Source organism: Calidifontibacillus erzurumensis (assembly GCF_013303125.1).
Lineage (GTDB): Bacteria > Bacillota > Bacilli > Bacillales > Bacillaceae_J > Calidifontibacillus > Calidifontibacillus erzurumensis.
Genome location: NZ_JABTTE010000002.1, coordinates 115,343 through 230,685 on the forward strand (window position 1 = coordinate 115,343; position 115,343 = coordinate 230,685).

The 115,343-nt window shown below is 35.8% G+C and carries 121 protein-coding genes, 4 riboswitches and 1 other annotated feature (2 of these 126 running past the window's edge); of the genes, 88 read left to right on the forward strand and 33 right to left on the reverse strand.

Features of this window, described 5'->3' with window-relative positions; translation table 11 throughout:
* The 4 genes from HR057_RS02375 to HR057_RS02390 all read left to right on the forward strand — a co-directional run.
* Positions 1-609 carry the 3' portion of a DNA polymerase beta superfamily protein gene (locus tag HR057_RS02375; RefSeq protein ID WP_173729805.1) on the forward strand. 102 nt of this gene lie to the left of the window's left edge, so the window shows 609 of its 711 coding nt (coding positions 103-711); the start codon falls outside the window, past its left edge; it ends in the stop codon at positions 607-609.
* 234 nt (positions 610-843) lie between these two features.
* Positions 844-1,407: a hypothetical protein gene (locus HR057_RS02380; RefSeq protein ID WP_173729806.1), complete on the forward strand. Its 564-nt coding sequence runs from the start codon at positions 844-846 to the stop codon at positions 1,405-1,407.
* A 430-nt stretch (positions 1,408-1,837) separates the two neighbouring features.
* Positions 1,838-3,883, forward strand: a complete 2,046-nt coding sequence (locus tag HR057_RS02385) for a methyl-accepting chemotaxis protein (RefSeq protein ID WP_173729807.1) — start codon at positions 1,838-1,840, stop codon at positions 3,881-3,883.
* Positions 3,884-4,194: 311 nt separating this feature from the next.
* Positions 4,195-5,016 (forward strand): M15 family metallopeptidase, encoded by an 822-nt coding sequence (locus HR057_RS02390; protein ID WP_173729808.1) that lies wholly within the window; start codon positions 4,195-4,197, stop codon positions 5,014-5,016.
* 50 nt (positions 5,017-5,066) lie between these two features.
* Here HR057_RS02390 and HR057_RS02395 read toward each other — a convergent pair whose 3' ends face one another.
* Positions 5,067-5,507 carry a universal stress protein gene (locus HR057_RS02395; RefSeq protein ID WP_173729809.1) on the reverse strand — a complete coding sequence of 147 codons (441 nt, stop codon included), beginning with the start codon at positions 5,505-5,507 and terminating at the stop codon, positions 5,067-5,069.
* Between the two features lie 149 nt (positions 5,508-5,656).
* Here HR057_RS02395 and HR057_RS02400 point away from each other — a divergent pair, with 149 nt between their 5' ends.
* Entirely contained in the window at positions 5,657-6,937 is a 1,281-nt protein-coding gene (locus tag HR057_RS02400; protein ID WP_173729810.1) for a metallophosphoesterase family protein, read from the forward strand.
* Complete coding sequence (locus tag HR057_RS02405; RefSeq protein WP_173729811.1) at positions 6,927-10,454, forward strand: YhaN family protein; 3,528 nt, start codon at positions 6,927-6,929, stop codon at positions 10,452-10,454. The genes HR057_RS02400 and HR057_RS02405 overlap by 11 nt, the downstream gene beginning before the upstream one ends.
* Before the next feature lie 58 nt (positions 10,455-10,512).
* Here HR057_RS02405 and HR057_RS02410 read toward each other — a convergent pair whose 3' ends face one another.
* Positions 10,513-12,789: a nitric-oxide reductase large subunit gene (locus tag HR057_RS02410; RefSeq protein ID WP_173729812.1), complete on the reverse strand. Its 2,277-nt coding sequence runs from the start codon at positions 12,787-12,789 to the stop codon at positions 10,513-10,515.
* A 181-nt stretch (positions 12,790-12,970) separates the two neighbouring features.
* Between HR057_RS02410 and HR057_RS02415 the strand changes: the two genes are divergently transcribed.
* From HR057_RS02415 to HR057_RS02460, 10 genes are all read left to right on the forward strand, one after another.
* The gene (locus HR057_RS02415) at positions 12,971-13,408 is read left to right on the forward strand and encodes a helix-turn-helix domain-containing protein (protein ID WP_173729813.1); all 438 of its coding nucleotides are present in this window, start codon (positions 12,971-12,973) and stop codon (positions 13,406-13,408) included.
* Between the two features lie 245 nt (positions 13,409-13,653).
* Positions 13,654-13,751: riboswitch (TPP riboswitch) on the forward strand.
* Between the two features lie 159 nt (positions 13,752-13,910).
* The gene (locus HR057_RS02420) at positions 13,911-14,678 is read left to right on the forward strand and encodes a thiazole synthase (protein ID WP_173729814.1); all 768 of its coding nucleotides are present in this window, start codon (positions 13,911-13,913) and stop codon (positions 14,676-14,678) included.
* A gap of 12 nt (positions 14,679-14,690) precedes the next feature.
* Positions 14,691-15,800, forward strand: coding sequence for a 2-iminoacetate synthase ThiH (gene thiH / locus HR057_RS02425; protein WP_173729815.1), 1,110 nt, complete (start codon positions 14,691-14,693; stop codon positions 15,798-15,800).
* Positions 15,801-15,815: 15 nt separating this feature from the next.
* On the forward strand, positions 15,816-16,418 hold the full coding sequence (tenI, locus tag HR057_RS02430; protein WP_173729816.1) for a thiazole tautomerase TenI: 603 nt from the start codon (positions 15,816-15,818) through the stop codon (positions 16,416-16,418).
* Between the two features lie 56 nt (positions 16,419-16,474).
* A complete protein-coding gene (thiS, locus tag HR057_RS02435) occupies positions 16,475-16,678 on the forward strand; it encodes a sulfur carrier protein ThiS (RefSeq protein WP_173729817.1) in 204 nt (67 codons plus the stop codon).
* A 44-nt stretch (positions 16,679-16,722) separates the two neighbouring features.
* Positions 16,723-17,532, forward strand: coding sequence for a bifunctional hydroxymethylpyrimidine kinase/phosphomethylpyrimidine kinase (gene thiD / locus HR057_RS02440; RefSeq protein ID WP_173729818.1), 810 nt, complete (start codon positions 16,723-16,725; stop codon positions 17,530-17,532).
* The gene (thiE, locus tag HR057_RS02445) at positions 17,529-18,185 is read left to right on the forward strand and encodes a thiamine phosphate synthase (protein WP_173729819.1); all 657 of its coding nucleotides are present in this window, start codon (positions 17,529-17,531) and stop codon (positions 18,183-18,185) included. Before thiD ends, thiE begins: the two co-directional genes overlap by 4 nt.
* 57 nt (positions 18,186-18,242) lie before the next feature.
* Complete coding sequence (locus HR057_RS02450) at positions 18,243-18,833, forward strand: YitT family protein (RefSeq protein WP_173729820.1); 591 nt, start codon at positions 18,243-18,245, stop codon at positions 18,831-18,833.
* A 1,189-nt stretch (positions 18,834-20,022) separates the two neighbouring features.
* Entirely contained in the window at positions 20,023-20,190 is a 168-nt protein-coding gene (locus HR057_RS02455; RefSeq protein ID WP_173729821.1) for a hypothetical protein, read from the forward strand.
* 291 nt (positions 20,191-20,481) lie between these two features.
* The gene (locus HR057_RS02460) at positions 20,482-21,156 is read left to right on the forward strand and encodes a TerC family protein (RefSeq protein ID WP_173729822.1); all 675 of its coding nucleotides are present in this window, start codon (positions 20,482-20,484) and stop codon (positions 21,154-21,156) included.
* 80 nt (positions 21,157-21,236) lie between these two features.
* On the opposite strand, the gene HR057_RS02465 is transcribed toward HR057_RS02460, so the two are convergent.
* Complete coding sequence (locus HR057_RS02465; RefSeq protein ID WP_173729823.1) at positions 21,237-21,431, reverse strand: small, acid-soluble spore protein, alpha/beta type; 195 nt, start codon at positions 21,429-21,431, stop codon at positions 21,237-21,239.
* 155 nt (positions 21,432-21,586) lie between these two features.
* On the opposite strand from HR057_RS02465, the gene HR057_RS02470 reads away from it, so the two are divergent.
* The 6 genes from HR057_RS02470 to HR057_RS02495 all read left to right on the forward strand — a co-directional run bounded on the left by HR057_RS02470 (position 21,587) and on the right by HR057_RS02495 (position 25,510).
* A complete protein-coding gene (locus tag HR057_RS02470; protein WP_173729824.1) occupies positions 21,587-21,778 on the forward strand; it encodes a hypothetical protein in 192 nt (63 codons plus the stop codon).
* 43 nt (positions 21,779-21,821) lie between these two features.
* A complete protein-coding gene (locus HR057_RS02475; RefSeq protein ID WP_173729825.1) occupies positions 21,822-22,247 on the forward strand; it encodes a hypothetical protein in 426 nt (141 codons plus the stop codon).
* Between the two features lie 186 nt (positions 22,248-22,433).
* The gene (locus tag HR057_RS02480; RefSeq protein ID WP_173729826.1) at positions 22,434-22,721 is read left to right on the forward strand and encodes a hypothetical protein; all 288 of its coding nucleotides are present in this window, start codon (positions 22,434-22,436) and stop codon (positions 22,719-22,721) included.
* A 62-nt stretch (positions 22,722-22,783) separates the two neighbouring features.
* A riboswitch (TPP riboswitch) is annotated at positions 22,784-22,884 on the forward strand.
* A 73-nt stretch (positions 22,885-22,957) separates the two neighbouring features.
* Positions 22,958-23,755: an ABC transporter ATP-binding protein gene (locus HR057_RS02485; protein ID WP_173729827.1), complete on the forward strand. Its 798-nt coding sequence runs from the start codon at positions 22,958-22,960 to the stop codon at positions 23,753-23,755.
* Positions 23,742-24,494, forward strand: a complete 753-nt coding sequence (locus HR057_RS02490) for an ABC transporter permease (protein WP_173729828.1) — start codon at positions 23,742-23,744, stop codon at positions 24,492-24,494. The genes HR057_RS02485 and HR057_RS02490 overlap by 14 nt, the downstream gene beginning before the upstream one ends.
* On the forward strand, positions 24,491-25,510 hold the full coding sequence (locus tag HR057_RS02495) for an ABC transporter substrate-binding protein (protein WP_374723998.1): 1,020 nt from the start codon (positions 24,491-24,493) through the stop codon (positions 25,508-25,510). Before HR057_RS02490 ends, HR057_RS02495 begins: the two co-directional genes overlap by 4 nt.
* Before the next feature lie 131 nt (positions 25,511-25,641).
* Here HR057_RS02495 and HR057_RS02500 read toward each other — a convergent pair whose 3' ends face one another.
* The 4 genes from HR057_RS02500 to HR057_RS02515 all read right to left on the reverse strand — a co-directional run bounded on the left by HR057_RS02500 (position 25,642) and on the right by HR057_RS02515 (position 26,868).
* Complete coding sequence (locus tag HR057_RS02500; protein WP_173729829.1) at positions 25,642-25,773, reverse strand: YjcZ family sporulation protein; 132 nt, start codon at positions 25,771-25,773, stop codon at positions 25,642-25,644.
* A 190-nt stretch (positions 25,774-25,963) separates the two neighbouring features.
* Positions 25,964-26,056: a YjcZ family sporulation protein gene (locus HR057_RS02505; protein WP_173729830.1), complete on the reverse strand. Its 93-nt coding sequence runs from the start codon at positions 26,054-26,056 to the stop codon at positions 25,964-25,966.
* A gap of 232 nt (positions 26,057-26,288) precedes the next feature.
* Positions 26,289-26,648: a DUF3905 domain-containing protein gene (locus HR057_RS02510; protein WP_173729831.1), complete on the reverse strand. Its 360-nt coding sequence runs from the start codon at positions 26,646-26,648 to the stop codon at positions 26,289-26,291.
* A gap of 40 nt (positions 26,649-26,688) precedes the next feature.
* Positions 26,689-26,868: a hypothetical protein gene (locus tag HR057_RS02515; protein WP_173729832.1), complete on the reverse strand. Its 180-nt coding sequence runs from the start codon at positions 26,866-26,868 to the stop codon at positions 26,689-26,691.
* Between the two features lie 196 nt (positions 26,869-27,064).
* Between HR057_RS02515 and HR057_RS02520 the strand changes: the two genes are divergently transcribed.
* On the forward strand, positions 27,065-27,229 hold the full coding sequence (locus HR057_RS02520) for a hypothetical protein (RefSeq protein ID WP_173729833.1): 165 nt from the start codon (positions 27,065-27,067) through the stop codon (positions 27,227-27,229).
* Between the two features lie 13 nt (positions 27,230-27,242).
* Complete coding sequence (locus tag HR057_RS02525) at positions 27,243-27,440, forward strand: hypothetical protein (protein ID WP_173729834.1); 198 nt, start codon at positions 27,243-27,245, stop codon at positions 27,438-27,440.
* 67 nt (positions 27,441-27,507) lie between these two features.
* On the opposite strand, the gene HR057_RS02530 is transcribed toward HR057_RS02525, so the two are convergent.
* Positions 27,508-29,271, reverse strand: coding sequence for a B12-binding domain-containing radical SAM protein (locus tag HR057_RS02530; RefSeq protein WP_173729835.1), 1,764 nt, complete (start codon positions 29,269-29,271; stop codon positions 27,508-27,510).
* Between the two features lie 107 nt (positions 29,272-29,378).
* Positions 29,379-31,295, reverse strand: coding sequence for a putative bifunctional diguanylate cyclase/phosphodiesterase (locus HR057_RS02535; RefSeq protein WP_173729836.1), 1,917 nt, complete (start codon positions 31,293-31,295; stop codon positions 29,379-29,381).
* Between the two features lie 452 nt (positions 31,296-31,747).
* A riboswitch (SAM riboswitch) is annotated at positions 31,748-31,851 on the forward strand.
* A 90-nt stretch (positions 31,852-31,941) separates the two neighbouring features.
* Here HR057_RS02535 and HR057_RS02540 point away from each other — a divergent pair.
* Positions 31,942-33,741 (forward strand): PLP-dependent aspartate aminotransferase family protein, encoded by a 1,800-nt coding sequence (locus HR057_RS02540; protein ID WP_173729837.1) that lies wholly within the window; start codon positions 31,942-31,944, stop codon positions 33,739-33,741.
* A gap of 70 nt (positions 33,742-33,811) precedes the next feature.
* The gene (locus tag HR057_RS02545; RefSeq protein WP_173729838.1) at positions 33,812-34,795 is read left to right on the forward strand and encodes a homoserine dehydrogenase; all 984 of its coding nucleotides are present in this window, start codon (positions 33,812-33,814) and stop codon (positions 34,793-34,795) included.
* Positions 34,796-35,084: 289 nt separating this feature from the next.
* On the opposite strand, the gene HR057_RS02550 is transcribed toward HR057_RS02545, so the two are convergent.
* Positions 35,085-35,255 carry a hypothetical protein gene (locus HR057_RS02550; protein ID WP_173729839.1) on the reverse strand — a complete coding sequence of 57 codons (171 nt, stop codon included), beginning with the start codon at positions 35,253-35,255 and terminating at the stop codon, positions 35,085-35,087.
* A gap of 334 nt (positions 35,256-35,589) precedes the next feature.
* Here HR057_RS02550 and HR057_RS02555 point away from each other — a divergent pair, with 334 nt between their 5' ends.
* Both HR057_RS02555 and HR057_RS02560 read left to right on the forward strand, forming a co-directional pair.
* Complete coding sequence (locus HR057_RS02555; protein WP_173729840.1) at positions 35,590-35,802, forward strand: hypothetical protein; 213 nt, start codon at positions 35,590-35,592, stop codon at positions 35,800-35,802.
* 160 nt (positions 35,803-35,962) lie between these two features.
* Positions 35,963-36,262, forward strand: a complete 300-nt coding sequence (locus tag HR057_RS02560) for a hypothetical protein (protein WP_173729841.1) — start codon at positions 35,963-35,965, stop codon at positions 36,260-36,262.
* 30 nt (positions 36,263-36,292) lie between these two features.
* Here the strand turns inward: HR057_RS02560 and HR057_RS02565 are convergent, their stop codons facing one another.
* The 3 genes from HR057_RS02565 to HR057_RS02575 form a co-directional block, all read right to left on the reverse strand.
* Positions 36,293-38,443, reverse strand: a complete 2,151-nt coding sequence (locus HR057_RS02565) for an ATP-dependent Clp protease ATP-binding subunit (protein ID WP_173729842.1) — start codon at positions 38,441-38,443, stop codon at positions 36,293-36,295.
* Between the two features lie 219 nt (positions 38,444-38,662).
* A complete protein-coding gene (locus HR057_RS02570; protein ID WP_173729843.1) occupies positions 38,663-39,454 on the reverse strand; it encodes an HAD family hydrolase in 792 nt (263 codons plus the stop codon).
* A gap of 82 nt (positions 39,455-39,536) precedes the next feature.
* Positions 39,537-40,160: an NUDIX hydrolase gene (locus HR057_RS02575; protein ID WP_230474327.1), complete on the reverse strand. Its 624-nt coding sequence runs from the start codon at positions 40,158-40,160 to the stop codon at positions 39,537-39,539.
* A 60-nt stretch (positions 40,161-40,220) separates the two neighbouring features.
* Here HR057_RS02575 and HR057_RS02580 point away from each other — a divergent pair, with 60 nt between their 5' ends.
* Positions 40,221-40,853 (forward strand): phosphatase PAP2 family protein, encoded by a 633-nt coding sequence (locus tag HR057_RS02580; protein ID WP_173729844.1) that lies wholly within the window; start codon positions 40,221-40,223, stop codon positions 40,851-40,853.
* A gap of 52 nt (positions 40,854-40,905) precedes the next feature.
* Here the strand turns inward: HR057_RS02580 and HR057_RS02585 are convergent, their stop codons facing one another.
* Complete coding sequence (locus HR057_RS02585) at positions 40,906-41,184, reverse strand: alpha/beta-type small acid-soluble spore protein (RefSeq protein WP_173729845.1); 279 nt, start codon at positions 41,182-41,184, stop codon at positions 40,906-40,908.
* Positions 41,185-41,347: 163 nt separating this feature from the next.
* On the opposite strand from HR057_RS02585, the gene HR057_RS02590 reads away from it, so the two are divergent.
* Entirely contained in the window at positions 41,348-42,286 is a 939-nt protein-coding gene (locus tag HR057_RS02590; RefSeq protein WP_173729846.1) for a cell wall hydrolase, read from the forward strand.
* 111 nt (positions 42,287-42,397) lie between these two features.
* Positions 42,398-42,808 (forward strand): hypothetical protein, encoded by a 411-nt coding sequence (locus HR057_RS02595; RefSeq protein ID WP_173729847.1) that lies wholly within the window; start codon positions 42,398-42,400, stop codon positions 42,806-42,808.
* A 22-nt stretch (positions 42,809-42,830) separates the two neighbouring features.
* On the opposite strand, the gene HR057_RS02600 is transcribed toward HR057_RS02595, so the two are convergent.
* The gene (locus HR057_RS02600) at positions 42,831-44,006 is read right to left on the reverse strand and encodes a M20 family metallopeptidase (protein ID WP_173729848.1); all 1,176 of its coding nucleotides are present in this window, start codon (positions 44,004-44,006) and stop codon (positions 42,831-42,833) included.
* A 122-nt stretch (positions 44,007-44,128) separates the two neighbouring features.
* On the opposite strand from HR057_RS02600, the gene HR057_RS02605 reads away from it, so the two are divergent.
* The gene (locus HR057_RS02605) at positions 44,129-45,634 is read left to right on the forward strand and encodes an ATP-binding protein (protein WP_173729849.1); all 1,506 of its coding nucleotides are present in this window, start codon (positions 44,129-44,131) and stop codon (positions 45,632-45,634) included.
* A 102-nt stretch (positions 45,635-45,736) separates the two neighbouring features.
* Positions 45,737-46,891, forward strand: a complete 1,155-nt coding sequence (locus tag HR057_RS02610) for an aminotransferase A (protein ID WP_173729850.1) — start codon at positions 45,737-45,739, stop codon at positions 46,889-46,891.
* Between the two features lie 156 nt (positions 46,892-47,047).
* On the opposite strand, the gene HR057_RS16940 is transcribed toward HR057_RS02610, so the two are convergent.
* Positions 47,048-47,158 carry a DUF6254 family protein gene (locus HR057_RS16940; protein WP_230474328.1) on the reverse strand — a complete coding sequence of 37 codons (111 nt, stop codon included), beginning with the start codon at positions 47,156-47,158 and terminating at the stop codon, positions 47,048-47,050.
* Positions 47,159-47,193: 35 nt separating this feature from the next.
* Positions 47,194-47,559 carry a YolD-like family protein gene (locus HR057_RS02615; RefSeq protein WP_173729851.1) on the reverse strand — a complete coding sequence of 122 codons (366 nt, stop codon included), beginning with the start codon at positions 47,557-47,559 and terminating at the stop codon, positions 47,194-47,196.
* 299 nt (positions 47,560-47,858) lie between these two features.
* Between HR057_RS02615 and HR057_RS02620 the strand changes: the two genes are divergently transcribed.
* From HR057_RS02620 to HR057_RS02630, 3 genes are all read left to right on the forward strand, one after another.
* Positions 47,859-49,214 (forward strand): TrkH family potassium uptake protein, encoded by a 1,356-nt coding sequence (locus HR057_RS02620; RefSeq protein ID WP_173729852.1) that lies wholly within the window; start codon positions 47,859-47,861, stop codon positions 49,212-49,214.
* A gap of 79 nt (positions 49,215-49,293) precedes the next feature.
* Positions 49,294-49,500, forward strand: a complete 207-nt coding sequence (locus HR057_RS02625) for a hypothetical protein (RefSeq protein WP_173729853.1) — start codon at positions 49,294-49,296, stop codon at positions 49,498-49,500.
* Between the two features lie 614 nt (positions 49,501-50,114).
* A complete protein-coding gene (locus HR057_RS02630) occupies positions 50,115-50,315 on the forward strand; it encodes a hypothetical protein (RefSeq protein WP_173729991.1) in 201 nt (66 codons plus the stop codon).
* Between the two features lie 142 nt (positions 50,316-50,457).
* On the opposite strand, the gene ric is transcribed toward HR057_RS02630, so the two are convergent.
* A complete protein-coding gene (gene ric, locus HR057_RS02635) occupies positions 50,458-51,162 on the reverse strand; it encodes an iron-sulfur cluster repair di-iron protein (RefSeq protein WP_173729854.1) in 705 nt (234 codons plus the stop codon).
* Between the two features lie 408 nt (positions 51,163-51,570).
* On the opposite strand from ric, the gene HR057_RS02640 reads away from it, so the two are divergent.
* The 11 genes from HR057_RS02640 to HR057_RS02685 all read left to right on the forward strand — a co-directional run bounded on the left by HR057_RS02640 (position 51,571) and on the right by HR057_RS02685 (position 62,972).
* Positions 51,571-52,386 (forward strand): electron transfer flavoprotein subunit beta/FixA family protein, encoded by an 816-nt coding sequence (locus tag HR057_RS02640; RefSeq protein WP_173729855.1) that lies wholly within the window; start codon positions 51,571-51,573, stop codon positions 52,384-52,386.
* A gap of 15 nt (positions 52,387-52,401) precedes the next feature.
* The gene (locus HR057_RS02645) at positions 52,402-53,430 is read left to right on the forward strand and encodes an electron transfer flavoprotein subunit alpha/FixB family protein (protein WP_173729856.1); all 1,029 of its coding nucleotides are present in this window, start codon (positions 52,402-52,404) and stop codon (positions 53,428-53,430) included.
* The gene (locus HR057_RS02650; protein ID WP_173729857.1) at positions 53,423-54,718 is read left to right on the forward strand and encodes an FAD-dependent oxidoreductase; all 1,296 of its coding nucleotides are present in this window, start codon (positions 53,423-53,425) and stop codon (positions 54,716-54,718) included. The genes HR057_RS02645 and HR057_RS02650 overlap by 8 nt, the downstream gene beginning before the upstream one ends.
* Positions 54,700-55,011 (forward strand): ferredoxin family protein, encoded by a 312-nt coding sequence (locus HR057_RS02655; protein WP_173729858.1) that lies wholly within the window; start codon positions 54,700-54,702, stop codon positions 55,009-55,011. The genes HR057_RS02650 and HR057_RS02655 overlap by 19 nt, the downstream gene beginning before the upstream one ends.
* A 529-nt stretch (positions 55,012-55,540) precedes the next feature.
* A complete protein-coding gene (locus tag HR057_RS02660) occupies positions 55,541-55,990 on the forward strand; it encodes a YdcF family protein (protein WP_268990187.1) in 450 nt (149 codons plus the stop codon).
* A gap of 231 nt (positions 55,991-56,221) precedes the next feature.
* Positions 56,222-56,434: a binding site (T-box leader), on the forward strand.
* A gap of 91 nt (positions 56,435-56,525) precedes the next feature.
* Positions 56,526-57,650, forward strand: a complete 1,125-nt coding sequence (gene proB / locus HR057_RS02665) for a glutamate 5-kinase (RefSeq protein WP_173729860.1) — start codon at positions 56,526-56,528, stop codon at positions 57,648-57,650.
* Positions 57,647-58,894 carry a glutamate-5-semialdehyde dehydrogenase gene (locus HR057_RS02670; RefSeq protein ID WP_173729861.1) on the forward strand — a complete coding sequence of 416 codons (1,248 nt, stop codon included), beginning with the start codon at positions 57,647-57,649 and terminating at the stop codon, positions 58,892-58,894. Before proB ends, HR057_RS02670 begins: the two co-directional genes overlap by 4 nt.
* A 48-nt stretch (positions 58,895-58,942) precedes the next feature.
* Positions 58,943-59,425: an N-acetyltransferase gene (locus HR057_RS02675; RefSeq protein WP_173729862.1), complete on the forward strand. Its 483-nt coding sequence runs from the start codon at positions 58,943-58,945 to the stop codon at positions 59,423-59,425.
* 83 nt (positions 59,426-59,508) lie between these two features.
* Entirely contained in the window at positions 59,509-60,324 is an 816-nt protein-coding gene (locus HR057_RS02680; protein WP_173729863.1) for a ZIP family metal transporter, read from the forward strand.
* A 465-nt stretch (positions 60,325-60,789) separates the two neighbouring features.
* Positions 60,790-60,996, forward strand: coding sequence for a putative immunity protein (locus HR057_RS17345; protein ID WP_407926109.1), 207 nt, complete (start codon positions 60,790-60,792; stop codon positions 60,994-60,996).
* A gap of 353 nt (positions 60,997-61,349) precedes the next feature.
* Positions 61,350-62,972, forward strand: coding sequence for a methyl-accepting chemotaxis protein (locus tag HR057_RS02685; RefSeq protein WP_173729864.1), 1,623 nt, complete (start codon positions 61,350-61,352; stop codon positions 62,970-62,972).
* A 58-nt stretch (positions 62,973-63,030) separates the two neighbouring features.
* Here HR057_RS02685 and HR057_RS17285 read toward each other — a convergent pair whose 3' ends face one another.
* From HR057_RS17285 to HR057_RS02695, 3 genes are all read right to left on the reverse strand, one after another.
* The gene (locus HR057_RS17285; protein ID WP_329955818.1) at positions 63,031-63,171 is read right to left on the reverse strand and encodes a hypothetical protein; all 141 of its coding nucleotides are present in this window, start codon (positions 63,169-63,171) and stop codon (positions 63,031-63,033) included.
* On the reverse strand, positions 63,171-63,347 hold the full coding sequence (locus HR057_RS17290; RefSeq protein ID WP_329955819.1) for a hypothetical protein: 177 nt from the start codon (positions 63,345-63,347) through the stop codon (positions 63,171-63,173). Before HR057_RS17290 ends, HR057_RS17285 begins: the two co-directional genes overlap by 1 nt.
* Positions 63,348-63,539: 192 nt before the next feature.
* Positions 63,540-64,190, reverse strand: coding sequence for a glycoside hydrolase domain-containing protein (locus HR057_RS02695; protein WP_173729865.1), 651 nt, complete (start codon positions 64,188-64,190; stop codon positions 63,540-63,542).
* Positions 64,191-64,476: 286 nt separating this feature from the next.
* On the opposite strand from HR057_RS02695, the gene HR057_RS16945 reads away from it, so the two are divergent.
* Both HR057_RS16945 and HR057_RS02700 read left to right on the forward strand, forming a co-directional pair.
* Positions 64,477-64,656: a GIY-YIG nuclease family protein gene (locus HR057_RS16945; RefSeq protein ID WP_230474329.1), complete on the forward strand. Its 180-nt coding sequence runs from the start codon at positions 64,477-64,479 to the stop codon at positions 64,654-64,656.
* Complete coding sequence (locus tag HR057_RS02700) at positions 64,653-65,582, forward strand: UvrB/UvrC motif-containing protein (protein WP_230474330.1); 930 nt, start codon at positions 64,653-64,655, stop codon at positions 65,580-65,582. The genes HR057_RS16945 and HR057_RS02700 overlap by 4 nt, the downstream gene beginning before the upstream one ends.
* Positions 65,583-65,799: 217 nt before the next feature.
* Here HR057_RS02700 and trpB read toward each other — a convergent pair whose 3' ends face one another.
* Entirely contained in the window at positions 65,800-66,990 is a 1,191-nt protein-coding gene (trpB, locus tag HR057_RS02705; RefSeq protein WP_173729866.1) for a tryptophan synthase subunit beta, read from the reverse strand.
* Between the two features lie 437 nt (positions 66,991-67,427).
* A riboswitch (cobalamin riboswitch) is annotated at positions 67,428-67,613 on the forward strand.
* A gap of 173 nt (positions 67,614-67,786) precedes the next feature.
* Between trpB and HR057_RS02710 the strand changes: the two genes are divergently transcribed.
* From HR057_RS02710 to cobA, 17 genes are read left to right on the forward strand one after another with little or no spacing between them, the layout of a single operon-like run.
* A complete protein-coding gene (locus tag HR057_RS02710) occupies positions 67,787-68,545 on the forward strand; it encodes an energy-coupling factor ABC transporter permease (protein WP_407926108.1) in 759 nt (252 codons plus the stop codon).
* Positions 68,535-68,819 carry an energy-coupling factor ABC transporter substrate-binding protein gene (locus tag HR057_RS02715; protein WP_173729868.1) on the forward strand — a complete coding sequence of 95 codons (285 nt, stop codon included), beginning with the start codon at positions 68,535-68,537 and terminating at the stop codon, positions 68,817-68,819. Before HR057_RS02710 ends, HR057_RS02715 begins: the two co-directional genes overlap by 11 nt.
* On the forward strand, positions 68,809-69,597 hold the full coding sequence (gene cbiQ / locus HR057_RS02720; RefSeq protein ID WP_230474335.1) for a cobalt ECF transporter T component CbiQ: 789 nt from the start codon (positions 68,809-68,811) through the stop codon (positions 69,595-69,597). The genes HR057_RS02715 and cbiQ overlap by 11 nt, the downstream gene beginning before the upstream one ends.
* Position 69,598: 1 nt before the next feature.
* Positions 69,599-70,450 (forward strand): energy-coupling factor ABC transporter ATP-binding protein, encoded by an 852-nt coding sequence (locus tag HR057_RS02725; RefSeq protein ID WP_173729870.1) that lies wholly within the window; start codon positions 69,599-69,601, stop codon positions 70,448-70,450.
* Positions 70,440-71,999: a precorrin-3B C(17)-methyltransferase gene (cobJ, locus tag HR057_RS02730; protein ID WP_173729871.1), complete on the forward strand. Its 1,560-nt coding sequence runs from the start codon at positions 70,440-70,442 to the stop codon at positions 71,997-71,999. Before HR057_RS02725 ends, cobJ begins: the two co-directional genes overlap by 11 nt.
* 17 nt (positions 72,000-72,016) lie before the next feature.
* Complete coding sequence (locus HR057_RS02735; RefSeq protein ID WP_173729872.1) at positions 72,017-72,964, forward strand: sirohydrochlorin chelatase; 948 nt, start codon at positions 72,017-72,019, stop codon at positions 72,962-72,964.
* 28 nt (positions 72,965-72,992) lie between these two features.
* Entirely contained in the window at positions 72,993-73,781 is a 789-nt protein-coding gene (gene cobK / locus HR057_RS02740) for a precorrin-6A reductase (protein ID WP_268990188.1), read from the forward strand.
* Positions 73,765-74,412, forward strand: a complete 648-nt coding sequence (locus HR057_RS02745; RefSeq protein ID WP_173729993.1) for a precorrin-8X methylmutase — start codon at positions 73,765-73,767, stop codon at positions 74,410-74,412. The genes cobK and HR057_RS02745 overlap by 17 nt, the downstream gene beginning before the upstream one ends.
* A gap of 15 nt (positions 74,413-74,427) precedes the next feature.
* Positions 74,428-75,528 carry a cobalt-precorrin-5B (C(1))-methyltransferase gene (locus HR057_RS02750; RefSeq protein WP_173729873.1) on the forward strand — a complete coding sequence of 367 codons (1,101 nt, stop codon included), beginning with the start codon at positions 74,428-74,430 and terminating at the stop codon, positions 75,526-75,528.
* On the forward strand, positions 75,521-76,723 hold the full coding sequence (gene cbiE, locus HR057_RS02755) for a precorrin-6y C5,15-methyltransferase (decarboxylating) subunit CbiE (RefSeq protein WP_173729874.1): 1,203 nt from the start codon (positions 75,521-75,523) through the stop codon (positions 76,721-76,723). The genes HR057_RS02750 and cbiE overlap by 8 nt, the downstream gene beginning before the upstream one ends.
* Before the next feature lie 10 nt (positions 76,724-76,733).
* A complete protein-coding gene (gene cobI, locus HR057_RS02760; RefSeq protein WP_173729875.1) occupies positions 76,734-77,435 on the forward strand; it encodes a precorrin-2 C(20)-methyltransferase in 702 nt (233 codons plus the stop codon).
* Positions 77,432-78,208 carry a precorrin-4 C(11)-methyltransferase gene (cobM, locus tag HR057_RS02765; protein ID WP_173729876.1) on the forward strand — a complete coding sequence of 259 codons (777 nt, stop codon included), beginning with the start codon at positions 77,432-77,434 and terminating at the stop codon, positions 78,206-78,208. Before cobI ends, cobM begins: the two co-directional genes overlap by 4 nt.
* Positions 78,205-79,311 carry a cobalt-precorrin 5A hydrolase gene (locus HR057_RS02770; protein WP_173729877.1) on the forward strand — a complete coding sequence of 369 codons (1,107 nt, stop codon included), beginning with the start codon at positions 78,205-78,207 and terminating at the stop codon, positions 79,309-79,311. The genes cobM and HR057_RS02770 overlap by 4 nt, the downstream gene beginning before the upstream one ends.
* A gap of 14 nt (positions 79,312-79,325) precedes the next feature.
* A complete protein-coding gene (locus HR057_RS02775) occupies positions 79,326-80,705 on the forward strand; it encodes a cobyrinate a,c-diamide synthase (protein WP_173729878.1) in 1,380 nt (459 codons plus the stop codon).
* Positions 80,698-82,197, forward strand: coding sequence for a cobyric acid synthase (locus tag HR057_RS02780; protein ID WP_173729879.1), 1,500 nt, complete (start codon positions 80,698-80,700; stop codon positions 82,195-82,197). The genes HR057_RS02775 and HR057_RS02780 overlap by 8 nt, the downstream gene beginning before the upstream one ends.
* 25 nt (positions 82,198-82,222) lie before the next feature.
* A complete protein-coding gene (locus tag HR057_RS02785; protein WP_173729880.1) occupies positions 82,223-82,867 on the forward strand; it encodes a precorrin-2 dehydrogenase/sirohydrochlorin ferrochelatase family protein in 645 nt (214 codons plus the stop codon).
* Positions 82,860-83,621 (forward strand): uroporphyrinogen-III C-methyltransferase, encoded by a 762-nt coding sequence (gene cobA / locus HR057_RS02790; RefSeq protein ID WP_173729881.1) that lies wholly within the window; start codon positions 82,860-82,862, stop codon positions 83,619-83,621. The genes HR057_RS02785 and cobA overlap by 8 nt, the downstream gene beginning before the upstream one ends.
* Before the next feature lie 37 nt (positions 83,622-83,658).
* Here the strand turns inward: cobA and HR057_RS02795 are convergent, their stop codons facing one another.
* Positions 83,659-84,051, reverse strand: coding sequence for a hypothetical protein (locus HR057_RS02795; RefSeq protein WP_173729882.1), 393 nt, complete (start codon positions 84,049-84,051; stop codon positions 83,659-83,661).
* 202 nt (positions 84,052-84,253) lie between these two features.
* Between HR057_RS02795 and HR057_RS02800 the strand changes: the two genes are divergently transcribed.
* Positions 84,254-85,162 carry a chemotaxis protein gene (locus tag HR057_RS02800; RefSeq protein WP_173729883.1) on the forward strand — a complete coding sequence of 303 codons (909 nt, stop codon included), beginning with the start codon at positions 84,254-84,256 and terminating at the stop codon, positions 85,160-85,162.
* A gap of 259 nt (positions 85,163-85,421) precedes the next feature.
* Here the strand turns inward: HR057_RS02800 and HR057_RS02805 are convergent, their stop codons facing one another.
* Positions 85,422-85,880: a YkyB family protein gene (locus tag HR057_RS02805; RefSeq protein WP_173729884.1), complete on the reverse strand. Its 459-nt coding sequence runs from the start codon at positions 85,878-85,880 to the stop codon at positions 85,422-85,424.
* Between the two features lie 307 nt (positions 85,881-86,187).
* Between HR057_RS02805 and HR057_RS02810 the strand changes: the two genes are divergently transcribed.
* The 3 genes from HR057_RS02810 (at position 86,188) to HR057_RS02825 (ending at position 90,503) form a co-directional block, all read left to right on the forward strand.
* Complete coding sequence (locus tag HR057_RS02810; RefSeq protein ID WP_374723797.1) at positions 86,188-86,658, forward strand: PCYCGC motif-containing (lipo)protein; 471 nt, start codon at positions 86,188-86,190, stop codon at positions 86,656-86,658.
* A 125-nt stretch (positions 86,659-86,783) separates the two neighbouring features.
* A complete protein-coding gene (gene ppx / locus HR057_RS02820; protein ID WP_173729886.1) occupies positions 86,784-88,313 on the forward strand; it encodes an exopolyphosphatase in 1,530 nt (509 codons plus the stop codon).
* Positions 88,314-88,391: 78 nt separating this feature from the next.
* Positions 88,392-90,503 carry an RNA degradosome polyphosphate kinase gene (locus HR057_RS02825; RefSeq protein ID WP_173729887.1) on the forward strand — a complete coding sequence of 704 codons (2,112 nt, stop codon included), beginning with the start codon at positions 88,392-88,394 and terminating at the stop codon, positions 90,501-90,503.
* Positions 90,504-90,578: 75 nt separating this feature from the next.
* Here HR057_RS02825 and HR057_RS02830 read toward each other — a convergent pair whose 3' ends face one another.
* Positions 90,579-91,451 (reverse strand): metallophosphoesterase, encoded by an 873-nt coding sequence (locus HR057_RS02830; protein ID WP_173729888.1) that lies wholly within the window; start codon positions 91,449-91,451, stop codon positions 90,579-90,581.
* A 154-nt stretch (positions 91,452-91,605) separates the two neighbouring features.
* On the opposite strand from HR057_RS02830, the gene HR057_RS02835 reads away from it, so the two are divergent.
* From HR057_RS02835 to HR057_RS02850, 4 genes are all read left to right on the forward strand, one after another.
* Positions 91,606-92,784 (forward strand): pyridoxal-phosphate-dependent aminotransferase family protein, encoded by a 1,179-nt coding sequence (locus HR057_RS02835; protein ID WP_173729889.1) that lies wholly within the window; start codon positions 91,606-91,608, stop codon positions 92,782-92,784.
* Between the two features lie 121 nt (positions 92,785-92,905).
* Complete coding sequence (locus HR057_RS02840; protein ID WP_173729890.1) at positions 92,906-94,117, forward strand: EAL domain-containing protein; 1,212 nt, start codon at positions 92,906-92,908, stop codon at positions 94,115-94,117.
* A gap of 67 nt (positions 94,118-94,184) precedes the next feature.
* Positions 94,185-94,415, forward strand: a complete 231-nt coding sequence (locus tag HR057_RS02845; protein ID WP_173729891.1) for a hypothetical protein — start codon at positions 94,185-94,187, stop codon at positions 94,413-94,415.
* 359 nt (positions 94,416-94,774) lie between these two features.
* Positions 94,775-95,260, forward strand: coding sequence for a DUF3993 domain-containing protein (locus tag HR057_RS02850; protein WP_173729892.1), 486 nt, complete (start codon positions 94,775-94,777; stop codon positions 95,258-95,260).
* A gap of 9 nt (positions 95,261-95,269) precedes the next feature.
* Here HR057_RS02850 and HR057_RS02855 read toward each other — a convergent pair whose 3' ends face one another.
* Complete coding sequence (locus HR057_RS02855; protein ID WP_173729893.1) at positions 95,270-96,235, reverse strand: MBL fold metallo-hydrolase; 966 nt, start codon at positions 96,233-96,235, stop codon at positions 95,270-95,272.
* A 140-nt stretch (positions 96,236-96,375) separates the two neighbouring features.
* On the opposite strand from HR057_RS02855, the gene HR057_RS02860 reads away from it, so the two are divergent.
* The 5 genes from HR057_RS02860 to HR057_RS02880 all read left to right on the forward strand — a co-directional run bounded on the left by HR057_RS02860 (position 96,376) and on the right by HR057_RS02880 (position 100,511).
* Positions 96,376-96,621, forward strand: coding sequence for a YkuJ family protein (locus HR057_RS02860; RefSeq protein ID WP_173729894.1), 246 nt, complete (start codon positions 96,376-96,378; stop codon positions 96,619-96,621).
* Positions 96,622-96,785: 164 nt separating this feature from the next.
* Positions 96,786-97,220 (forward strand): cyclic-di-AMP-binding protein CbpB, encoded by a 435-nt coding sequence (gene cbpB, locus HR057_RS02865; RefSeq protein ID WP_173729895.1) that lies wholly within the window; start codon positions 96,786-96,788, stop codon positions 97,218-97,220.
* An 86-nt stretch (positions 97,221-97,306) separates the two neighbouring features.
* Positions 97,307-98,749, forward strand: coding sequence for an MDR family MFS transporter (locus HR057_RS02870; protein WP_173729995.1), 1,443 nt, complete (start codon positions 97,307-97,309; stop codon positions 98,747-98,749).
* Positions 98,750-98,814: 65 nt separating this feature from the next.
* Complete coding sequence (locus HR057_RS02875; protein WP_173729896.1) at positions 98,815-99,060, forward strand: YkuS family protein; 246 nt, start codon at positions 98,815-98,817, stop codon at positions 99,058-99,060.
* 785 nt (positions 99,061-99,845) lie between these two features.
* Positions 99,846-100,511, forward strand: a complete 666-nt coding sequence (locus HR057_RS02880) for a potassium channel family protein (RefSeq protein WP_173729897.1) — start codon at positions 99,846-99,848, stop codon at positions 100,509-100,511.
* Between the two features lie 29 nt (positions 100,512-100,540).
* Here HR057_RS02880 and rnjA read toward each other — a convergent pair whose 3' ends face one another.
* The 3 genes from rnjA to def form a co-directional block, all read right to left on the reverse strand.
* Positions 100,541-102,208, reverse strand: coding sequence for a ribonuclease J1 (gene rnjA / locus HR057_RS02885; protein ID WP_173729898.1), 1,668 nt, complete (start codon positions 102,206-102,208; stop codon positions 100,541-100,543).
* A 3-nt stretch (positions 102,209-102,211) separates the two neighbouring features.
* Positions 102,212-102,421, reverse strand: coding sequence for a DNA-dependent RNA polymerase subunit epsilon (locus HR057_RS02890; protein ID WP_173729899.1), 210 nt, complete (start codon positions 102,419-102,421; stop codon positions 102,212-102,214).
* Between the two features lie 323 nt (positions 102,422-102,744).
* Positions 102,745-103,296 (reverse strand): peptide deformylase, encoded by a 552-nt coding sequence (gene def, locus HR057_RS02895; protein WP_173729900.1) that lies wholly within the window; start codon positions 103,294-103,296, stop codon positions 102,745-102,747.
* A gap of 199 nt (positions 103,297-103,495) precedes the next feature.
* Between def and HR057_RS02900 the strand changes: the two genes are divergently transcribed.
* From HR057_RS02900 to lpdA, 5 genes are all read left to right on the forward strand, one after another.
* Complete coding sequence (locus tag HR057_RS02900; RefSeq protein ID WP_230474331.1) at positions 103,496-104,173, forward strand: YkyA family protein; 678 nt, start codon at positions 103,496-103,498, stop codon at positions 104,171-104,173.
* Positions 104,174-104,351: 178 nt separating this feature from the next.
* Positions 104,352-105,440 (forward strand): pyruvate dehydrogenase (acetyl-transferring) E1 component subunit alpha, encoded by a 1,089-nt coding sequence (gene pdhA, locus HR057_RS02905; protein ID WP_173729901.1) that lies wholly within the window; start codon positions 104,352-104,354, stop codon positions 105,438-105,440.
* A gap of 3 nt (positions 105,441-105,443) precedes the next feature.
* Positions 105,444-106,421 carry an alpha-ketoacid dehydrogenase subunit beta gene (locus HR057_RS02910; RefSeq protein ID WP_173729902.1) on the forward strand — a complete coding sequence of 326 codons (978 nt, stop codon included), beginning with the start codon at positions 105,444-105,446 and terminating at the stop codon, positions 106,419-106,421.
* Between the two features lie 243 nt (positions 106,422-106,664).
* Positions 106,665-107,939: a dihydrolipoamide acetyltransferase family protein gene (locus tag HR057_RS02915; RefSeq protein ID WP_173729903.1), complete on the forward strand. Its 1,275-nt coding sequence runs from the start codon at positions 106,665-106,667 to the stop codon at positions 107,937-107,939.
* Between the two features lie 2 nt (positions 107,940-107,941).
* A complete protein-coding gene (gene lpdA, locus HR057_RS02920) occupies positions 107,942-109,354 on the forward strand; it encodes a dihydrolipoyl dehydrogenase (RefSeq protein WP_173729904.1) in 1,413 nt (470 codons plus the stop codon).
* A gap of 76 nt (positions 109,355-109,430) precedes the next feature.
* Here the strand turns inward: lpdA and HR057_RS02925 are convergent, their stop codons facing one another.
* Positions 109,431-109,805, reverse strand: a complete 375-nt coding sequence (locus HR057_RS02925) for a thioredoxin domain-containing protein (RefSeq protein ID WP_173729905.1) — start codon at positions 109,803-109,805, stop codon at positions 109,431-109,433.
* A 474-nt stretch (positions 109,806-110,279) separates the two neighbouring features.
* Complete coding sequence (locus HR057_RS02930) at positions 110,280-111,713, reverse strand: DDE-type integrase/transposase/recombinase (RefSeq protein WP_173729906.1); 1,434 nt, start codon at positions 111,711-111,713, stop codon at positions 110,280-110,282.
* Between the two features lie 167 nt (positions 111,714-111,880).
* On the opposite strand from HR057_RS02930, the gene HR057_RS02935 reads away from it, so the two are divergent.
* On the forward strand, positions 111,881-112,726 hold the full coding sequence (locus tag HR057_RS02935) for a polysaccharide deacetylase family protein (protein ID WP_173729907.1): 846 nt from the start codon (positions 111,881-111,883) through the stop codon (positions 112,724-112,726).
* A gap of 108 nt (positions 112,727-112,834) precedes the next feature.
* Positions 112,835-113,920 carry a M23 family metallopeptidase gene (locus HR057_RS02940; protein WP_173729908.1) on the forward strand — a complete coding sequence of 362 codons (1,086 nt, stop codon included), beginning with the start codon at positions 112,835-112,837 and terminating at the stop codon, positions 113,918-113,920.
* Between the two features lie 15 nt (positions 113,921-113,935).
* On the opposite strand, the gene HR057_RS02945 is transcribed toward HR057_RS02940, so the two are convergent.
* Entirely contained in the window at positions 113,936-114,367 is a 432-nt protein-coding gene (locus HR057_RS02945; protein WP_173729909.1) for a DUF1885 family protein, read from the reverse strand.
* A gap of 242 nt (positions 114,368-114,609) precedes the next feature.
* On the opposite strand from HR057_RS02945, the gene HR057_RS02950 reads away from it, so the two are divergent.
* Positions 114,610-114,909 (forward strand): DUF3055 domain-containing protein, encoded by a 300-nt coding sequence (locus HR057_RS02950; RefSeq protein ID WP_173729910.1) that lies wholly within the window; start codon positions 114,610-114,612, stop codon positions 114,907-114,909.
* Positions 114,910-115,043: 134 nt separating this feature from the next.
* Entirely contained in the window at positions 115,044-115,160 is a 117-nt protein-coding gene (locus HR057_RS02955) for a GapA-binding peptide SR1P (protein ID WP_173729911.1), read from the forward strand.
* Between the two features lie 54 nt (positions 115,161-115,214).
* Here the strand turns inward: HR057_RS02955 and HR057_RS02960 are convergent, their stop codons facing one another.
* A protein-coding gene (locus HR057_RS02960; protein WP_173729912.1) for an aminotransferase class I/II-fold pyridoxal phosphate-dependent enzyme crosses the window boundary here: on the reverse strand, positions 115,215-115,343 show its end. Its footprint extends 1,344 nt past the window's final position; only the last 129 of its 1,473 coding nucleotides appear in the window; its start codon lies beyond the right edge, outside the window — the gene reads right to left on this strand; the stop codon is at positions 115,215-115,217.

Consider the following 115,343-nt stretch of genomic DNA (forward strand, 5'->3'; position numbering starts at 1 on the left):
AATTTTGATGATCTTTACCAAGGTGGTCAATACACGAAGGCTATGGTAAGTGATGATGAAGATGTTGAATTTCATGATATTCGCAAATTGCCAAACTTGCTTTATAAATCAAATGTAAACTTTATGGAGGTCCTTTTTTCTGAAGAGTATGAAGTTTATGATGAAGAGCTTTTTTCAAAATTGTTTTCCTTAAGGGAGGAAATTTCCAAAATAAATTTGCCGTATTTTTATGATGCATGTTTTGGGATGTTTCTTCGAAAAATGAAAGAATATCATCGTGACAAAGAAAAAGACCTAACTAGAAAAACATATAAACATGCGATGAGCGCTTATCGTATTCTTGATTTTTTAGAGCGGTATCGCTATAATTCCTTCAGCTCGTTCAAACGAGCCATTCAATATAATTTTGATGATCCCGCTAGAGTTTTATTATTAAATATTAGAAAAGGTATATACAATTTTATAGAAATTGAAGAAATGATTGAAGAAAAAGAGCAAAAAATAAAAATGCTTAAAGATGCCTATAAGTCGATGGAAGTTAATGTAGCTTTAAAAGAAAAGATTGAGCTAATAGTAAAAGAAAGTGTGAAAAAAGCATTGGGATTATAAAGAAAACCCAGTGCATTTTTTGTACAGTATTTAGTTAAATTTTGGAACATTTCTGCAAAAATAAAAAGCTGCTGAATTTACGATAGGCAAAGATGAAAGAGTACAATTGTATATATGAAAGTTTTGACATATTCTTAACATTTTATAGGCGTTCCCAAATTATAGCTTTCAATAATTTATAATAAAGGTAGATAGAGAGAGTGTAAATACCTTTATAGAAAGGAGGGATCGTCTATGAAAATAGGTCAGAAAATTTTTCAGACCGCCCTTGCTTCTATAATCGCGGTAGGGTTTACGGTTCCGGCACAAAGTTTGGCAGCAGTTCTTCCTAATAAAGTTCAAGCTAATGACTATTTTCAAATGGAAAGAATGGGTCCTTATTTCATGGGACAATATTTTCAAGGATCAATGCACGAAATCATTGCTGAAAAACTAGGAATGACAACGAAGGAACTTTTTGAAGCACGAATAGAAGGGAAGACAATAGCTGAACTATTAAAAGAGAAAAAACTTGATCCCGCTGATGTTGTTAAAGACATCCTTGAAGAAAGAGAATCAGTGCTCAATGAAATGATAAAAGCAAAAATGATTAAAAAAGAGGATAAAGAATTGTTGCTTGAAAGAATGAAAACTAGATTAGATGCTATGATCAATTCAGAAACGGTTGTTCCACGAAAGTCTAACGATTATTATCAGGGAAGCGGCTGTTTTATGATGAATGGTTTTCCTAAAGGAATGTCTGATCCGAAAAGTATGGGACGAGGAAAAATGAAGAATAGTTTTATGTGGCAGCGGTAACATTATATTTACGGCTAACTCTGGAGTTGGGACACTTCAGAGTTTTTTGTTGATAAAAATTATTGTTAAAACATTAAAGTTTTTCGTAAGAATATTGGGAAAATATAATTTTGTAGAAGAAATTTACTAATTTATGTTGTACAATATATATACGTTAAAAATTTTAATTTATTTGGAAATGTTTGGATATTGTTATTCAAAGAAAATGAAGTTACCTTCATAAATTCCCAACTTGTAATCGATTTCAATTTTTTAATATAATCCTCTTATAAAATTCATCGTTTCCCAAAGTGTAAAATTAATAGTTGGCAATAATTTGAAGGAAACTTGCGATATTGTTTAAGTTGTCCATGTTAATATTTATAGAATTGTATACATAGTTAAAGATAAAAATGATTATTATTAAAACTTAAAGAAAAGGAAGATCGGCATGACCATTCACAAAAAAATATTAGCGATTATCTTTACGGCCATTGTCGGTTTAGGCCTATTACTAGGAGCTGTTTATTATGCTTATCATCAGATGGAAGATATGGATGAAAAAATGGAGCAAATTTCCGAGGCTGTAGAAATAGGAAAAGACATTCTTATATTTGCGAACCAAGCTCGGGTAAATGAATCTGAATATTTGCAAACCTTCCAAGAGGATAAAGTAAAACAAGTAGAGCAAGATATAAGCAAATTAACAGCTTCAGTAGGGAAGCTTGAAAAGATGATTGATGGAGAAGAGATTGGCAAAAGCAGCCGTATCCTACTTCAATATGCATCGATGTATGAAAGGTCTTTTCAAGAACTTGTTAAAAGTCAAAAGGAACTCGGTTACGATCCTTCTTCTGGAATGAAAGGAGAGGTAAACAGAATAGCTAAACAATTTGAGTCTCTTTTGAGAGAAAAAGGTGATACAAAAGGATTGCAGCTATTTAATGAGCTTCGCATGATTGAAAAAGATTTTATCGCTGATTTAATCCCTATGAATGAATTTTCAGTTCTTTCACAAGTGCTTGAACGTCATATTGAGACATCATTTTCAACAGCTGATAAACAAAAAATACTAGAATCGTTCCAAGCATATAGAAATTCATTTACAAATGTGCAACGGTTGATAATAAAGCAAATATCTACCACAAAAACATTTAAATCAATCATCCAAGATTTAAATACAACTGTACAAACGATCAACTATGTGTTGGAACAGGAATATACATCGATTGTTCAAGAAAAAGAAAAACAAATGAACACACTTATTATATTTATGATCAGTATAAGCATCGGTGTCCTTATTTTGCTTTTATTACTAGGATATGTGATCTATAAATCTATTTCCAATTCTGTTATTCAGCTGCAAAAAGGTGCAGAGATTATTGGAAATGGTAACTTAGTTTATCGGGTAAAGGCAGCTGTAAATGATGAAATTGGTCGTGTGGCAGCTTCTTTCAATCATATGGCTGATAAAGTACAAAAATCCCTTCAAACAGTAAAACAGGCAGCACGACAATTGTCATCATCATCGGATACGCTATCTTCTTTAGCAGAACAGTCGATGATGCAAACTCGTGAAGTTAATAGTGCCATTGAACAAGTTGCCACTGGAGCACAAAAGCAATCGTATGAGATAGAGGAAGGGTCTAGATTAATTGAAGACATTTTATCACAAATTAACAATGTAAATGAATATGCAGACCAAATAGGTTTACAAGCAAAAACAATGAATGAAAAAGGGCAACAGGGTATAAAAGTTGTATACGATCTAAGTCGTACATCGCATGAATATACGGAACTTGCGAAAACTTTAATTCATAGCGTTCAAGAAGTTGCAAATCAATCGCAGCAAATTTCCATGATCGTTGAAACGATTAGAGAAATATCTGAAAACTCTAGTTTGCTTGCACTAAATGCAGCTATTGAAGCAGCACGTGCTGGTGAAGCTGGGAGAGGCTTTGCAGTCGTTGCCAATGAAGTGGGGAAACTAGCTGAGAAAACGAAAATGGAGACTAACAATATACAAGAAGTGATTTCAACTATTAATGAAAAAATATTAGTTTCTACAAAAGAAGCACAAAAGTTGGAAGTCTTTAACGAAATTCAGACGGATTCTGTAGAGCAGACACTAACATCTTTTAATGATATTGTTTCTCAAGTTACCAATATAGATAAAAGTACAAATGATATTAGAAAGGCACTCGATGTAGTCAGCCATTCATCGCAACGTCTATTTTCAGCTATGCAAGAAATCAGTGCAGTTTCGCAAGAGTCAGCCGCTTTTAGTGAAGAAGTTTTAGCAACAAGTGAAAATCATATTAAAGCAATTGAAGAAGTTCATTATTCAGCATCTGAGCTACAAAAATTGTCTAAATCATTGTTTGAGGAAGTCAATAAATTTCAGTTAGAGGAAAAAAATGTTGTAGAAAATGAATCAAACGACTATTCAGAAATTGAGGATACTGGAAGCTCAGAAATTGAAGAAAGCAATGTTTGAAATTAAGTAAATAAATATTATTTTTGAGATTTCGTGGAAAGTAAGACAAGTATAGTAACTTTTTGATGTTTTTCAAGTTGCCAATTGGAACTCTACTAATGGACAATGATTTTATTATTTAAGTTATAAAATATTATTTGGTGTTGGTAAGTATATCCAACACCACTTTTTTTGGATTATGAGTACAGACTGTAAAAAGTGGTAAGGAAAAACTTTCCATATTAAATTCCTTAATGTATAGATTTATAATTTATAGTATAATAGTGTTTGTTTCATCAATGAAAGATTAAGTGATTGATAGGAGTAATAAAATGAAAAAAATATATATTCCTGTTATGCTCGTTCTATTAATGGCTGGTTGTGGAAGTAATAGTATTGAATCAACGAATCAAGCAGATGTAAGTGCAACTGTACCTGAAGAAAAATTAATCGAATCTGAAGTGGTAGAAGAACAGGTTGAAGAAACAGAAAACGAACAAATTTCCGAAGAAGTTGTAATTGAACAAGGATCCGAAACAATAGAAGTTGAACAGGCTACCGAAGAAACGAAAACACCTGAAAAGCAAAATTTTGATAATATTTTGGTGCTTGTTAACAAACAAAATTCGTTGCCAAAAGATTATGTACCTAGTGATCTAGTTGCACCAAATGTGCCGTTTTCCTTTACAGAGGATCTTCCAAAACGCTATATGCGCCGTGAAGCAGCACTAGCACTAGAACAATTATTTAGGGCTGCTCAACAAGAAAATATTGAACTTTTTGCTGTATCAGGATACCGTTCTTATGATCGCCAAGAAGCAATTTTTGCAGCCAATGTAGCTAAAAAAGGGGAAGCGGCAGCGAGACTAGTAAGTGCTGAACCAGGGCAAAGTGAACATCAAACTGGCTTAGCCATGGACGTTTCATCAAGATCGGTCGGGTTTGATTTAATAGAAGAGTTCGGTGAGACAAAAGAAGGTATATGGCTAAAAAATAATGCTCATAAATTTGGTTTTATTATCCGTTATCCAAAAGGGAAAGAAGATATTACTGGTTATAGTTATGAACCATGGCATATTCGGTATGTCGGAAAATCTGTTGCAAAAGAAATTTTTGAGAACAGTTTTACATTTGAAGAATATTTGAGTAAATAAAAAATGGGACGTCTCCTCAAGTAAAGAGGCGTCCCTTTTGGCTTTTTCTTTTAGATTTTTAATTTAACAATTAAAACGGGAACGTTTGCTTTTTGGACAACGTTGTGGCTGACACTGCCAAGAAACATTTCTTTCAATCCGCTTAATCCGCGGCTTCCAATCAATATTACATCACATCCTGCTTCATCCGCATAATCTACAATATTTTTAGCAAAAATTCCTTCTTTTAACACCGCATTAATATTTACAGATTGTTCTTCAGCTATTTTTTTTGCCTCTTCTAAAACTTTTTCTGCATTTTCATAATATTGGAGAGCTTGTTTAGCGGAAGGGGTATAAATGCCATCGGCTATGGCAATCGTAGGAATTTGATAGACATGAATGACATCGATTTGCAAGTTTGGATTTTTTTTAGAAAATTGTATTGCCATTTGTAAAGCTTTTTTTGCTAACTCAGACCCGTCATAAGCTACTAAAATTTTAGTGAACATCATGATCACTCCTTTATATTTGTTACAATTATTTTAACATTTTTACAGTAGTAAATTTTTAAAAACTATGTGAATTATTGGTTGAATCAAGAATATTTGTTTGCTATAATGGACAAAAAATTACAAGATTGAAGAGAAGGGGTGAAAAAATGTCATTTTCATTTATTCATGCTGCTGATATTCATCTTGATAGTCCGCTAACAGGACTAGAACAATACGAAGGAGCACCGGTAGATAAAATCCGAAGTGCAACGAGAGACGCATTTAAAAATTTAATAGATGTAGCAATAGAAAAAAAAGTAGCATTCGTTATCATTGCAGGCGATTTATATGATGGAGATTGGAAAGATTACAACACAGGTTTGTTTTTTATAACCCAAATGGTCCGTTTGCAAAAAGAGGGTATTAAAGTTTTTCTTTTACGAGGAAACCATGATGCGGCGAGTTTAATTACAAAAGAACTGAAGCTGCCTGATAATGTCTTTGAATTTTCAACGAGAACACCTGAAACATTTGTAATAGACGAATTAAAGGTTGCTCTGCATGGACAAGGTTTTCACAGTCGTGTTGTAAATGAAAATTTAGTGAAAAACTATCCAAAGCCAATACAAGAGTTTTTTAACATCGGTGTTCTCCATACAAGTGCTACCGGCCGGGAAGGCCATGAAAACTATGCCCCTTGTTCAATCGATGATATGAAAGAAAAAGGTTATAATTATTGGGCTTTAGGTCATATTCATCTTCGAGAGATTCTTCATAAAAAGGATCCTGTCATTTTATTTCCTGGAAATATTCAAGGAAGGCATATTAAAGAAAGAGGCGAAAAAGGCTGTACGTTTGTAACGGTAATTGACGGAGAGATTGATGAAATTCATCACCTAACGTTAGATGTTTTGCGTTGGGAATTATGTGAAGTCGATATTAGTGGTATCGATCGGCAGGACGAAATTATCGATCAAATTCGCGATCAAATGGAAAAAATTTATCAAGCTGCCGATGGCCGCTTTTTAGCAGTACGCATCCGAATATATGGAACGACAAAAGCTCACCATGAACTCGTAAGCGCAAAAGATCATTTCATAAACAATGTTCGTGCACTTGCATTAGAAGTTGGCATGGGTGATATTTGGGTTGAAAAAGTAAAGATAGAAACCTCCTATCCTTTAGATGTGGAACAATTAAAAAGCCAACATACACCTGTTGCAGTAATTTTAGATTTTATTCATAATATCGGAAATGATGAAGAGGCTTTAATAGAACTATTAAGAGAATTTGCAGATATTGGACAAGCTTTGCCGTACGATTTAAAAACGGGAGAAGAAGGATTTGATTTTTCAAACCCGAGCTTATTGAAACAAAGGATAGCGAACGTGGAAGATTTAATTCTTTACTATTTAACAAAGACCGAGGGGGATGTCAATGCGGTTTAACTATTTGAATTTGCGGGCATTCGGTCATTTTACAAATTATGAGATCGAGTTTGATAAAACGAAAAATTTTCACTTCATTTATGGTCTAAATGAAGCAGGGAAAAGTACAACACTTCGTTCAATCCATCATTTCCTTTATGGATTTCCACAGCAAACACCAGATGCTTTTCTACATAGTAATGCGAATCTAAGAATTGAAGGGGAACTGCAAAAGAAAAATGGCGATACATTCCGATTTGTTCGTAGAAAAGGGAAAAAAAATACCATTGTTGCTCCAAATGGAGAACCATTAAACGAAGAAGTTGTCGAAGAATATATTAATGAGATTTCTGAACAACATTTTTCTAAAATGTTTGCTTTAAACCATGTCACCCTTCGTGAAGGGGGAGAAAGCCTACTTGCGAGTGGTGGCAGTTTAGGTGAAAGTTTATTTTCTGCAGCATCAGGAGTTAGTAAAATCCGTCAAGTATTCGAACAACTTGAAAAGCAGGCCACTGCCCTATATAACAAACGAGGCAGAAATCAATTGATCAATAAATTAGTAAAAGAAGAGAAAGATTTGAAGAAAGAAATTGCTGAATATCAGTTAAAAATACAATCTTGGAAAGAACTCGAACGCCAATTTAACGATGGAATAAAAGGAATAGAACATATCATTCACCAAGAAAAATTATTGCGAAGCAAACGGGATAAGCTGGAGCGAATGAAGTTGATCTTGCCGAAGATTGCTAAATTGAATGAGGTAATGAAGAACCTCGATGAGATTGGAACTGTGCCTATGCTACCAGAAAATATCGAAGAACTTAGAAAAGATACGATCCGGAAGCTGGATATGGCAACAAAGACGAAACAATCTGCTGAGGAAAACTTGCTTGAGATTGATCGGAACTTGAAACAAATTATTATTCCTGAAGGATTGCTTGAACATGCTGCACTAATTGATACATTATATCGTGAATTACAAAGTTACCAAAATAATCTAAAAAAACTCCCGGTTCTTGAGGGAGAAAGAAAGCAATTGGAAGTTCGATTGCTGTCATTCATGAAGGAAATAGATCCACTTCATGCAGATATTGAAAAAATAGATTTATATCGCTTGCCAGCAGAAAAAAAAGAAAGAATTCGGGAACTATGCAAACAAAAGCCTTTGCTGGACCAAGCCTTTGAACAAAATGAAATAGAGCGTCAAAATATTAAAAGAGAACTTGAGGAAAATGAAGAAAAGTTGAAATTAATTCCGCAAGTTCTAAATACTGAACAATTGGAAGTGACGATTGAAAAAATAAAAAGCGAAGGCCAATTAGAAGAAACATTGAAAAAACTGAAAGCAGAAATGGAAGAAAAAGAACAAAAGGTTAATGAAGCTGTGAGCATGCTCCCGAATTGGGATCGATCTGTAGAAGAATTAGTAAATCTTCAGCTGCGAATTCTTAAAGAAACGATTAATCGTTTTGAGCAACAACAAAACGATATTATAAAACAACTTGAAAAAACAGAAGAGCAAATAAATAATCAAAAAGAAACGATTGCCGCTGTTGAAAAGGAAATCCGAAATCTAGAAGTATTATCTGAAATTCCGACAGAGGAAAAATTGTTGGCCATTCGTAAAGAACGTGACAAAGGTTGGCAGCTGATTCGCAGGAAATTGGAAATTGGAGAGTGGGAAGAAAGTTTAGTCCGTCAATTTACACATGGAGAAAAAATAGAGACAAAGTATGAAAATCTTATACAAAAAGCTGACCATTTCGCAGATCAAATGATCAATGAAGCGGAAAAAATAGGAGCAAAGAAGAAACATTTAGCAGATATTGAGATCTGCGAACAGAAAATAGCAACGCTTGAAAATAAGAAAAGTATATTAGAACAAGAATTGGCTAAGTGGGAAGAAGAATGGAAAGATCTATGGAAACAATCAAAAATTGATCCGCTATCTCCACAGGAAATGAAAGAATGGCTTTTCATGTATGAACAAATTAAAAAAATGTATGAAGAATATGAAAAAGTGAAAAATGCAATACATGAATATGAACAAAAATTGATTCAGCTGAAAGAATTGCTCGTTTCTACTTTGTTACCATTTACAGAAGTCAATGAAAAAATAACATTGGGTGAGTTGTTAAAAATAGCTGAAAAACAGCTTAGATATATGAAAGAAATTGAGCAACAGCGAAAGCGATTTGAAGATCTTATTTCAGGAATTAATCACCGCATAAATACAAATGCCTTAAAAAATAAAGAAATTGTAAGAAAGCTTGAAAATTGGAGAGATTCCTGGATAAATGCAATCAAAGGCACCTATATTTCTGAAACTACATCGGTAGACGTTGCAGAAAAATTATTGCAAAAATTTGATGATTGTTCCCATACTTATGATGAATTAGTAAAAATCGAAAATGAACTACATGCGCTTCAAAAACAATTGGTAAATTATGAAGAAAAGATGAACCAGCTTCTTGCAATTCTAAATATTCCTAGGAAAGACCAAGCCGTTGAAATTGTAGTCAACCAATTGTATGCACAATTACAACAAGCGATGCAAGATGAAGTATTGATCACAAATTTAAAAGATCAGGCAAAAAAAATTCAAGAAACTTTGAAAGGTGCTGAAAAAGATATTGAAGATGCCGAAGTGGTCCTTTCAGGATTACTAAAACGAGCGAATACAAAAAGTTTGAAAGAATTGGAAGAAATTGAAAAATTATTTTTATTGAAACGGGATTACGAACATAAAAAGGAAGAAATTGAGGAACAATTGCTTGAGCTTGGTGGCGGAAAAACGCTCTCGGAATTAATAGAAGATGCTCAACAATTTGAATATGACTCCATCGATGCTGAAATTGCAGAAATCAATAAAAGTTTAACGGAAATCGAAAGAGATCGTTCCAATTTAGAACAAGCTCATGGTGCTGTAAAAAAAGAATATGAGGAGAAAATTCAAGGTAATAGTACTTTAGCGATAGAAGCTGAACAAAAGAAAAAAAGCATATTAGCGACACTCGCCAACCTGACAGAAAAATATATAGAATTAAAGCTTGCTTCACTTCTTTTGCAAAAAGGAATTGAATTTTACCGAAATCAAAGCCAAGATCCAATTTTAAAACGGGCTGGTGATCTTTTTGCTAGATTAACTTTACAATCTTTTTCTGGATTAACCGTTGATTACGACGAAAAAGATCAACCGATCTTAATGGGTGTTCGGAAAAACGGAAGCAAAGTCTCCATTAACGGTATGAGCGATGGAACGACCGACCAGCTTTACTTATCGCTAAGGATTGCAAGCATTATGGAATATTGTGAACAACATGAACCTATCCCATTTATTGTTGATGATATTTTAGTCCATTTTGATGATGTTCGTTCGAAAGAAACATTAAAAATATTACTTGAGCTTTCTAAAGAAACGCAAATTATCTTTTTTACGCACCATTATCGATTAGTGGAAATCATGCAAGAAATTGCTGATGGTCATGAATACCAGTTAACGGAGCTCCACCTAGAAGAGATTGGCATCCATTAAAATAAAGCGAGCCAAGTATAGCCTTAAAAGGGATCTATACTTGGCTTCTTTTTTCCAATTAATGAGTGGCATTGCTTTTTATTTCATTTTTCTCAATTAGCGATTTTCCTGTTTTTAATCCGAGAATAAACCATCCTAAACAAAGGATTCCTATTGCAAAAATGGTGTCTCCAACAACCCGGAGCCAATGGAAGATTTGAACGATATCCTGCTGCAAAAATTCAGCCGAGCGAGCATACCACATACCGTGTTCAAAGCTTGCCCATGTTTGCAAAAGTCCTACCGGCAATAGACTTAATAGAGCCATTAAGGCAAGTCCAATATTTATTGACCAAAATGAAAAGCCTAAAAGTTTTGTTTTCCAATGTTTTTGTCCAGTCAAACCTTTCAGACAGAAAAGCATTAAGCCGATGCCAAGCATGCCGTAAACGCCGAATAAAGCTGTATGCCCATGTAAAGGTGTAGTGTTTAACCCTTGCATATAATACAAAGCAATCGGCGGATTAATAAAAAACCCAAATAGTCCTGCACCGACTAAATTCCAAAAGGCAACTGAAACAAAGCAATAAATTGGATATTTGTATTCTTTTACCCAATCTTTCGTACGGGTCATCGTTAAGTTTTCGTATGCTTCAAATCCAATAAGCACTAGCGGTACAACTTCTAGAGCGCTGAATGTTGCACCAAAAGCAATCACTCCCAATGGTGTTCCGCTAAAGTATAAGTGGTGGAATGTCCCGATAATACCGCCAAATAAGAAAATGACTGTTGAAAATAAAACCGAAGCTGTTGCCGTTGATGTTCGCAATAGCCCCATTCTAGTAAATAAGAAGGCGATAACAACAGTGGCAAAAACTTCAAAAAATCCTTCCACCCATAAGTGAACAATCCACCAGCGCCAATATTCAGCCATGGCAAGATGTGTATGCTGGCCCCATAATAAACCAGGTATATAAAACAATGGAATAGCCGTTGCAGCCATTAAAAACATTGCTAATAAATGACGGTCATTTTTAGACTTTTGAAAAGCAGGCATTAAAGCTCGTACCATTAAAAATAGCCATAAAAACAAACCAACCGTTAAAAATATTTGCCAAAAACGGCCTAAATCGACATATTCATACCCTTGATGGCCAAACCAGAAGTTTGTTTGATTATCAAATTTTTGAAATACTCCCATCCATTGGCCAGCCATTGAACCGACAACGATGATCAAAAGGCAAACAAATAAAAAGTTAACGAGAGCTCGTTGTCCTTTTGGTTCATATCCAGAAACAGCTGGTGCCATATAAAGACCCGTTGCGAGCCATGCTGTGGCAATCCATAAGATCCCTAATTGTGTGTGCCAAGTGCGGGCGACAGAATAAGGAAGCCATTTCTGAATTGGAATCCCATAAAATCCAGAACCTTCTACTGCGTAGTGAGCGGTCACTGCACCAAGACCAACTTGAAACACTACTAATAGAGCTACCACCCAAAAATATTTTAATGTTGCTTTCATGGATGGTGTAGGTGAAAGTCCTAACAGTGGATCTTTTTCTGGATAAACTTCATCAAGGTGCGGTTCTTTATGCCTTTGAACAGCAAAGTACCATGCAAGTGCACCGATACCGGCCAATAACATGACAAAACTAATAACGGACCAAATGATCAATTCTCCAGTCGGGCGATTTCCAACAAGTTCTTCATTTGGCCAGTTATGGGTATAGGAAATATCCTCTCCAGGCCTGTTCGTTACAGTTGCCCATGTGCTCCAAAACAAAAAGGCATTTAATTTGTCCATTCGCTCTTGCGTTTTTATAGTATCTCGAGGAATGGCGTAATGATCCCTTAATTCCTCAAATGCAGGGTCATCCATAAATAACCCGCTGTAATAACTGCTTAAATATTGGAAGGCATCCAAGCGGTCTTTTGAAATGACCAACTCTTTTGTCGTTTCATTATAAGTATTCGTGCGCATCTCCTTTATTAAACGGGCGCGCAATTGGGCTTTTTGTTCATCATTCAAATTGTCATAACTGCCTCCAAACACTGAATGAGACCATTTGTTTAAAATAAATAGTGCTTCACGGTGAAGCCAGTCTGCATTCCAGTCTGGTGCAACATAGGCGCCGTGTCCCCATATAGATCCGAGTTCTTGGCCTCCGATTGATTGCCAAACATTTTGCCCATCTTTAATATCTTGTCCGGTCATTACTAGAGTGCCATCTTCTGTTATGACTTTATCGGGAATGGGTGGCATTACTTGGTAAATGCGGCCACCGTAATACCCTAAAATTGCGAAAGAAATAATAATTACAAGTCCGAGCGATATCCATAATTTTCGATAATTCATTTAATCCCTCCTTATCATTTGGTAGATTATCCAATTTATTGGATTTTACACTTGTTTTTATATAAAAATTTTTCATAAATAAGCTGGTCTCTAATTTCGAAGGCGATTTTTTTCTTCGTTTTTAAGAAACTGATTATAGTATAATGAAGAAAAATGCTTATTAATTTATGGAGCGAAAGCCATGTCCAAAACGAAGTTGGAAAGAAAAAATGACTATTTGAATCAGTATTCAAAGATTGCAAATATTATTGAAGCTAGACGAAAAGAACTAGGCTTATCATTGAAAGACCTTGAAGAAAGGACAGGCTTATGTATGCCTGCCATTTCACGTCTTATGAGTGTTACAAATAGGCCGAGACTTGATACGCTATATAAAGTATTGGATGCTCTTGATCTAGAGTTGAAAATTGAACGAAAAGAAAAAATACCACCGATACCTAATAGCAAAGTTTTCATTTCAAATAACACAAATTTATACAATGTATGGGTAAAAAAAGGGAGTAATATTGACTTATTAAAAGTGAAAGCAAAAACAAAATACGAAGTGAGGCAAATTATCCAAGAAACTAATCCAGATTGGGAAATTTGCACGATTGAATTAATTACAAAAGGAAAATAAGGGAAATTAAAGGGAAAAGGGCGTTTAGTGCTTGATTAAAACTTACCGAACGAACACCCTTTCATCAAAAATAGAAGAGCGTTATTAATATTGTTGATATTTGAATGGACCGCAAAGTAGGGGCTGTTATTTTTAAAAGCATGCAAAAATATTATGATTCTTGTTTTCTCTTATAAAAATTGAAAAAGGTGGCTTAACAAAGGAAACGACTATTGATATAATTTTTTTAATTGAATAATAGTATTTGAAATTGCTAGGGGTGCCATTTGGCTGAGAAGACAATTGTCTAACCCTTGAACCTGATTTGGTTAGTACCAACGTAGGGAAGCATTTTTGGTTTATTGACGTGAAAATGCCTACCTATTTGGTGGGCTTTTTTTATTCAGCTTGCGCAACTGTGCGAATATCGCATCAATTTCCAAATCCAGTATGCAGTTTGTGCAACTGTGTATCGTCAAGTACCTACATAAATTTGTCAGTCATTTTAAGGAGGACTTGTTTGATGAAAGATACGTTACATATTGGCGGTATTGAACTGGAAAATCGTCTGTTTACAGGAACGGGAAAATTTGCTGACCATAATCAAATGAAAGAGGCAATAGAAAAAAGTAATTCACAAGTAGTAACTGTTGCTTTAAGAAGAGTTGATTTAGAAGCAGCAGAGGAAGATATTTTAAGCTATTTACCTAAAAATGTAATTTTGCTTCCAAATACCTCTGGAGCAAGAACAGCAGAGGAAGCCATTCGCATCGCTCGTCTTGCCAGAGCATGCGGGATGGGAAACTGGGTTAAAATCGAAGTCATTCGCGACCAAAAATATTTGCTTCCTGATAATGAAGAGACCATTAAAGCAACTGAAGTATTAGCAAAAGAAGGATTTATAGTACTTCCATATATGAGTCCTGACTTAATGGCGGCAAAAAAATTAGAAGATGCCGGAGCTGCAGCCGTCATGCCATTAGGAAGCCCGATTGGATCAAATCGTGGAATTAAAATGAAAGAAATGATTCAAATATTAATTAACGAATGCAACGTGCCAATTATTGTCGATGCGGGAATTGGCCGGCCATCCGATGCAGCTTTGGCGATGGAAATGGGGGCTAGTGCTGTACTTGTTAATACTGCGATCGCTTGCGCAGATAATCCGGTTGAAATGGCTGTTGCATTTGATTTAGCAGTAAAAGCTGGTCGAAAAGCGTATTTATCTGGTTTAGGTCCGGTTTCAACAACTGCAAATGCTTCATCGCCATTGACTGGATTTTTAAGATAGGAGAGAATTGAAATGAGTTTTTACGAAAAATATGTAACCGTCAGGGATTTGCCGTTTGGTGATATTTTTGCCAATGTAAAACGTAATGATGTTTACAAAGTTTTGCAAAAAGATACTTTAAATGAAATGGATTTACTAGTGTTATTATCACCTTCAGCGGAAGAATGTTTAGAAGAAATGGCTCAAAAAGCACATCGTTTAACTATTCAACATTTTGGAAAAGTGATGCAGCTATATGCTCCATTATATATTTCGGACTATTGCGTAAACCAATGCAAATATTGCAGCTTTAGTGTTGAAAATCCAACAGTACGGACGAAACTAACGATGGATCAAATTGAAGAAGAAGCTCAAGCGATCTTAAATATGGGAATCAAACATGTCATTATTTTGACTGGAGAATCTCGTGTTCATTCACCTGTTGGCTATTTATGTGACAGTGTGGAGCGATTAAAAAAATATTTTGCTTCTCTATCAATTGAAGTTCAGCCATTAAAAACTGAAGAATATCGTGAGTTAGTTAAACGCGGTGTGGATGGGTTAACCGTATATCAAGAAGTATATAATGAAGAAATTTATAAAGAAATTCATGTCAAAGGACCAAAACGCGATTATAAATTCCGCCTTGATGCGCCGGAAAGAGGATGCCAGGCAGGAATGCAATCGGTAAATATTGGTGCTCTCCTTGGGATGGACGATTGGCGAAAAGAAGTTTTCTTTACTGGACTTCATGCTTACTATTTACAGCAAAAGTATCTTGAAACATCCATTAGCATTTCATTTCCAAGATTGCGACCGCACTTAGGAAGCTTTCAACCAAAAGTGGATGTCACCGATAAAAACTTGGTGCAGGCGATGCTTGCGATTCGTCTATTCTTACCTAGAGCGGGAATTACATTATCAACAAGAGAAACGAAGGAACTGCGCGATCATTTAATTCCGCTAGGCGTAACAAAAATGTCAGCTGCATCCTCAACGGTTGTCGGCGGCTATGCCAATAAAACTACGACAAACAGCCAATTTGAAATTTCTGATGAACGGTCAGTAGATGAAGTGAAAGCTGCTTTAAAACGATTAGGTTATCAACCGGTTGTTAAAGATTGGCAAATTCTTACTGTTTAACGCGGTGAATTGTAAATGAAAAAAGAATTGCATGTTATTTCTACGGGAAGGCAATCGATTGACACATTAATAGAGATTGTAACGGAAATCCATCCATTTATGGATGGATTTCATGTGCGTGAAAAAAAACTTGGAGCAAAACAAGTTTTTGAAATTATTGAACGTCTAGCGGAAAGGGGCGTTCCCCTTTCAAAAATTTATGTTAATGATCGGATTGATGTTGCTGTTTGTTCACAAGTTAGAGGGGTACAACTCACTTATGAAAGTTTACCAGTTGACATTGTAAAAAAATATTTTCCAAATTTAAGAATCGGCTGTTCCGTTCATTCTTTAGAAGAAGCAATTGAAAAGGAAGAGCAAGGTGCTGATTTTCTAATTTTTGGCCATATATTTGAAACTGCATCAAAGCCAGGTATTGCCCCCCGAGGTGTTAACCGATTATCAGAAATTTGTGAAGCTGTTACGATTCCGGTGCTTGCTATCGGCGGCATACGGCTTGATAATATACAAAAAGTTATGGAAACGAAAAGCTCCGGAGTAGCTGTAATGTCTGGAATATTAGAGTCTCGAAATCCGTTAGAAACGATTCAGGCGTACAGAAAAATTCTTAATTGCTAGCTTTTTATATTATTAAGAAAATATTAAGAAAAGCTTATAAAAATGAGGTGATTCCAATGAAGCTTGTAGTGAACGGAAAGGAAGTAGAGATTGAACGTCCCATCCAAACTGCGAACGATTTGTTAAATTATTATGCTTTAGAAACAAAACCTGTTATTTTAGAATTAAATGGACAAATTGTAATGAAAGATGTTCTTTCAAGTACACCGATTTCTGAAGGTGACCGCATCGAGATAGTTCATTTTGTTGGAGGCGGTTGATTGTAAAGAATATAATTATCAAACGTGAATTGGAGTGAGGATGTGTGAAAATGTATAAAGCATTAACAATTGCTGGTTCTGATTCAGGTGGAGGCGCTGGCATCCAAGCGGACCTAAAAACATTTCAGGAGCTTGGTGTTTTTGGAATGACGGCCATCACTGCTATTACTGCTCAAAATACGCTTGGAGTTCAAGGTGTCTATCCGGTTCCTATTGAAGGAATTTCCGAACAAATTGACTCTATTGGTGCTGATTTAACCCCTGACGCAGTAAAGACTGGGATGCTTTTTAATAGCGAAATTATAAAGGTTGTTAGTGAAAAAATTAAACAATACAGCTGGACGAATCTTGTCGTTGATCCAGTTATGATTGCAAAAGGTGGAGCACCGCTTCTCCAAGAAGAAGCGATCGATGCGTTAAAACATTTTTTATTGCCGATTGCAACAGTCATTACACCAAATATACCGGAAGCAGAAGTGCTTTCAGGACAAAAAATACAATCGATTAATGACCGAAAAAAAGCTGCAGAAATTATTTTTAATCTAGGAGCAAAAAATGTAATGATTAAAGGCGGCCACTCAGAAGGTGAAGCGATGATCGATCTTCTATTTGATGGCAATGAATTTTTCCAATTTGAAAGCAAGCGGATTGTAACGAAAAATACCCATGGAACTGGCTGCACATTTTCTGCTGCCATTACTGCTGAACTAGCCAAAGGGAAAAATATCCGTGAAGCAATAGCAATTGCCAAAGATTTTATTCAAGCGGCAATTGAAGATGACCTAATGATTGGTTCTGGACATGGACCAACAAACCATTGGGCTTATCGAAGGAAGTGCGCTCAAAGGAAATGAACTTGTCAGAAAAACGAATAAAAGAAAGTCTTAAGCTTTATTTTGTAATGGGAAGTGTAAATTGTTTGAAAGATCCTGCTACTGTTTTACAAGAAGCGATTGCAGGAGGTATTACACTTTTTCAGTTTCGTGAAAAAGGGAACGGAGCGAAAACAGGCTATGAAAAGATATCGTTAGCAAAAAAACTTCAAGCCATTTGTAAACAACACGACATCCCATTTATCGTCAATGATGACATCGATTTAGCTCTTCAAATTGATGCAGATGGAGTTCATATTGGCCAAGAAGATGAAGATCCATTGAAAGTAAGAAAAAAAATTGGTTCGAAAATACTTGGTATTTCAGCCCATAATCTTGAAGAAGCTCAGAAAGCCATCGAGCATGGGGCAGACTATTTAGGGGTTGGACCCATGTATTTTACTTCAACGAAAACAGATATCCGTGAAGTGAAAGGACCCGAGGTTATCAAGATCATCCGGATGAATGATATTCAAATTCCGATTGTTGGAATCGGCGGCATTAAACAAAATCTCGCACGTAATGTTATAAAAGCAGGTGCAGATGGTGTTGCAATCATTTCTGCAATTAGTCAAAGCCCTGACCCAAAACTTGCTGCAAAACAACTGTTAAATGAAGTAGAGATGGCATTCTGATATCAAGACTAAAAGCATATACATATAGCATGTCCGTGAAAGTTAAGGGGATGCTATATGTCATTTTTAAAAAAAGGGATTGCCATTTTAATTGGAAGTTTGCTACTTTCCCTCGGTATAAATTTATTTCTTTATCCAAACGAATTGCTTGATGGCGGAATGATCGGGATTGGTTTAATTGTCAATTATTTATGGGGATTTGAAACAGGATTGACGATTATCATATGTAGTATACCAATTTTTATAATTGCATGGTTCCGCTATCGTACATATTTTTATAATAGCATTCATGGATTATTAATTTCGTCTTTTTTTATAGATTTGCTTGCACCTTTAAGAACTGTCCATTTATCAAATATTTTACAATCTCCTTTGGTCAGTTCACTTATTGGAGGATGCCTTGTAGGAATTGGTATAGGCATTATGCTTAAATTTGAAACGAGCACAGGGGGAACGGATCTTTTGGCTCAATTTATTTCCGATTTGTTTTCAGTCAATGTCGGCATTGCCATTTTAATTATTGATACGATCGTTGTTTCCCTTGGAGGGTTGTTAATTTCTCATGAAACGCTCCTTTTATCGCTCATTACAATTTTTGTTGTAGGTATATCCACAAGTTTAATGACAATGCGAATTATTCATTATTAATTACGATCTTTTAAAAGTGCAGGAATTTTATTTAGAAATCTTTGCAGCCTATTTTGCCGTTTAGTTAATGTAGATCATCACAAAAAAAGGGTCAATTAAAATAATGGACCCTCTTTTTTTATTTTAGAAGAAAATTCATCAATAGTCGTTGAAATAGGAAGAGGGGTGTTGGGGAATTGTTTTTTTTATTTTTTTACCTCTAGGTAATATATTTTTGGTAAATATAATGAATGGAACCAATGTTCTTGAACGATCGTAGCTGCAACAAAGGAAACCATTTGCCAGTCAATTTCTCTCCACATTCTTTATGCCCCCCCTGTATGAATGATTACTACAGTATACGAAACTTCATGGTTGTCTGATACACGTACGAGAATTATATTGGAACAAAAAAAAGGAGCTTATCGGGGTGGATAAGCTCCTAAGGGGGTGGGGACAGGGGGCTGATAGTGAGATTTTTACTACTATCAACTGTTTATCTAAGTATACAATATTATAGAGTAAAAAATCAACAAAAAATTATAAAAAAATTACATTTTTTTGCTTTAATGTTTAATGAAGTATATTTAATACTATTGTGGGCACTTTTCACGTATTTATTCATATATGGGAAAGGGCTCGATCACTAGATGAGCAATTTACATGATGAAAACAGTAATATTTAAGCAAATTATAAGATAATTGACAACTACTTTGCTTGAATTAAGATCGATGAAAAACAATGAAGAGGAATTCCATGTCAATAAATATTTCCAATCATACAAATATAAAAATAGTTTAAAAAAATTGAATAAACATGAACCCTTTTACGAATAAGGACACTTCGGTTGAAATATTTTTTATTTATGTTACAATATTTATAACTGAATAAGTTTGTTTTGGTGGAGTCTGTCACCAAGGGTGTTTACACCGTTGGTTCGATAGACTCCTTTTGTCTTTTTATATTTTGTCAGGAGGGGTCTGTTAAAATACAGACCCCTTTTAATTTTTTGAGGAGGAGATGGAATGAAAAAGAACGATAAGAAACTTACTTTTGTTGAAATATTAGTGATGGGTGCAACTGTTATTGTTGGGTTATTTATGGCAGCGGGTGCTGGAATGCTTTTTTCTTAACAGTAGATAAAGCTAAAGCCTTTACGCATTAGCGTAAAGGTTTTTTAATTGGAATAACTGGTAAAGCGGTAAAGAAATGACCTACTTTGTCTTAGGACAGCAGGAGTTATCATTTCTTAGAGATTTCAATAAAACGGTGATTATTATCAATCAATTGCTAATTGGTCAAACAACGATGTTTACCTTATACAAAGTGGATAAAACAGCTGCTTTTTTCTTTTTTATTTATTACGAAGAAGGTTAAACCTTGGTTATACTCATATAGATATGAATGATTATTTTGGAATGAAATTTACTTTTTCACCTACCAAAGAAAAATTCTCAGCCCAAGTGTCTATAGGTTTTGGACTTCATCCTTAAAATAAATTGTTTAGGAATTCTTCTGCTCAAAATAAAATAATTGCTCTTACTTGGCTGGAACCATTTTCGTCAAATTGACACCAAGCTCCCACGGTTTTGATCCATTGAATTTTTACAAATTGAATGACTGTTGTCTTGTTTGTAAACATTAAATGTAGGGAGCGTGATCAACAAAATGGAATTCTTTTCTGCAGAGTTTTTTTCGGTGCTGTTGTCCATCATTATTATTGATTTAGTTTTAGCGGGCGACAACGCTATCGTCATTGGTCTTGCTGCAAGAAACTTACCGAAAAATCAACAAAAAAGAGTGATCATTTGGGGAACGGCTGGCGCCATCGTCATCAGAGCATTAGCAACGTTAGCTGTCGTTTGGTTGCTAAAAATACCAGGTTTACTTCTTATTGGTGGAATTTTATTAATTTGGATTGCCTATAAATTATTAACTGAAGAAAAAGAGCATGACGTAAAACCAAGTGAAAATTTTTTTGCTGCTATCCGTACAATTATTATTGCAGATGCATTAATGGGCTTAGATAATGTATTAGCCATTGCTGGTGCAGCCCATGGAAGCTTTTTACTTGTCATCATTGGCCTCCTAGTATCAGTTCCAATTGTTGTCTGGGGCAGTACAATGATTTTAAAATTGGTGGAAAGATTCCCCATTATTATTACAATCGGGGCTGGAGTATTGGCATATACGGCTTCAAAAATGATTGCGGATGAACCATTTATGAAACAATTTTTTGAAGAAAATCCAATGTTTAAATGGGGGCTCACTGTACTGATTATTACAGGAGTCATATTTTTTGGACGATTAAAACAAAGGAGACATAAATTATCACCAGTATAAGAGGGAGAACATCCCTCTTTTTTCAATATAAAAGACCGCCTCATAAATGAGACAGCCTATAGACTCGGGAAAATTAAATATTATTTTTTATTTCCTGCAAGTGTTGCTTGAGCTTGCTTAACCAAACGTTTTGTAATTTCTCCACCGACTGAACCATTTGCACGAGAAACGGTATCGGCTGAAAGTTTAACGCCAAATTCTTGAGCAATTTCTTCTTTATATTGATCTAACATTTGCTGTACCCCTGGCACAACCAATTTATTTCGTTTTGCCACCGTAGACACCTCCTTTTTTGTATAGGTTGCTTCATTAAAAAAGTTCTATGTGATGTAAAGATAGCCAAAAAAGATTTTTTTAGTTCCCTTATTAGCGAGTCTTGTTCATATTAAGAAAATCGCCTAAAATATCGCTGTATAAAGGGGGGATTCTAATGGAAAAAAATAAAGAACATTTTAAGGAAATGATTGATAAATTAAGAAAAAATGAATTGGATCATCTTTTGGTAACAAAGCAAGAATTTTTAGTTTTCCGTGAAGTTTTAATGGAACAAAAAGATAAAGAAAAAATTGTAGGAGAAGCAAAAAAAGGAGGGCAAATCATCTATAGATTTAAAGGGGACTGATGCATATATAAATAGAGTACAATGTAAATAAGGAGGGGCCGGTTTGCATTTTGCTTATAGTTATTCACCTTATGAGTACTCTTCTTCAGTGAATCATTGGTTTCAAAATCTCTATCCTTGTCCTCGTACCTACAATTATCATGGATACTTTGATCCAATTCCCCAACGTCAATATTTTGAAAAAGTAGATGTCACAATATTTAATGAATCATTAAAAGCATATAGACTGCTGTTAAGGGATGCTAGTTTAGTTTTAAATAAATTGGCTGAATCAAAAACATTGGCTGAACAAGTCATGGGTGCAGCGCAACTTTCAGATACGAAAGAAGTGGAACGGCTTATTCAATCACTTGGGATTTCATCAAATTTCAAAGTAACGTATAATCCCGATGGAATTCACTTAAAGTTCTGGTCGGAGGTTCAAGGAACTGAATGCTGCCAACTTGATATGGCAATTAGGTGGGGATAATTTTTTAGCTTTTAAATCGCTTCCTTAAATAAATCTAGTTTTATGTCCGTTGATTGCGTAAAAGGGGTTTCCGCTGATTGGATAACCCTTTTATTTTTGACTAGTTCAAGATGAAAGTTTTATATTTGCAATCATACTTATGTATTGGACAAATTTTTATTACATATGTAAAAGGAGCGATCATTCATGGGAAATTTTCATTTAGAAATATGGAAAGAAGAACTTTGCTTACAAAAAAATAAAAAAATGATGGAATTAATGGAAGTAAAACGTAAAATTGAACGACTTCAAGATAGGCTGTTATTTCTCCAAGATATAAAAGAAAAATTACAATCATCGATATTGGAGAAATTAGAAAAAGAAATTCAATTTCTTATTGAGGACCAAGTAAGGCTAAAAAAAGAAATTGCTGATATTGATACAATTTTACATTCGATTGAGATTGAAATTGGCAATATAATGCTAGCTCAATAAAAGTTTGTTGCATTTGCATAGTTATTATGATAAACCTATTATAGATAAAATATTTATAATAATTTTGCCGCTAGGGGTGCCAAAATGGCTGAGAAAGACAGAAGTCTTAACCCTTAAACCTGACCTAGGTAATACTAGCGTAGGGAAGTGGTGCGAATAAGCTGATTTCATTCATATCAATGAATCTGAATCATTATTAGCATAAAAACCACTTCTTTTTTAGAAGTGGTTTTTTTATGAGGGAGGAGAAAAGTATAGAAATTCAACATGTATTAGCGTTCAATTGTGTTGATTTTAAATATGCAAATAACGGGTCATATGTTGTAAAAGGATTAAATTTTTCCGTCAATGATGGAGAATTTGTAAGTATTATAGGGCCAAGCGGCTCTGGAAAAACAACGTTGTTTCGCCTTATAACGGGTCTTGAAAATCCTAGTTCAGGCACTATCCAAATCAATGGCCATTATACTGAAAAGCGCTTAGGCTCTGTAGGTTATATGCCTCAACAAGATTTGTTAATGCCTTGGCGTACCGTTTATGAAAATGTGGTAGTTCCGTTGGAAATAAAAGGAATAAATCCTCGATCTCAAAAAGAAGAAATATATGATATGTTAAACGAATTTGGATTAAAAGGATTTGAACAGGAATATCCAAATAAATTATCTGGTGGAATGAAACAGCGTGTTTCTTTTTTGCGAACCATTTTAACCGGAGCGAAAGTTCTTTTATTGGACGAGCCTTTTAGCGCATTAGATGCAATTACGAGGTTAGCGATGCAAGAATGGCTAGTGGATAAGTGGGAAAACCTTAAAAAAACGATTTTATTTATAACCCATGATGTGGATGAAGCACTACTTCTTTCTGACCGCATTTTTATCATTACTGATAAACCGATCACTCACTTTAAGGAAATCATTGTACCGCTCGGTCGGCCAAGAAAAATTAGAGATCTCGCTCAACCCGAAATCATTACGATAAAAGAGCTGATGCTTAAAGAGCTGCGGATGGATGTTGATACATATGAAAACAATTAAAGATTATATTTCTTCTATTAGTCTTCTATTATTGTTTTTTATTTCTTGGGAAATCGCTGCAAAAATTGTTAATAAAAAATATATATTGCCTTCTCCTACACAAATACTTTCGAAATTGTGGGAGTTGAAAAGTGAATTATTTTTAAACCATTTGCCTGCAACTTTGTTAATTATTATAACAGGGTTACTAATATCCATTTTAATTGGGGTTGGGCTTTCCATTTGGATGTATTTAAATAAATCTGTTGAAAAAGCTTTTTATCCGCTTTTAATTGCGTCACAAACGATTCCAATTATTGCACTGGCACCCATTTTTGTGCTTTGGTTTGGATATTCAATTTGGAGCAAAGTCGTCGTTACAATATTAATAACCTTTTTTCCAATTACAGTTAATACCTTTGACGGTTTGCGATCAACAAAAAAAGAATTGGTGGAATTACTCCGTACGATGGGAGCATCCAAAAAAGATATTTTTCTAAAGGTTAGTATTCCAAGCTCATTGCCGTATTTTTATTCTGGCCTTAAAGTTGCTGTCACATTAAGCGTAATAGGAGCCGCGATAGGGGAATGGCTTGGGGCCCAAGCAGGACTTGGTTATTTTAGCCGTCGTATGATGACGCAATTTGATGGTGCAGGTGTATTTGCTCCAATCGTTTTACTTTCATTGGTTGGTATTCTTTTATTTTTACTAATAGTCTTCTTAGAAAAAATTGCATTGAAGTGGAGGAAAACAGAGTGAAAAAGTGGATTTCTTTTTTTGTTGTTTTAGCGCTCATTTCAAGTCTAGTGGCTTGTTCTGGCAATGAAACAAATGTTGAAAACGGGGATGGAGATTCAGGCGAAAAAGAATTAAAAGATGTTAGCGTTATGTTGGATTGGTATCCAAATGCGTTACATACGTTCCTTTATGTTGCAAAAGAAAAAGGATATTTTGCTGAGGAAGGTGTAAATGTAGATATTCAATTTCCTGCCAACCCTACCGATCCGTTAAATTTAGCAGCAGCTGGCAAAATTACACTAGGTTTTTATTACCAACCTGATGTTATCATTGCCCGTGCCAATGAAAATGTTCCTGTAAAATCAGTCGCTTCAATTGTGCGTGCACCATTAAACCATATCGTATTTTTGGATAACAGTCCGATTCAAACACCGAAAGATTTAGAAGGAAAAACAGTTGGCTATCCTGGTATTGCCTTAAATGAATCGCTGTTAAAAACTATGGTTGAACATGATGGCGGCGATCCAAACAAAGTAAAACTAATTGATGTTGGTTTTGAATTAGGTGCTTCTATCGTTGCAGAAAAAGTCGATGCAGTTATTGGAGCTTTTATTAATCATGAAGTACCTGTATTGAAACAAAAAGGTTACGTGACACGTTATTTTAATCCTGTAGATTATGGTGTACCAGCTTATAGTGAAATCGTATTAGTAACAAGCGATGATACTTGGGAGAAGGAAAAAGAAGCAATCCAAGCTTTTTGGAGAGCAGTAAAAAAAGGATATGAATTTACGAAAGGAAACCCGGATGAGGCATTACAAATTTTATTAACAAATCAAGATGAAGCGAACTTCCCACTAATTCCAGAGGTCGAGAAAGAAAGTTTGGAAATTTTATTATCAATGATGGAGACGGAAGAAAATCCATTTGGCAGTCAAACGAAACAATCTTGGCAAGAAGTAGTCGAATGGCTGATGGAAACCGGGTTAGTAACGAATGAACCAGTTGTTGATGACTTGTTTATAAATATCGAATAGAATTTATAAATAATGGAAAAAGGCCGGCCTAAAAAGCAAAACCTCTGAATTGAGGGAGGGCATTCTCGGACCGGCTTTTTAAAGAAAATAGAAAGATGCCTTTGCGAAGTCAAGCAAAGGCATCTATTTCATTAACAAGCCCAAGCTGCACCAACGATAATTAATAAGATAAACAATACAACAATTAACGCAAATCCGCGGCCGTATCCATATCCATAACCATATCCATAACTAGGATAGCAGCATTGTCCATATCCAAACATATACTTCCCGCTCCTTTCAATTCTTAATAATTTCATTGAACTTAATGTTCAATACTACATTATGGCGGATGCTCATATTTGGTATGGTTGAATATCACGATTTCATGATAAAAATTGTGGTGAAATAAAAACCCCGCTTCACAGCGGGTATTTATAAGGAGGTTGAAGATATGGTGGAGTTATAGGGTTATTAATAAACGTAAGCTGTACCGACAATAATTAACAAAATAAATAATACGACGATTAATGCAAAGCCAGCGCCGTATCCGTATCCTGCGCCCATGCGTTCACCTCCCCTATCACTTTACTATAGAATATGGCCGTAAATATTTTCCGTATGGTTGCATGTCTTTTTTTATGTAAAAAATTTTTTATGAAAGTTTTTCAAATGTAGGAAATGATTGATCTTTTAATTTATGTAGTTGATTTTTCGAGAAGAATGGAGACTTTCTGATTCTTATCTTCCAACTAGAGGATAATGAATACAAAAAAATAACCGGGAGCAAATCCCGGCATTAATCTGTTCCTTTGCTGACATCCAATGTAGGATGCATAAAAGTTGTTTTATTGGAATCTGGCATTTTATTTTCTTCAACAAGTTCAATATTTTCTGCAGTATTCCATCCAATATCATTCGTTGGATGAACCCATTCATCTCCAGCCATAATAGCAGGGTCTGTTTCTTTGCTCCAATTGTTAAGCGGTGAGTTAGGGGAATCGTAAAAGCTATCACCAATGACCACACCATGTTTATTGACGAATGGAGGTTCAATTTCCATACCACTGCCTTTAAAAGAAGGAGAGGAAATTTGGTGTGGCATCGTTCCGTCAATCATAGGTGATTTTAATTGATCGTTTTTCTTATTAGTACTCATTTGATCACCTCTAAATGGCATTTAGTAATAGTATGTCTGTTTAAATCATCATTTTATTCCGGTCGAAAAATGAAAGAAACAGAACGCCTACTAAAAATAATGGTAACCAGCCAATGACAAGCAATAAAAAGCTCCAAACGGACTTAAATTCCACATGAGGCGTTAACATAAAGATCGAACCGATAATCATACCAATGAAAATATATACTAAAATTGCCATTTTGAACTCACTCCATCTTTGTTCGTTCCTAGCTGTTTATGACATTTTATGCATTTCGGAATTCATCGGTCATTAGAAAAATTTGTTTGTCAACTGGTAAATGCCTAATTTTTATAATTCCTTTCATGATGAATGAGAAGTTAAGAAATGCAGCATGCTATAGGTGATCTTTAATAAAAAAGATGGAGGAAAAGTGATGAAGAGAAAAGCAAAATACAATGCTGCGAAAACAAATAATAATACACCTTCCGAAAGCATGCCAAAAGTAGAAATTGATAATGAGTTTACGGATTTAGATGCGTTTAAAACAGTAGAAAATGCAAGAATAGCCAATCGTATTGAGGATGAAGGCAAACGGTAAGGAGGGGAAATAATTGGGGAAAAAACATCATCGCCATGATAATCCGGAAGTGAAAAGTCAACAGACACCTCGGGGATTTAGTAATGAAGAATATGGACAAGAATTTGGAGATGTGAATGCTAGCAAGACATTTGAAATAAATGCAGCAAAAAAATATGCGAAAGCTGAAAAAGAAAAGGCAGAAGGCGCTCGTCGCAATTCAGGGAAATAATACCTCAATCATATTTATAAACGATATAAAAAAGGGGGCAATTGGACGCCCCCGTTATTCTTTTCCATTAAAAATGGTTATGAAGCATATCTAAAGGTGCTGTATATTGTTCGCTTTTATTCGTTGTAGGATTATAGTAAATGAGCATGAGCATTTGTTTTTGTAAAATCGTTCCGCTCTTCATATAATGATCGAGATCAAAAGGTATAAACTCGATAATGGTATGTTTGTGTAATTCTTTTTCTGATAAAGAATGACGAGCAAAATCATCCCCTAATAGCGCTGGTTTTTCACTTAATAATTTTAAATATTTTCCTCTGACTTCTTTGCTGATTTTATCTTGCCACCACGGTTTCCTTGGTTTATGTGTTTTGGCAATTAAGTAATCATATTTCATCATTGCTTCAATGACAAAGAGTGAGTCGATACCGGTGTCTTGTAAAAATTGGAATAGTCTAATGAACAAATCTTCAAGCTGATGCCCAATTCTGCTCCAACCTTGCTTGTCCCAATATGTTCCGAATTGCTGGAAAAAATCAAATGGGGAAGGAAAGATATTTTTCACTAAATAGAGCAAAGTTGTATCCATTCGATGGGCATTCCAATATTTTTCAAGAACATCTTCTACTTGCTTAATCCGGATAATGTCCCGAAATGGCAACACTCGATTTCCTAAAATTTCATAAGGTGCATGGTCTTCAAATATATATCCATATTCTGCTGCGTTATTACGTAAGCCTGTACCGCGCAACATTTTCAAAAACCCAAGCTGCAGTTCTTCAGGTTCAAAGGCAAAAACATCGTTAAATGTATTTCGGAAAGAATCATAATCTTCTTCAGGCAAACCTGCAATTAAATCGAGGTGTTGTGCTATTTTTCCTCCTTGTTTAACCATATTTACTGTACGGGCAAGTTTTGTAAAGTTTTGCTTACGTTTGACAAGTGCATTTGTTAAATCATTTGTAGATTGAATTCCGATTTCAAATCGAAACAGGCCTTGAGGCGCATGTTCATTAAGGAATTCAAGAACTTCCGGACGCATAATATCAGCTGTAATTTCAAATTGGAAAACGGTGCCTGGATAATGATTGTCAATTAAAAATTGAAACATGTCCATTGCATAACTGCGGCTAATATTAAATGTGCGGTCCACGAATTTTATTGTTTTAGCACCATGTTCCATCAAATATAAAATGTCTTCTTTAATTTTTTCTCGGTTGAAATAACGAACACCGACTTCGATTGATGATAAGCAAAATTGGCATGTAAAAGGACAGCCTCGGCTCGTTTCAATATAAACAATTCTTTTTCCTAAGTTTGGAATATCCTCAGGAAAACGATAAGGAGAAGGTATCGTTGTTAAATCTATCTTTTCACGAGGAGGATTTATAATAATTTCTGCTCCATTTCGATAAGCAATCCCTTTCACATTGTTGTAATTTTGGGTAGTCGAAATTTCTTCAAGCAGAGATTTAAACGTTCCTTCACCTTCTCCGATGACGATAAAGTCTACTTCGCTAACTTTTTCCATCCATTCCTTTGTATCATACGTTACTTCCGGACCGCCTAAGATGATGATTAGTTCAGGTTTAATTTTTTTTAGCATTTTAATGACTTTGATTGTCTCTTCAATATTCCAAATATAGCAGCTAAAACCGATTACATCTGGCTCTTTTGAAAATAAATCAGAAACGATGTTCATGGCCGGATCATTAATTGTATACTCGACAATTTGAACTGGAAACTGAGGTTCAGCATATGCTTTTAAATATCGTAATGCAAGGTTTGTATGAATAAACTTTGCATTTAAAGTTGAACAAATGATTTTCATATACTAACTCCTTTAGTCTATTTTATTAAAAAATTTTTCTATACGTCATTCCCTCACTATTTTACCTAATATATGTAAAAAAGCGAACAGGAAATAACCTGTTCGCTTTAATATACAATTTGACAGTTCCCATTTGCTTTTTTCAAAAACGTAATAATATCTTCAGTCGAAAGTGGTTTACTATAATAATAACCTTGAGCAATATTGCAATGATGTTTATGCAGAAATTCGATCTGTTCTTCTTTTTCCACACCTTCGGCAACGACAGTTAGTTCAAGTTCATGAGCCATAGCAATAATCGCTTTTGTTAACGCGGTATTTTGTTTATTATCGGGAATATGTGAAATAAAGGAACGATCAATTTTAATTGAATCGATTGGAAGTTGCTGCAAATAGCTCAAGTTAGAATAGCCTTTTCCAAAATCATCGACTGAAATTTTAATTCCTAATTCTTTAAGACCATTCATTGTATCAATCACTGAGTCGCCCTCAAAAAAGCTCATATTTTCCGTAATTTCAAACTCTAAAAATGATGGACAAATATTCGTTCTTTGTATAATTTGTTGTGTTTTTGTTAGAAATTCAGGATGTTGAAACTGTTTCGGCGAAAGATTGACTGCAATTTTAGGTATTAGAACACCAGTTTTTTCCCATTTCTTAATTTGCAAACAAACCTGTTCCAGCACCCATTCTCCAATTTCGATAATCAAGTTTGTCTCTTCCGCTATCGGTATAAATTCATCCGGAGAAATCATACCAAGTTTTGTGTGATTCCAACGTAAGAGCACTTCCAAACCGATGAAATGATTTTTTTGAATATCGATTTGCGGCTGGTAATAAAGTTCTAATTCATTCATTTCGATTGCTCTATTAAGGTGTTTTTCAAGCAGAATTTTTCTTCTTACGTTTGACAGAAGTTCATTTCCGAACAGCTGGTACTTACTTCCAACTTCCTTTGCTGCGGTCTTGGCTAATGTTGCGTTTTTATATAATTCATCGGCAGTTGCTCCATGTTCGGGAAAAATGCCGATGCCGATGGTTGCCGATAGGAAAAATTCTTCTCCTTCACGATAAAATGGAAGTTCGATTTCACGAATTAAATCTTCTGCTTCTTTTAAAATCGCTTCTTTTTCATAAAGATGAGGGTTTAAGATGGCAAACTCTTTAGAATTCAATCTTCCCATTAATAATCCTTTATACCGGTTTTGAAGACGGATTGCTAATGTTTGAAGTAATTCATCGCCAACTTTATATCCATAAGCTGCGTTTAAAGCTTTCAATTTTGCAGTATCAACAATAAATAGAGAAAATTGATGATTGCTGTTAGCTTCGTTCTCGATAATATAATTATGGAGATGTTTCATAAACAAATTGTATTTTGGCAGTTTCGTATGGGTGTCATAATGAGTGAGAAATTCAATTTTTCCTTCAGCTTTACGTTGATGAGTCATATCAGTGAAGACACCAATATAATGCGTAATTTCTCCTTTTAGATTTCGAATTTCGGATATGCTTAGTTGTTCGGGATAAAATTGGCCGTTTTTTCTTTGATTGATGATTTCCCCTTGCCAACGTCCGTTTTCTCGTAATTCTTTTTTCATATTATCGTAGAATTCGCGCGAATGTAAGCCTGAACTTAAAATTGCCGGGGTTTTACCGATTACTTCGTCTTCTCGATAGCCTGTCATGACGGTAAATGAAGGATTTACCTTTATGATTTCTTCCTTTGCATTCGTAATGACTAGACCTTCGTTCATTTGATCAAAAACAGATTTATAAATCGTAAGTTTCAGTTGCTGATCAGTGAGTATTTCTATTTGTTCCATACTGCGATAAATAAAACGGTATGCGATGTAAAACATAATGGGTAAAGTGATCAACAAAAAGATCCATTCTCTATTTGAAAAATAAAAAAAGTCTACAAAAATAATTCCAATTGTGCCAATGATAAAATAGATAATAGTGAAAAAAATTGCAAATAGGATCCCGTTCATTTTAGAAAATTTGCTCCCTGTCTTTGCCATTCCATCACAACCTTTCTAGAGATGAATGACAGGTGTCAAAAAATGACTTTTTATACTTATTTAGTCACATTATATAACAAGTTTCGGCAAATATCATTCGTCAATTTAATAATTAAAGGAATAATAATCAACTTTTTATACTTTTTTTTGGAAAAATAATAATAATGTTAAAAAATTGTCATAAAATCAGAGATTTGTTTCTTCTTTCACCTGTTACAATGAGAATGGATTCATTTATCTTTAATTATTATTTGGGGGTGTAGTCATGGAAGATTGGACAATTGTATTTAATATTTTGTATTTTGTAATTGGTGTCATGTTCATTTTATTTAGCATTGCTGATGTAAATTCATCTTCAAGCAATTAAGTTATTGACGAAATAAGATTATTTGTATATAATCCAAATTAACTTTATAAGCTGCTTATAATTGATTGAAAAGTTCATATATTCATTCTTATCAAGAGAGACGGAGGGACCAGGCCCAGTGAAGTCCAGCAACCTTCAAGATTGCTTGAAAGGTGCTACATCCTGCAGGTTTTACCTGAAAGATAAGGTTGAGCGGCAAGTGTACCCTTCTTCCTTATTGGAAGAAGGGTTTTTTTAATAAATAATCGTAGTTTTCATATCTATTTAGGAGGAATAAAAATGGCAGAAAGATTTGATACGTATGATTTAGAAACCGTTCTTTTACATGGTGGACAATCACCAGATCCTACAACCGGTTCACGTGCTGTACCAATCTATCAAACGACTTCTTATGTATTTCATAATACGGCACATGCACAAGGATTATTCTCATTGGACGAAGCAGGAAATATTTATTCTAGAATTGGAAATCCAACTGTTGATGTTTTTGAAAAAAGAATAGCCTTGCTTGAAGATGGGGTTGCAGCCGTTGCAACATCATCAGGAATGGCAGCAATTGCATTGGCTATTATGAACATTGCTCATGCTGGCGATGAAATTGTGGCAGCGACAAATTTATATGGAGGCACCTATAACCTTTTTGCTACAACATTGCCGAAATATGGAATAAAAGTTGTTTTTGTCGATCCTACCGATCCAGAAAATTTCCGGAAGGCGATTACCGAGAAAACAAAAGCGATTTATGGTGAAATTATTGGGAACCCAAGTCTTCATGTGTTCGATGTAGAAACAATTGCTGGTATAGCCCATGATGCTGGTATTCCATTAATTATTGATAACACTTTTGCAACCCCATATTTATGCAAACCGATTCAGTGGGGAGCAGATATTGTCGTTCATTCCGCAACGAAATGGATCGGCGGTCATGGTACTTCCATTGGCGGGGTCGTAGTTGATGGAGGTCGTTTTAATTGGAATAGTCCGAAGTTTCCGGGTTTTATAGAACCAGACCCAAGTTACAACGGAATTGTTTATGCGAATGAATTTGGAACGCTCGCATACAGCACAAAGCTAAGGGTGCAATTGTTGCGCGATTTTGGCTCATGCCTAAGTCCGCTGAATGCTTTTCAACTATTGCAAGGACTTGAAACACTGCACTTAAGAATGGAAAAACATACACAAAATGCTTTAGAAATTGCAGAATTTTTAAAAAATCATCCTGCTGTTGAATGGGTTTCTTATCCTGGTCTTCCGGAGCACCCGTCTCACGAGTTGGCGAAAAAATATTTGAAAAAAGGTTTTGGAGCGATTGTTAACTTCGGGATTAAAGGCGGCCGCGATGCAGGCAAAAAAGTGATTGATAACATTGCTTTATGGTCGCATGTAGCTAACGTTGGCGATGCAAAATCATTAATTATTCATCCTGCATCGACGACACATCAGCAGCTTTCTGGAGAAGATTTAGTGAAAACAGGGGTTACAGAAGATTTGATTCGTTTATCGGTAGGACTTGAATCTGTCCGTGATTTAACGAACGATTTAGATCGTGCTTTTTATGAAGCGACCGGTATTTCAACAAAAGGAAATGTTAAAGGAGAAATTATTGTTAATGATGAAGCTGTCATCCGTTGGTTGCTTCAATCTCCATTTGTGCAGGAAGAAATTGATGGAAAGACCGTACAACGTCCAAAAACATTGGCAGTTGTAGGATTAAGCGGTAATCCTGCCCGTCCAAGTTATCGTTTAACAAGAAAAATGCAGCGTTTAGGTTATAAAATTATCCCTGTTAATCCGAAAGAAAAGGAAGTATTAGGAGAAAAAGCTTATCCGGATTTAAAATCAATTCCGTTTGCAGTTGATGTCGTTCAAGTTTTCCGAAGCCCAGATGCTGCTGTTGAAGTTGCTTACGAGGCGGTTGATGTCAAACCTAAAATTTTCTGGCTTCAAGAAGGTGTAATTTCTCCGGAAGCTGTTGAAATCGCCAAAAAAGCTGGGCTTGAAGTTGTCCATAATCGTTGTACGTATAAGGAAGCGCAGCGTTTAAGGGGAAGTATTGTAACCGTTGCTTGCGAGCTTTAAAAGGGGAAAGGGAAGGACAACTGACATCCATTCATCTATAAATATAAACATAAAAAGGATGTGAGAAAATTTGTCAGCTATTCATGTTGCAATATTAGGATTTGGTACCGTTGGTAAAGGTGTATATGAAATTATTCGAACAAATCAAGAGCGATTAACTTCTTTATTTGGTAAAGAGGTAAAAATTGTTGGTGTTTTAGTAAAAAATATTGAAAAGCATGCAGACTATGATAAAAAACTTTTTATTACAGATAATTTTGAAGAAATTATCAGCTTGCCTAATCTTGATGTAGTCATTGAGGCAATGGTTGGAGTTGAACCGAGTTATACTTATTTAAAACAAGCGATTGAAAAAAGATGTCATGCCATCACAGCAAATAAGTTTATGTTTGCACATCATGGGCCGGAGTTGCTTGAGCTCGCAAAAAACTTCGGAACAACTGTCGGTTATGAAGCAACGGTTGGCGGAGGCATTCCAATTATTCAAACATTAAATAAATTGCTAAACATCAATCAAGTTTTCAAAATTGAAGGAATATTAAATGGAACGACTAATTTTATTTTAACGAAAATGAGGGAAGAGGGACTTTCGTTTACGGATGCCTTGGCTTTAGCCCAGCAATTGGGGTATGCGGAAGCCGATCCAACAAATGATGTGGAAGGATTCGATGCTTTTTATAAAATGATGATTTTAAGCCAAGTATGTTTTGGAGAACAACCGGATTGGAAAAATGTAACTAGAGTAGGAATAACAGAGGTCACACCTGAGAAAATTCAGCAATATGAAAAAGAAAACGTAAGAATTAAACATATAGCATCCTTAACCAAAACGGATGAAGGCATCGAAGCGGTATTAAAACCAGTTGTTGTTCCGCCAACCGATCCTCTGTACCATATTGAAGGAGTAGAAAATGCGATTTCTGTTTATGGGCATATTGTTGGCAGAATTTGTTTAAGCGGTCCAGGGGCAGGCATGTTTCCAACAGCAAGTGCAATAATAGAAGATTTAGTTCATGCATATGCAAAATCTCCAGCTATTGTAACTAGCGCTTAACTTTAAAACTATTTAAGTTCACATCTTATTGATTTGTTCGAGTGAAGGATACTAAATATTGTAGGGATTGAGTAAGATTATGTGAGCTGGCACCTTTAGCTTTCATATCTTGCTCTTTTTTATCAATAAATACTTTTGGAACTTAACTATCATGAATGGATTGTTGCTTTGATTTTTTTATGGGTGAAAAATGGTTGATTTTAGAGTAGAAGTGTTGATGTGGATTGACCGACTGATCGCTCAATATTAGAGGATACTTTCGTAATGTTTAATAAGTGTTTAAAAAAAATTAGTTGTTGTTTTCAAAGTAGTTTTTTAGTTCAATAAAGGCTTGCTCAATATCTGGTAATCTCTTTTTTATACTTTCCACATAATGGGCGTCATATATATTTGTATTTCCCCGTAATGAATTTGTTAGATTTTGGACAAGCTTAATCACAGTAAATGTATCTTGATGCATTTTATACCTCCTATTAGTACCTGATAATAAACATTGTACAATTTCATTTTAAATAAAAAAATGAAAACATTCAATAAAAAATAAGATGAAAAAGTTTAAGTTTTGTGAAAAATTTTGCAATAAACTTTTAAGAAATAACTATGTGTTCAACTTCTTACAAATTGAATTTTTTTGAAAATCTTAAAATAACAAGGTTTTTTCATAAAAAAGAAGATAAATAAAATGAAAGCGCATTAAAAATCTTCATAAATTTGAAAAATAAATTTCAACATAAATAAATGATTTTAAGGTAAAATAAGAATTGATCATGAAGTTAAAAAGGAGTAAGAATATAATGGAGGATGTATTTACAGTTGGCCAGGAAGTAAGAACGAATGATTTATATTTTTCTCGTTATGGCCAAGTGATTTTTGGTGAAGTCGTCAAGGTAGAGAGAGATAAAGTCTGGGTAAAAAATCAGTATAATACAATCAGCGTTATTAATCCTATTTGCCTTGATATCAACATAAAAAATGAAGATAAAGATAAAGTGGGACTACTAGTATAAATTAGTAGTCCTTTTTATATAAATTTAGCATTCCATGACGAAAAGGGGCGAAAAATTTTTGTGAATTTTTTCATTTTTATACAAGGATTCTAGCTTCTATGTCGAAGTTATTTATATAAATATTTATATTTACAATAAATAGGAAAGAGGTGTAAAGTCTTTGATTATAAGAAAAAAAATGGACGCTAAAAAATTGTTGGATGAATTTACAAAAATTGCTTCGTTCGATCATGAAAGGCAAAAGTTTTATTTTGTTTTTGCTGATAAGGAACGAGGAGGACAATATACATTAATGAAAAAAGGAACTCAGTGGTCAATTCATGGAAAAGGGGAAACGTATTGTGATCCGGATGAAACGATGATGAATAATTTCGATGAACTGATCAACTTCGTTTGGAAGCATCGTAGCCGCATAAACCAGGTGTTAAAAGATATTCCAAAAAAAGTAGTTAATGGATAAAAAAGCCATGGAAAGCTATCCATGGCCTTTTTATTTAACGATGATTTTTTGATCTTCAATTGTAACATGAATCTTTTTAATATCGTTATTTTCTAACAATAGATCTGAAATTTGATCTTCTAGCTCATTTTGGATAACCCTGCGGAGCGGGCGTGCACCGAATTGTGGATGGTATCCAAGTTCAGCTAGTTTTTCTTTAGCTTCATCACTAACTTCAAGAGTAATATTTTGTTCGTTTAATAGTTGTTTTAAATCATCAAGCATAATATCAACAATTTTTAACAGATGTTCTTTTTCTAATGGCTTAAATTCAATAATGGCGTCAAAACGGTTTAAAAACTCCGGTTTGAAGTATGTGTTAAGGGTATCTAATAAATTGCTTTCATTCTTTTCAGAACCTTGATTTTCAAATCCGACTGAAATTTTCTTATGATGGACTCCAGCATTGCTTGTCATAATTATGACCGTGTCCTTAAAGCTGACAGTTCGTCCTTGGCTATCTGTCAATCGGCCGTCATCCATAATTTGTAAGAATATATGTTGTACATCAGGATGTGCTTTTTCAATTTCATCCAGGAGAATGATGCTATATGGATTGCGGCGCACTTTTTCTGTTAGCTGTCCAGCCTCTTCATGACCAATATAGCCTGGAGGTGAACCAATTAATTTTGAAACAGAGTGCTTCTCCATATACTCACTCATATCAAGGCGAATTAAGCTATCTTTCGTACCGAACAGTTCTTCAGCCAGCCTTTTTGTCAATTCCGTTTTACCGACACCAGTAGGTCCGACAAACAGGAAAGAACCGATTGGGCGGTTTTTTGCTTTCAAGCCGGCGCGGCTTCGTTTGATCGCTTTGGCAACTTTTTCAACCGCTTCATCTTGGCCGATAATTTTCTTCGCTAAGTTAGAAGCAAGGTTTTTCATTTTCGCTTGTTCGTCTTGTTCAAGCTTACCGACAGGAATGCCTGTCTTTTCTTCAATAATTTTTTGGATGTCTCCAACGTCAACGATTGCTTTGTTTGTCTCTTGGCCTTTTTCAAGACGTTTTTCAAGCTCAATTTCTTCTTGTCGCAATTTAGCTGCTAATTCATAATTTTCTTCCTTCGCAGCTTTTTCTTTTTCTTTTGCAATTTCGGCAAGGCGTTTCTCAAGAGCCGTTTTATCATCAACGCCCATTTTCAAATTCACTTTTGAACCGGCTTCATCAAGCAAATCAATGGCTTTATCAGGGAGGAAACGATCTTGGATATAACGGTGCGAAAGTTTTACACATGCTTCGATCGCTTTGTCTGTATATTTTACATTATGATAATTTTCGTATTTAAATTGAATCCCTTTTAAAATTTCGATCGCTTGTTCAACAGTCGGTTCAGTTACCATCACCGGTTGAAAACGTCTTTCAAGGGCGGCATCTTTTTCAATTTTTCGATACTCTTTTAATGTTGTTGCACCAATGATTTGTAATTCACCACGGGCAAGTGCTGGTTTTAAAATATTACCTGCATCCATGGATCCTTCTGCAGAGCCGGCACCAACGAGCAAGTGAATTTCATCAATGAATAATATAATGTTCTTCCGTTTTTGCAAATCAGCAATTAATTGTTTCATACGTTCTTCAAATTGGCCTCGGATGCCTGTGTTGGCGACAAGGCTCGCAACGTCAAGCAAGTAAACCTCTTTATTTAGAAGTTTTGCTGGTACGTTTCCTTCCGCAATTTTTAATGCCAGTCCTTCGGCAATTGCTGTTTTACCAACGCCAGGTTCTCCAATTAACACTGGGTTGTTTTTATTGCGTCTATTTAAAATTTCAATCACTCGAAGAACTTCTTTATCTCGGCCAATGACTGGATCAATAATTCCAGCTTTTGCGGCATTTGTTAAATTGCGTCCGAATTGGTCAATGAAACTGTGACTGGAACTTCTTTGATGACGTTGACGAATGTCTTGTGGATAGAAATTTTGATCAATAGGACTAAAATCCATATCCATTTTCATTTGTTTGAACAAATCTTCAAAAGGACTTGATCCTCCAAAAAGACTAAAACCCGTTGGAATTTTAAAATTAGCTTTTTCTTTTGAATAGCAGTCTTCACATAAATGCAATTGTTTCTTTTGCTGATTTACTTGAATATTTAAATAAACCGTGGCTTCTTTCTTATGACAAATTTGGCAATTCATTAAAAGAACCTCCTATTTAGAATTGCTTTTATTTGACTTTGACTAACTTTGACTTTCTTAACTATATTAAATCATAAAGGTCAAAATTGGTCAATATATTTTTGACTTTTTTTGACCTTTTAATAAAAATTTTTTCATTTAGCATTTAGAAAAAAATAAAAAGGCAAGTAATGGGGAAAATTTTTCCATTACTTGCCTTTATTACATTACTCAACAATTTTATTTCAACGATTCCAAAATAGGGAATAGCTCTTCAAGATGTTTAATTTCATAATCAGGCGTTACTTCGTTTAATCTTTCCTTATTATGACGGTTAATCCAAACCGATTTCATACCAACACGTGAAGCACCTAAAATATCGGTTAATAAATTGTCGCCAACCATAATGGCTTCATCTTTGTTTAGACCAAGTAGTTGTAATGCGTGTTCAAAAATCGATGGATCTGGTTTGCCGCGTCCGAAAGCCCCAGAAATGACAATTTCGTCAAAATAAGGTGGAAGCTCTGGCGTCATCGTTAATTTTGTATTTTGCAAGTCAGGTGAACCGTTCGTAAGTAGAAGAAGTTTGTATTTCCCTTTTAATTGATCTAGAATCGCAAAAGTTTCTTCGTAAACAAGCGGTGTTTTGCGCCGAACGGCTGGGAAAAATTCACCGAGTTCATAACCTAATTCCGGATCATCGATTCCTATTGCTCTTAAACCACGTGTCCAAGCATCTTTTCGATAAGTTGGAACAATTTGGCTTAATTTTTTGAAATCTTCTTGTTCATCTAAAAAATTTCCCCATAGTCCTTCAAAAGGATTAATGCCGATCATCTGTGTGAATGGATACGTTTCATAAGAACTGTACAATTCTCTAGCTTCTTTACGAACAGCTTCTTCAAGCTCTTCAGGATCAATGTGGTCGTATTTTTCTTTAGCTTTTTCACATGTTCTTACAAAAGCTTCTTTAATACTTTGCTGATCCCACAATAAAGTATCGTCTAAATCGAAAAAAATAGCTTTAATCATAGCGTTACTCCTCTTCCTTAATCTATATATCAAGACTACAATAGAAATGTGAAATTTGTACATAAATAATTAAAAAGTCTTTTTATTTTAAATATTCTATAAACTCATGTAAAATTCGAGCTGTCAATCCCCAGATCACTTTATCTTCGTAAAAATAAAAATATTCATCCATGCTTCGACGGCGCCAATTATAATTTTTTCCGTCTGGGATAAGATGATAAGGAAAATTCTCTTCAGGCTGAACTTTAAATTGAACGGTGTAAACTTTTGGTTCAGCTTCCAATAAATAGGATAACGGGACCGTAAACAATTTGTCCACTTCAGATTTGTTAGGGGAGATAGCGGATAATTCTTTTTCAATCCATCCAACATAAGGATATATAATCGTTTCATAGGGCTGTACTAAAAAATCAAGTGGACCAATGATGTTGATCGATTCTTTTTCAATTTGCAATTCTTCACTTGCTTCTCTAATCGCAGCTGTTTCACTATTTTCAACGCCTTTTTCAATACGGCCGCCGGGAAAACAAATTTCTCCAGGTTGCCGCCTTAAATGATGAGCGCGGATTTCAAAAAGAATTTGTATTTCATTGTCCATTTTTATTAAAGGTAATAATACCGCATAAGTAGAAAGAGTTTTGCTCCCTAAAACGTGGGGCGTATGATTTTTTAATTTCTCAAAACGAGCCGTAAGATCTGCGTTCAATAAACAAGCGCCTCCTTTGAACAACTGTACTATTTTCATTCTAGCAAAAGGATGATTCATATGTCTTTAAATAAAAAAACTTTTCTTGCTTTATTGATTCTCATTCTTTGTTTTATTGGCATAAGCATTCGGATTGGCACGAAAGAGTTAGAACGGTTTGATAGTGCTGTAACAACTTTTATACAGTTATTTCAATCAGACCCGATGACAAAGTGGATGGTCTTTTTTTCGACAATAGGTTCCTACAAAGTTCAATATGTAATTTTTTTTGCATTAGCAGCTTTTTATTTTTTCGTTCGGAAAAATAAATTTTACATGTTACTTTTGTTTGTAAACCTTTTTGGCGTCAGACTATTAAACCGAATGTTGAAAGTATTATTTGAGAGACCGCGGCCGGATATAGAAAAACTGGTTGATGTTTCAGGATTAAGTTTTCCAAGTGGACATGCAATGAATTCTTTAGGTTTTTATGGTTTTATAGCATATATTATTTATCAAGAGTTAAGGGAAAGAACATTTTTTGCTTGGATTGTTCCAGTTGTTTTCAGTGTAATTATTTTTATTATTGGACTAAGCAGGATTTATCTCGGTGTTCATTATCCAAGCGATGTGCTAGCCGGCTTTTTAGCTGGTGGAGCATGGATATTAGTTTGTCTACTACTGCTGTATTCAAGGAGAAAAATGAATACATGACATAAAACGAAACGTCTGCCCTTTTGGAACATGAGGGCAGACGTAATAATGTTTATTTTGTTCGATTTGCCAATTGTTGTTCAGCCATTCGTACCATTTCTTTAACCATGTTTCCGCCGATTACACCGCCGATTTTCCCGGCCTCATTTGCTTTTATATTTCCGTTATAGCCTTTTTTAAGTGGAATCCCAAGTTCGCTAGCGATTTCATATTTAACTTCATCCGGATTTTTTCCATTTGAATACCTTCTCGCTTTCATCACTTTGCTTTTAAGCATGTCAACAGCTTCTCTTGCTTCAGGAATTAACAATTTTCGCTTTCGTTTTGCCATATTTCTCAACTCCACATTTGAATATTGATTACAAACTATTTTCTCCAAAAAATATTTGTGTTCTGGATTGAAATTTATGGAAATTAGACCAGTGATCAACTAATGAAGTTAGATGTTGACTAATGGTACACTTTATTTAACTAAATAATGAAGAGGTGATGGCATGAAAAGAATCATCAGTTTATTCTTTTTCATGGGACTCATCATCCTTTTCCCGAATCAATCAAATGCAGATCAGACTTTTCAACTGTATGTCAATGATCAACTTGTATCTCTTCAAGAGCCGCTTTTTGTTGAGAATGAGCGTGTTTTCGTTCCTGTACGTTTTGTAGGAGAACAACTGGGAGCGGCTGTTGAATGGAAACGTGAAAAACAAACCGTTTTGATTCGATCACCAATTGAAGATCAAGTCCAATTTTATGTACAATCAAGACGAATAACATTAAATGGTTCAGAATACATAATGGACGTTGAACCAATCATCCGAAATGGGCGGATGTATTTGCCAATTCGCCATGTAGCTGAAATGTTACATTTACAAGTAAAATGGTTGAAAAATTCGCAAATAATTTATTTGCAGTCTTATCCATTGTATGAAGTCCAGCCGGGCGACACATTATTAAGTATTAGCAATAAATTTCAGTTATCTGTTGAATTATTGAAAGAGAGAAATCAATTAACAGGTAATTCAATTGAAGCGGGAAGCTATTTGAAAGTTATTGTTCCGCACATAATAAAACATCAAACGAATGACGATCTAATTTTATTAGCAAAATTGATTGAAGCAGAAGCTGAAAGTGAACCATTTTTGGGGAAAGTTGCCATTGGCAATGTGATCGTGAATCGGGTAAAGGATGATCGTTTTCCAAATTCGATTAAAGATGTGATCTTGGAACAGGGTCAATTTACACCAGTTTCAACAGGGAGAATAAATAAGGTAAAACCGAGTAATAGTTCCATTGATGCTGCAAAAAAAGCAATAGCCGGTGAAAAGCCTGTAAAGGATGCCATTTATTTTTTTAATCGTGCCAATACGACGAATGCCTTCCTTCTAGCAAGGGAAGTTGTTACTGATATAGGGAATCACCGTTTTACTCGTTGACTAAAATTATACAAAGTTGGATGAAACATTTTTTGCAAAGATTCATGTCTCCATCAATAATGGGCATATTAAAGATGTGAACGAAAAGAACAACTTGATGGAGGGACAAACATGAAAAAAACATTGCTTTTCGTTTCATCTACTGTGCTGTCTTTAGGATTGCTTGTCGGCTGTAATGTCAACGGTGATAATGATAATGAAAATCCTACTGGTGTAAGATATAATAATCGCGGATTTGATACAGAAAATGTCCGTTATGATTATAATTATAATGACCGACTTGATAATGTTCGTTTTGATCGCAATGGTAGAACCGGCATTTTCGACAATGATTTTGGAATTGATAGGGCTGAACGCCGCAATGGTGGAGATGCTGATTTAATCGATGTTGATTATGATAATGCAGAGCCGGACCCTGGAGAAGAACCGAATGAGGATCGAAATCCAGCTATGAGAGGCAATAATGATAATGGTTTGTTTAATGGGAATGGCAATAATGGCATGAGAAATGGTACTCGTTAAAGCAAGAGCTGAGGACAGATCCTCAGCTTTTTTTCATATAATTGACAGCTAGACTACCTAATGTTTTGGCGGCAATTAACATAGCCCGTTCGTCAATATCAAATTTTGGATGGTGGTGTGGGTAGACAATTTCCCAATCAGGATTCATTGCACCAGTAAAGAAAAATACTCCTTTTACATGTTGAAGATAATAGGCAAAATCTTCTCCTCCCATGATCGGTGGTGTTTCATAAACATTGACGACATCAGGAACATTTTGAGCGATACGTGCTAAAAATTCACATTGATCAGCGTGATTCATGACAGGGGGATAGCCTTTATTGTACGTATACGTGTAGGTAGCATCAGATGCTGAGCAAACTCCATTTACGATGCGGTCGATTTCCTTTTCAATAAAATTTCTAGTTTTTTCATTCATTGTTCGGACTGTACCTGCCATAAAGACAGAATCGGCAATGATGTTATGAGCGTTTTCCGCAACGAAAGAACCAATGGAAAGAACAGCTGGTTCCAAAGGATCAACCCTGCGGCTAACGATTTGTTGCAAATTAAGTACTAATTGAGATCCGATCACGATTGAGTCTTTTGAAAGATGAGGAAGGGCACCATGTCCCCCTTTTCCTTGAATTTTTATTTCAAATTTATCAGCAGCTGCCATAAATGGACCTGGGCGATATGTAATATCTCCTAGGGGAATTGTCGACCAGAGATGAGTTCCAAAGATGACGTCAACTCCTTCAAGACAGCCATCTTCAATCATTGCAATGGCTCCTCCAGGGGCTACTTCTTCTGCATGTTGATGGATAAAAACGATATTTCCAGCGATCGTTTCTTTTATCGATTGAAAAGCTTTTGCCAATACTAATAATGTTGCTGTATGCCCGTCATGTCCGCATGCGTGCATTTTTCCAGGAAATTTGGATTTATAAGGAACGTCGTTTTCTTCTTGAATAGGAAGTGCATCAAAATCTGCTCGTAAAGCAACAGTAGGACCCGGTCTTTTACCTTTGAGAATTGCAACAACCCCACGTCCTCCGACTTGTGTGCGAACTTCGTTTCCGAGGTTGCGATGATACTCAGCTATAAATTTTGGTGTTTCAACTTCTTCAAAAGATAATTCAGGGTGTTGGTGAAGATATCTCCGGATTTCTACCATTTCTCTATATAAACTATCTAATGTATGATATAAATCTTCCATTTGAGCGCCTCCTTTATTTAGTCTATAATTCATTATATGGGAATTTTTTAACTTTAACAGGAATAATGCTTATTTTATAGAATTAATGTAAGTAAAAATTTAGATATTTGGTGAATTCGGAAATGAAACAAATAGAAAATGATCTTGTTAGAGAAGTAAGAGAAGACATATTAGAAAATAATGAATTAAGGAGACAGTTGGAAATGCTAAATGAAGTATTGCGTTCTTCTAATGAACGTCACTTCGAACTGTTAGAAAGCATTTCAGACGGTTTTTGTGCGGTTAATCGCTCGTGGGCTTTTACTTTTTTAAATAATTCATTGGAAAATATTTTCAAAAAGTCGAGGGATGAACTTTTAGGGAAAAGTCTTTGGTCAGTTTTTCCAATTGATTCTCACCCAGGTATTTATAAAAATATTTGTAAAGCTATGGGAGAGCAAAAAGTCGTACGCTTTCAGGAGTATACCCCGAAATTCAACAAATATTTACAGTTTACTGCTTATCCTTCCAAAGATGGACTTTCGATTCTTACACAAGATGTGACCGAGCAAGTACGGATGATTGAGGCTTTAATTGAAAGCGAAGAACGTTTTCATCTTCTTGCAAATAATATGGGGCAAGTTTTTTGGATCGCTTCACCGGATTTTGAAGAGTGGTATTACATTAGTCCTGCCATAAAAAATATTCTTGGATTTTCCAGTGATGAATTTGAGGAAAAATATTATCAATTTTTACAGCAAATTGATCCTTGCGATCGGCAGAAAGTTCATGCGGCATTGTTGAAGATGAGGGAATGTGAAACGATTTTCGAGTTTCGCTATCAACAGCCAAATTTGCCTCCGCAATGGATAAGGGTCAAGGGAATTCCGGTTTTTAAAGATGGAATTTTAGAGGTTATTGTCGGCATTACCGAAGATATTACTCGCATTATTGAGCGGGAAGAGCTGTTAAGCAGATCTGATAAGTTATCAACAGTCGGACAACTTGCTGCTGGCATTGCCCATGAAATTCGAAATCCATTAACGTCCATTAAAGGATTTTTGCAAATTATTAAATCAGAAGGGCAAGTTCCTAACTCTTATACCGATATTATGTTGGACGAGCTTGAACGAATTGAGTCAATTATAAATGAATTTCTATTTCTTGCTAAACCGCAGCAAGAAATAAAATATGAAGTGCAATATTTAAAACCGGTATTAGAGCAGGTGATTCGCTTTATGGAAGCGGAGGCCAATCTTAAAGGGATTGAGATTAAAGTTGATCTATGGGATATTACTTCAGCGAAAGTGAATTGTAATGCGAACCATATAAAACAGATTTTCATAAATATTATTAAAAATTCATTAGAAGCAATTCAGTCAAAAGGAACCGTTGTTATTAAAGGTGAAATCAATAAAGAAGATTCTACAGTAACGATTCGCGTCATTGATGACGGTCATGGCATTTCAAAAGAACGATTAAAAAAATTGGGAGAACCATTTTATTCAACGAAAGAAAAAGGAACTGGTCTAGGCCTAATGATTACGAGAAAACTCGTGGAGGACCATCTTGGGGAACTGCATTTTGATAGTGAAGTAGGTAAAGGAACAACAGTTTCCGTGCAGTTGCCATTAACAAGATGCACATGAAGTGAAGCATGATACTTTACGATATGTTTGTTTTTTTTATAATTAAATTAAAAGTATTTTTGCAATAGTTAGGCTATTTTACATAGAAATGGATGATCATAAGTGGAATATTTAATCAATCCGAGGGTAAAAGATATTCAGTTTTCAGGGATCCGTCAGTTTTTTAATATGGTTTCTGATTATGAAGATGTCATTTCACTCACAATTGGACAACCTGATTTTTCATCTCCCGAAGGTGTTAAAGAAGCTGGAAAGTGGGCTATCGATCATGATTATACGACCTATACTCATAATGCCGGCTTGCTTCCATTACGGCAAGCTGCCTGTAATTTTGTAAAAAATAAATATGGGCTTGAGTATGATCATGAAGAGGAAGTTATTGTAACCTCTGGTGCCAGTGAAGCTATTGATATTGCGCTTCGGACGATCGTTGAAGAAGGTACAGAAGTCATTTTACCAGGACCTGCCTATCCAAGTTACGAAGCTTTAATTAGACTATCAGGCGGGATCCCGGTATTTGTTGATACCCGAAATAGCGGGTTTAAACTGACTGCATCGTTAATAAAAGAACATTTGACTGATAAAACGCGCTGTTTAATATTACCTTATCCTTCTAATCCAACCGGATGTACGCTTAACTTTGAAGATTTAAAGGAAATCGCTGAATTATTAAAAGACAAGGATATTTTTGTATTGTCTGATGAAGTATATAGTGAGCTCGTGTTCAAAGGCAGCCATTATTCTATTGCTTCCTTTCCAGGTATGAAAGAGAAAACTGTTGTTGTCAACGGCCTTTCTAAATCGCATTCGATGACAGGATGGCGGATCGGCTTTGCTTTTGCACCGGCCTTTTTAACAAAGTATATGGTTAAAGTCCATCAATTTTCGATTGCGTGTGCATCCAGCATTTCACAATATGCGGCTATCGAAGCTTTAACAAAAGGAATGAATAGTGCTTTGACAATGAAGCATGAATATATGAAACGAATGCACTATTCATACAAAAGATTAAAATTTCTCGGATTTGATGTGGAAGAGCCAAATGGTACTTTTTATATTTTCCCATCTATTAAACGGTTTAATATGACTTCCCTTGATTTTGCAACGAAGCTTCTGCAAGAAGCAGGTGTTGCAGTTGTTCCAGGGAGTGCCTTTTCAGAGTATGGCGAAGGCTTTGTAAGGTTGTCCTACGCTTATTCAATGGAGACGCTTGAAGAAGCTTTTAATCGGATTGAACAGTTCGTAAATCGCATGTAAAAATGCAAATAAAAACAAGGGGTCGCACAGAAAGCCGTATGGGTGATCTTTGCGCCCCTTTCCTATCTTTAAATTTAGATATACATTAAATTTAGATATACATTTTTGCGCTCTGCTTTTCGGATATCCTCTTGTTTTCCTCTGTTAGTTATTCATTTATTCTTTATCTTCTGCTAATTCCTTAAATGACTTCACTTTTCCATGGGGATTTTGTGCTTCTTTGCGTTTACGAAATTGCCGTTCTTGTTGTCTTTTTGACTGTGTCATATCGTCAGCTCCTTATGTGATAGTTATTACGTCTTTTAGTTTTCATCATATAAAGAAGTGTTATCCTCCATGTTTATTTCTAATACTTCCAGAACATGGAAGATATCAATATTTATTTTTTCCCCTTGCAAAGTGTGTAAATATAATTGTGAGGAAAGAGGATCAATTTTTTTTATATAGCCGATTTTTTCTAAATAACAGCCATTTTCATAATATGTTATTTTCACAGAGGTATTTTCTGTCATTGCTTGTTGAATCGTATAATTGATTAATTCTAATTGTTGTTCATCAAGCGAGCGTTTTGGAAGTTTTCGATCATTCGCCCACAACTCTCTAATTTCATGAACATGCTCGGGAAGCATCATTGCTGTCCATTTGATTGTGCCACGGTCTTTGATCAACCTTTATTCTCCTTTCTGTTAGTCATGTACTGTCATTTTTATTATACACGAAAATATGTTCTATAAAAACATTTGTTCTTATTTGTGAGATCTATTCACATAAGCGATATTTTCGGTTTCTTATTCCACATCCATTCAGAGCCAATGACCTTGCTTTATTGTTGCAAGGTCAACCGACTTCACTAGAATGCAGGCGACTTTCGTCAGTAAGAGTTATCATTGACTTTTTTATTGGACAAGGTAAACTAATTAGCATATGGGTCAAAACGAGATGGTTTAGCCAATTAAGGAGATTAAAGATGTTAGAAAAAAAGAATGGGAAACATTTGCCCAAGTTAACATCTGTCCAGTTAATCGTTTTATATTATGTATGTGCAGTACTTTTTTCGACATTGCTTCTTAGTTTGCCTATTGCTCATAAGCCCGGGGTTTCTTTAAGTTTTATTGATGCTTTATTTACTGCAGTGAGTGCGATCAGTGTCACGGGTCTTACAGTCGTACCAACTAGAGATACATTTAGTGTTGTGGGTTACTTTATTTTAATGTTTGTTATGCAGTTCGGCGGCATTGGAATTATGACACTAGGAACATTTATATGGTTGATTTTTGGAAAGAAAATTGGTCTTAAAGAACGGCTATTAATTATGACGGATCAAAATCAGTCAACGATTTCTGGTCTAGTCTCATTAATGAAACAAATTTTATTATTGATCGTAATTATTGAGGCGATTGGAGCTTTAATATTAGGTACCTATTTTTTAAAATATTATCCGAAATGGCAGGAAGCATTTTTTCATGGGCTATTTCTATCGATTAGTGCAACAACAAATGCAGGGTTCGATATAACAGGAACATCGCTTATGCCTTATGCCCATGATTACTTTGTCCAGTTTATTACAATGATTTTGATTATATTAGGGGCCATCGGTTTTCCGGTTTTAATTGAGGTCAAGCATTATTTAACACATCGGGGCAAATATCCTTACCATTTTTCTTTGTTTACGAAAATTACAACTGTAACTTTTTTTGCTTTAGTAGTTTTTGTCTCAGTAAGTATATATTTGCTGGAATGGAACCAGGTTTTTGCTGATAAAAAGTGGCATGAAGCTTTTTTTGCTTCATTATTCCAGTCGGTGACAACGCGTAGTGCAGGTTTGTCAACAATTGTTGTGGGGGACTTTTCGGAACCGACATTACTTCTCATGTCATTGATGATGTTTATCGGGGCATCGCCTTCTAGTGTAGGAGGAGGCATCAGGACAACTACTTTTGCAATTATGTGTTTAAGTATTTTCTTTTACGCAAAAGGTAGAAATACGATTAAAGTGTTCAAACGAGAAATTGATCCAATTGATATTACGAAGGCATACATTGTAATTACAACAGCGTTCATGCTTTGTGGAACAGCTGTAACGATTTTATCTTATACAGAAGCACTTCCATTAATGCCGATTATCTTTGAAGTAGCTTCAGCTTTTGGAACCTGTGGGTTATCCATGGGGATCACAAGTGAACTTTCTGCTGTCGGAAAACTGGTGATCATCGCTTTAATGTTTATTGGTAGAATTGGTATTTTTTCATTTTTATTTTTAATTCGAGGGCCGGAAAAAGAAGAAAATTATCATTATCCAAAAGAAAAAATTATCATCGGTTAACTCGTCAATTGCCTATTTCTGTGTGGCCTTAAATCTATTATAATAGAAGTAGGGGAATTCAAGGAAGGAGGTTTGTCATATGCTTAACGCTCCGATGCCTCAAGAAGTTTTTGATAAGCAAGACGAACAATCCTATAAAAAAAGATTTCCATTAGGAAAAAATGTAAAAAAAGCATTAAAAGATTATTTACGTGATTATAAAGGCCACGGTACCCGGCCGTTATTTCCAACACCGAAGCCGGTGAAGCAACAGTTAAGAGACCAATGGCAATCTAAGCTGCGTTAAATGGACGCAGCTTTTTTTATTTGAAAAAAGAGCGTCGATTTTAATGACACAAATACATATGATTCATTAATGTTCGGAATTTTCATCAATTGTATGATAGCGTTTTCAATAAAATGACAACAATTTCAAAAAAAATTTATGAAAAATAGTGTTGACTTTGTAAGCATTCGGGTTTAAAATTATCAGAAAATATTGATAAATTAAAATATAAAGGGGAAGGAAAACAATGTCAAATACTGTTGTTGTGAAACCGGAGGAACAACAAAAAACGAAAGAGGAAGAACAATCTGTCATTCAATATATTTGTGATCTTTATAATGGCAAATAATTTTCTACCGTTTTTATTTGTATTTGGCTCTCTAAAAATTTAGAGGGTCAATTATTTCGTTATATAATGAAAGCGTTTTACAAAGAATGTCTTATCCATGACCATTATAACATTTTTGCAGTTTAATTCAGCTGATTTTTTCTTTTGTAACAAAATGTTTTATTTTTTTTGCCACCATTGTGAACATTTTCACATTACAGTGATATTCATAAAAGATGTGCATATAATTGAATTAGAAATAACGAAAAAACATTTTGAAGAGAATTGAAAGGTGGCGCATGAAACTATGGCAGGCACGGCTGTACTTTACCGTGACCATGAGGTTATCATTTTGGAAGATGTTGAAAAAGAAACAATGGAGGAAATTAAGAAACAATGCGGATGTGGTCATTGCACATGCACTATTAATGATCATAAAGTTGATTTAGGAAATGTGGAGTTTGTTGGTTTTAAAGAGGACAAGATTGATTGGGATTATGGATATTAATCTATATAAATATATGTTATTGATTTTCATTTGAATAGGTAAGGTGAATCAGACATGATATGTTTCATGTCTATTTCCTTTTTAAAAGGCTGTTTCAATTGTCAATAGAAATTGACTTTTGAAACAGCCATATACATATATATTACTTATTTAAATAGCGAGGGAATAAAATATTATTTTCTTTATGGACATGGTTAAACATATCGGATTCAAGGTTTTCCAATCTTTGATATGTCAATGTATATGTCATGCAAGCATCAGGCGGCAATGTAAAATCATTTGTTACTTCACGAATAAGTTTTAACAAATCGCCAGCTTTGTCATGCTCTGCTTCTAATTCATTGATGGCAGACTTAATTTTTTCAAGTTTTTCTGTTGAAGGTTCGGCTTCGTATTCTTTAACAAGCGGGAAGATTGCTTCCTCTTCTTTAATAAGGTGTTCGACAAGCTCTTTGCTTAAATCGTGATAATAGTTGTACACCTTTGCGAGATGAGGATGGTTCGGACCATGAACGCGATATACTTTTGTAACCAGCTGTCCTAATTGCGGAAGTTCCTCATTTAAATAAGCATGATGTGTTTGGACGATATGATCAATCAAATCGGCGCTCCCGATTTCTTGCCAATTGACTGTATCAGTGTTCATAGTTTCCATTTTTGCATAGCCTTCATTAAGCGCTTGTAAAATTTCATTTTCTTTCAAATTTTTTTCTTGAAGTGCTTCCGCTAATGAACGGTTTCCACCGCAGCAGAAGTCAATTTTATGTTTTTTAAATATATCAGCAGCTTGTGGGAATTTCGTTACTATATCTCCTAAAGTCATTGAACTTGTTATTGTGAAAGACATGGGCTATTACCTCCTAAAAATTATCTACATAAACTATATAATAACTTTAACACTATGGTAGTGATGCAAATCACAGAGGGTGGAATAAAATTTATTAAAAAATTCAAAAAAATTTCAAAAACCTACTTTAAAAAGTTTGTGAATAATTGTACAATTAAACTGTAAATTGTATTACAACAGCATAAAAATAATGATAATAGTGTAAATAAATGTGACGGGGCTGTCTTCTTTCAAAAAATATGATGTGGATTTTTAAAGTGAATGAAAACGCTTGCTTAAATTCTTTTTTATCGTCGGGTCTGTTTGGTTATAAAGAGTTTAAAATTCATTTTAAACTCTTTTAATATAACAATTTGTTACATGTTTCACTTAAAAATCGTGTTGTTTATCGAGAGGAGTGTGTTTCTTTTGCACATCGTTGTTTGTGTAAAACAAGTGCCAGACACAAAAATCATCAAAGTCAATCCGAAAACGAACACATTGGACCGTCGTGGGGTTCCGGCTATTTTGAACCCATATGATGGTCACGCTGTGGAAGAGGCAGTACGCATCAAAAACAAAGTTGGCGGCAAAGTGTCCGTTTTATCGATGGGACCACCGCAAGCAACGGAAGTAATTAAAAAGAGCATTGAAATAGGAGCAGATGCTGGCTATTTAATTACAGACCGACGTTTTGCAGGCGCAGATACGCTGGCAACAAGCTATGCTTTGTATAATGCTCTGAAAAAAATAGCCAAAGAAGAACCGATTGATCTAGTTCTTTGCGGCTTACATGCAATAGATGGAGATACAGGCCAGGTTGGACCTGGTATTGCTAGGCGCCTAAATATTCCGCCTGTTACAAAAGTCATTAAAGTTGAGGAAGTTAACGTAGAGAAAAAATATATTAAAGTTCATCGCAAAATTGAAGATGGCTATGAAGTCATTCAGGCGCAATTGCCATGTTTAATTACCGTTGAAAAGGAAATTAATGAAATTTCTTATTCGCCGCTGCCAAATATGATTAAAGCAGCAAGATATAAACCGGTCATTTGGTCAGTCGATGATTTGGAGGGCGTAGATATATCTCAACTTGGATTAAAAGGATCACCGACGGTCGTTGGAAAAATGTGGGCGCCAAAACCGCCTGAAAAAGCGAAAATGATCGAAGGAAGTTCTGCTGAACAAGTGAAGCAACTTGTATCAACGATTTTGGCTGAAAAGAGCGAACTTTTTCAACAGTAAATAGGGGGAAATAAGATGATCGAAGAATATAGAGGCGTCTGGGTATTTATTGAAGAACGGCAAGGGGAGATTGCCGGAGTTTCTTTAGAGCTATTAGGTGCTGGTCGGGCTTTAGCTGATAAACTAGATGTACCGCTTGGAGGGTTTCTATTAGGTTATAATGTTAAAAATTTAGCACAAATTTGTTTTGAATATGGTGCAGATGAAGTTTATGTAATTGATGATCCAATTCTAAAAAACTACCGAACTGAGCCATTTATGCATGGTGTAAGCAATCTCGTAAGAAAATATAAGCCGGAAATTATTTTATACGGGGCAACATCAAACGGAAAAGATTTGGCAAGCGCAATTGCAACGGATTTAAGTACTGGTTTAACAGCAGATACGACGATGCTTGATATTGATTTGGAAAATCGCTTATTCGAAGCAAGCCGTCCGGCATTTGGCGGAAATATTATGGCGACGATTCTTTGTAAGAAACATCGTCCGCAAATGGCAACTGTACGGCCGAAAGTAATGAAGGCATTGCCAAGACAAGTAGGCAGGACAGGAACAATTATTGAGGAAAAATTAGGGCTTGAAGAAAGCAGCATTCGTACGAAAGTTTTAGAGATTGTTAGAGATGCGAAGAAGAAAGCAAATTTAGCTGATGCCCATATCATCGTTGCCGGGGGCAAAGGAATGGGAAGTGAAGAGAACTTCCAGCTTCTCTATGAATTAGCCGATGTTCTCGGTGCAAGCGTTGGAGGTACACGCGATGTTGTCGAAGCAGGTTGGCTTGATCATTCTTTGCAAATTGGCCAAACGGGTGAAACAGTATCGCCAAAAATTTACTTTGCATTCGGTATTTCCGGTGCCATTCAACACGTTGTTGGGATGAAAAACTCTGAATTAATCATTGCGGTTAATAAAGATCCGAATGCACCTATTTTCAATGCTTCCCATTATGGAATCGTTGGCGATGCCATGGAAATTCTTCCACTGCTTATTCAAGAATTTAAAGCAGCACTAGAAAAGTCCGGAGGTGTAGTCGAGCATGTCTGAGAAATTTGATGTAATCGTTGTAGGTGCGGGACCTGCTGGTTCATCCTGTGCTTACACTGCAGCCAAAGCAGGATTAAATGTTTTACTAATTGAACGTGGAGAATATCCTGGTGCCAAAAACGTAATGGGTGGAATTTTATATCGAAAACAATTAGAGGACATTATTCCAGAATTCTGGAAAGAAGCACCTCTTGAGCGTCCTATTATTGAACAACGGATTTGGTTAATGGATAAAAAATCATGTATTACAACAAGTGTTAAAAATGAGGAATGGGGGGAGCCACCGTATAATTGCTTCTCAGTTTTACGGGCTAAGTTTGACCAATGGTTTGCCCAAAAAGCTGTCGAAGCCGGTGCTTTACTCATAAATGAGACAGTAGTTTTAGAATGTATCGTCGAAAACGGGAGAGTCGTCGGCGTACGGACGGACCGCCCAGACGGCGATGTATATGCAGATGTAGTTGTTCTTGCAGACGGTGTTAATTCGCTCTTGGCTAAACAGCTCGGTTTTCATAAAGAATTACGCCCGGACGAAGTTGCTCTTTGCGTAATGGAAGTAATCAATCTTCCTAAAGATGTAATTAATGAACGTTTTAATGTAAATGACAATCAAGGGGTAGCGATTGAAATTTTTGGTGACTCTACAAAAGGTAATTTAGGAACTTCTTTCATATATACGAACAAAGAAAGCGTAAATATTGGTGTTGGAGTTACTTTATCTAGCATGATGCGGGAAAAAATTAAACCGTATGAGCTATTGGAATATGTAAAAAACCACCCGATGGTTCAACCATTAATTAAAGACGGTGAATCTGCAGAATATTTGGCCCATTTAATACCAGAAGGCGGCTACAATTCGATTCCAAAATTATTTGGAGACGGTGTTCTTGTTGCTGGGGATGCTGCTCAATTTGTAAACGGCATTCATCGCGAAGGTTCCAATATGGCGATGACTTCTGGACGGTTAGCTGCAGAAACGATTATCGAAGCAAAAGAAAAAGGTGACTTTTCTGAGAGAGCATTGTCTAAATATAGAGAAAAAGTTATGAACAGCTTTATCGGAAAAGACTTGGAGAAGTATAAAGATGCTACACATACATTTGAAACAAATCCGCAATACTTCAAGGAATACATTCCTTTGATGAATAAAGCGGCAAGCAGCTTTTTGTCAGTTGATGGAGTGCCAAAACGTGAAAAACAAAAAGCTGCCATTCAAACGATTATCGGAAATAAAGGTAAGCTAGCCGTCGCAAAAGACTTATACCGTGCATGGAAGGTGATGAAATAATGGGCAAAATGGCGACAACACTTGAAGAAAAACAATATTTAGTCCGTTACAAAGCCGATAAAAAATCCCATTTAACAATTTTAGATCATGATGTTTGTGCAACAAAATGTCCTGATAAAATCTGTACTGTATTCTGTCCTGGTGAAGTGTATAAATGGGAGGAAAGCGGCAGGATGTTTGTCGGTTATGAAGGCTGTCATGAATGTGGCAGCTGTCGTATAGGCTGTCCTTACCAAAATATTAAATGGGAATATCCAAAAGGCGGGCACGGTATTATATTTAGATTGGCATAATAGTATAAGATTGTATAATAAGTTTTAAAAGATTGGCAGGAGGTGATCTTTTCACCGCTTGCCTTTCTATTTTTCTATGAAAATATTTGCACATCTCCACTTCAATAATTTATAAATAAAAATTGAGGGAACAATATGAACATACCATCTTAAATGTTATTAATAAAAAACACCCTGAACAAATTGAGGGTAATATATCAATCCAAATATATTTCATTTAACGACCAGGTGTTTAAACTATTAATTGGATTTTAAATAGCAGAATCCGTATTTTTGGCCGTTTTGGAAAATAATAAAGAATAGAAGTATTCAACAAGATAATGTATAAAAATTGTAAATGAAGAAAATAAGCAAATTTTTTTAACGAGTGTACTATTCACTAAAATAGTCTAGGAGATGAACTAGGATTAAACGATTCATACGAGTCATTTTCGGTAGTACGATTTTCATTATTTTTTTATATTTTGTTGTAGTTCATATCGCAATTTCCTCTACTGCTAAAAAAGACCCTCCAGAAAATATAAATTATTTGATTGTACTTGGTGCCCGAATAAGAGGGGAAGAGTTGTCTTTATCGTTATATAACAGAGTTTCGAAAGCATTGGAGTACTTAAAGGAAAATCCGACAAGCAAAGTGGTTGTATCTGGTGGTCAAGGTAAAGGAGAGGCGATAACTGAGGCAGAAGCAATGGCACAATTTTTTTATGAAAATGGTATTGAAAGAGATCGAATCATTAAAGAAGAAAAATCTACAACAACTTTTGAAAATATCAAATTCTCTAAGGAATTCCTTAATGGAGAAAAGGAAGTTATTATTGTTAGTAATGATTTTCACTTATATCGTGCTAGTATGATTGCAAAACGATTAGGTCTAAAACCGTATACCCTATCAGCAGAAACTCCAGCAATTGTGAAAACACAACTATGGATAAGGGAATATATTGCCGTTCTGAAATCATTACTATTTGATAAAGGATAGCACCTATTTATTTCAAATATAACTCTATGAAATTGAAATCTGCAGGATAATTAATAAAAAGCCTTCAAATGAATTAAGAATAGGTATGATAGACAATATTTTTCAATAATGCCATCGACGAAAAAACTATTGTTTTGTGACTAATTTTTGAATTAAAATTTTTCCGATCAATCATATTGACAACAAACATTTCAATAGCGCATAATAATACCAAATTATGAATTTGAGAGTATAAAAGCATTGAAGGGGACTAGTAGATGGAAGATCGTCCGCAAGAGAGTGGAACTCACAGGCTGAAAGGTTCCATCGTGACAGAACCATGCGAACCTACCCCGGAGCTGTTAGTTAAAAGCTAACCGATTGAAATCCTCGTTACGGATAAAAGTGGGCTATGTTGGCCAAAAAAGGTGGTACCGCGAAAGATATGACTCTTCCGTCCTTTTCAAGGATGGTCAAGAGTCTTTTTTATTAGTACAACTTTTTTGTTTTTCATTCCTTACTTCTTCCAATCATTTTTTTGAAAGGAGCATCTATTTTGGCAAAACAGCGAATTGTTGTGAAAATTGGCAGCAGTTCATTAACGAACGCAAATGGCGGCCTATCGATGGAGAAGCTTTCGGAACATGTTGAAGCACTTGCTCTCCTCAAAAAGAAAGGGCATGAAGTAGTTTTAATATCATCGGGTGCAGTGGCAGCCGGTTTTACAGGACTAGGCTATCCGACCCGCCCCGTTACAATCGCTGGAAAACAAGCCGCTGCTGCAGTTGGCCAAGGGTTATTAATGCAAGGGTACATTGAAAAATTTAAAGCCCATAACATTGTAACAGCCCAATTATTGTTAACAAGAAGCGGTTTTATGAATAAGGAGCAATACAATAATTCTTATGCAACATTGACAGAACTATTAAAACGGGATGTTCTGCCGATTATAAATGAAAATGATTCAGTGGCTGTAGAAGAGCTTACTTTCGGTGATAATGATATGTTATCCGCTTTAGTTAGCGGACTGATTCATGCTGATTTTCTAATCATTTTAACAGATGTAAATGGGATTTACGACCAAAATCCGAATGAAAATCCTAATGCGAAAAAATATAATTATTTGCCGGAAATTACGGATGAATTGCTTCAAGCTGCTTCAGCATCCGGTTCAAAAATGGGCACCGGTGGAATGAGGTCAAAAATTGAAGCCGCGAAAACAGCTCTTTCTTTAGGGGTAAATGTATTTATCGGTACAGGCTCGGGCAAAGAAAAACTGATCGATATTTTAGCCGGAAAAGGGGATGGCACCTACATAGGCAATGCCAAACATTCGGGTATAAATAATGTAAAGCAATGGATTGCCCTTCATTCGAATGTAGCCGGTACAATTGAAATTGATGCTGGCGCTGTTGATGCTCTTTTAAATAAAGGACGTAGTTTGCTTCCAGCAGGAGTAGTTCGTGTCGAAGGGAATTTTGTTGCTGGCGATGTTGTTGAAGTGGTTAATCATAAAGGTGAAGTGATCGGCCGTGGCGAAGTAAATTACCATGCGGAAGAATTAATAAAAATAAAAGGATTATCCACGAGTGAAGCAAAGAAAATTTTACAAAATGGAGAAAAGGAAGTCATCCATCGTGACCATTGGATTGCATTAAAAAAGGAGAAGGTGAGAAAATGAGCGAATTATTGGAAAAAGCAAAAAAGGCAAAAGCAATTACTCGTGAACTGGCTGTAAAAACAACTGAACAAAAAAATGAAGCGCTGCGAAAAATTAGCGAACAGTTAATTAAACAAATGGACTATATTTTAACTGAAAACGAAAAAGATATTGAAGCCGGTAAAAAGAATGGTTTGTCAGAATCTTTATTAGATCGTCTTCGTTTAACGAAATCGCGAATTCAAGATATGGCCGATGCCCTTCTTCAACTGGTTGACCTTAAAGATCCGGTTGGGGAAGTGTTGGCAGAGTGGGATAGACCAAATGGATTGAAAATTAAACAAGTCCGAGTCCCGTTGGGCGTTGTCGGTATGATTTATGAAGCGAGACCAAATGTGACCGTTGATGCTTCAAGTCTTTGTTTAAAAACAGGTAATGCTGTTATTCTGCGCGGAAGTTCTTCTGCTATAAACTCTAATAAAGCGATTGTCCAAGTCATTCACGAGGCGTTAGCACAGACAGATATTCCAAGTAGTGCTGTGCAATTATTAGAGGATACAAGCAGGGAAACTGCCAGTCAAATGTTTAAGTTGAATGAATATTTGGATGTATTAATCCCCCGCGGTGGTGCAGGTTTAATAAAAAGCGTAGTTGAAAATTCAACAATTCCTGTCTTAGAAACAGGCGTGGGCAACTGCCATGTTTATATTGATGAAACTGCAGATAAAGAGATGGCGATTAAAATTAGTGTCAATGCGAAAACACAACGCCCTTCTGTGTGTAATGCCTGTGAAACGATATTAGTCCACAGTGAGTGGGCGAACAAGCACCTTTCTGAATTGGTGGAAGCACTGCAAGAAAAAGGAGTTGAAATTCGCGGGGATCAAAAGGTAAGAGAAATCGCCCCGGATGTTCTTGAAGCATCGGAAGACGACTGGGGAACGGAGTTTTTAGATTTGATTGTCGCTATGAAAGTTGTTGATGATGTAACGGAAGCAATTGAACATATTAACACGTATGGCTCCCTTCATTCAGAAGCGATCATTTCCGAGACTCCTGAAAATGTAGAAAAGTTTTTCAATTACGTAGATGCTGCAGCACTTTATCATAATGCTTCTACAAGATTTACGGATGGTTTCGAGTTTGGTTTTGGAGCAGAAATCGGAATTAGTACGCAAAAGCTTCATGCAAGAGGACCGATGGGACTTCCAGCACTTACATCTACCAAATATATTGTTAAAGGAACGGGGCAAATTAGAAACTAACATGATAAAAGACATAAAAGAAATTTGAATATACAAGGAGACAGGAAAATGATCATTCGCAAAGCTAATATACATGACGTCGATGCCATATTTGATTTAATAGATTTATATGCGAAAGAGGATCTCCTATTGCCTCGTACACATTTGTCATTATATGAAAATATCCAGTGCATACGTGTCGCTGAACAGGATGGAGAAATCGTTGGAGCGGGGAGTTTGCACGTATTAGGACGTGATTTAGCTGAGATTCGTTCGCTCGTCATTGCCCCAGAAGCCAAAGGATTAGGTATAGGTCGAAAATTGGTGTATCATTTAATTGAAGAAGCGGAACAACTTGGTGTAGAAAATGTATTTGCAATGACTTATCAAGTTGATTTTTTTAAAAAATGTGGATTTACAATTGTAGATAAAGAAATTTTGCCGCAAAAAATTTGGAAAGACTGTTTGAATTGCCCGAAGTTTTTAAATTGTGACGAAACGGCGATGCTTATTAAAGTGGCGGATTATAAAAAAATGACTACTTTGCATTAATACAATTTTTATGGGCACATTTCCTATTAAATTTGCATATGTTGATGATAAACTAATTGTTCCTAGTAGGAGGATCACGGGAAATGGTCGAATATTTGTCACAGTTTCAACCGCCTCTTCAGGCTTTGCTTGCTACTTTGTTTACGTGGCTAATGACAGCAGTTGGAGCGGCAATGGTATTTACTTCAAAAAAATATAATCAAAAGATGCTTGATGGTATGCTTGGCTTAGCTGGGGGAGTTATGATAGCTGCCAGCTTTTGGTCACTATTGTCACCTGCGCTTGATATGTCTGAACAAAGTGGCCAAATAGCATGGCTACCTGTAGCTATCGGTTTTTTATGCGGCGGTCTTTTCATAATGGCCATTGATAAAGTGATTCCCCACTTACATCCGATGTCATCAATCGAGCAGGCGGAAGGTTTGAACCCAGAAAAAAAGCGGAGAAGCACATTATTAGTACTGGCAATTACATTGCATAATATTCCTGAAGGACTTGCGATTGGAGTGGCATTTGGTTCGGTTGCTGCTGGTTTTCCTTCTGCATCATTGGCTGGAGCGCTAGCATTAGCCATAGGTATTGGGATTCAAAATATTCCTGAAGGAGTTGCCGTCTCGATGCCGCTTCGAAGAGAAGGCATGTCCAGGTTGAAAAGTTTTGGCTATGGGCAATTGTCCGGGATGGTCGAACCGATTTCGGCTGTCATTGGTGCTCTTGCTGTTGGCTTCATACAGCCGCTCCTCCCTTATGCACTAAGTTTTGCTGCTGGTGCAATGATATTTGTTGTTGCTGAAGAAGTAATTCCAAGCTCCCATGAAAATGGAAATAATGATTTAGCTTCAATCTGTTTGATGATTGGTTTTACAATCATGATGATTTTAGATGTCGCTCTTGGATAAACATCATTTGAATAGGAAAAGGCAAGTGACGGTAATTTTCCACTTTCCATCACTTGCCTTTTTATTTTTTTCTCTGTTAAAGGTAAGTGTTGATATTTATTAGCTTACCGAAATCTTAGTATGACCATTTAAAGAACATATATTCGTAAGGGTGTGAATGGGAGGAAAGCGTTTAGTAACTTGTTAATACACATTGATAAACACCACAAAAAAATTCGGTTTTTCATTGGTTTATCTGAATTTTCAATGGTTGGAAGTCCAAACAAAGAGGGGTTGTGTAGTCCTATTTTAATTTATTGGAAGGATAATGAAATAAGGAGAGGTAAGATGTTTTCATATTTAGAACTCAAAATAAAGAAGAAAATTGTAGGTTTCTAGTGAGAGTTTTTGTTTGGAAGAATTTATAAAAATAATTCAATGACAAAACCACAAAACACCTTTGATGTGGGTATTAGATTGTCAAAAATGACTTTAAAACAATTTGAAGAAAAATATACGCTAATAAGACCAAGAACCTGTTTGGATCATTGTGAAGCTAGGGCAAGGGGAAAAAACAAAATGCGCCGAGCTAAACAAACTATTTTACGTATACTTGCACTACCAAAAGAAATGATAGCGTATACGGTAAATTGTGCAAGAATATCGGTCATGCAGGGGAAACTGTACTTTTAATAATACATGCTTTGGGTGCCTATCGATGGGTTGACAGCGACTTTCCATAAATTTGGCTAGCATATCTTTTCAAAACGAGTTTGTGAAAAGGTAAAGTACTCTTATTATCATCTTTAATACTGGCAAGAACCCTCCCCATTAACTCAAAATTCATTGGGGAAATTTAGCTGCCTTTTCTTTTACATAATTTTCAATTTTAAACGTTTAACATAGCTTTTTTTTTTGCTTACAGAAAGAAGCTTTCATATTAAAATTTTGGATGAAAAGTTCAAATTCTTGTCGTAATATATAGCTATAATGTTTTATTTTAAATAATTTTCAAAAAATTATAATGGGAGTTTGGGGGGGAAATAATGAGCCGCTTATTAAAAAAGAAGTCTGCTAGACAAGCACTTCAAAAAGCAGCAGAAGTTGCTACTATTATTAGAGATAATTGGAAAATTGACGTTCAAATTGAAGATCAAGTTGAGCATTTACGTTCAATTTTAGATAGGGAATTAAAAAGCGACGAATTTTTAGTTATTGTAGATCAAAGCGGACGCAGTTTTGTTCATACGAATCGATTGAGGGAAGGTGGATATTTTACAGATGAAGTAGGAATGAAAGCAGCAAGAACATCCGTTCCTTTGTTGCAGCTGTATCAGAGAAATACAGGGGAAGTGCTTATTGATGCTTCCTGTCCAATTATTGAAGATAATGCTGGAAATAAATATGTTTTAAGATTGGGCCGGCTGATCCACCGTCCTTTTATAGGCCCGATGTTTATATTATTAAGTATAGCACCTAGTTTATTGGCAGCTTTTCTCGTTTATTTGTTTGGATTGGATTTTGTTCAAAGCTTGATTACATTCTTCGTTACAGCGTTATTTTCTGCCATCATTAGTCTTTATTATTATTTAAATATTAGAGGCCGGCTGCGGGACTGGTACGCAGTAACAAGGACGATTTCCTCCGGTGATTTAAGTGCAGAAGTCAAAACAATAGGTGCTAGGAACGAATTTCATCAAATCGGCTATGAAATAAATAAAGTTATCATCGGAATCCGTTCGATTATCAATAAATTTCAGGAAGCCGCTCATTCATTAGGTACAATTAGTGTTCATCAAGAACAATCCGCACAAAAGTTAGCTGCAGCATTCGATGAAGTTTCAGCAACGATGCAATCTTTTCGGGGAGGAGCTGAACAACAAAGTAGTTCTGTCATTGCTGCGCAAGAAATGGTTGATATCATGGTGGAGCTTGTAGAAACAATGCAAAAAGAAGTTGAGAAAGCAGTTCATGGTGCAGACGAAGCTTTGCAAACATCTGAAGAGGGCGAGCAAGCGGTATTCTCCACCCAAAAGCAGATGAGAGAAATTCAAGAGTCAGTGACAGAAACTGCGAAAAAAATTCGTACGATTTCCAATGATGCTGATCTTGTTATGCAAAAGGTTTCTTTGATAACAGATATTGCAAAACAGACCAACTTGCTAGCTTTAAATGCTTCGATTGAAGCTGCACGCGCTGGTGAAAGCGGCAAAGGTTTTGCAGTTGTTGCATCGGAGGTTCGAAAACTGGCAGAAGGAACAAATGAGTTCGCACACGATATTCTTGCTTTATTACAACATACGAGGGATGAATTGCAGGTTGCAGTGGACCAAGTTGAAGCTAACGTAAAAACGATTGGTGACGGGGTAGAGCTTGTCAGCCAAGCAGGAGTTGCGATTGATAAATTAAAAACTGCTTCTATTAAAATGAAGGAGCTTGTGTCAAATAACAGAAAATACTCGTTGTCTGTCACGGAAAATGGTAGGAAACTGCAAAAAATCATTGATGAAATCAATGTTATTGCCAAAGACTTTACGAATATGGTTCAAGAAACAACAACAACCGTGGATCATGAAATCGAAGGAATTCATGAATTAGCAGAAGATGCTGCTATTTTATCTAAAGAGGCAAAAAATTTGAGTACAATTGCTAAGCGGTTTCATTTTTGATGCGAAGAAAAGGGCTAACTTCAAGAGGGGTTGCTTGTGTTAGCCCGATTACCTATATTTATACCTTTCGATCTGCAGCAGATACGTTTTTATAAACATTGACACAGAATAAAATAATTCCAATTGTCGTAATGGTTGATCCGATTGCGATTATCGGTTCGGTAAGGAAACCATTGAGATAAAGTAATAAGCCGATCATCATGATGGGAATCCAATATTGGGGATGGGGAGCCCAAAATGCGCTTTTCCGCGCTTACTTTGTTCCGCTTTTGAATACAAAATATAAATGAAGCCAGCTAAGCCTAAACTTCCCCATCCAAGTAATGCTAAATGAGCATGAACAGGTGTATAATCAAAATTCTTAAGTATGGACATGAACATTCCTAATAATACGGATAGCAAAAAGTAAAATGCTGTAATTTTTAATAATTTCTCCCCCAGCTTTCGTTATCTCCTTTGGGTTCAGTTCAAAATCATTTTATTAACTTTTTTGATTTTTTACGATAAATATGTTAAAAAGAAAAACACGTAAAAAGTCCTTAATGAGACTTACGTGTTTTTAATACCTTAAGCAAGTTTCATAAATAACCTGTTATCAATTAAGTTCGTATCGATTGGACAAACCGTTGAATCACGACCATATTGCCAAGCCCAAACGTTTCCGCCGCAATTCGGTTTTTTAGGATTAAAGGTTGGCGCTTTTTTGTTATCAGTGGCACCGGGTGCAGGTTCGGCACTCCACAAGATCGATTGCGTTTTCACTTGATTGTTCTTTTGTACTGCTTCACAAAATGCTTCGTTAAAAGATCCTTCTTGAGGGTCGTGATAAAATCCACTCATATAACCACTAGGGTACATTGTTTCTACCCAAGCGCGAATCCAAGCCTCATCAACTTCAAAAAAACGTTCGATATTTGCGAAAATCGGAGTGCCCTCCACAAGATTCAATCTTCTAGCATGGAAAATTGCATTTCGCGCTGCAACTTGCCCTTCGCGATAACCCGTTGCCTTTCTGAAGTCATTATATATGGGTAGAAGTTTAATCCCTTTTGATTTCATAAATTGAATTTCATTAGCCGTTAACCCTTCTGAAGCATTAGGTACAGTTGTTAAATACCGTCCCCAGAAGTTTGGGTAACTATAATTATTGACAACACAATTATATAGCTCTTGGGTTACTTTTTGGGCTGAATCAACTCCCCAGATATATTTCGGCAACTAAAATCCCCCCGTGCTTGTGATTTCATCAATACATAATATGGATGAATAGGATAAAAGTGCAATAAAAACTCCAAAGTCTTTGCTGCTCCTGCACGATCCCCCTTGAATACAATCCTTTAGATTTTTTCTGCATTTTCTTTTTTACCTGATTTAATACATCTATGCTGAATAAACAGATGTATAGATTATTAATTTTAAAAACTATTTTTTCTGATAAAATCAAAGAGAGCCATAAAATATTATTTAGAAATAAAGGGGCGAGCTGTGGTGGGGGGAATCAAAAATGAATCTTAAAGAAAAAGCAAAAAAACTACCATCTTCCCCAGGTATTTATTTAATGAAGGATTCTTCTGGTGGTGTCCTCTATGTGGGAAAATCAAAAAATTTAAATCAGCGGGTTCTATCATACTTTCAGAATTCAAAAAACATTCGAAAAAGGTTGAAAAACTTGTCAGCCACTTGAAGGATTTTGACTACATCATCACAGACACTGAATTCGACGCTTTTTTGCTTGAATGTCAGCTCATAAAAGAATTAAAGCCTCTTTACAATAAATTAATGAAAAGTCCCGAAAGCTATACGTATATCAAATTTGATATGACGGATGAGCTTCATACAATCAAACTAACAAATGAAATTAACGAGAATAGCTGTAGTCTATTCTTTGGACCTTTTTCAAGCAAGAATACAGTCGAGAAAGCAATCAAGGGCTTAAAAGAAATTTATAAAATAGAATGCAATCATATAGGAAATCGAAAATCCGCATGCCTAAACTATTCATTAGGATTATGTTTGGGTATGTGTTTTCAAAGTTCCGCCATTGATAAACACAATCAAATTATCGGTCGCATCATTGCTTTATTAGAAGGGAGAGATACCAGGATCCTTCAAGAAATGGAGCAAGAAATGAACGATTCATCGATTCATTTTGATTTTGAAAAAGCAGCAAAGATTCGGGATTGTTTATCAGCCTTGAAATCTTTATTAAAAAAAGAAAAGGTTATAGAATTCACAAAAGCAAATCTAAATATTGTTGTGATTGAGTTTTTAAATGATAAAAAAATGAAACTTTTCTTTATCCATAGAAACAAAGTCCTTTACAATTATATTTATGATTTGAACATCAAAAATTTAAAAGAGGTTCGCCAATTAGTAAAAGCAAATATTTTACATGTTTTTAAAATTAGAGAAAGTTCCCCGGGAGATTGTATAAATAAAGAAGAAATTGATGAAGCTAATATTATTTACAGTTACTTAAAAACGAACGTCTGTAAATATTTGATCATTCCTGATGATTACCTTGATCTTATAAATCATCATCGATTAGAAAAGGCTCTTGATGAATTCCTGTTTTCAATAGTTAAAGATAAAACCACGAATATCCAGTGATATTTTAGATATGAAGCGTTTCGTCTAAAGATTAAGAGGTTCTTAGTCAAAAGGTGTTGGTAATATACTTGTGAACTTTAATAGTAATATGTAATCGGATATCTCAGAGGGAGTTTACTTTCTCTAAGCTTTTTTATAGCCTGAGTTTTGGTGCTTGCCTCATTTTTTTGTATAAAAAAAGTGTTGGTTTTATTCACCAACACTAGAAATTAAAGAGCTAATTATTTTGTTTTCTATTTTGAAAAAGGTTATAAGCATGTTGGACATCTTTATCGCCGCGTCCAGATAAATTGACGATTATAATTTGATCTTTTTCCATTTGTGGAGCAAGTTTAAAAGCGTAAGCAAGCGCATGAGAACTTTCCAATGCAGGAATAATTCCTTCTGTTTTACATAGCAATTGGAAAGCATCAAGTACTTCATCGTCCGTTACAGTATAATATTCAGCTCGGCCACATTCTTTTAAATAACTATGTTCAGGACCAACACCTGGATAATCGAGACCTGCTGCTATTGAGAAAGTTGGTCTTGGGTTACCTTGTTCATCAAGTAAAGTCAATGTTTTAAAACCGTGAATAATCGCAGGAACTCCTTCTGTAATAGTTGCTGCTTTTTCAGGTTCTACACCAATCAAACGAACAGACGGCTCATCGATGTAATGGGCAAAAGCACCGATGGCATTGCTGCCACCACCGACTGCAGCAACAACAGCATCTGGTAAACGTCCTTCTTTTTCTAAAATTTGACGTTTTGACTCTTCGCTAATGACTGATTGGAAGTGTTTCACCATTAAAGGATATGGGTGTGGCCCTACGGCAGAACCAAGCAAATAAAAAGTATTTTTATAATTGGCAACAAGATCATTTAGCGCTTCATCGACCGCTTCTTTTAAGCGTCCTTGGCCTTTGGAAACAGGAACGACTTTTGCACCTAGCATTTCCATACGGAATACGTTTAGGGCTTGCCGTTTTGTATCCTCGCTTCCCATATAAATGACACATTCCATATTAAACATCGCACAGCCCATAGCTGTTGCAACTCCGTGTTGGCCAGCTCCAGTTTCAGCAATTACTCGTTTTGCCCCCATACGTTTTGCTAGTAGAATTTGCCCAAGCACGTTATTTACTTTATGAGCACCCATATGGTTTAAATCTTCACGTTTCAAATAGATTTTGGCGCCGCCAAGTTTTTCTGTTAGGTTACGGGCAAATGTTAACGGATTTTCTCTACCGACATATTCTTTTAAATAATATCTAAATTCATTATTAAAATCTTCATCATCTTTAAATCTATTAAATTGCTCTTCTAAATAATCTAATGCTTCCTGTAATTCTGGTGGAACAAAACTACCTCCAAACTGTCCGAAATATCCTTTTTGTTGTAATTGTTCTGTCTGGGCTCTACTCATCTGAACTCCTCCTATAGACAAAAATAATAAAAAAATTCGTAGCTAAAACTATTCTATCAAATATTCTGAAATTTGTAACTACAAAAGAGAGAAGTTAAATAGTGTAATCGATACAAAATTAGTAATTTTTCCCTTGGGAGCAATACTATGTTTAATTTTTAGTTCAAACAATAGTATAGATTGCTATTTACGGGTTCTTTAGTCAAAAAACTACAAATCAATTTATCGAAAATAGATTTGTCTATTTGTAAAAAATTGATATTAATTTCAAATTACAATCACCCTAACAAAATTTATTATAATGATTCAAAAGCGGCTTTTTTGGAGCAATTTTATTGTGCTTAATTTTGTCAAAGAAGGTATGATTTAGTCAAAACAAAAAAATTTTCCTTGCAAATTAGAAAATTTGTATGTTATATAGTAAATATATTTAAAACTAAATAGTTCGCTTTAAAAGTGCTATACATTTGTATAGATAATAGGGAAATCGGTGAAAATCCGATGCAGCCCCCGCTACTGTGAGTACGGATGAAATTGTCATGATCCACTGGACAAATGTCTGGGAAGGGACAAGAGTAAAATGAAGTACGAGCCAGGAGACCTGCTTTTAAAGCTTGCTCACTTATGCCTTCGGAGGGGAGGAATGAGGTTTCAAGATGTTTATTTGTGTCTAATTTTGTCTATTACAAGAGTTTGACTGTAACAAGGAACCTTATCTCCGTTCGGAGATAAGGTTTTTTATTTGTCTTATGTTTATTTTACGGATTCCTATATTTAAAAATTGAAAGGAGCAGCGTTGATGAAAAAGCGGTTATTAGCTTTCTTGTTATTATTGATAGTTTACTTTGTGGTTAATGTGCCGACGAATGCGGCTGCCATGCACATTATGGAAGGATATTTACCAATCGGTTGGACATTGTTTTGGTGGGTTGTCTTTTTGCCGTTCTTTATTATGGGACTAGTCAAAATTAAAAAATTAACGGAAGAACACCCGCAGCTCAAATTAATGCTCGGGTTGGCAGGGGCTTTTGTTTTCGTTCTTTCTGCCTTAAAAATCCCATCAGTTACAGGAAGCAGTTCTCACCCAACGGGGGTTGGACTTGGTTCCGTTTTATTTGGACCGAAAATGATGACGGTTTTAGGGACGTTTGTATTGTTTTTTCAAGCGCTTCTTTTAGCTCACGGTGGTATTACTACACTTGGGGCTAATGCCTTTTCAATGGCAGTCGTTGGACCTTTGGCAGGTTATTATGCATACAAGCTAATGAACCGTTTAACGAATAAACAAGCAATTGCCATTTTCAGCGCAGCATTTATGGCTAATATGGTGACGTATCTTTTTACTTCTCTTCAATTAGCTTTGGCATTTCCAACAAATGGGGTTGTAACTAGTTTCCTAAAATTTATAACTATTTTTGCAGTTACACAAGTGCCTTTAGCCATTGTCGAAGGATTGTTGACCATTGTCGTTTGGAATTGGATTGCTGCCTACAATGGGAAAGAAATTCGTTTATTAGAGAATTTAAAACAAGGGGTGTTCGGTCATGAAAAATAAATGGGTCTTAATTTTAGCAGCACTGGTTGCTTTTAGCCCATTGTTGTTCCTTGGGGACGCAAGTTTTCTAGGGGCTGATAGTCTCGCAGAGGAAGAAATCCAAAAAAGAAATCCGGATTATGATCCATGGGCTGATCCACTATTTGAAGCGCCAAGCGGTGAAGTCGAAAGTTTATTATTTGCTCTTCAAGCAGCATTAGGTGCAGGATTTATTGGATATTTTATCGGGTTAACAAAAGGCCGGAAGGAAAGTAGTGAAAGGAATGAATCTTAAGCTCGATACAATTAGCTATAAAAATAGGTTTCGGAATATTTCCGCAAGTTTTAAAATTAGTGCGGCATTTTTCGTAGGATTGATTGCATTTATTTCTCATGTTCAAGTTCAACTGATCGTTTTTTTCAGCACCGTTATTTTCTTAGTATTGATTGCAAAAATTCCGTTTCGTTTTTTGTGCCAGTGGCTTCTTGTCCCTTGTTTATTTTTAGTTGTCAGCTTACCGGCATTATTGATTAACATTTCACCAACTGCTTTAGAATTTGATGAATGGTTTTCGATTATAAAAACGAACGAGTGGCACGTGTATATTTCGATAAGCAGTTTGGAATCTGCACTGGAGGTTATAACAAGATCTTTAAGCGTTTTTATATGTGTTTTTGCACTTTTGGTCACGACCCCATTTCACCAAATTTTGCACGTATTCCATAAAATTGGCGTGCCGCAAGTGTTATTGGACATTTTTGTTAGTATGTACCGATTTATTTTTATATTTTTGCAATCCATTTCTGAGATGCATCAAGTTGTTTTATCGAGGCAAGGAAATTTGACGTGGAAGCGGATCCTTCATAGTGCAGGTCTCGTTCTTTTTCAATTGTTTTTTAAAACGTTTGAAAGATATAAAAAAATGTCGCTCGTTATTGAATCAAGAGGTTTTTCAGACCGATTATTTTTTCCTGACAGAAGAGTAAAACTGACTCCTTGGAAAGAAATGTGCTATGTATTTGTCTTCATAATTTTATTAATTGCATTTGAGTGGTGGTGTAGAAATCGTTAATATGAAAGCTTTACTTGAATTTGAAAATATTACATTTACGTATGAAAGAAATGGCAAAGCGGTGTTGCAAAACTTTTCAATGAAAATACCAGTTGGTAAAAAATGTGCGATCCTAGGACGGAACGGTTCTGGGAAATCGACCATTTTATCAATGGCTAATGGATTATTACGTCCTAATGAAGGCAAGCTTTTTTGGAAAGGAGAAGAGCTTTCTTTTAAGAAAAAAAGGTTAATAGAGTTTCGTCAAAAAACCGGACTAGTTTTTCAAAATGCGGAAGAAATGCTGCTTTCCCCCACCGTTTATGAAGACATAGCATACGGACTTTTGAATGCAGGCTACAAAGGAGATTTGCTAGAAAAGCGGTTAATGGAAACAATTAAACGATATGCCCTGAACGATTTGCAAGATAGGCCGATCCACCATTTGAGCCTTGGAGAAAAAAGAAGGGTTGCTTTAGCAGGAGTTATGGCGCTTGAACCAGAGCTGTTGCTTTTGGATGAACCAACTTCCTTTCTTGATCCGGTCCAAACGGAAAATTTATTGAATGAACTAAATAAAATTCACGAACAAGGTACAACCGTTGTCATGGCTACCCATGATTTGAACCTTGCTTATGAATGGGCAGATTTATTTTATGTAATTGATTATGGACAGCTCGTATTTGAAGGGGAACCAGACCAATTTTTTTCTAATGAGTCATTTGTTCTCGAAAAAGGGTTAATCGTACCAATTTTGTTTCAAGTAAGACAACTACTGAAAGATGTATTGGAATTACAGGCAGTTTCTAAAGAAGAAGCGGTTGCAAAAATTAAAGAAATGCTAGGTCAAAGGAGGATTACAATTGGCGGGTAAATTGATCATTATCGGATTTGGACCAGGAAGTGAAAAACATTTTACCGAACGGGCGAAGGAAGCGATTAGAGAATGCGATTGTATATTAGGGTATAAAACTTATATCGATCTTGTAAAAAATTTAATCGAAGATAAAGAGATTATTAGTACAGGCATGTCTGAGGAAGTTGAAAGAGCGCAGGCAGCTGTCAAAATAGCTGAAGCAGGAAAAAAAGTTGCTGTTATTTCAAGCGGGGATGCGGGAGTCTATGGAATGGCAGGCTTAATTTATGAAGTGCTCGCTGAAAAAGGCTGGGATCCTAAAACAGGATTTGAAGTGGAAGTCGTTCCAGGAATTTCTGCTATTAATTCGTGCGCATCATTACTAGGGGCACCTATTATGCATGATGCCTGCACAATTAGCCTTAGCGATCATTTAACACCATGGGAGTTGATCGCAAGAAGAATTGAAGCTGCCGCCATGGCTGATTTTGTCATAGCTTTATACAATCCTAAAAGCGGGCGCAGAATGCGACAAATTGAAGAAGCGCAAAAAATTTTATTAAAATACCGCAGCCGTGAAACACCAGTTGGGCTAGTAAAAAGTGCATATAGGGAAAGGCAACATGTTGTCATTACGACATTAGAAGAAATGTTTAATCATGAGATTGGTATGTTGACAACTGTCATTATAGGAAATTCTACAACTTTTGTATATAGCGGCAAAATGATCACACCGCGCGGCTACCAACGCAAATATTCATTAAATGCTGAAGTACAAAAGCTTCGGTTACATGAACGATTAAAACAAGAAAATGAACCATGGGCTCTACATGGTGGACAAGAGAAAATACAGACTCCCGCAACTCTTGCTGAAGAAGCTCTAAACAAAATAAATAAACCGATTACTCCAGTGTTTGAGGATATCTTTATGGTAGCTGTAAGTCCAGGTGTAGCCAATAAACGTTTTACACCTAATCAATTACTAGTTTTAGCTAAAGTGGCCGGTGAAAAAGGAATCATTGAATATTCGACAGACCATCAAATTCATTTACAAATACCTACTTCAAACCCAGACCATATAGTAGAAGAATTACGGAATGCAGGTTTTCTATTATCTCCTATTGGTGATGTATTAACAGTGAAAGCTTGCGACTTTTGTGATGGAGAGAAAACGGGAGCGATTCCGATTGCTGAACAACTTTACGAAAGATTAAATGGCATCCAATTGCCGAAAGAATTAAAAGTAGGCATCAACGGCTGCGGAATGGCTTGTTATGGCGCGGTAAAGGAAGATATCGGCCTGATTTTTAGGCAAGGGAAATTTGATTTATTTATCGGTGCGAAACCTGTTGGCCGTACTTTTCATGCTGGTCAATTAGTGGAAGAAGGAATTGAACCGGAAAAAGTCATCGGCATTATTGAAGCAATTTTGCAAGAATACAAGGAAAAAGCACATCCGAATGAAAGATTATATAAGTTTTTTAAGCGCGTAAAAGTTTTGTGCGGCTATCCATATAAAGATATGACCCCGGATTTTGAAATACCACCAGCCGTCTGCGGGGATTAAACTTTGGAGGGAGAAAGATGAAAGCAATTTTGTTTGTCGGTCATGGCAGTAAAGATCCTGAAGGTAATGAGGAAGTGCGCCAATTTATTAATGAAATGAAGCCTCTCTTAGATGAAAGATTGCTTGTTGAAACATGTTTTTTAGAATTTGAGCGTCCTACGGTTAATGAAGGATTGGAAACATGTGTCAGAAAAGGAGTAACAGAAGTTTATATCATCCCAATGATGTTGCTTCCAGCGGGACATTCAAAAATTCATATTCCAGCTTGTATAGATGAAGCAAAAGAAAAATTTCCTAATATCCGTTTCATCTATGGGAGACCAATTGGCATTCATGAAGCTGCTTTGGAAATTTGCTTAGACCGTTTAGTTGAAAGAGGCGTTGATATAAAGAATGCTGATCCTGAAATGGGAATCATACTTCTTGGACGAGGCGGCAGCGATCCTGATGCTAATAGCGATCTTTATAAGATTGCGAGATTATTGCGGGAACGACTAAAAAATATTCCAATCGTTGAACCTGCTTTTATGGGGGTTACAACGCCGCTAGCTGATGAAGCTGTTCGCCGCTCTGTTTTAATAGGTGCAAAAAAAATAGTAATCTTACCTTATTTTTTGTTCACCGGGATATTAATAAAGCGGATGGAGAACATGCTTCACCATTTCAAAGAACAATACCCAACCTGCGATTTTAACTTAGCTCATTATTTTGGATTTCACGAAAAGTTAAAAACGATTTTTCTGGACCGCGTGAAAGAAGCTTTAGATGGTGAAGTAAAAATGAATTGTGATACTTGCCAATACAGACTAGGAGTAATGGAACATATTGGGCACCATCATCATGGTCATTACCATCATCATAGCCACCATCCCAATGATCGTTGCGTTCATCATGATAGTCATGAACATCATCACTGTCACGTTTATGACCATCATTCCGGTCATATCTATCAATCTACTAGATGAGGTCAGTTGTGAGAGGTGCAAAAAAGGTTTGAAAATTTTGCAATTAGCTGGAACTAGTGATGCAAGACAACTTGCCATCGAATTAATGAAGGAACACTTTCAAGTCATCACGACTGTTGTAACTGAAAACGCCAAAAAGGAACTCAAAAAAGCAGGGCTTGAAGTAATTGTTGGAAGACTTACAGATTCTGATTTTTTCGAATTAATCAAACGAAATCAAATTGATGTAGTTGTTGATGGAAGCCATCCTTTTGCCGAGGAAGCTTCCAAAAATGCAATGAAAGCAGCCAAACTTGCCAAAATTCCTTACGTTCGCTTTGAGCGGCCATCTCAAAAGTTTCGAGATAAATTAATTATTGAAGTTGACTCATATGAAGCTGCAGCAGATGTGGCAGCAAAAAAACGTGGAAATATTATGCTTACAACTGGCAGCAAAACGCTTGAAATATTTACGAGAAAATTGCTCCATTTGCCAAATACTAGAGTAATAGCAAGAATGTTGCCGCGAAAAGATAATATGGAAAAATGTGAACATTTGCAGATTCCGCAAAAAGACATTATTGCCATTCAAGGGCCGTTTTCCAAAGAACTTAATATCGCTCTTTTCCGGCAATATAATATCACGCTAATGATTACAAAAGAAAGCGGAAGAGCAGGGTCCGTCGATGAAAAAATTGAAGCTGCAAAAGAACTAGGGATTGAAACTATTATAATCAAACGGCCAAATATTCATTACGGAACGTCTTTTTCAAATATAGATGAAGTGATTACATATCTTAAAGGAGAGGATTTCAATGGTCATGGATTTTCATACTGATTTTAAACCGATGACTGTTCAACCACAAGAAATTGAAAGGACAAGTTTAGCAACGATTACAGCTGAAATTGGCGACCATCCATTTACAGAAGAACAATATCCGATTGTGCAAAGGGTTATTTACGCAACTGCGGACTTCGAACTCGGTAAAAGCATGGTTTTTCATAAAGACGCTATACAGGCTGGAATTCAAGCAATCAAAAATGGAGAAAAAATTGTGACAGATGTAAAAATGATCCATGTTGGCATATCAAAGCAAAGACTAGATAAATATGGATGTAAAGTAAAGGTTCATATTTCTGATCCAGATGTAATTGAAGAAGCGAAACGTCTCAATTTAACGAGAGCTATTGTTTCAATAAGAAAAAGTGTAAGGGAAAGTGAAGGCGGAATTTATGCCATCGGGAATGCTCCGACAGCACTCTTGGAGTTGATAAGGTTAGTTAAAGAAGGAGTGGCCAAGCCTAGTTTAATCATTGGTATGCCTGTAGGATTTGTTTCTGCTGCTGAATCAAAAGAAGAACTTGCGAAGCTCGATATTCCTTTTATTACGAATATTGGGCGAAAAGGCGGAAGTACCGCTGTTGTTGCTGCAGTTAATGCATTTTCGCTATTAGCATATTCCAAATAAAAGGATTTGAGTACCGTGGGAGAAACAGCGGAAAAAACGAAACAATTGCGTCATGGGTATACTACTGGTGCTTGTGCCACAGCAGCAACTAAAGCAGCATTATTAACTTTGATTACTGGAAAAACAGTTAAACAGGTGGAAATTATTATTCCTGCTGGTGAATATGTCACTTTTGAGATTGTTGAATGTACGCTTCATGAAAATAAGGCAACTTGCGGAGTCATTAAAGATGGCGGTGATGATCCGGATGCAACCCATGGAGCTCTCATTTTATCAACTGTTGAGTGGATGGAAGAGGAAGGGTTCCAATTAAGCGGAGGTAAAGGGGTTGGCAAAGTTACAAAACCTGGTTTGCAAATACCAGTAGGAGAAGCAGCTATTAACCCGGTACCGCGGAAAATGATTAAAGAAACCGTCCAGCAATTGGTTGAAAAATTTGAGATTAGCCGTGGGGTAGCTGTGACTATTTCGGTTCCAGATGGAGAAGAAATTGCCAAAAAAACATTAAACAGCCGTCTCGGTATCGTTGGTGGAATTTCCATATTAGGAACGCGGGGGATTGTCGTTCCATTTTCTTCCTCAGCTTATATGGCAAGCATTGTTCAATATATAAAAGTTGCCCGGGCAAATCTATGTGATCATGTTGTCATTACAACTGGAGGCCGCAGTGAAAAATATGCTATGTCCTTGTATTCAAATTTTCCTGAGGAAGCGTTTATTGAAATGGGCGATTTTGTTGGATTTACGCTCAAACAGTGCAAGAGACAAGGAGTAAAAACAGTCACAATGGTTGGTATGATGGGCAAATTCTCAAAAATTGCCAAAGGGGATATGATGGTTCATGCCAAAGGTTCCAAAGTTGATTTTTCCTTTTTGGCAAATGTAGCAAAAATGTCCGGTGCACCTGAACATATTGTGGAAGAAATTAAAGAAGCTAATACAGCCTCACAAGTCGGCGATATGATGGTAGGGATCGGAAATTACACTTTTTTTGAAAATATTTGCCGCCTCTGTAACGAGTCAGCTCATAAAACAATTGGAGGCGGGATGAATATAGAAACTGTACTCTTCACATTAAAAGGAGAGTTTTTAGGAAGGGCAATGCACCATGGCTAGTTCAATTAAGATTATAGGAATTGGCGACAACGGTAAAGAAAGCCTTCTCCCCATCTATGAAAAATGGATTTATGAAAGTGAACTCTTGTTGGGGGGCGAAAGGCAATTAGCTTTTTTTCCTGATTATGAAGGAGAAAAAATAGTTATTAAAAATGGCCTATCGAAACTGGTGAACCAACTGTCGAACGAAAAAAGAAATACGGTCATTTTAGCTTCCGGTGATCCATTATTTTTTGGAATTGGCAGCTATTTAGCTAGCAAGTTGCACAATGTAGAAATTTTTCCGTATTTGAGTTCGATCCAGTTAGCATTTGCCAAAATAGGCGAACGGTGGCATGACGCTAAATTTATTAGCTTGCATGGCCGCTCCATAAAAGGATTGGCACAAAAAATAGATGGTGAAGATAAAGTTGCTATTTTAACCGATGAAGAAAATAATCCTGCTCTGATCGCCAAATATTTATTAAATTTTGGTATATCCGAATATGAGGCGTTTGTTTGTGAGCATCTTGGCGGTGAAAAGGAACGATGCCGCAAAATGACGATAGAGGAAATGGCTGATGAACAATTTCTTCCATTAAATATAGTAATTTTAAAAAAAGTTAGTAATAGTCCAGATTGGCCGCTTGGTATTGAGGATGAAGAGTTTTTCCAAAGAAAACCAGACAAAGGACTTATTACGAAAAAAGAAATTCGTACATTATCTCTAGCAGCATTGAAAATCAAAAAAGATTCTGTTGTTTGGGATATCGGTACATGTACGGGTTCGGTTGCGATTGAAGCTGCTCGAATTGCCAAAGATGGTGCCGTCTTTGCCATTGAAAAAAATGAAAAAGATCTTGAAAATTGCTATGAAAATATGAAAAAATTCCGGGCTGATTTTACCGTCATCCATGGAAAAGCACCGGATGGATTGGAACAATTTTCTGATCCTGATGCCGTTTTTATAGGTGGTACGGCAGGAAATATCGACGCTATCATAGATATTTGTGCTGGACGTTTGCGGAAAAATGGTCGCATCGTTTTAAATGCAGCTACAATAGAAACTTTATCGAAAGCGGTAGAGTGCTTAAAGCGAAATCAATTTCATGTGGAAATTACGTTGGTGCAAATTTCAAAAAGCAAGCCAATTTTAGATTTAACCAGATTTGAAGCGTTAAATCCAATTTATATTATTACAGCGTCAAAGAATTGAGGGGAAAAAGATGGTTGGAACATTATATGGTGTTGGGGTCGGACCAGGTGCCCCAGAGTTGATTACAGTTCAAGCATATCGGGTTTTAAAAGAATCACCTGTCATTGCTTATCCAAAAAGCCGAAAAGGAAAACAAAGCTATGCCTATAAAATTATTGAAGCTTATGTAAACCCTATTGAAAAAGAGATGCTTGGGCTCATCTTTCCGATGACAAAAGATCAAGTCGTTTTAGAAAAAGAATGGGCAAATACTGTTGAAGCTGTTTATTCGAAACTTGCCGAAGGAAAGGATATTGCTTTCATTACAGAAGGCGATCCCCTATTATATAGTACATTCATTCACCTGATGAAACTTATGAAATCAAAATACCCACAAGTTCCTATTAAAACGGTTCCTGGTATTTCATCCATTAATGGGGCAGCTGCAAGACTAGGACTACCACTTGCTGATGGAGAAGAAAAAATAGCAATCGTTCCAGCAACTGACGATACGGAAGCGATGAGAAAAGTACTACTAGAAAATGATTGTGTTGTTTTTTTAAAAGTTTCAAAAGTGATAAAAAAGATGCTGTCGTTGCTGGAAGAATTGCAGTTGCTAAACAACGCCAATGTTATTACGAAGGCAACATCTGATGAAGAAATTATTTGGAATTTACACGAATTGCCTGACACTAAGCTTGAATATTTAACCTTGATGGTGGTGAGAAAGTGAAAATTTATTTTATCGGGGCAGGGCCTGGCGATCCTGAATTAATTACAGTGAAAGGGTTGCGCCTCATTGAAGAAGCAGATGTCATCCTTTATGCCGATTCACTCGTTAATGAACAATTATTTGAGAGGAGAAAACGAAGTGCTCAACTTATAAAAACAGCGGGTATGCATTTAGAAGAAATTGTAAACGTAATGGTCAAAAATGCAAAAGAAGGGAAAAAAGTCATTCGAGTACATACTGGCGATCCAGCAATATATGGTGCTATTTTGGAGCAAATCTCGTTTCTAAAAAAAGAAGAGATTGAAGTTGAAATTATTCCAGGTGTCAGTTCAGTTTTTGCTGCAGCAGCTAGATTAGGAACCGAATTAACAATTCCTGAACTTACACAGACTGTTATTTTAACGAGAGCGGAAGGGCGGACTCCAGTACCAGAATTGGAAAAATTAAAAGATCTTGCGAAACATCATTGTACGGTTGCGCTTTTTTTAAGTGGTACGTTAACAAAGAAAATTGTTGCTGAGTTTTTAGAAGCCGGTTGGGATGAACGAACACCTGTCGCTGTCGTTTATAAAGCGACTTGGCCTGATGAAAAAATCGTTCGGACTACATTAAAAAATCTTGATGAAGCGATGAAAGCTAATGGAATTCGAAAACATGCGATGATTCTTGCTGGATGGGCGCTTGATGAACAAATATATAACAGAAATTATCGTTCGAAACTTTATGATGAGACATTTACACACGGATACCGAAAAGGTGTGGAAATACGATGATTAAAATAGAAGAAAAATTGGCTAAGACCTATGCAATTGTAGCTATTACAAAACATGGGGTCAAACTTGCTAGGTCATTACATCAAAAATTTGTCCGTGCTGATTTATTTTATCCTGAAAAATTTAGACAAGGGGATGAAGAAAAAATCGGCATTCACTTATTTTCAGGGAAGGTTAGCCAAATATTGTCAGATCTTTTTAAAACGTATAAAGGTATTATTCTCTTTGTCTCATTAGGTGCTGTCGTCCGTATGATAGCGCCGCTTCTTAAAGATAAAAAATCAGATCCTGCGGTTGTTGTTATTGATGATTTAGGCATCAATGTCATAAGTGTCCTGTCCGGGCATTTAGGTGGAGCGAACGAATTAACAATGGAAATCGCATCTTTATTAAACGGAAGACCCATTATTACAACGGCTTCTGATGTACAAAAGACGATAGCCGTTGACTTATTTGGCAAACAATTTGGCTGGGAATATGAAACAGAAGAAAAAATCACTTCGGTCAGCGCATCGGTAGTTAATCAAGAAAAAGTAGCTATCATTCAAGAATCAGGAGAAAAGAACTGGTGGAATCATTCAAGTCCGCTTCCTGACAATATTTTTGTTTATTCTTCTATAAAAGATGCCTTAGCTGACAAATCAGAAGCAGCGCTCGTCGTCACTCATCGGATGCTCACACAAGAAGAAACTGCTATTCTTGAAAACGGTGTTTTGTACCGGCCGAAAGTGATCGTTTTAGGAATCGGCTGTAACCGGGGAACGAACGCTTTTGAAATAGAGCAAGTCATCATTGAAACCTTACAAGAATTAAAGTTTTCGATAAAAAGCGTTAAAGCATTATGTACAATAGATATTAAAAAAGATGAACAAGGACTCATCGATGTTGTAAATAAGTACGGATGGGAATTTGTTACATATTCACAAACCGAATTAAATACTGTTGAAATCAGCGAGCCATCTGAAACAGTTTTTAAGTATACGGGAGCTTATGGAGTGAGCGAGCCTGCTGCAAAACTTTACAGTGGTGCAGACGAACTTGTATTAACTAAGAAAAAATCAGGAAATGTAACGATTTCTGTAGGAATTGTTCAACATAATTGAAAGGGAAGGTGCGCATGTCAACACATCGATTTGTCATTGCCGGAACAGGAAGTGGAGTAGGAAAAACAACCATCACGATTGGATTAATGGCTGCTTATAAAAAAAGGGGACTAAACGTCCAAGGGTTTAAATGTGGACCTGATTACATAGATCCAACTTATCACACTGCCGTCACAAAAAGAGTATCCCGCAACCTCGATAGTTGGATGCTTTCACCTGAAATTGTAAAAGAAATTTTCATTCACGCAAGCAAAGATGCAGATCTATCCATTGTTGAAGGTGTCATGGGCTTATATGACGGAAAAGATCCACGAACAAATAAAGGAAGTACAGCAGAAATAAGCACGATTATTAACGCACCGGTCATTCTCGTTGTAAATTGTGCAAGCATGGCTAGAAGTGCAGCTGCCGTCGTTAAAGGCTTTCAAGCGCTCGATCAAGATGTCAATATTGTTGCTTGTATTGCTAATCGTGTCGGCAGCATCGGACATTTTAATCTAGTAAAAACAGCCATTGAACAGGAGTGTCAAATTCCGGTTATTGGCTATTTGCTTAAAGAACAAAATATTGAGATTCCTGAAAGGCATCTCGGTCTCATTCCAACGATTGAACGTGGAGAGTTGAATTCCTTTTTTGATCAGCTTGGTCAACTGATCGAAGAAACCGTTGATTTGGACAAGTTATTAGAAGTTTTAAAAGCTGATCCATTGGTTGCACCAAATTCAGAGTCTTCCATTTTTGCTCATTCAAATAAAAAGGATGTTCGCATCGCTGTTGCTAAAGATGCAGCTTTTAACTTTTATTATAAGGAAAATCTTGAACTGCTCGAAGCGAAAGGAGCAGAACTTGTATATTTTTCCCCTTTAAAAGGTGAAAAACTGCCTGATCATGTCCATGGTTTATATATTGGCGGCGGATTTCCGGAGGAGTATGCCAAAGAGCTTTCTGACATGATAATAGTTAAACAATCGATCAAGCAGGCAATGGAAGATGGAATGCCAACTTTAGCAGAATGCGGGGGCTTTATGTATTTAACCGAATCCATTGAAACAACGAACGGAAATATATTCCCAATGGTCGGATTTTTGCCTGGGCGTATAAAAATGCAAAATAAACTGGCGGCTTTAGGGTATCGTGAAATTACTGGTGAAAATGGGAATTATTTATTAACAAACGGACTAGTTGCCAAAGGACATGAATTTCATTATTCGACGTACGAAGCAAATGGCCCCATCCGATTTGCTTATAGTATAAAAGGAATGAAAGGAAGTAAAAAAGAAGGTATTATAAACAAAAATGTAATAGCCGGTTATACCCACTTTCATTTTGCTTCATGTCCGGAGGTGGTCGGAAATTTTCTTACAAAATGTAGGGAGTGGAAAAATAGTGGTTAAAGCAATGCCAATTATGATTCAAGGCACCCATTCTGATGCTGGAAAAAGCGTGATTACGACCGGATTGTGCCGCATTTTTTATCAGGATGGATACAAAACTGCACCGTTTAAATCGCAAAATATGGCTTTAAACTCTTATATAACAGTTGATGGAAAAGAAATCGGCAGAGCGCAAGGAGTTCAGGCGGAAGCAGCCGGAGTTGTAGCAACAACCGACATGAATCCAATATTAATAAAGCCAAACAGCGTAAATGAATCGCAAATTGTTGTCCACGGCAAGCCTTATCAAAATATGAAAGCAACCGCTTATCGCCAAGATTTTTATCAAACTGGCTTACAAATTATAGAAGAAGCTTACCGTCGTTTGGAAAATGAATTTGAATGTATTGTCATTGAAGGAGCGGGCAGTCCAGCTGAAATTAATTTAAATGATCGGGAACTCGTTAATATGCGTGTAGCAAGAATGGCAAATGCTCCAGTTATTCTTGTCGGTGATATTGAAAAAGGCGGTGTATTTGCCAGTTTAGTTGGGACTCTTCAGCTTTTATCAGAAGAAGACCGTAAACGCATCATAGGTGTCATCATCAATAAATTTCGCGGTGATAAAAAACTCCTTGAACCTGGGATTGAATGGTTTGAACAATACACCGGCAAAAAAGTATTAGGGGTTGTTCCTTATGTACATAACTTGAATATCGAAGCAGAAGATTCGGTTATTTTAGATAAGTATCCTTATGAAGAAGACGTAACAAAAGAGATTGATATCGCCGTCATCCGATATCCGATGGTATCGAATTTTACCGATGTAGATCCTTTTTTTGCTGAAAAGGATTGCCATGTCCGTTTTGTTCGAAATCCAAAAGAGTTGGGGGAGCCGGACCTTATTATTTTTCCAGGCAGCAAGAACACGATAGAAGATTTAAACTATTTAAAGAAAACCGGATTAGCTCAAAGTGTTTTAAAGCTCGCTCAAGAAAAAAATATACAAGTGGTAGGGATATGCGGCGGTTATCAAATGCTGGGAAAGAAAGTAGAAGATCCAAATGGTGTCGAAACAACATTAGGATCGATCAACGGGCTCGGGTTGTTGCCTGTTGAAACGGTGATCACGACTGAAAAAATGACAGTCTTATCGGAAGGAACCCTTATCTTTAAAAATCGTCAATACCCGGTAAAAGGATATGAAATTCATATGGGACAATCTAGTTTAACGAGTAAACCTTTAATTGCTTTGGAAAATCGAACGGACGGTTGTAAACGAGATGATGATAAAATCATCGGCACATATTTCCATGGACTGTTTCATAATGACGAGTTCCGCCATGATTATTTAAATGACTTACGTATCCAGAAAGGACTTGAACCTATTGTTGAACGTGTTTCTATTCATAAACTACGTGAACAAGCATTTGATAAACTAGCTGATCATCTTAGACGTCATATTGATCTCTCATATATTTATGAAAAAATGAGGCAGTTTCAAATGGACTGATTGAAATGTGCAAGGGGTGCTTACTTTGGTTTATTATCCCGTCATGTTAAATTTAGAAAATAAAAATTGTGTTGTTGTCGGTGGAGGAAAAGTAGCAACTAGAAAAATAGCTTCTCTCATGCAGGCAAAGGCGAATATTACAGTTGTAAGTCCTGAATTTACTAAAGAAATTTTACAATGGAACGAAGCAAATCTATTATCAATTAAAAAGAAACCTTTTGATACTGATGATGTGAAGGATGCTTTTCTTGTCGTAGCGGCAACAAACTCGTCGCAAATTAATTTACAAGTTTTTGACGCTCTAAATCCAAATCAACTTATTAATATTGTCGACCATCCGGAACTCTGTAATTTTATAGTGCCGACTACGATCCATCGCGGTAAGCTCACCATTGCCATTTCAACTTCAGGAAGCAGCCCGCTTTTAGCGAAAAAGATAAAACTAGATTTAGAAGAAATATTAGATGATTCCTATGAACAATATTTAAACTTTTTAGATGAAGCTAGGAAAGAAATTAAAATGAAAATTATTGATATACGAAGAAGAAGAGAACTTTTTGAGCATTTACTCGATCCAATTTATTTGGAATATATAAGAGCTGGGAACATTGCAAAATGTAAAACGCATCTTCGAGAGGTAATCAGGAAGGTGGAAGGTCGTCTTGAATAAGGGAAAAGTTTATATCGTTGGTGCAGGTCCAGGCCATCCAAAACTGATTACGATCCGCGGCATGGAATGTATTAAAGAAGCGGATGTAATCATTTACGACCGGCTAATCAACAAAGAGTTGTTAAATTATGCATCTAGCCATTGCCAACTCATTTATTGTGGAAAAGTACCTAGGGAACATGGTTTGATTCAAGAAGAGATCAATACTTTATTAGTTGAACATGCGAAGAAAGGAAAAATTGTTACAAGATTAAAAGGTGGAGACCCGTTCGTTTTTGGACGTGGAGCTGAAGAAGCGGAAGTTTTAAGAAATCATCATATTCCTTATGAAATTGTTCCTGGAATAACTGCTGGAATTGCAGCTCCAGCTTATGCAGGGATCCCGGTTACACACCGGAATTATGCATCAAGTCTCGCTATTGTAACAGCCCATGGTAAACTTGAGAATAATGAAGACCATCTAAATTGGCAAGCATTGGCTCAAGGAATTGATACGCTCGCCTTTTATATGGGAGTTGGCAATCTTCAATATATTTGTGATCAATTAAAAAAGCATGGCCGCCCTGAAACGACACCAGTTGCGATTATTCAATGGGGCACAACAAATATGCAAAAAACAGTGATCAGTACTCTTGACAATATTACAGAAAAATGTGCAAAGGAAAATATTACGAATCCTGCAATGATCATCATTGGTGATGTCGTAAATTTAAGGGAAAAAATTCATTGGTTTGAAGAAATGATTATTAAGTGATGGAAGAGGCTGCTTTTTGCAGCCCCTTTTTCAATTTTTAAATTTTTATTGTGAGAGGATCATACATTTTATGTAATCCATATTTATACAAAATATCAAATTTTGATTCTTCTTTGCGATTCAATAGTTTAGAAACAAATAACTCTATTGATGCGGCATATTTTCTTTCATCATCTATAATTGGGTCAATTTCATCACAATAATTGCACCATAGTTCCAGACAAAAGCCTACCGCATCAAGGGGATATTGATCTTTCATCGAATAATAGAGCAGCCAAGCAACAGTTTGCTGTTTTCGATCCATTAGTTCATCTATTAATTGTTTAACTTCAATATGAAATTTTCGTTGAAGTTGTTCTTTTTTCGTTTGGAAACAGATGATTTTTCGATTGTTGTAAGCGCTTTCGGTTTTTTTATTATTTTTTGCCACCTCTAATCCTCCTTGAATGATAATATTTTAATAATACCACTTAAAAAGAGAAATAGGAAGTCAACTATCTAAATATTTAGAACGTTTTTAATTGTGTATTATCAAGCCGTTTGTAAATTACGTGTCTCATAGTTTCCTATTTTAAAATAGAGTAAAATAAAATATAATGAAAGTAATATTTTTTATGGAAGGGCGAATGAGGATGAGTCAAAATCATAAAGGCATTTTACTTGAAAGCGGCACAAATGAACTGGAGATTGTTGAATTTTGTGTAGGGAAAAATAAGTTTGGCATCAATGTTATAAAAGTAAAGGAAATTATTAACCCTGTTCCCGTAACAACCGTTCCTCATACTCATCCTTCAGTGGAGGGAATTATTACACTCCGTGGGGAAGTATTGCCAGTTGTGAACATGTCTACAGTTCTAGGTTTTCCACCTTCAGAAAATCCGAAATATGATAAATTTATTGTTTGTGAATTTAATAAAACGAAAATAGTCTTCCATGTACATAAAGTTACACAAATTCATCGTATATCTTGGAGCCAAATCGAGAAGCCGAATGAAATGTTTACTGGAATGGAAAAACAAATCATCGGTGTTATAAAAATGGAAGATGAAATGGTTCTTCTATTGGATTATGAAAAAATTCTCGTAGATATTAATCCCGAATCTGGTATTAATACGGATCGGCTAAAGACATTGGGACCACGGGAGCGTTCTAATAAAAAAATCGTCGTTGCTGAAGACTCTGCATTACTCCGGCGGCTGCTTGAGCAAACATTGGAAGAAGCCGGGTACAATCAACTTGCATTTTTTGAAAATGGCCACGAGGCTTTGAATTATCTAGAAGAAATTGTAGCATCTGGTAAAAAGGTTACCGATGAAGTGCAAATGGTCATCACTGATATTGAAATGCCAAAAATGGATGGCCACCATTTGACGAAAAAAATTAGAGAGCACGAGGACTTAAAAGAATTACCAGTCATTATTTTCTCTTCTTTAATCACAGATGATTTACGCCATAAAGGGGAAGTTGTCGGTGCAACGGAACAAGTAAGCAAACCGGAAATTGTTGAATTAGTGAAACGTATTGACGAGCATATTTTATAAAAACGGTCAAATTTATCCGCTTAAAAAAACTCCCGCAACCTCACAGGGGCCAACCCAGTGAAGAGGCGGGAGTTTTCAAGTGAAACCTCTTTCATCAAAATGTTTAAATAAAAAAGAACTAAAATTAACATATCCATGGACAAAATCGGAACATTTGGAAAAACAACATTCTTGAACGGGAATTCTCCCCAAATTTAAAGGGGAGATGAAAAGAAATAGTTATTGATGAAAAATTTCGAAAAAAATGTACAATATTTTTTTAAAAATAAGATTGTCCGAGCTTTTTAAAAACAGGCTTCGTATATTTCTTTTTTGGATACGGAGGCTGTTGTTTTTTTTCATCTGGAAGACTTTTTATACCAGTGTAGTTTTGCAAGATAAGCTTAGCCTTTGAAAGTGGTAAATTTGTTTTGGGGTTTCGATACGTTTCATTTAGCTCGCCGAGATGCGGCAGTTCAGCAAAATCACTTTTTTGAGGTGGAATATGGAAATAATATTCACCTACAGATACGAGTAAATCAGAACGTTGTAGACTATTTTTTGGATTTTTTGAAAAGTGAAGTCCGATTTTTTTTGCTTTTCCATCTTCAAGTAATTTTTCTAACGTTTTTTTCTTTAAGAGATAGAGAAATTTTGGATTAGGGGCAGTTTTTGCATGTCGATTCACGGTGAAGAGCGCATGGGAGAGTTCTTCTATTGAATACTCAGGATGGTCCATATGTAAGCTCCTTTCATTATTATGGTATTATTATACACCTGCGGTGAAATCCAAACAAGTAATTATAGTTAAAAGCCTCTTTGAGGTGAATTTTTAGTAGGTTGTCTCTACAGGTCGTTGTTGGTGGTCGGGATGGGTTTTGAAAGTGAACTTAACAACTAGGTTATCACCCTTAATTCGAGAATGATTATTATTACAATTTTATGAACAATTGATTTTTAATAAATAAAATATAGGCATTGATAGAGAAAAAATGTTACTATAACGTAGTGTAATCCTATAGTTTAAGGAGGGAATTAATTATTTAATGCATAAATCGATCGCTTTTATTGCAATGATAGTCCTTTTGTTTTCATTAACTGCATGCAATTCTTCTGAAAAAGAGTCAGCACAACATTCAGAAGAAATAAAAATGGAATATAATCTTGACACAAAAGAATTTTCACCGGTAATGACACAGTTTGGTTCAAAAGAAGAACTGGAAGCTTATGCTTTTGCTGCGGAACATCCAGAAGTGTTAGATTATATGCCGTGTTATTGTGGCTGTTATGAATCAGATGGCCATACAAATAATACAGCTTGTTTTATAGATTCCATCAATGGTAATGTTGCGATTTTAGACAACATGGGCCTTGGCTGACAAGTTTGTGTTGATATAGCCCGGGAGGCTAAAGCAGAATTCGAAAAAGGTACAGATCTTAAAACGATTCGTACATTAATTGATAAAAAATATGGTAATAATGGAGTTGAGTCAACACCAACACCAATGCCGGAGTAAAATAATATAATAAGGTATTTAAAGCAGTGAATCGCGTAAAGATTTACTGCTTTTTTATAATGAAGGAAACAAAAATCAGATTGCAAATGATGAATACTAAATAATGGGCGATAGGAATGATTAGGATGGAACAGAAATTTGCAATTATTGATATTGGTTCAAATACAATGCGGCTTGTGATTTATCGTCATGAAAAAATTGGTAGTTTTAAGGAAATTGAAAACATTAAAACAGTTGCCCGGCTCCGAAATTTTTTAGATGAGAATCATTGCTTGAATGAGGAAGGAATGAATTTATTAATTGATACATTAAAAAATTATGAGGAAATTACAAATTACCACCAGGTTGAAACTGTTAAAGCAGTTGCTACCGCAGCTATACGCCAAGCCAAAAATCAACAAGAAATTTTGGAAAGAATTCGTGCGAATACAAATTTGCAAGTGAAAGTACTCAGTGAATATGAAGAAGCTTATTATGGCTTTTTAGCTGTCGTTAATTCAACTTCAATTACTGAAGGGATCACGATCGATATTGGAGGCGGAAGCACAGAACTTACTTATTTTAAAGATCGAAAGCTTATAGAATACCATAGCTTTCCGTTTGGTGTTCTTTCCTTAAGACAGCAATTTGTGAAAGGAGATGTTCCGACACAAGAGGAGTTAAAGCAATTATCAACGTTTTTATTAGATCAAATCAGTCAACTTGAATGGTTAAAAGATAAAAAAGTTCCGTTTATAGGTATCGGAGGAAGTGCACGAAATATTGCCCAAGTTGACCAAAGATTGAAGAATTATCCTTTGGGAGGATTGCATCAATATAAAATGAACAGCGACGATCTTAGGATTGTGAAAAATCACTTAACGAAATTAACGATTGATGAACTGAAAAAAGTAGAAGGATTATCGACAGATCGTGCCGATATTATTATTCCAGCTGTTGAAGTTTTTCAAATTTTTTATCAATTTATTAATGCAACCTCATTCATTTTATGCCGGAAAGGGCTTCGTGATGGGGTATTTTTTGAACAATTATTAAAACCATATGAAATGACAATGTTTCCGAATGTGATTGAGGAAAGTCTATTCGAGTTGGAGTATGAATATAAAATCAATATCGATAATGCCTTTCAAGTTTCACGATTAGCCGTAAACATCCTTCATTCATTAGAAAAGATCGGAGTTGTTTCATTAACCGATGCTCATTTTAACGAAACAAGGCGAGGTGCCTATTTATTTCATTTAGGACGTTATATTGATGATGAAGCAAGCAGCCAACATACCTTTTATTTGCTCGCCAATCGAACCATTGATGGCATCATGCATATAGATCGGCTGCGTCTGGCAGCAATTGCGTCGTTTAAGTCTAAAGCGTTGTTGAAACAATATATTGAACCTTTTGAAGATTGGTTTTCGAAAAAAGAATTACACGAACTTCGATTATTGGGAGCGGTGTTAAGATTTTCATATGCGTTAAATGCGACAAAACGGAATGTTGTAAATTCCATTCAAATAATTGAGGAAGAAAATAATTTAACGATGAACATCATTTGTACACATAATTGGCAAGCAGAATTGTATGAAGCTGAAAAACAAAAAAGACATTTGGAAAAAGCGCTAAAACGAAAAATAATTCTTCAGTTCATTGCTATGAAATAAGGTATACGTATTATGAAAATTTTTCCATATTTTAGTAAAATGTAAGAAGAGGACGTGCAAAAAGGAGGTTTCAACATAATGAACCCAGTTGACAATAAAGAAATCGATTTAGGGCACCCCTCGCTATATAACAACCGTGAGCTTAGCTGGCTCGCCTTCAATGAAAGAGTTTTGCAAGAAGCTTTAGATGAATCGAACCCTTTAGGGGAACGTTTGAAATTTTTGGCTATTTTCAGTTCGAATCTCGATGAGTTTTTTATGGTGCGTGTGGCTGGTTTGAAAGACCAAGTAAAAGCAGGATTCAACAAGCCTGAAAATAAAGCAGGTTTAACACCGAAAGAACAGCTTTCAGCCATTTCAAAAAAATGCCACCAAATTGTCGGGTTGCAGTATGAAACATATCGAAAGAAATTATTACCTTTATTAGAAAAAGAAAATATTTTCTTTCGGACTATGGAAGAACTCAATAATAAACAAGAAAAATATTTAGAAAATATGTTTGAAGAACAAATTTTTCCAGTCTTAACTCCGATGGCTATTGATGCATATCGGCCATTCCCACTTCTAGCTAATAAAACAATTAATTTAGCCATTTTATTAGATGATCCGCTTGCCGATGAAAAAAATAGGGAAAAATTTGCAATCGTTCAAGTTCCCGCGGTATTGGATCGCTTTATTAAATTGCCGACGGACGATCAATCCCTTGTATATGTCATGTTGGAAGATGTCATTAGCCATTATGTTGACCGCTTATTTAGAGGTTACGTTGTAAAATTTATTTCAAAGTTCCGCATAACTAGAAACGCCGACATGACGATTCATGAAGAAGGGGCACGTGACTTGTTAATGGAAATTGAGAAAGAACTGAAAAAACGAAAATGGGGAGCAGCTGTAAGGCTAGAGGTTTGCGCTGATTCGATCGATGAAAAATTGTTGGATTATTTGGCCGAAGTACTTGAAATCCATGAAAAAGATATTTATACCCTGAAAGGGCCTTTAGATTTAACGTTTTTATTCAGCTTTTATAAAGAAATGGCAGCGATTAAAGACACTTTAGTATTTGAAACTTTGATTCCCCAACCGCCACTCGATTTAATCGGCGAAGATGATATTTTTCAAGCTATTGCAAAAAAAGATATTCTTTTGCACCACCCTTATGAATCGTTTGAAGCCGTTGTAGATTTTATTTCACACGCTGCTAGAGATCCTGATGTTTTAGCTATTAAACAAACCCTTTACCGAGTTAGCGGTGATTCACCAATTATTGAATCATTAAAAAGAGCGGCTGAAAACGGCAAACAAGTTACAGTTCTCGTTGAATTAAAAGCGCGTTTTGATGAAGAAAAAAATGTCCAATGGGCAAAAGAGCTTGAAAAGGCAGGCTGTCATGTCATTTTTGGTATGACACATTTAAAAACCCATAGCAAAATCACTCTCGTTGTCAGAAAACGAAACCAGCAGATTGAGCGGTTTGTTCATTTAAGTACCGGTAATTATAATGATGTGACGGCAAAAATATATACAGATTTAGGATTTTTAACTGCGAATCGGGAATTTGCCATTGATGCAACAAATTTTTTTAACTATCTAAGTGGTTATACCGAAAGACCTGTCTACCATCACCTATCGGTTTCTCCTTATAATATTCGGAAAGATTTTATTCAACTGATTGATGCAGAAATCGATTTTCATAAAAAATACAAAAACGGGAAAATGATTTTAAAAATGAATGCTTTGACAGATAAGGCATTAATTATGAAACTTTATGAAGCATCAAGAGCTGGAGTGAAAATCGATTTGTTTGTTCGCGGCATTTGCTGTTTAAAAGCAGGAATTACTGGGGTTAGTGAAAATATTCGAGTAAAAAGCATTATCGGCCGATTTTTGGAACATAGTCGTATTTATTATTTTTACCATAACGGTGATGAGAAAATTTTTCTATCTTCTGCAGATATGATGACAAGAAATATGGAAAGACGGGTGGAAATTTTATTCCCGATTCTTGATAAGCGTATTAAAGACAGAATAAAAACGATATTGACAATTATTAATAAAGATAATGTGAAGGCACGTGAAATGGACTGTTTTGGAAATTATCATTATGTAAAACGGGGACCTAATGAAGAGAAAATTGAAAGTCAAATGGTTTTATTTGAGATGGCATACCATGTGAAAGATGATGAGGAGTAATCGATTCTTATAAATCAATATACGATCAGCCAAATGGCTGATCGTATAACCCTTTAATTGGATTGCAATCCCTATTTATTGAAGAGATCTTAGTGTAAAAATTGTCAGTTCCGGAGGACAGAGAAAGCGGAATGGTACCCTTGTTGTTCCAATCCCCCGATTCACATAAAGCTGTGTTGCACCAACCTCATAAAACCCTTCTACATAGTTTGTAGATCCAGATGGAGTAAAAATAGGGCCTATAAAAGGCAATTGAATTTGACCGCCATGGCTATGACCTGAGAGTTGAACATCAATCGGATAATCTTTAACCATTTCAACTAAATCCGGCTGATGGGCAAGCAAAATAGTAAAAACATTTGTGTCTATATTTTCGAATGTTTTTTCTGGATTCGGTTTTCCTAACATTCCGTCGTCAAGGCCGCTAATATAAATGAAATCACTCATTTTATTATAAATTTTTTTATGTTCATTTTTTAATAATTCAAAATTTGCCTCCTCCATGATCATTTTGTAAATCTCAGTTCCATACCCGCCATGATCATGGTTTCCGTAGATGGAAAATTTTCCAAGAGGTGCGCGTAATTCTTTCAATAGCTGTGTAACTGGACCGATTTCCTTATACTTGTTAGGGGCATCGATTAAATCTCCAGTAAAGAGAACAATATCAGGCATCGCTTCGTTTATAGAAGCAATGAGATTGGAAAATTGCTCAACAGAATAGTTAAATCCAAGATGTGTATCACTGAATAAGATCATTTTTATTTTATCAAAACTTTTCGGTATTTTTTCAGATTGTAATTGGATTCTTGAAATTCTAAGCTGTTTCGGTTCGATATAGCGGGCATAGGTTAACCCTAATGAAGAAAGTAAAACGGTGCCAAAACTAAATTTGAAAAGCTGTTTTAGAAACGATCGTCTTGATATTTTTTCACTTTCAATTTTCATAACGCACAACCTATCTTTTAAGTGATACGATAAATCATAGAAAAGTACATAATTTTCATTATATCATGACTTTCTGAATAGACAATTTTAATTTGAGAGCAGGATTTTTAAAAAATATATGGAAATTATATAGTGATATAAGGAGGTTAGTATCATGTACAAAGAGTTAAACCCGCCTCGGAGAATTTTAATGGGACCTGGACCGAGCGATGTCCATCCAAAAGTGCTTCAAGCGATGGCAAACCCGCTCGTTGGTCATCTTGACCCTGCTTTTTTAGAAATTATGAATGAAACAATGGACTTATTACGACATGTATATCAAACCGAAAATAAAGTCACATTGGCCATGTCAGGGACTGGAAGCGCAGGGATGGAAACATTATTTGTAAATTTAGTTGAACCAGGAGATCGAGTAATCATTGGCGTTAACGGTTTATTCGGCCAAAGAATGGTTGATGTCGCTTCTAGATGTGGGGCAGAGGTCATCCAAGTGGAAGCGTCATGGGGAGATATCATAGAGCCTGAAAAAATTGAAGATGCACTAAAAAAACATAATAATGTAAAATTGGTAGCCGTCGTCCATTCCGAAACATCTACAGGTGTCCGCCAGCCATTGGAAGAGTTAAGTGAAATTGTTCATAAATATGATGCGTTGTTCGTTTGTGATATGGTTACATCGTTGGGAGGGATTCCAACAAAAATAGATGAATACAAGATCGATGCAGCATATAGCGGTACGCAAAAATGTTTGAGCGCACCTCCAGGTCTTGCTCCAGTGACATTAAGTCCGCGTGCTGTCGATGTTTTGGCAAAACGAAAGAATAAAGTACAAAGTTGGTATTTAGATCTTTCTATGATTCAAAACTATTGGAATGAGGAACGGTTTTATCATCACACGGCACCGATTTCAATGGTGTATTCATTACGTGAAGCATTGCGTCTGATCGTAAATGAGGGATTAGAACAAGTATTTAAACGTCATGCTCTTTATGGCGGAGCCCTGCAAGCGGGTTTAGAGGCCATGGGACTTGAATTATTAGTTTCTGAAAAACATAGGCTTCACCAATTAACAGCGGTGCAAATCCCAGCAAATGTTTCTGATTTGGAAGTTCGAAAACGATTGCTAGAGAAATACGGTTTAGAAATTGGCGGTGGCCTTGGAGTGTTAAAAGGTAAAATTTGGCGCATTGGATTAATGGGTTATAATGCCCGTCATGAAAATGTAGTCTTTGCCTTGGCTGCGCTTGAAGATGTCCTTCGGGAACAAGGTTATCATTTTATTTCAGGTGCTGCTCTTGAAGCGGCAAACCGTTATATTCGCGATCATGAATAAATGTATAAAAGAGCTTGGGAGATGGGCCCAAGTTCTTTTTATTTTTATAATTCCTAGTAGAAATGTATAATTATGTTAAGATAACAATAGCAATGAGTTGAGAAAGTTTGAGGTGGGATTTGTGGATCCATTGGAAATATTAACAAATAAAAATCAATTACTTCCTTTCTTCCAACCGATTTTTAGTGCAGATGACCATAAGATCATCGGTTATGAAGTTCTTGGAAGAATGGAAGTGGATCAGGACTTCCAAAGCATTGGATCTTTTTTTGAGGACGAATCTGTTCCAGAGGAGTATCGGATTGAAATTGATGACTACATAACGAAAAAAGCTTTAATACAATTAATCGATAAAGGAAACTTATTAATTTTTCTTAACCGCAATCCAAATTTATTAATGGTCGATCGCGGTGAATCTCTCTTACAATTATTATTATCATTTCAAGAACAAGGACTTGATTTAAAAAGAATTGTCCTAGAAATAACTGAACATAATTTTAGAGGGAATATTGATCAATTAGGGCATGTACTCACCTATCTTCGAACATATGGTATTAAGCTTGCAATTGATAATGTTGGAAAAGAAGGGAGCAATCTCGATCGTTTACGGGCTTTAAATCCCGAAATAATAAAAGTGGACCTTTCTTTATTGCGGCAGACGACTACTGCTCAATCTTATTTAGACATTTTATATTCTCTTTCTCTCCTTGCAAGAAAAATAGGAGCCGCCCTTCTTTATGAAGATATTGAAATGCATTTCCAACTTCAATATGCATGGCGTAACAATGGACGTTATTATCAAGGTTTTTATTTAGCAAAACCAGCCGCCCATTTAATTGATGAAAAATTTCGGAAAGACTTGTTGAAAGAACAATTTCATCGATTTATTTCCCATGAAAAACAAAAGCTATCAGCCCAATATGAAATTTGTCAAGAATTTACAAACCGTTTAAACCAAATTGGTACGAAATTAAAAACAAAAGATTTTGACCAACTGTTATATCATGTTGCTCAAACTTTTGATAAAGAAAGTTTTAGAATTTACATTTGTGATGGAGAAGGATATCAACAGTCAGCAAATTTATATAAGCAATCAAACAATGAATGGATTTTACAAAAAGAATATAAAGATAAAAATTGGAGCTGGCGTCCGTATTTTTTAGAAACAATTGTAAGAATGAACTATGATAAACGTGGAATCTTGTCGGATTTATATAGTGATATTGAAACAGGTGAAATCACACGTACTTTTTCATATCCTTTATCTGACCAATTATATTTATTTGTCGACCTTTCTTATAATTTTTTATTTGAACATGAAAATCTTCTTTAGCTATGCATAAGAAGTGCCCCTTTCGGAAAATGTATTAATAAAAATTCCGAATAATTGGGGTGGTTTTTTGTCTCCATTATCTTTAGGATTGGTAATACTTTTTACAATTGTTTTAATCATTGGTTTTATTCAGACCATTCGTGTCGGACAAACTCAAAATGGACAAAATGGGAGTGAAATTGATTCAGAAATAAGCGGTGTTGTTAAAGCACACCCATATGCAAGAAATCCTGTTTTTTGGGCATATATTATCGGTTTAGGGATCGTTTTTGCCTATATGTTTTATCATTTTTTGTAGATTTGGAAAACAAGGCTTATTTTAGCCTTGTCTTTTTTTGTACAAAAATCGCATAAATCACTGTCTAATCATGAAGTTATTTTACGAACGAAAACTGTCGTACAACATACCATACATTGATAAAATTTTATATAACAATACAAAACAGGAGAGGATGTTGATTGTTGAAATATACTTGCAAAAAATGCTGCAACATTATGCAGAGTCTTATGAGTTGCCCGGTTTGTAATGAAGAGGAGCATGTTGTTCCGATTGAAATTAATATTCACAAAGGAACGAAGGAGATAAACTTCAGAACTGAATAATGGGAGGTTTTTCACCTCCCATTTAAAAAGGTGTGATCATGAAAGGGTGGGTTCATGAAAAAGAAAATTTGGGTGCTTTTCGGGTTGCTTTTAATTGGACAAGTTCATTTTATTCAAGCTGAAAACTCAATGTCACGGGAAGATACATTTATTTTTTTGCAAGAAGCTTTTGAAGCCCAACTTTCTTTGGGTGATAAATTTTATTCGAATGCTGAAGTCACCACGATCCTATCACCATATTTTACATACGATTATCAGAAAATTTTTACTAATGAACAACTTTGCAAAGAACCTGATGGTATAATTTTGTGCGGAACGGATGAAAGTCATTATTTTATTCCTTATTTTTCTTATGATGACAATACAAAAACCATCTTTGAAAAAAATCAAATCATCGTGTACGAATATTTCTTGCCTCAGTTGGAAGGACCAGTCATTTGGGACAAGCCTCATTATGAAATCATTACGATTTCAAAAACTCCTGATGGTTGGAGAATTAGTGATTACCAAATAAGCGAACAAAAACCGGGGTTATCGTAGCAGCCCCGGTTATCGTTTTTGTTCCTTATTTTTTCTAATAAAATAATCAGCTAAACCCATAGAGCAAATATCAATATCCATTTTTAAAATTCTATAAACTTTATGATTATTCGGAATATTAAGCTCGCTTAAGTATGAATGAATGCGATCATATAGTTTCTCCGAAATTAATGGTGTTAGTTCATCAATCGTTTTGTCTTTATTTTGCAAAAAGACACTTTCACCAGTTTCCATAAAGGTTGGCAGCCACTTTCTGATTTCCGCATAAACTTCTTTAGGATTTTGACACATGCCAAAATGGCCAAAATAAATGCGTGAAACATTTAAGTTTTCAATAAGTTCTAGCGACCTAAGCATCTCATCAGGATCAAACTGATTCGGTGATGTTGAAGGCAAAAAGAAATCAAATTCTTGTATGTCTTGATAGTAAACGCCAATCGTGTCTCCGGTGAATATACCATTTGATAAACTATCATGAATGGAGAAATGGTGTTTCGCATGTCCTGGCGTATCGTAAAAAGTCAATGTCCGATTGGCAAGTTCAAGAACTTCTCCGTTTTCCTTAATCATCAAGCGTTCCTCTGGAATTGGATAGATCGGATCGTAAAATTTCTCAAAATCTTCCTTATAGACTGCTTTTGCACCAGCGATTAATCGGGACGGATCCACTAAATGGCGGTACCCTCTTGGATGTACAACGACTTTTGCGTTGGGACAATGCTTTAGCAACAAGCCTGCTCCTCCTGCATGGTCTAAATGGATATGAGTAACGATTATGTATTGAATATCTGCAGGGTCAATTTCTAGTTGTTTTAAACCGTCTAAAAGATATGGGATTGAAGGGCTGGCACTCGTTTCAACGATCGTAAGTTTTTCGTCATGAATGACAAAGGTTCCAGTTCGATTTTCAAATCCCAAATCAAAAACATCAAAAAAAGAAATTTGATGACCTAAATTTACCGGTTTATTTTTCAAAATTAGTCTCCTCCTTTAAAAATTATTGTAAGTGAATACAGTTTCGATTGTAAAGAGAGACGTTTTTTGTCAAAATAAAAAAGTACAGGATGGATAACTCTTCAAGTGACGAAAAAACGGTTTTTGAAAGGAGAAGTGGGATGTCGCTACTTCATGGAATACTAAAACGATTAATGACCTTGCAAGAGGATCACCAAAATAATGAACCAAAGCAGCGGTTTTTTGAAAAAAATGGTGAGAAAAAATGTAGTGTAAAATATTTTGACAATACAAAGATGTTTGAACTTGAAGTTTACCAGCCAGGAGAAAAACCAAAGACATATCAATTCGATAATATTGATATGGTCGCTATTGATGTGTTTGAAATTATGACAGCAGAAGATTAATAATCAAAGGGACTATCTCAACGATGAGATGGTCTTTTTCCTTCCTAGCGAAAGCACTTTTGATGAAAAAAAGCATTTAATAATGTTACAATAACTATTGAGCGTAAACGATTACATAATCAGTAAAATAGAGGTATTTTAGTTTGGAAAAAGGGGATGGGGCAATGTATAGTTTTCCAAGAGATGTTATTTTGAATACGAAAATCGAAGATCTGATGGTAAGCTCCGACAAAGTTGCCCACGTGCAAATTGATAATCCGCTAGAACATGCATTGTTAGTATTAATTAAATCCGGCTATTCTGCAGTACCGGTTTTAGACCTTTCATATAGGCTAAGAGGTATTATAAGTACTACAATGATTATGGATACAGTGCTAGGCATCGAATCTTTTGAAATGGAAAAACTTACGAAGCTAAAAGTTGCAGAAGTAATGAATCCGAATGTTCCGAAGCTAAAATTGGATGCTGATTTTATGAGGGCATTGGGACTAACGATCAACCATCCATTTGTATGTATCGAGGATAACGAAGGCTTGTTTAAAGGAATTTTAACGAGAAGAGCAATTATTAAATTATTTACGAAAAACTTACATAAGTAATGAAATGGAACAAGACATATATTTAAAGGAAGTGTACGATCTTGACGAAGAAAGAAACAAAAAAACCATTTGTATTGGCAGCTGTTATGGTTGCCATGTTCATGTCAGCTGTAGAAGCAACAATTGTTTCAACAGCTATGCCAAGCATTGTCTCTGAGTTAGGAGGTTTTTCTTTATATAGCTGGGTGTTTTCATCCTATTTATTAATGCAAGTTGCTACAATTCTCATTTATGGAAAAACAGCTGATTTATTTGGAAGGAAACCGGTATTTGTTACCGGTGTTATTATTTTTTTAATAGGCTCTCTTTTATGTGGTTTTGCCAGCACGATGAAGCAGCTTATTGTTTATCGTTTCATCCAAGGTATTGGGGCGGGTGCAGTTATGCCCATTGCTACAACAATCGTTGGTGATATTTACACGAAAGAAGAACGAGCTTCAATCCAAGGGTATTTATCAAGTGTTTGGGGAATTTCTGCAATAGTTGGTCCAGTATTAGGTGGAATTTTAGTGAAATATGTAAGTTGGGTCTACGTATTTTGGATGAATTTGCCTTTGGGATTACTAGCGATTGCAGGAGTTGTATTTTTCCTTCATGAAGATGTGCAGCGGAAAAAACATGTGATTGACTATAAAGGATCTATTTTATTAGTGCTCTCTATATCTGCTTTTATGCTTGTATTAGTTGAAGGTGGCGTCCATTGGGCTTGGAATTCATGGCAAATTTTAACTTTACTTGCCATATTCCTAATTGGATTTGTTTTATGGGTGCGTGAAGAGAAAAGAACTCCTGAACCGATGATGCCTTTTAACATATGGCGCTATCGTGCGATTACTGTGTCAAATACAGCTTCATTTACGACAGGAATGATTTTAATGGGGGTTTCAACCTTTCTTCCTGCTTTTGTTCAAGGGGTATTGGAGCAGTCGCCAATGGTTGCCGGCTTTACTTTAACAACGATGTCAATCGGCTGGCCGATTGCTTCGACAATTGCTGGGAAAATGGTCGTAAATGTCGGCTATAGAAAATTGACCGTGGCTGGAGCCTGTGCCATTATTATTGGTTCCATCATCTTTATTTTAATGTCACCTGATAAAGGTCCTGTTTGGCCAGCGTTAGGATCTTTATTAGTAGGGGCAGGAATGGGCCTGACAACAACTTCTTTCATCGTATCGGTTCAAAGTACGGTTGATTGGAATGTAAGAGGAGTGGCAACAGCTTCCAATATGTTTATGAGGACGCTTGGTAGTGCCGTCGGTGCAGCTTTATTAGGTGGCCTACTTAATGGCCGCTTGCAATCTTTTATTGAAGAGAAAGGATTGCAAGGCGAAATAACCATTGAAACTTTTAACTTACTTTTAGATGAACAACAAAGAGCATCCTTAATCGAATCAATGAAAATTCTTTTACAAGATGGCCTTTCAATTGCATTGAATTTTGTTTATTGGGGAGTCGTCATCATCGCAATTTTAACTCTCTTCCTCGTTTTCTTTATGCCAGAAACGGAGGAACAAATGGAGAGATCATAACCTCTAAATTTTGCATAACTTCATTTTTTTAGGAAAAAATGAAGGAGTAAGGAGGTGGATGATAGATGGCGAAAATTGGTGTAGAACAATCATTAACTGCTGTACAACAAGCATTACAACAGAAAGGGTATGAAGTTGTTCCGTTAAAACAAGAAAGTGACGCACAAGGTTGTGATGCTTGTGTAGTCACTGGATTAGATTCAAATGTGATGGGGATTGCCAACACTGTCATCAAAGGTCCTGTCATTGAGGCAAGCGGAAGAAGCGCCGAAGAAATTTGCCAAGAAATCGATCAACGGGTGAATCAATAAATCGACTACTTTGTTAAAGAAATTTAATCAGTGGAATCATTGAAGGAAAAGGAACCATAGGGGTTCCTTTTATTATTGATCACGGAAGTTCCTATTTAAACGACGAAGCTCAAAGCAATACTGCCAGCAATTGTTAGGGAATTGTAATTAAATCATGTAATTTCGTTTAATCATACGCCTAAACATTAATTTGCTCCTCCTATTGTTTATTTCAGTTAAGATTCTTCAACTAAAACTTTTGTATCTCAATGTGTGGTAAAATATTTATTATATGTACTGGTTCGATCTGCGATAGATTTAAAGTTGCCATAGGAAACCCCTCTTAAACCGTCAACCCCGTTATTGTACTTGGCTCTGAACTATTTTTTTAAATTTATAAATAACCTAAAGTTCATGAAAAAAGATTGAAATGAACCTACAGGAACGATAACATCTACTTGATAATTGATGAAATTCATGTTAGTTTGGTCAATGAAAAATTTGGACAACTTCTCATTATTGTTAAATTTTTTAATTCAACGATTCGTTTTATTAATGGAATGAAATAATCGATGTATTACAATTGAATATTGTTTATTAAGGAGGGAGACCGATCCGTCAAAACCCCGTAACAACATAAAACACATAGTGATTCAAATATTAAACGAACACTTATGTTGATGGAAACATTGAGTGAAAATCCATTAACCTTGTTTGATTTGATGAATATAAATATTCGTCGGTCCGAAAATTAGTGGTTGAAAAAATCGGACAAGTTTAATGAGGTTTTGGCGGCGGAATATTGTATGAAGAAGGAATTTGCGGTTATAGGTCTTGGGCGATTTGGAGGAAGCATTTGTAGAACACTCGCCCAAGAAGGGATGGAAGTATTAGCGATTGATATTGATGAAGAAAGAGTCAATGAATTTTCCAACATTGTTTCTAAAGCAGTCGTTGCCGATACAACTGATGAAAAAGTCCTAAAAGATTTAGGTATTCGTAATTTCGATCATGTAATCGTCGCAATTGGCGATAATATTCAGGCAAGCATATTAACAACGCTCATTTTAAAAGAGCTAGGCGTCCAAAAAATTACTGTAAAAGCGCAGAACGATTATCATGAAAAAGTGCTTGCCAAAATCGGTGCCGACCACATCGTCCATCCGGAACGAGATATGGGGCGTAGAATTGCCAACAATATGATTTCTACGAATGTCCTTGATTATTTGGAGTTATCTGATGAACATAGCATTGTTGAATTGATTGCAAGTAAAAAAATGGATGGGAAATCATTGCTTGAATTGGATGTTCGCGCTAAGTACGGCTGTACTGTAGTCGCTATAAAAAGGCAAACCCATATTATCGTTTCTCCAATGGCAAGAGAAGTGATTAGAGAAGGAGATATTTTAATTGTGATTGGAGCAGATAAAGATATTAACCGCTTTGAAAAGAATATTGTAGATCATGAATAAAACCGCCTAAAAAGGCGGTTTTTCTCATTTTACACTTCCATGATAATTGGCAAAATCATTGGTTTTCGCTTTGTTTTTTCATAGAGGAACGGTCCTAAAACATCCGTAATTTCATTTTTAATTTCCGACCATTGTGTTGTTTTCCGTTCCATAATTTTTTCAAGATGTTCAGCGATTAAATTTTGTGCATCATTGATTAAATCGCTTGATTCTCTCATATAAACAAAGCCTCTTGAGATTAGATCAGGACCAGCTTTAATCTTAAATTCTTTCATGTCTATGCTGACGACAACAATGACCAATCCTTCTTCAGACAATATGCGGCGGTCTCTGAGGACGATATTGCCAATATCGCCGATGCCGTTGCCATCCACATAAACAGAGCCGGAAGGAATTTTACCTCCAATGTATGCTTCATCCTTTGTTAAAACAAGGACATCGCCATTATCCATGATGAAATTATTTTCTGGTTTGACACCACAGTCGATTGCAAGTTTTGTATGCATTTTTAGCATTCGATATTCACCATGAATTGGCATGAAAAATTTCGGTTTCATTAACCGAAGCATTAATTTTTGCTCTTGTTGACCTCCGTGCCCTGATGTATGGATATCACTTAATGGACCATAAATGACTTCAGCTCCGGCACGGTAGAGGGCATTAATGACACGGCTGACGCTAATCGTGTTTCCAGGAATTGGGGAAGACGAAAATACAACCGTATCCCCATGGTTAATTTGAATTTGCCGATGGGTTCCATTGGCAATTCGGGATAGAGCCGCCATCGGTTCTCCCTGGCTGCCTGTACAAAGAATGGTCACTTGATTGCTTGGTAGGCGGTTAATTTGTGATGCATCAATAAATGTATCTTTAGGTGCTTTAATATAGCCTAATTCCAATCCGATTTCAATGGCTGCTTCCATACTTCTTCCGAATACGACAACTTTGCGATTATTTTTCACAGCTGCTTCAACTACTTGTTGTAAGCGATGAATATTAGAAGCGAATGTTGCAAAGATGATTCGGCCGTCCACTTTTCGGAAAATATCATGGATGCTTTCGCCAACGCGTCTTTCTGACATTGTAAAATCAGGAATTTCGCTATTCGTACTATCGGACATAAGGCATAAGACACCTTCTTTTCCGATTTCCGCCATTTTTGTTAAGTTAGCTGGTTCTCCAACAGGTGTAAAGTCAAATTTAAAATCACCTGTATGAACAATGTTTCCTTGTGGAGTTTTTACAACGATCCCATAAGCATCAGGAATGCTGTGGGTTGTTCGATAAAATTCAACAGATAAATGCTTAAATTTAATTACATCGTCTTCTTTAATATCGATTAATTTTGCTTGCCTTAAAAGGCCGTGTTCTTCCAGTTTATTTTTGATAAGTCCTATGGCAAGCTTGCCGCCATAAATTGGCACATTTATTTGTCTTAACAAATAAGGGATTCCACCGATATGGTCTTCATGGCCGTGAGTAATGAAGACCCCTTTTATTTTTTCTACATTTTTAACTAAATACGTATAGTCTGGAATTACATAATCAATTCCTAATAGTTCGTCCTCAGGAAACTTAATTCCAGCATCAATAACTATAATTTCGTCTCTGTATTGAATCCCATACGTATTTTTTCCGATTTCACCCATTCCACCTAAAGCAAATACTGCAACTTGATCTTCCTTTAAAAATTTCATACACTATACATTCTCCAATACAAAGTTTTCTGAACGTTTTTCATATTCTAGATGTGCTCCCTCTAGCTTTTGAATGTACTCAATATTAAGATTTCGATCCGCTAATTTTTTCCGTACATCTCTTTCCGATTCCGCTTCAAGATAAATTACTCTTGTTCGTTCACGGATCGGTACTTCATTATTAAGGTCTTGGTAAAAAACTTTATAAATCATTCTTTCAATCTCTCCTTGCCTTCCTAATAGTATCTTTGTACATTATAGCGGATATTGAAATCTTTTTCATGTTTTTCGATTAAATTTGGGAGACGAATGTGAAAAAATTCCACTATGCTAAAGTTTTTCTTCTTAATAAACCTCTCATTTGTTCTCGAATTTTTTCTTTTAGTCTTTTAAACATCATCAGTCATCTCCATCTTTCCGTATTTTATACTAAATAACATTTATGGTTGCTATTAGTATGTGTATTGTTTTTGATTTATTTCATGGCGGATGATGGAAATTATGTGGAAAAGAGGCTGCGTGTGGGCAGCCTCTTTTTATTCAATCACAATGGCATCTTCAGGTGCTTTAAACGGATCTTGTTTATTAATATGATCATAAAACATAATGCCATTTAAATGATCGATTTCGTGTTGAAATACAATAGCAGGTAAACCTTTTAAACGAAGGTTTACTTCCTTGCCTTCAAGATCAGTAGCTTTTACTGTTATTTTAAAATAACGAGGTACATAGCCAGGAACATCCCGATCGACAGAAAGGCAACCTTCTCCGCCAGCCAAATAGCATTTTTTTGTGGAGTGGCTTACAATTTTAGGATTGAACAATGCATAACTGTATAATTTATCATCTTCATCGACAACATGAACAGCGATCATTCGTTTTGAAATGCCAAGTTGTGGGGCTGCAAGACCTATGCCTGGTCTTAAACCATATTTTGCAGCGATTTCCGGATCTTGACTATTAATCACAAACTCGATCATCGCTTTCAATGTTTGTTTATCTTCATCGGAAGCAGGCAATACTACTTCCTCAGCTTTCGCTCGTAGAGCAGGATGTCCTTCACGGACAATGTCTTTCATTGTTATCAACGCATTCATCTCCTCTATATTGCCTTATTACAATTTAATTTTAGTTTAGCATATTTTTTAGATTTAGAAAAAAGACTATTTATTTGGACAAGCGCATACGATAGTATTGAATAGTACCATTTTTTCAGCTTATCAATACATGCTTTGATAATAATGTACTTTTGCTTTCGATTTTTGTTATTTAGAGGAGGCGCATTCATTGAAAAATTTAATCAAAATATTCATCGTTATTATGACTGTTACAGTTTTAGGTGGATGTGGGAAATCTGTTGAGGAGAAAATTTTTACACATTTAGAAAATGCAGTGTCCTTGGAAGGAGCTTTTGAAGAGCAACAAGAACCGCTAATTGAACTTGAGAAAAAAGAACAAATGATTTATGAAAAAATTATTAAGCTTGGAATGGATGAATTTGATGAAATAAAAGCATTATCACAAGAAGCAATAAAAATTGTCGATGATCGGGAAACGAGAGTGGAACAAGAAAAGAAAAGCATTGACCAATCAAAAGAACAGTTTCGTTTAGTTGAAAAAGAAATTGAAAAATTAAAAGACGAAAAAGCAAAAGAAACAGCAAAACAATTAGTTGCCGTCATGAATGAACGGTATGATTCTTATGAAAAACTTTATACGTATTATAAAAAAGCAATTGATTTAGATCGGAATTTATACGAAATGTTTCAAGAAGAGGAATTGACATTGGAAGAATTAGAAGAACAAATTAAAAAAATTAATGAGATGTATGATCTCGTTGTACAAGAAAGCAAAACGTTTAATGAGTTGACAGAAAACTATAATAAAAAGAAAAAGGATTTTTATATAGCGTCTGGATTAAATGTCGTATTTGAAAATGACGCTTCTTCAGATGAAAACAAGTAAGGAAGCTAGGTTCTAAAAGTGGTGACACTTTTGACCTAGCTTTTATTTTTTTCCTTTGTATAAACATTTATCCATTTGGGAATAGGCAAATAGTATGAATGGGTAAGATAAATCGTGAAAGTAAAATAGTTTCTTCTTTATCATTTTAAACAGTGATTAGGATAAAAGAGGTGGAAAAATGATTGATCAAACGGTTGTGAAAAAAATAGAAGATATGTTTCCCACGTATCAAATATTGAATGAAAATGGGGAAATTGTAAATGAAAGGGAAATGCCCGATTTAACGGACGATCAATTAAAAGAATTAATGAAACGAATGGTTTATACGCGTATATTAGACCAAAGATCAATTTCTTTAAACCGTCAGGGAAGACTTGGATTTTATGCGCCGACTGCTGGTCAGGAAGCTTCACAGTTAGGAAGCCAATTTGCACTTCAAAAGGAAGATTGGATTTTACCAGGTTACCGAGATGTTCCACAATTGATTTGGCATGGTTTACCGCTATATAAAGCATTTTTATTTTCTAGAGGTCATTTTGTCGGAAATCAAATGGAAGGAATCAATGCTTTGCCGCCACAAATTATTATCGGAGCACAAATTACTCAAGCAACAGGGGTTGCCTTAGGGTTGAAAAAGCGTGGAAAAAAAGCAGTAGCAGTTACATACACAGGTGATGGCGGTTCTTCCCAAGGAGATTTTTATGAAGGAATAAATTTTGCAGGCACTTTTAAAGCACCAGTGATTTTCATAGTTCAAAATAATCGCTTTGCCATTTCAACACCTATAGAAAAGCAAACTTCATCAAAAACGATTGCTCAAAAAGCAATTGCAGCAGGTATTCCAGGAATTCAAGTCGATGGAATGGATGTATTGGCCGTCTATAAAGCTGTCAAGGAAGCACGCGAGAGGGCGATAAATGGTGAAGGACCAACATTAATTGAAACATTAACGTACCGTTATGGACCGCACACGATGGCTGGAGACGATCCTACCCGTTACCGGACAGAAGACTTGGACAAAGAATGGGAAAAGAGAGATCCCCTCGTTCGTTTTCGAAAATATCTAGAGACAAAAAATTTATGGTCAAAAGAAGAAGAAGAAAAAGTAATCGAAGAGGCAAAAGAAGACATTAAAGCTGCCATAAAAAAAGCAGATGAAACTTCTAAACAGAAAGTGACCGATTTAATAAATATTATGTTTGAAAAGTTGCCTTTTAACTTAATAGAGCAAAGGGATGAATATGCAAAAAAGGAGGAATCGGAATAAAAGATGGCGCAAATGACGATGGTACAAGCAATTACTGATGCTTTAAGAAATGAATTGCGAAATGATCCGAATGTTTTAATTTTTGGCGAAGATGTAGGAGTTAACGGCGGCGTATTCCGGGTAACCGAAGGATTGCAACAAGAATTCGGTGAGGAACGGGTATTCGATACGCCTTTGGCAGAATCTGCCATCGGAGGTCTTGCCATTGGTTTAGCTTTAGAGGGATTTCGACCGGTTCCGGAAATACAATTTTTTGGTTTTGTCTATGAAGTGATGGATGCCATCAATGGACAAATGGCACGAATGAGGTACCGTTCCGGCGGAACTTTCCATGCCCCGATTACTGTACGTTCCCCTTTTGGGGGAGGAGTAAAAACACCTGAACTTCATGCGGATAGTTTAGAAGGGCTGGTCGCCCAGCAGCCAGGGTTAAAAGTCGTTATTCCATCTACTCCTTACGATGCTAAAGGTCTTTTAATTTCAGCGATTCGTGATAACGATCCTGTTATTTTTTTAGAACATATGAAACTGTATCGTTCGTTCCGCCAAGAAGTTCCTGAGGAGGAATATACAATTCCGATCGGGAAAGCTGATGTAAAGCGGGAAGGAAAAGATTTAACGATTATCTCATACGGAGCGATGGTGCATTCTTCTTTAAAAGCGGCTGAAATATTGGAAAAAGAAGGTGTTAGCGCGGAGATCATAGATTTAAGGACCGTTAGCCCTCTTGATATAGATACGATTATTGAATCTGTCAAGAAAACGAATCGGGCGATTGTTGTACAAGAAGCCCAGAAACAAGCTGGAATAGCTGCCAACGTGGTCGCAGAAATAACGGAACGGGCAATTTTACATTTAGAGGCACCAGTGTTGCGAGTTTGTGCACCTGACACAGTCTATCCATTTTCTCAAGCAGAAGATGTTTGGCTGCCAAATTACAAAGATATCATTGAGAAAGCAAAAACCGTTCTTAATTTTTAGATGAGGATTTTATCTATTGAGAAATCGAGATCCTTAAGTTGTTTTTTCGATTGTGAATAGTTTCTAAAATGAATCATCACCTTTTGTGAATAGGCATTGTAAAAATGCCTTCCATTGATTATTGAGGTGAATCACATTTGCCAGCAGGAAATTTCATTCACAAATTTTTGCAGTTAAAGCATCAAGCCTTTAAAATTCTAGTGTTTCCGTAGAGTTAAGTGTTTAACTTAGGAGGGAAAAATTTTGGCATTTGAATTTAAACTACCGGATATCGGTGAAGGTATACATGAAGGAGAAATTGTCAAATGGTTTGTAAAACCGGGTGATAAGGTTAAAGAGGATGATATTCTTTGTGAAGTGCAAAATGATAAAGCGGTCGTTGAAATTCCTTCCCCTGTTGATGGAACAGTACTCGAATTAAAAGTACAAGAAGGCGCTGTTGCCGTTGTTGGGGACACAATTATTACCATTGATGCCGAAGGAAATGCAGGCGGGGAAGTTGCACCAAGCCCTGTCCCTGAAAAAGAGGAATCTGGTCAGCCGAAAATTGAAGAAAAGGCTGTAACCGAGGAAAGTCAAACTTCCATTGATGAAAAGGCAGAAAAAAAACTCGTCATTGCTATGCCATCTGTTCGAAAATACGCACGGGAAAAAGGGGTTCATTTATTTAAAGTGACAGGTACTGGGAAAAACGGACGGATTCTTAAAGAAGATATTGACCGCTATTTAGCTGGGGGTACAGTGGATGAAACTAATGTAAAGGATGTGAAAGAGGAAGGCGATCCAATTGTTGTTGAAGGGGTTCGGGCTACGACTGATTTAGAGACTCGGGAAAAATTGAGCGGAATTAGAAAAGCGATTGCTAAAGCAATGGTGAATTCAAAGTATACGGCGCCGCATGTAACATTAATGGATGAAGTAGAAGTCACCGATTTAGTGAATCATCGGAAAAAGTTTAAAGCGCTTGCTGAAGAAAAAGGTATAAAGCTGACATACTTGCCTTATGTAGTTAAAGCTCTCGTTTCCGCTTTAAAAGAATACCCGGTATTAAATTCATCGCTCGATGATAAGGCAGAAGAAATTGTTTATAAACATTATTATCATATTGGCATCGCTACTGATACGGAAAAAGGGCTCCTTGTTCCAGTAGTCAAAGACGCTGATCGTAAATCGATTTTGAAAATTTCAGAGGAAATTCAAGAACTTGCAATAAAAGCCCGTGAAGGAAAGCTTGCATCTGAGGAAATGAAAGGAAGTACTTGTACGATTACGAATATAGGCTCTGCAGGAGGTCAATGGTTTACCCCGATTATTAATTATCCTGAGGTTGCTATATTAGGAATTGGCAGAATCGCTGAGAAACCTGTTGTAAAAGATGGTGAAATTGTCGCTAGTCCTGTTTTAGCATTGTCATTAACTTTTGATCACCGCATGATCGATGGAGCAACTGCCCAATATGCATTAAACCATATTAAACGATTGTTGCATGATCCGCAATTATTATTAATGGAGGCTTAATGATGGTAGTAGGTGATTTTCCAATTGAAACAGATACGCTCGTTGTAGGATCCGGTCCTGGGGGATATGTTGCAGCCTTACGGGCTGCCCAACTTGGCCAAAAAGTAACGATTGTTGAAAAAGAAAATTTAGGGGGGGTATGCCTTAACGTTGGCTGCATCCCTTCAAAAGCGCTTATTTCAGCAAGCCATCGCTATGAAACCGCGAAACATTCAAAAGACATAGGAATTTATGTTGAAAATATAAAAGTTGATTTCGAAAAGGTTCAAGAATGGAAAAAGAGCATTGTTGATAAACTGACCAATGGCGTTGGAGCGCTGCTAAAGGGAAATAAAGTTGATATTGTTAAAGGAGAAGCTTATTTTGTTGATGCAAATTCAGTACGGGTCATGAGCGAGAAATCGGCTCAAACGTATAATTTTAAACATGCGATCATTGCGACTGGGTCAAGACCAATCGAACTGCCTAACTTTAAATTTTCCAAACGTGTTCTCGATTCGACTGGTGCACTGCAACTAGCGGAAATACCGAAAAAAATGATTGTGATTGGCGGCGGTTATATAGGAATCGAACTTGGGACTGTCTTTGCTAATTTTGGCACTGAAATTACGATTTTGGAAGCAGGCGGTGAAATTCTATCAGGTTTTGAAAAACAAATGAGCGCTGTTGTTAAAAAACGTTTAAAAAACAAAGGCAATGTTGAAATATATACAAAGGCTTTAGCTCAAAATGTAGAAGAAACGGAAACAGGTGTGAAAGTAACATTTGAAGCTGGCAGAGATCGTAAAACAGTTGAAGCCAATTATGTACTCGTTACTGTAGGACGGAAACCAAATACAACAGAAATTGGTTTAGAAAATATAGGTATTAAAATGACCGAACGAGGTCTCATCGAGATTGATAAACAATGCAGGACGTCTATTCCGAATATTTATGCGATAGGTGATATTGTTTCCGGACCTCCCCTTGCCCATAAAGCTTCTTATGAAGGGAAAATTGCTGCTGAAGCAATTGCAGGACAACCGTCTGAAATCGACTATCGGGCGATTCCAGCGGTCGTCTTTTCTGATCCGGAATGTGCTTCTGTAGGCTATTTCGAGCATGAGGCTAAAGAAAAAGGAATAGATGTTATGACTGCTAAATTCCCGTTTGCTGCCAATGGACGTGCGCTTGCATTAAACGAAACAGACGGTTTTATAAAACTCGTTTCAAGAAAGAGCGATGGTTTGTTGATTGGTGCTCAAATCGTTGGTGCGAATGCGTCTGATATGATTGCGGAACTAGGATTAGCCATTGAAGCAGGCATGACGGTTGAAGATATTGCTTTAACGATCCACGCTCATCCAACTTTAGGAGAAATGGCAATGGAAGCTGCAGAAGTAGCGCTCGGAACTCCTATTCACATAATAAAATAATGAGTTTTTAAACAAAAAAAGAGCTGTTTCAAGTGATTGAAACAGCTTTTTAAATTACTTATAAGTTTTTTCTTTATTATTCAATGGCATTCATTAGGTGATTCATAATTTCTCTTTTACTTTTCTTGCCTTCAATCCGTGTCTTTTCTTCTCCATCTTTTATAACGATTAAAGTAGGGTAGACACTTACATTGAACTTTTTAATTTTTTCATTTTTATTTGTGGACTGTACAAGGATTACATCCGCCATTTCATTAGGAAACTTTTTTCTAAGATCAAGTAGGACATCATAATAATTATTTTCTAGCCTAATTTTTTCTTCATCAGAAAAAAACAAGAGAGTATAGCCTTCACTGTCCAATTTGATTTTAGATACTGCATCACTATCGACTGTGTTGCAGGCTGATAAAAAAAACACGGATAAAAATATCAATCCAAGTTTCTTTTTCATAATGTTGCTCACTTCTTTCTGAAAGAGAAATTAGAACACCCATGCCTATGTCATATTTTATCATTCATTTTAAAAAGTGGAAGGTTTGTCATCTATTTGTTACATAAATGAAAAATTTAGAAATACTAGATATAGTTGTGAAATAAAAATGACGGAATTGTATTGAAATAAACTAGTGCTTTATTTTTCATACCTATACTATAATGTAAAAAAAGTAAAATTTGGTAGTGTCAAAAGTTTTATGAAAACTGAAGCTTTTCAACAGATGCTACCAAATTGGATTGGCGGTGATACCCGTAATCGCTCTTGACAAACAGTCGAAAAAGGTTGCGAAAAGAGTAACAAGGGCGAAGGGAACAAAAGATAGGCATGACAAATAACCCTTGACATTTACCAATTTTAACCTTTTTCTCCGTTCAGTTTGTCAAGAGTTCGCTACGCCGATTACTGATTAAGGGCTCTGCAAAACAAAAGTTAGGCTGTTTGCTCGATAATCCATTGTTGGGCTAATTCAATGAGTTTTGTCCAACGTCCAGGCATAGTAGTTATTTTCTCAAGTGCTGGATTCACAACAGGTACTTTACCTTCAAGTGCTGAATGTGGTCTTAGAAAGTTAAAGTAAGCTACAAATAAGGTTACAAAGGCAACAGACCCATTTTCAGATCCAAAGCCATGCGTCGACCTATAATTGCCCTTAAAAGTGCGATTCAGTCTTTCGATGATTTGCTTTAGCGGTCTGTATTCTGCTGAAACAGGGTCCTCATTTGTTAGCCCAATCACTTGCTTAACATCAAACCAAATATCATGTTGGGCAAAGAAATGTTGGGCTAGTAGATATATTGGATTCCCATCGACAATAAATGTGAGGTCTTCTGGAATCTTCTTCATTTTCACAAGCACTTCATCTATCGCACGAATAGCTGATACTGTATCCCGGTTTGGAGAAACCGGATAGGACAGGATGCTTTTCTTTACTGCATCGAAGAAGAAGAAAAGATAATGCCAGCGCCCATTTACACGGATATAGGTTTCATCGCCACAGAATTGACCTGAAAGCTCATAAGGATAGTAATCTATGTAAGGTTTTAACGTGAGAGCTACACTTTTCTCGTAATTCAAAATGGTTTGATGAGAAATATGAATGCCATGTACATCCTTCATGAGTGCAGCTGTTTTACGGGCAGATAAGCCATAGTTCACATGATAAGTCAAGATGAGTCCCAAGGTATGAGAAGACACATAAATACGAGATAAATCCACTTTCGGTTTCTTTGGTGATTCCTTGGATAAAGGTTTATAATCAATCCGAAATTCACGGTAAATGTATCTTACCTTAAATGCTTGAGGATCCTTTTTAAATTGTTTTTTCTCTTTTTTGGACATTCCAGTTATCTTGTTCTTGTAGTAAGAGCAATTATTGTTTTTACACTTGTACACGTTGAAATATTTCCGTTCCTTAATCTTTTCAAGAGGCTTTGAACAATGAGGACATTTCAGAGTTAGCTCTTTAAGAAAGCGATTCTTTTTACTAAATAGACATTGGCACACCTTACATTGATACTGTCCTTTTCCACCGTTATTAGCATAAAGATAATCGGATGGAGCACCACACCGTGGACAGTTTAGTGAGGTTGGCACTGGGGTCGAAGTTTTTCGCCTTTTTACAGGTTTTAAGGGCTTTCCATTGGTCTCTAAGAATTCTTGTAAAAGTAGTTGATAGTCCAATTTCTCATAAGTTTCGATCATCGGAAGATCATCCACCTGCAGTTTACGATATGGTTTGTTTACAGGTGTTTCTTCTGGTTTATTAAAAAGACTTTTCCCTGTCAAAAGGGTAAGCAATGTTCGAATGATTTGTTCTTGATAGTTTATAAATGTTAGTAAATAGGTTATAATGTGAGGGTACAACTTGCCACTTCCTTTTTTAGGTTGGTGTTTGGTGTGGTAACCTCACTATGACCTAAAATTTAGGGAGTGGCAATTTTTTTGCTCAAAAAGCCCTCTATTATAGGATTTATTAACTTATTTTCTATATAAAGTTTTGACATTACGTAAAATTTCATGGGGGATATTTAATGAAATGGGGAGTTTATCTTTATTTAATATTAATATTATTACTTCTTACAGCTTGTGCGTATAAAATGGATTCTAATTCTTTAATAGAAGATGAGAATACTAGTGTTGATCATAAAATGGAGACTAGCGCAGAGGATAGAGAGAATAATAAAGATGAAGATGAACATAAGGGGGAGGATATGCAAAATAATGAAATGATCGAAATAGAAAAGCCAAAATATAGGGTAAACCCAACTTCATTTGCTGTTGAGCCTTTGAATGAAAGCAATGAGAACGTAGTGCTCTTGACCATTGATGATGCTCCGGATAAACATGCACTAGAAATGGCAAAAATTTTAAAACAATTAAATGTACAAGCGATATTTTTTGTGAATGGGCATTTTTTGAAAACTGACGAACAAAAAGCGGTCTTAAAGGAAATATATGATATGGGCTTTATGATTGGCAATCATACGATGACTCATGCAAATTTAAAAAAATTACCAAAGGAAAAACAATATGAAGAAATTGTAAAGTTAAATGATTTGGTTGAAGAAATTACCGGAGAAAGACCAAAATTTTTCAGAGCCCCGTTTGGAGCAAATACAGATTTTAGTAGGCAAATTGTACTTGAAGAAAAAATGGTTTTAATGAACTGGACTTATGGGTATGATTTTTTGGAACCGTATATGACAAAAGATGCAATTAGAGAGATAATGGTAAATACAAATTTGCTTCAAGATGGCGCTAATTTATTAATGCATGACCGAGAATGGACAAAGGACGCTTTAAAAGATATCGTGATCGGTTTAAAGAACAAAGGATTTGAAATAGTCGATCCACATGTGATAGAAACGATTCATTAATTTAAGATACATACAATGCCTCCATTAGGGGGCATTTGTTATTTGTATATTCAAGGCACAAACAGGAAAAAATGTCATGTTGAAAAGAGATGACAGGAGCGTGGTATTTTGAGGCAACTGCTCTTAATTCTAGTGTTGCTATTATGTATTAGCGCTTGCAAAAATACGAATGATGATCAAACTAGAGCAAAGGAAAGAGACGAACAATTTGTTCAAATTGACCTGTCGGAAAAATGGGGGGAAATCCCTCATAAAATGATCAACAATCAAATGTATATACAAGTGCGTCCTTTCATTGACTTCATGAAAGGACATGCTCTTTTTGACAATGTCAATCAAACACTTGAACTGAAAATTGGAGAAAACCGCTATTTTTTTACTTTAGGACTTCCAGTTTTAGAAAAGGATGGACTATTTTTGCCATGTCCAAAAGATGTTTTTGTCATTCGAAATAATAATACATGGATATTACAGCAATTTCTTATTGATACGGTCGGATTTACAACAAAAATGGAGAATAATCGCTTTTTCGTGAAAATGCCTGATATGGCAAAAGAAACAATGATTGATGAAGCAAGTAATCAGACTGTACTTGGTAATGTGGAAAATGTTATCCAATTGTTAAACGTACTGGAAAAGCCGATCAAAGGAGCGCAAGTGGCAACCATTCCTACTCACTTACCTGGCGCCAAAAGAACCTATCGTCATGGTGTTCATGAAGGGATTGATTGGTATGGATATGCATCAGGGGTGCCGATTGACCGTGCAACAGAAGTATATGCTATGTATGATGGAATTGTAATTCGTGCTGACCACGAATATGAGCCATACAAGTCTGAAAGAGAGAGAAATAATGATTTGCAACTTGCTGCAAAAGCGGGGTTTACACCTGCTTATATTTTAGACCGTTTAAGGGGAAGACAAGTTTGGATTCAATATGAGAATGGACTTCAGGCACGATTCGCACATTTAGACAAAATTAATGAAGATCTTCAAGTTGGGGACGTTGTAAATGCAAATACTTTGATTGGCTATGTGGGCAATTCTGGGACAAGCGGTGAGGTAAAAGGAAATCAATCGGAACTTCATCTTCATTTAGATTTGTTATATAAAGGGGAATTGTTTTGGAAAGGGCTGACAACAAAAGAAATCGAAGAAGTTTTACAAGCAGTTTTTTCCAACAAAAAAGGCTAGTCCATCGGCTAGCCTTTATTTTTTATCATAAAAATACATAATTCTTCCATTAAATAGATGAAGTTCCCCATTCAATTTTCGGGCTAAAAATTTGGCAAATTCATTTGCTTTATTTTTATCTCCGTAAGTTGCAGTTTCTGGGAGAGCAATTTGAATAAAATTTTGCTGGCGTGTGCCATTTTCATCTTCAACTTCTTCTGAACCAACCCCTAATAAAATAAAGTTATAGCGATCTTTTATTCCTTTTAAGTAAAACCATTGGCCGTTTGCATCTTCCCGTTCTTTTATTTCATATGGAAAAGCGTTTTCTTCATATTCCCAACCCAATTGTTCTCCAGTTTTACTTGTAATCTCCTTATAATAATTGAAATAATCTTTCAGTTCTTCTAATGTTACTTCTTGCTTAATGGATGCTGGTACTAGTTTTATGTATGCAGTTCTTGACATATCCTATCCCCCTCAAAACCGTTAGCTGACGCTCCGTTTTCTATGATAGCATTTTTTCAATGCTGTTTACAACTGGGAATTAGGAACGAGTGATTTGTCAAAAAAACATATATTTTTTTAAAAGTTCATAAAATAGAAACATTCACAATGTGAAATGTATTGAATATTGAAAATTTTATCGTTACAATAAAAATAAAAACATTGTGAATAAAATCACAAATTGATAAAGGAGGGGGAACAAAATGGCTACCATTGAAAGGCTTTATGATGAAAGTGAAACGACCAAAGTTCGATTCATTGGATTTTCAACTGATGATTTCCGTTATGATTTTGGCATTATATACACCAATCAATTTTTTGGGAAACCAATGGTTGTATGTATGCAGTCTGGTTGTTCTACTCTTCTTGATGGAGAAGATATTCAAGATTACGAACAGTTAAAAAAGATTTTCCGCTTAAAAAATGATAAACAAGCAATGGATTTAGCCGTATTTTTTGAACAAAATTTACCGACTTCTCGTTTTGAAACCCAGTATGATTAAATATAAATCCTACTTTAGATGGAAACATTTATAAAATGTGCTATACGAAAAATGGCCTTGACAATAAATAGTATGACATAATATCATGAAAATATGATATATTAAAACGTTTCCATCTAAAAGGGGATGAATTCATGGGCACAATCGTTTGCCAAAATTGTGAAAGCACAATCGAACATTTTGAAGATGAAAAAGTAACGACTCTTTATGCGAAAAGTTGCGGATGTTGTGAACAAAAAGAAGAAAATTAAAACTTGTTTTTAGAATAATAAAAAGAGTATGGCGAAACCTGCCATACTCTTATTTTATTTAATCGGACTAAATTCTTTAATTACACGTAAATGGTTCAGACTTTCATCTTCTGGTCCCTGTACAGGTAAACCTACTTCTAAATTTTCTTTGGCATAATCGATGTTTTCTTTCGTAATAATTTC

Bases quoted from the DNA above. Each gene is read 5' to 3' on its own strand.
- HR057_RS02380 (WP_173729806.1), top strand. From the start codon at position 844: ATGAAAATAGGTCAGAAAATTTTTCAGACCGCCCTTGCTTCTATAATC.
- HR057_RS02385 (WP_173729807.1), top strand. From the start codon at position 1,838: ATGACCATTCACAAAAAAATATTAGCGATTATCTTTACGGCCATTGTC.
- HR057_RS02390 (WP_173729808.1), top strand. From the start codon at position 4,195: ATGAAAAAAATATATATTCCTGTTATGCTCGTTCTATTAATGGCTGGT.
- HR057_RS02395 (WP_173729809.1), bottom strand. From the start codon at position 5,507: ATGTTCACTAAAATTTTAGTAGCTTATGACGGGTCTGAGTTAGCAAAA.
- HR057_RS02400 (WP_173729810.1), top strand. From the start codon at position 5,657: ATGTCATTTTCATTTATTCATGCTGCTGATATTCATCTTGATAGTCCG.
- HR057_RS02405 (WP_173729811.1), top strand. From the start codon at position 6,927: ATGCGGTTTAACTATTTGAATTTGCGGGCATTCGGTCATTTTACAAAT.
- HR057_RS02410 (WP_173729812.1), bottom strand. From the start codon at position 12,789: ATGAATTATCGAAAATTATGGATATCGCTCGGACTTGTAATTATTATT.
- HR057_RS02415 (WP_173729813.1), top strand. From the start codon at position 12,971: ATGTCCAAAACGAAGTTGGAAAGAAAAAATGACTATTTGAATCAGTAT.
- HR057_RS02420 (WP_173729814.1), top strand. From the start codon at position 13,911: ATGAAAGATACGTTACATATTGGCGGTATTGAACTGGAAAATCGTCTG.
- thiH (WP_173729815.1), top strand. From the start codon at position 14,691: ATGAGTTTTTACGAAAAATATGTAACCGTCAGGGATTTGCCGTTTGGT.
- tenI (WP_173729816.1), top strand. From the start codon at position 15,816: ATGAAAAAAGAATTGCATGTTATTTCTACGGGAAGGCAATCGATTGAC.
- thiS (WP_173729817.1), top strand. From the start codon at position 16,475: ATGAAGCTTGTAGTGAACGGAAAGGAAGTAGAGATTGAACGTCCCATC.
- thiE (WP_173729819.1), top strand. From the start codon at position 17,529: ATGAACTTGTCAGAAAAACGAATAAAAGAAAGTCTTAAGCTTTATTTT.
- HR057_RS02450 (WP_173729820.1), top strand. From the start codon at position 18,243: ATGTCATTTTTAAAAAAAGGGATTGCCATTTTAATTGGAAGTTTGCTA.
- HR057_RS02455 (WP_173729821.1), top strand. From the start codon at position 20,023: ATGACCTACTTTGTCTTAGGACAGCAGGAGTTATCATTTCTTAGAGAT.
- HR057_RS02460 (WP_173729822.1), top strand. From the start codon at position 20,482: ATGGAATTCTTTTCTGCAGAGTTTTTTTCGGTGCTGTTGTCCATCATT.
- HR057_RS02470 (WP_173729824.1), top strand. From the start codon at position 21,587: ATGGAAAAAAATAAAGAACATTTTAAGGAAATGATTGATAAATTAAGA.
- HR057_RS02480 (WP_173729826.1), top strand. From the start codon at position 22,434: ATGGGAAATTTTCATTTAGAAATATGGAAAGAAGAACTTTGCTTACAA.
- HR057_RS02485 (WP_173729827.1), top strand. From the start codon at position 22,958: ATGAGGGAGGAGAAAAGTATAGAAATTCAACATGTATTAGCGTTCAAT.
- HR057_RS02490 (WP_173729828.1), top strand. From the start codon at position 23,742: ATGAAAACAATTAAAGATTATATTTCTTCTATTAGTCTTCTATTATTG.
- HR057_RS02500 (WP_173729829.1), bottom strand. From the start codon at position 25,773: ATGTTTGGATATGGACAATGCTGCTATCCTAGTTATGGATATGGTTAT.
- HR057_RS02505 (WP_173729830.1), bottom strand. From the start codon at position 26,056: ATGGGCGCAGGATACGGATACGGCGCTGGCTTTGCATTAATCGTCGTA.
- HR057_RS02510 (WP_173729831.1), bottom strand. From the start codon at position 26,648: ATGAGTACTAATAAGAAAAACGATCAATTAAAATCACCTATGATTGAC.
- HR057_RS02515 (WP_173729832.1), bottom strand. From the start codon at position 26,868: ATGGCAATTTTAGTATATATTTTCATTGGTATGATTATCGGTTCGATC.
- HR057_RS02520 (WP_173729833.1), top strand. From the start codon at position 27,065: ATGAAGAGAAAAGCAAAATACAATGCTGCGAAAACAAATAATAATACA.
- HR057_RS02530 (WP_173729835.1), bottom strand. From the start codon at position 29,271: ATGAAAATCATTTGTTCAACTTTAAATGCAAAGTTTATTCATACAAAC.
- HR057_RS02535 (WP_173729836.1), bottom strand. From the start codon at position 31,295: ATGGCAAAGACAGGGAGCAAATTTTCTAAAATGAACGGGATCCTATTT.
- HR057_RS02540 (WP_173729837.1), top strand. From the start codon at position 31,942: ATGGCAGAAAGATTTGATACGTATGATTTAGAAACCGTTCTTTTACAT.
- HR057_RS02550 (WP_173729839.1), bottom strand. From the start codon at position 35,255: ATGCATCAAGATACATTTACTGTGATTAAGCTTGTCCAAAATCTAACA.
- HR057_RS02555 (WP_173729840.1), top strand. From the start codon at position 35,590: ATGGAGGATGTATTTACAGTTGGCCAGGAAGTAAGAACGAATGATTTA.
- HR057_RS02565 (WP_173729842.1), bottom strand. From the start codon at position 38,443: ATGAATTGCCAAATTTGTCATAAGAAAGAAGCCACGGTTTATTTAAAT.
- HR057_RS02570 (WP_173729843.1), bottom strand. From the start codon at position 39,454: ATGATTAAAGCTATTTTTTTCGATTTAGACGATACTTTATTGTGGGAT.
- HR057_RS02580 (WP_173729844.1), top strand. From the start codon at position 40,221: ATGTCTTTAAATAAAAAAACTTTTCTTGCTTTATTGATTCTCATTCTT.
- HR057_RS02585 (WP_173729845.1), bottom strand. From the start codon at position 41,184: ATGGCAAAACGAAAGCGAAAATTGTTAATTCCTGAAGCAAGAGAAGCT.
- HR057_RS02590 (WP_173729846.1), top strand. From the start codon at position 41,348: ATGAAAAGAATCATCAGTTTATTCTTTTTCATGGGACTCATCATCCTT.
- HR057_RS02595 (WP_173729847.1), top strand. From the start codon at position 42,398: ATGAAAAAAACATTGCTTTTCGTTTCATCTACTGTGCTGTCTTTAGGA.
- HR057_RS02600 (WP_173729848.1), bottom strand. From the start codon at position 44,006: ATGGAAGATTTATATCATACATTAGATAGTTTATATAGAGAAATGGTA.
- HR057_RS02605 (WP_173729849.1), top strand. From the start codon at position 44,129: ATGAAACAAATAGAAAATGATCTTGTTAGAGAAGTAAGAGAAGACATA.
- HR057_RS16940 (WP_230474328.1), bottom strand. From the start codon at position 47,158: ATGACACAGTCAAAAAGACAACAAGAACGGCAATTTCGTAAACGCAAA.
- HR057_RS02620 (WP_173729852.1), top strand. From the start codon at position 47,859: ATGTTAGAAAAAAAGAATGGGAAACATTTGCCCAAGTTAACATCTGTC.
- HR057_RS02625 (WP_173729853.1), top strand. From the start codon at position 49,294: ATGCTTAACGCTCCGATGCCTCAAGAAGTTTTTGATAAGCAAGACGAA.
- HR057_RS02630 (WP_173729991.1), top strand. From the start codon at position 50,115: ATGGCAGGCACGGCTGTACTTTACCGTGACCATGAGGTTATCATTTTG.
- ric (WP_173729854.1), bottom strand. From the start codon at position 51,162: ATGTCTTTCACAATAACAAGTTCAATGACTTTAGGAGATATAGTAACG.
- HR057_RS02645 (WP_173729856.1), top strand. From the start codon at position 52,402: ATGATCGAAGAATATAGAGGCGTCTGGGTATTTATTGAAGAACGGCAA.
- HR057_RS02650 (WP_173729857.1), top strand. From the start codon at position 53,423: ATGTCTGAGAAATTTGATGTAATCGTTGTAGGTGCGGGACCTGCTGGT.
- HR057_RS02655 (WP_173729858.1), top strand. From the start codon at position 54,700: ATGGAAGGTGATGAAATAATGGGCAAAATGGCGACAACACTTGAAGAA.
- HR057_RS02670 (WP_173729861.1), top strand. From the start codon at position 57,647: ATGAGCGAATTATTGGAAAAAGCAAAAAAGGCAAAAGCAATTACTCGT.
- HR057_RS02675 (WP_173729862.1), top strand. From the start codon at position 58,943: ATGATCATTCGCAAAGCTAATATACATGACGTCGATGCCATATTTGAT.
- HR057_RS02680 (WP_173729863.1), top strand. From the start codon at position 59,509: ATGGTCGAATATTTGTCACAGTTTCAACCGCCTCTTCAGGCTTTGCTT.
- HR057_RS17345 (WP_407926109.1), top strand. From the start codon at position 60,790: ATGACTTTAAAACAATTTGAAGAAAAATATACGCTAATAAGACCAAGA.
- HR057_RS02685 (WP_173729864.1), top strand. From the start codon at position 61,350: ATGAGCCGCTTATTAAAAAAGAAGTCTGCTAGACAAGCACTTCAAAAA.
- HR057_RS17285 (WP_329955818.1), bottom strand. From the start codon at position 63,171: ATGATCGGCTTATTACTTTATCTCAATGGTTTCCTTACCGAACCGATA.
- HR057_RS17290 (WP_329955819.1), bottom strand. From the start codon at position 63,347: ATGTCCATACTTAAGAATTTTGATTATACACCTGTTCATGCTCATTTA.
- HR057_RS16945 (WP_230474329.1), top strand. From the start codon at position 64,477: ATGAATCTTAAAGAAAAAGCAAAAAAACTACCATCTTCCCCAGGTATT.
- trpB (WP_173729866.1), bottom strand. From the start codon at position 66,990: ATGAGTAGAGCCCAGACAGAACAATTACAACAAAAAGGATATTTCGGA.
- HR057_RS02715 (WP_173729868.1), top strand. From the start codon at position 68,535: ATGAAAAATAAATGGGTCTTAATTTTAGCAGCACTGGTTGCTTTTAGC.
- cbiQ (WP_230474335.1), top strand. From the start codon at position 68,809: ATGAATCTTAAGCTCGATACAATTAGCTATAAAAATAGGTTTCGGAAT.
- HR057_RS02725 (WP_173729870.1), top strand. From the start codon at position 69,599: ATGAAAGCTTTACTTGAATTTGAAAATATTACATTTACGTATGAAAGA.
- HR057_RS02735 (WP_173729872.1), top strand. From the start codon at position 72,017: ATGAAAGCAATTTTGTTTGTCGGTCATGGCAGTAAAGATCCTGAAGGT.
- HR057_RS02745 (WP_173729993.1), top strand. From the start codon at position 73,765: ATGGATTTTCATACTGATTTTAAACCGATGACTGTTCAACCACAAGAA.
- cbiE (WP_173729874.1), top strand. From the start codon at position 75,521: ATGGCTAGTTCAATTAAGATTATAGGAATTGGCGACAACGGTAAAGAA.
- cobI (WP_173729875.1), top strand. From the start codon at position 76,734: ATGGTTGGAACATTATATGGTGTTGGGGTCGGACCAGGTGCCCCAGAG.
- HR057_RS02770 (WP_173729877.1), top strand. From the start codon at position 78,205: ATGATTAAAATAGAAGAAAAATTGGCTAAGACCTATGCAATTGTAGCT.
- HR057_RS02775 (WP_173729878.1), top strand. From the start codon at position 79,326: ATGTCAACACATCGATTTGTCATTGCCGGAACAGGAAGTGGAGTAGGA.
- HR057_RS02800 (WP_173729883.1), top strand. From the start codon at position 84,254: ATGAGTCAAAATCATAAAGGCATTTTACTTGAAAGCGGCACAAATGAA.
- HR057_RS02805 (WP_173729884.1), bottom strand. From the start codon at position 85,880: ATGGACCATCCTGAGTATTCAATAGAAGAACTCTCCCATGCGCTCTTC.
- ppx (WP_173729886.1), top strand. From the start codon at position 86,784: ATGGAACAGAAATTTGCAATTATTGATATTGGTTCAAATACAATGCGG.
- HR057_RS02825 (WP_173729887.1), top strand. From the start codon at position 88,392: ATGAACCCAGTTGACAATAAAGAAATCGATTTAGGGCACCCCTCGCTA.
- HR057_RS02830 (WP_173729888.1), bottom strand. From the start codon at position 91,451: ATGAAAATTGAAAGTGAAAAAATATCAAGACGATCGTTTCTAAAACAG.
- HR057_RS02835 (WP_173729889.1), top strand. From the start codon at position 91,606: ATGTACAAAGAGTTAAACCCGCCTCGGAGAATTTTAATGGGACCTGGA.
- HR057_RS02850 (WP_173729892.1), top strand. From the start codon at position 94,775: ATGAAAAAGAAAATTTGGGTGCTTTTCGGGTTGCTTTTAATTGGACAA.
- HR057_RS02860 (WP_173729894.1), top strand. From the start codon at position 96,376: ATGTCGCTACTTCATGGAATACTAAAACGATTAATGACCTTGCAAGAG.
- cbpB (WP_173729895.1), top strand. From the start codon at position 96,786: ATGTATAGTTTTCCAAGAGATGTTATTTTGAATACGAAAATCGAAGAT.
- HR057_RS02870 (WP_173729995.1), top strand. From the start codon at position 97,307: ATGGTTGCCATGTTCATGTCAGCTGTAGAAGCAACAATTGTTTCAACA.
- HR057_RS02875 (WP_173729896.1), top strand. From the start codon at position 98,815: ATGGCGAAAATTGGTGTAGAACAATCATTAACTGCTGTACAACAAGCA.
- HR057_RS02880 (WP_173729897.1), top strand. From the start codon at position 99,846: ATGAAGAAGGAATTTGCGGTTATAGGTCTTGGGCGATTTGGAGGAAGC.
- rnjA (WP_173729898.1), bottom strand. From the start codon at position 102,208: ATGAAATTTTTAAAGGAAGATCAAGTTGCAGTATTTGCTTTAGGTGGA.
- HR057_RS02890 (WP_173729899.1), bottom strand. From the start codon at position 102,421: ATGATTTATAAAGTTTTTTACCAAGACCTTAATAATGAAGTACCGATC.
- pdhA (WP_173729901.1), top strand. From the start codon at position 104,352: ATGATTGATCAAACGGTTGTGAAAAAAATAGAAGATATGTTTCCCACG.
- HR057_RS02910 (WP_173729902.1), top strand. From the start codon at position 105,444: ATGGCGCAAATGACGATGGTACAAGCAATTACTGATGCTTTAAGAAAT.
- lpdA (WP_173729904.1), top strand. From the start codon at position 107,942: ATGGTAGTAGGTGATTTTCCAATTGAAACAGATACGCTCGTTGTAGGA.
- HR057_RS02925 (WP_173729905.1), bottom strand. From the start codon at position 109,805: ATGAAAAAGAAACTTGGATTGATATTTTTATCCGTGTTTTTTTTATCA.
- HR057_RS02935 (WP_173729907.1), top strand. From the start codon at position 111,881: ATGAAATGGGGAGTTTATCTTTATTTAATATTAATATTATTACTTCTT.
- HR057_RS02945 (WP_173729909.1), bottom strand. From the start codon at position 114,367: ATGTCAAGAACTGCATACATAAAACTAGTACCAGCATCCATTAAGCAA.
- HR057_RS02950 (WP_173729910.1), top strand. From the start codon at position 114,610: ATGGCTACCATTGAAAGGCTTTATGATGAAAGTGAAACGACCAAAGTT.
- HR057_RS02955 (WP_173729911.1), top strand. From the start codon at position 115,044: ATGGGCACAATCGTTTGCCAAAATTGTGAAAGCACAATCGAACATTTT.